77 protein-coding genes and 4 tRNA genes (1 of these 81 cut by a window edge) are annotated in these 85010 nt (G+C 49.6%); 41 read left to right on the top strand and 40 right to left on the bottom strand.

Annotation, left to right across the window (positions count from 1 at the left end; all coding sequences use genetic code 11):
- The coding region (locus AC6R0S_RS14115) for a phosphoribosylformylglycinamidine synthase family protein (RefSeq protein WP_500638166.1) at positions 1–752 on the bottom strand (752 nt) is incomplete at its 3' end.
- Positions 753–1124: 372 nt separating this feature from the next.
- Between AC6R0S_RS14115 and mltF the strand changes: the two genes are divergently transcribed.
- Positions 1125–2666 (top strand): membrane-bound lytic murein transglycosylase MltF, encoded by a 1542-nt coding sequence (mltF, locus tag AC6R0S_RS14110; protein WP_500628841.1) that lies wholly within the window; start codon positions 1125–1127, stop codon positions 2664–2666.
- Between the two features lie 375 nt (positions 2667–3041).
- Here mltF and tadA read toward each other — a convergent pair whose 3' ends face one another.
- From tadA to AC6R0S_RS14080, 6 genes are all read right to left on the bottom strand, one after another.
- Positions 3042–3569, bottom strand: a complete 528-nt coding sequence (tadA, locus tag AC6R0S_RS14105) for a tRNA adenosine(34) deaminase TadA (RefSeq protein ID WP_500630671.1) — start codon at positions 3567–3569, stop codon at positions 3042–3044.
- A gap of 180 nt (positions 3570–3749) precedes the next feature.
- On the bottom strand, positions 3750–5309 hold the full coding sequence (locus AC6R0S_RS14100) for an AbgT family transporter (RefSeq protein ID WP_500638165.1): 1560 nt from the start codon (positions 5307–5309) through the stop codon (positions 3750–3752).
- 266 nt (positions 5310–5575) lie between these two features.
- Positions 5576–6001, bottom strand: a complete 426-nt coding sequence (locus AC6R0S_RS14095; RefSeq protein ID WP_500626596.1) for a type IV pilus modification PilV family protein — start codon at positions 5999–6001, stop codon at positions 5576–5578.
- Positions 5991–7229 (bottom strand): hypothetical protein, encoded by a 1239-nt coding sequence (locus AC6R0S_RS14090; RefSeq protein ID WP_500638164.1) that lies wholly within the window; start codon positions 7227–7229, stop codon positions 5991–5993. Before AC6R0S_RS14090 ends, AC6R0S_RS14095 begins: the two co-directional genes overlap by 11 nt.
- Positions 7226–7882: a pilus assembly protein PilW gene (locus AC6R0S_RS14085; RefSeq protein ID WP_500638163.1), complete on the bottom strand. Its 657-nt coding sequence runs from the start codon at positions 7880–7882 to the stop codon at positions 7226–7228. Before AC6R0S_RS14085 ends, AC6R0S_RS14090 begins: the two co-directional genes overlap by 4 nt.
- Positions 7863–8366, bottom strand: coding sequence for a GspH/FimT family pseudopilin (locus AC6R0S_RS14080; RefSeq protein ID WP_500638170.1), 504 nt, complete (start codon positions 8364–8366; stop codon positions 7863–7865). The genes AC6R0S_RS14085 and AC6R0S_RS14080 overlap by 20 nt, the downstream gene beginning before the upstream one ends.
- 102 nt (positions 8367–8468) lie before the next feature.
- Here AC6R0S_RS14080 and AC6R0S_RS14075 point away from each other — a divergent pair, with 102 nt between their 5' ends.
- Together AC6R0S_RS14075 and AC6R0S_RS14070 are read left to right on the top strand one after the other, a co-directional pair.
- Positions 8469–8900, top strand: coding sequence for a type IV pilin protein (locus AC6R0S_RS14075; RefSeq protein WP_500638162.1), 432 nt, complete (start codon positions 8469–8471; stop codon positions 8898–8900).
- A gap of 131 nt (positions 8901–9031) precedes the next feature.
- Positions 9032–9886 carry a co-chaperone YbbN gene (locus tag AC6R0S_RS14070; RefSeq protein ID WP_500638161.1) on the top strand — a complete coding sequence of 285 codons (855 nt, stop codon included), beginning with the start codon at positions 9032–9034 and terminating at the stop codon, positions 9884–9886.
- A gap of 41 nt (positions 9887–9927) precedes the next feature.
- On the opposite strand, the gene AC6R0S_RS14065 is transcribed toward AC6R0S_RS14070, so the two are convergent.
- From AC6R0S_RS14065 to zipA, 4 genes are all read right to left on the bottom strand, one after another.
- On the bottom strand, positions 9928–10287 hold the full coding sequence (locus AC6R0S_RS14065; protein ID WP_500638160.1) for a DUF2799 domain-containing protein: 360 nt from the start codon (positions 10285–10287) through the stop codon (positions 9928–9930).
- 75 nt (positions 10288–10362) lie between these two features.
- Entirely contained in the window at positions 10363–11748 is a 1386-nt protein-coding gene (locus AC6R0S_RS14060; protein WP_500638159.1) for a multidrug transporter, read from the bottom strand.
- 508 nt (positions 11749–12256) lie between these two features.
- Positions 12257–14269, bottom strand: coding sequence for an NAD-dependent DNA ligase LigA (ligA, locus tag AC6R0S_RS14055; protein ID WP_500638158.1), 2013 nt, complete (start codon positions 14267–14269; stop codon positions 12257–12259).
- 148 nt (positions 14270–14417) lie between these two features.
- A complete protein-coding gene (gene zipA / locus AC6R0S_RS14050; protein WP_500638157.1) occupies positions 14418–15386 on the bottom strand; it encodes a cell division protein ZipA in 969 nt (322 codons plus the stop codon).
- Between the two features lie 185 nt (positions 15387–15571).
- On the opposite strand from zipA, the gene cysZ reads away from it, so the two are divergent.
- The 5 genes from cysZ to crr all read left to right on the top strand — a co-directional run bounded on the left by cysZ (position 15572) and on the right by crr (position 20585).
- Positions 15572–16315 (top strand): sulfate transporter CysZ, encoded by a 744-nt coding sequence (cysZ, locus tag AC6R0S_RS14045; protein ID WP_500630681.1) that lies wholly within the window; start codon positions 15572–15574, stop codon positions 16313–16315.
- A gap of 142 nt (positions 16316–16457) precedes the next feature.
- Entirely contained in the window at positions 16458–17426 is a 969-nt protein-coding gene (gene cysK / locus AC6R0S_RS14040) for a cysteine synthase A (protein WP_500628830.1), read from the top strand.
- Positions 17427–17723: 297 nt separating this feature from the next.
- The gene (locus AC6R0S_RS14035) at positions 17724–17981 is read left to right on the top strand and encodes an HPr family phosphocarrier protein (RefSeq protein ID WP_334555157.1); all 258 of its coding nucleotides are present in this window, start codon (positions 17724–17726) and stop codon (positions 17979–17981) included.
- A gap of 195 nt (positions 17982–18176) precedes the next feature.
- Positions 18177–19901 (top strand): phosphoenolpyruvate-protein phosphotransferase PtsI, encoded by a 1725-nt coding sequence (gene ptsI / locus AC6R0S_RS14030; RefSeq protein WP_500630682.1) that lies wholly within the window; start codon positions 18177–18179, stop codon positions 19899–19901.
- 174 nt (positions 19902–20075) lie between these two features.
- A complete protein-coding gene (gene crr / locus AC6R0S_RS14025; RefSeq protein WP_334555155.1) occupies positions 20076–20585 on the top strand; it encodes a PTS glucose transporter subunit IIA in 510 nt (169 codons plus the stop codon).
- A gap of 56 nt (positions 20586–20641) precedes the next feature.
- Here the strand turns inward: crr and AC6R0S_RS14020 are convergent, their stop codons facing one another.
- Positions 20642–21805, bottom strand: a complete 1164-nt coding sequence (locus AC6R0S_RS14020) for a 2-octaprenyl-3-methyl-6-methoxy-1,4-benzoquinol hydroxylase (protein ID WP_500638156.1) — start codon at positions 21803–21805, stop codon at positions 20642–20644.
- Between the two features lie 276 nt (positions 21806–22081).
- On the opposite strand from AC6R0S_RS14020, the gene miaB reads away from it, so the two are divergent.
- The 5 genes from miaB (at position 22082) to lnt (ending at position 27741) form a co-directional block, all read left to right on the top strand.
- Positions 22082–23506, top strand: a complete 1425-nt coding sequence (gene miaB / locus AC6R0S_RS14015) for a tRNA (N6-isopentenyl adenosine(37)-C2)-methylthiotransferase MiaB (protein WP_500633898.1) — start codon at positions 22082–22084, stop codon at positions 23504–23506.
- 106 nt (positions 23507–23612) lie between these two features.
- Positions 23613–24725 (top strand): PhoH family protein, encoded by a 1113-nt coding sequence (locus AC6R0S_RS14010; protein WP_500633899.1) that lies wholly within the window; start codon positions 23613–23615, stop codon positions 24723–24725.
- Entirely contained in the window at positions 24722–25183 is a 462-nt protein-coding gene (gene ybeY, locus AC6R0S_RS14005; RefSeq protein ID WP_500633900.1) for an rRNA maturation RNase YbeY, read from the top strand. Before AC6R0S_RS14010 ends, ybeY begins: the two co-directional genes overlap by 4 nt.
- Positions 25184–25291: 108 nt before the next feature.
- Complete coding sequence (corC, locus tag AC6R0S_RS14000) at positions 25292–26191, top strand: CNNM family magnesium/cobalt transport protein CorC (protein WP_334555150.1); 900 nt, start codon at positions 25292–25294, stop codon at positions 26189–26191.
- A 17-nt stretch (positions 26192–26208) separates the two neighbouring features.
- Positions 26209–27741: an apolipoprotein N-acyltransferase gene (gene lnt, locus AC6R0S_RS13995; RefSeq protein WP_500638155.1), complete on the top strand. Its 1533-nt coding sequence runs from the start codon at positions 26209–26211 to the stop codon at positions 27739–27741.
- A 13-nt stretch (positions 27742–27754) separates the two neighbouring features.
- Here lnt and AC6R0S_RS13990 read toward each other — a convergent pair whose 3' ends face one another.
- The gene (locus AC6R0S_RS13990) at positions 27755–28225 is read right to left on the bottom strand and encodes a zinc ribbon-containing protein (RefSeq protein WP_487903195.1); all 471 of its coding nucleotides are present in this window, start codon (positions 28223–28225) and stop codon (positions 27755–27757) included.
- A gap of 129 nt (positions 28226–28354) precedes the next feature.
- Here AC6R0S_RS13990 and leuS point away from each other — a divergent pair, with 129 nt between their 5' ends.
- The 13 genes from leuS (at position 28355) to AC6R0S_RS13925 (ending at position 41467) form a co-directional block, all read left to right on the top strand.
- On the top strand, positions 28355–30928 hold the full coding sequence (gene leuS, locus AC6R0S_RS13985) for a leucine--tRNA ligase (protein WP_500638154.1): 2574 nt from the start codon (positions 28355–28357) through the stop codon (positions 30926–30928).
- Positions 30929–31085: 157 nt separating this feature from the next.
- Positions 31086–31706 (top strand): LPS-assembly lipoprotein LptE, encoded by a 621-nt coding sequence (locus AC6R0S_RS13980; protein WP_334555146.1) that lies wholly within the window; start codon positions 31086–31088, stop codon positions 31704–31706.
- A 20-nt stretch (positions 31707–31726) separates the two neighbouring features.
- On the top strand, positions 31727–32740 hold the full coding sequence (gene holA, locus AC6R0S_RS13975; protein ID WP_487903192.1) for a DNA polymerase III subunit delta: 1014 nt from the start codon (positions 31727–31729) through the stop codon (positions 32738–32740).
- Between the two features lie 96 nt (positions 32741–32836).
- Positions 32837–33154, top strand: coding sequence for a ribosome silencing factor (gene rsfS / locus AC6R0S_RS13970; RefSeq protein WP_334555144.1), 318 nt, complete (start codon positions 32837–32839; stop codon positions 33152–33154).
- A 3-nt stretch (positions 33155–33157) separates the two neighbouring features.
- Positions 33158–33628: a 23S rRNA (pseudouridine(1915)-N(3))-methyltransferase RlmH gene (rlmH, locus tag AC6R0S_RS13965; protein ID WP_500633903.1), complete on the top strand. Its 471-nt coding sequence runs from the start codon at positions 33158–33160 to the stop codon at positions 33626–33628.
- Between the two features lie 7 nt (positions 33629–33635).
- The gene (gene mrdA, locus AC6R0S_RS13960) at positions 33636–35522 is read left to right on the top strand and encodes a penicillin-binding protein 2 (RefSeq protein ID WP_500638153.1); all 1887 of its coding nucleotides are present in this window, start codon (positions 33636–33638) and stop codon (positions 35520–35522) included.
- Positions 35522–36643, top strand: coding sequence for a rod shape-determining protein RodA (gene rodA, locus AC6R0S_RS13955; RefSeq protein WP_487903190.1), 1122 nt, complete (start codon positions 35522–35524; stop codon positions 36641–36643). Before mrdA ends, rodA begins: the two co-directional genes overlap by 1 nt.
- A 2-nt stretch (positions 36644–36645) precedes the next feature.
- Positions 36646–37422 carry a septal ring lytic transglycosylase RlpA family protein gene (locus AC6R0S_RS13950; RefSeq protein ID WP_334555140.1) on the top strand — a complete coding sequence of 259 codons (777 nt, stop codon included), beginning with the start codon at positions 36646–36648 and terminating at the stop codon, positions 37420–37422.
- Between the two features lie 90 nt (positions 37423–37512).
- The gene (locus AC6R0S_RS13945) at positions 37513–38691 is read left to right on the top strand and encodes a serine hydrolase (protein WP_500626577.1); all 1179 of its coding nucleotides are present in this window, start codon (positions 37513–37515) and stop codon (positions 38689–38691) included.
- A gap of 191 nt (positions 38692–38882) precedes the next feature.
- Entirely contained in the window at positions 38883–39161 is a 279-nt protein-coding gene (ybeD, locus tag AC6R0S_RS13940; protein ID WP_334555138.1) for a DUF493 family protein YbeD, read from the top strand.
- 178 nt (positions 39162–39339) lie between these two features.
- Positions 39340–39990, top strand: coding sequence for a lipoyl(octanoyl) transferase LipB (gene lipB, locus AC6R0S_RS13935; RefSeq protein WP_334555137.1), 651 nt, complete (start codon positions 39340–39342; stop codon positions 39988–39990).
- A gap of 25 nt (positions 39991–40015) precedes the next feature.
- On the top strand, positions 40016–40981 hold the full coding sequence (gene lipA / locus AC6R0S_RS13930) for a lipoyl synthase (protein ID WP_334555136.1): 966 nt from the start codon (positions 40016–40018) through the stop codon (positions 40979–40981).
- A gap of 174 nt (positions 40982–41155) precedes the next feature.
- Complete coding sequence (locus AC6R0S_RS13925) at positions 41156–41467, top strand: hypothetical protein (RefSeq protein ID WP_487903210.1); 312 nt, start codon at positions 41156–41158, stop codon at positions 41465–41467.
- A gap of 104 nt (positions 41468–41571) precedes the next feature.
- Here the strand turns inward: AC6R0S_RS13925 and glyA are convergent, their stop codons facing one another.
- Positions 41572–42822 carry a serine hydroxymethyltransferase gene (glyA, locus tag AC6R0S_RS13920; protein WP_487903188.1) on the bottom strand — a complete coding sequence of 417 codons (1251 nt, stop codon included), beginning with the start codon at positions 42820–42822 and terminating at the stop codon, positions 41572–41574.
- Positions 42823–43259: 437 nt separating this feature from the next.
- On the opposite strand from glyA, the gene AC6R0S_RS13915 reads away from it, so the two are divergent.
- Positions 43260–43859 (top strand): DUF6198 family protein, encoded by a 600-nt coding sequence (locus AC6R0S_RS13915; protein ID WP_487903187.1) that lies wholly within the window; start codon positions 43260–43262, stop codon positions 43857–43859.
- A gap of 45 nt (positions 43860–43904) precedes the next feature.
- On the opposite strand, the gene vexH is transcribed toward AC6R0S_RS13915, so the two are convergent.
- Both vexH and AC6R0S_RS13905 read right to left on the bottom strand, forming a co-directional pair.
- On the bottom strand, positions 43905–47015 hold the full coding sequence (vexH, locus tag AC6R0S_RS13910; RefSeq protein WP_500638152.1) for a vibriobactin export RND transporter permease subunit VexH: 3111 nt from the start codon (positions 47013–47015) through the stop codon (positions 43905–43907).
- Positions 47015–48085 carry an efflux RND transporter periplasmic adaptor subunit gene (locus AC6R0S_RS13905; protein ID WP_500630696.1) on the bottom strand — a complete coding sequence of 357 codons (1071 nt, stop codon included), beginning with the start codon at positions 48083–48085 and terminating at the stop codon, positions 47015–47017. Before AC6R0S_RS13905 ends, vexH begins: the two co-directional genes overlap by 1 nt.
- 267 nt (positions 48086–48352) lie before the next feature.
- On the opposite strand from AC6R0S_RS13905, the gene AC6R0S_RS13900 reads away from it, so the two are divergent.
- The 4 genes from AC6R0S_RS13900 to AC6R0S_RS13885 all read left to right on the top strand — a co-directional run bounded on the left by AC6R0S_RS13900 (position 48353) and on the right by AC6R0S_RS13885 (position 48892).
- Positions 48353–48437: transfer RNA gene (locus AC6R0S_RS13900), tRNA-Tyr, on the top strand.
- A gap of 67 nt (positions 48438–48504) precedes the next feature.
- Positions 48505–48589: transfer RNA gene (locus AC6R0S_RS13895), tRNA-Tyr, on the top strand.
- Between the two features lie 67 nt (positions 48590–48656).
- Positions 48657–48741: transfer RNA gene (locus tag AC6R0S_RS13890), tRNA-Tyr, on the top strand.
- 66 nt (positions 48742–48807) lie between these two features.
- Positions 48808–48892 (top strand) — tRNA-Tyr (locus tag AC6R0S_RS13885).
- A 197-nt stretch (positions 48893–49089) separates the two neighbouring features.
- Here the strand turns inward: AC6R0S_RS13885 and treC are convergent.
- From treC to gmhB, 5 genes are all read right to left on the bottom strand, one after another.
- A complete protein-coding gene (gene treC / locus AC6R0S_RS13880) occupies positions 49090–50784 on the bottom strand; it encodes an alpha,alpha-phosphotrehalase (RefSeq protein ID WP_500638151.1) in 1695 nt (564 codons plus the stop codon).
- A gap of 72 nt (positions 50785–50856) precedes the next feature.
- Positions 50857–52281: a PTS trehalose transporter subunit IIBC gene (treB, locus tag AC6R0S_RS13875; protein WP_500638150.1), complete on the bottom strand. Its 1425-nt coding sequence runs from the start codon at positions 52279–52281 to the stop codon at positions 50857–50859.
- 209 nt (positions 52282–52490) lie between these two features.
- Positions 52491–53438, bottom strand: a complete 948-nt coding sequence (gene treR, locus AC6R0S_RS13870) for a trehalose operon repressor TreR (RefSeq protein WP_500631713.1) — start codon at positions 53436–53438, stop codon at positions 52491–52493.
- A 66-nt stretch (positions 53439–53504) separates the two neighbouring features.
- Positions 53505–53837, bottom strand: coding sequence for an MliC family protein (locus AC6R0S_RS13865; protein ID WP_500633909.1), 333 nt, complete (start codon positions 53835–53837; stop codon positions 53505–53507).
- Between the two features lie 73 nt (positions 53838–53910).
- A complete protein-coding gene (gene gmhB, locus AC6R0S_RS13860) occupies positions 53911–54462 on the bottom strand; it encodes a D-glycero-beta-D-manno-heptose 1,7-bisphosphate 7-phosphatase (protein WP_500626569.1) in 552 nt (183 codons plus the stop codon).
- A gap of 300 nt (positions 54463–54762) precedes the next feature.
- Here gmhB and metN point away from each other — a divergent pair, with 300 nt between their 5' ends.
- The 3 genes from metN to AC6R0S_RS13845 are packed head-to-tail and all read left to right on the top strand — an operon-like array spanning position 54763 to position 57302.
- Complete coding sequence (gene metN, locus AC6R0S_RS13855; RefSeq protein ID WP_334554519.1) at positions 54763–55797, top strand: methionine ABC transporter ATP-binding protein MetN; 1035 nt, start codon at positions 54763–54765, stop codon at positions 55795–55797.
- Complete coding sequence (locus AC6R0S_RS13850) at positions 55787–56464, top strand: methionine ABC transporter permease (protein ID WP_334554517.1); 678 nt, start codon at positions 55787–55789, stop codon at positions 56462–56464. Before metN ends, AC6R0S_RS13850 begins: the two co-directional genes overlap by 11 nt.
- Positions 56465–56492: 28 nt before the next feature.
- Entirely contained in the window at positions 56493–57302 is an 810-nt protein-coding gene (locus tag AC6R0S_RS13845; protein ID WP_487901256.1) for a MetQ/NlpA family lipoprotein, read from the top strand.
- A 119-nt stretch (positions 57303–57421) separates the two neighbouring features.
- Here AC6R0S_RS13845 and AC6R0S_RS13840 read toward each other — a convergent pair whose 3' ends face one another.
- The 3 genes from AC6R0S_RS13840 to ykgO form a co-directional block, all read right to left on the bottom strand.
- Positions 57422–57949: a cytochrome b gene (locus AC6R0S_RS13840; RefSeq protein WP_500631714.1), complete on the bottom strand. Its 528-nt coding sequence runs from the start codon at positions 57947–57949 to the stop codon at positions 57422–57424.
- A gap of 163 nt (positions 57950–58112) precedes the next feature.
- Positions 58113–59699 (bottom strand): AbgT family transporter, encoded by a 1587-nt coding sequence (locus AC6R0S_RS13835; protein ID WP_500631715.1) that lies wholly within the window; start codon positions 59697–59699, stop codon positions 58113–58115.
- A 227-nt stretch (positions 59700–59926) separates the two neighbouring features.
- A complete protein-coding gene (gene ykgO, locus AC6R0S_RS13830; protein ID WP_005380299.1) occupies positions 59927–60052 on the bottom strand; it encodes a type B 50S ribosomal protein L36 in 126 nt (41 codons plus the stop codon).
- Positions 60053–60171: 119 nt separating this feature from the next.
- Between ykgO and tsaA the strand changes: the two genes are divergently transcribed.
- Complete coding sequence (gene tsaA / locus AC6R0S_RS13825) at positions 60172–60867, top strand: tRNA (N6-threonylcarbamoyladenosine(37)-N6)-methyltransferase TrmO (protein ID WP_500631716.1); 696 nt, start codon at positions 60172–60174, stop codon at positions 60865–60867.
- Between the two features lie 109 nt (positions 60868–60976).
- The gene (locus AC6R0S_RS13820) at positions 60977–62692 is read left to right on the top strand and encodes a proline--tRNA ligase (protein WP_500631717.1); all 1716 of its coding nucleotides are present in this window, start codon (positions 60977–60979) and stop codon (positions 62690–62692) included.
- Between the two features lie 82 nt (positions 62693–62774).
- On the opposite strand, the gene AC6R0S_RS13815 is transcribed toward AC6R0S_RS13820, so the two are convergent.
- On the bottom strand, positions 62775–63620 hold the full coding sequence (locus AC6R0S_RS13815) for a class II glutamine amidotransferase (protein WP_500626565.1): 846 nt from the start codon (positions 63618–63620) through the stop codon (positions 62775–62777).
- Between the two features lie 35 nt (positions 63621–63655).
- Positions 63656–64231: a D-sedoheptulose 7-phosphate isomerase gene (gene lpcA / locus AC6R0S_RS13810; protein WP_334554503.1), complete on the bottom strand. Its 576-nt coding sequence runs from the start codon at positions 64229–64231 to the stop codon at positions 63656–63658.
- A 321-nt stretch (positions 64232–64552) separates the two neighbouring features.
- Between lpcA and fadE the strand changes: the two genes are divergently transcribed.
- On the top strand, positions 64553–67006 hold the full coding sequence (fadE, locus tag AC6R0S_RS13805; RefSeq protein WP_500638149.1) for an acyl-CoA dehydrogenase FadE: 2454 nt from the start codon (positions 64553–64555) through the stop codon (positions 67004–67006).
- 223 nt (positions 67007–67229) lie between these two features.
- Here the strand turns inward: fadE and AC6R0S_RS13800 are convergent, their stop codons facing one another.
- Positions 67230–68480, bottom strand: a complete 1251-nt coding sequence (locus AC6R0S_RS13800) for a TIGR03503 family protein (RefSeq protein WP_500631719.1) — start codon at positions 68478–68480, stop codon at positions 67230–67232.
- Positions 68481–68488: 8 nt separating this feature from the next.
- Positions 68489–69232: a DNA polymerase III subunit epsilon gene (dnaQ, locus tag AC6R0S_RS13795; protein WP_487901264.1), complete on the bottom strand. Its 744-nt coding sequence runs from the start codon at positions 69230–69232 to the stop codon at positions 68489–68491.
- 55 nt (positions 69233–69287) lie between these two features.
- On the opposite strand from dnaQ, the gene rnhA reads away from it, so the two are divergent.
- Complete coding sequence (rnhA, locus tag AC6R0S_RS13790) at positions 69288–69752, top strand: ribonuclease HI (protein WP_487901265.1); 465 nt, start codon at positions 69288–69290, stop codon at positions 69750–69752.
- A gap of 26 nt (positions 69753–69778) precedes the next feature.
- Here the strand turns inward: rnhA and AC6R0S_RS13785 are convergent, their stop codons facing one another.
- Positions 69779–70516 (bottom strand): class I SAM-dependent methyltransferase, encoded by a 738-nt coding sequence (locus AC6R0S_RS13785; RefSeq protein WP_500638148.1) that lies wholly within the window; start codon positions 70514–70516, stop codon positions 69779–69781.
- A 55-nt stretch (positions 70517–70571) separates the two neighbouring features.
- On the opposite strand from AC6R0S_RS13785, the gene gloB reads away from it, so the two are divergent.
- The 3 genes from gloB to AC6R0S_RS13770 all read left to right on the top strand — a co-directional run bounded on the left by gloB (position 70572) and on the right by AC6R0S_RS13770 (position 73658).
- Positions 70572–71330 carry a hydroxyacylglutathione hydrolase gene (gene gloB, locus AC6R0S_RS13780; RefSeq protein WP_334554494.1) on the top strand — a complete coding sequence of 253 codons (759 nt, stop codon included), beginning with the start codon at positions 70572–70574 and terminating at the stop codon, positions 71328–71330.
- 70 nt (positions 71331–71400) lie between these two features.
- Positions 71401–72975 carry a LysM peptidoglycan-binding domain-containing protein gene (locus tag AC6R0S_RS13775; protein WP_500633912.1) on the top strand — a complete coding sequence of 525 codons (1575 nt, stop codon included), beginning with the start codon at positions 71401–71403 and terminating at the stop codon, positions 72973–72975.
- Positions 72972–73658, top strand: coding sequence for a YIP1 family protein (locus tag AC6R0S_RS13770; RefSeq protein WP_487901269.1), 687 nt, complete (start codon positions 72972–72974; stop codon positions 73656–73658). Before AC6R0S_RS13775 ends, AC6R0S_RS13770 begins: the two co-directional genes overlap by 4 nt.
- Here the strand turns inward: AC6R0S_RS13770 and AC6R0S_RS13765 are convergent.
- The 11 genes from AC6R0S_RS13765 to lpxD form a co-directional block, all read right to left on the bottom strand.
- Positions 73648–74502, bottom strand: coding sequence for an endonuclease/exonuclease/phosphatase family protein (locus AC6R0S_RS13765; protein ID WP_500631723.1), 855 nt, complete (start codon positions 74500–74502; stop codon positions 73648–73650). The genes AC6R0S_RS13770 and AC6R0S_RS13765 overlap by 11 nt on opposite strands.
- A gap of 155 nt (positions 74503–74657) precedes the next feature.
- Complete coding sequence (glnB, locus tag AC6R0S_RS13760; protein ID WP_334554486.1) at positions 74658–74996, bottom strand: nitrogen regulatory protein P-II; 339 nt, start codon at positions 74994–74996, stop codon at positions 74658–74660.
- Positions 74997–75168: 172 nt separating this feature from the next.
- Positions 75169–75483 (bottom strand): c-type cytochrome, encoded by a 315-nt coding sequence (locus tag AC6R0S_RS13755; protein WP_334554484.1) that lies wholly within the window; start codon positions 75481–75483, stop codon positions 75169–75171.
- 103 nt (positions 75484–75586) lie between these two features.
- Positions 75587–76915 (bottom strand): tRNA lysidine(34) synthetase TilS, encoded by a 1329-nt coding sequence (gene tilS, locus AC6R0S_RS13750; RefSeq protein ID WP_500638147.1) that lies wholly within the window; start codon positions 76913–76915, stop codon positions 75587–75589.
- A gap of 139 nt (positions 76916–77054) precedes the next feature.
- Positions 77055–78014, bottom strand: a complete 960-nt coding sequence (gene accA / locus AC6R0S_RS13745; RefSeq protein ID WP_500638146.1) for an acetyl-CoA carboxylase carboxyl transferase subunit alpha — start codon at positions 78012–78014, stop codon at positions 77055–77057.
- A 34-nt stretch (positions 78015–78048) separates the two neighbouring features.
- Complete coding sequence (gene dnaE, locus AC6R0S_RS13740; RefSeq protein ID WP_500633915.1) at positions 78049–81528, bottom strand: DNA polymerase III subunit alpha; 3480 nt, start codon at positions 81526–81528, stop codon at positions 78049–78051.
- 86 nt (positions 81529–81614) lie between these two features.
- Positions 81615–82232, bottom strand: a complete 618-nt coding sequence (gene rnhB / locus AC6R0S_RS13735; RefSeq protein ID WP_500638145.1) for a ribonuclease HII — start codon at positions 82230–82232, stop codon at positions 81615–81617.
- Complete coding sequence (gene lpxB / locus AC6R0S_RS13730) at positions 82233–83375, bottom strand: lipid-A-disaccharide synthase (RefSeq protein ID WP_500638169.1); 1143 nt, start codon at positions 83373–83375, stop codon at positions 82233–82235.
- A gap of 90 nt (positions 83376–83465) precedes the next feature.
- A complete protein-coding gene (gene lpxA, locus AC6R0S_RS13725) occupies positions 83466–84254 on the bottom strand; it encodes an acyl-ACP--UDP-N-acetylglucosamine O-acyltransferase (RefSeq protein WP_500631828.1) in 789 nt (262 codons plus the stop codon).
- 1 nt (position 84255) lies between these two features.
- On the bottom strand, positions 84256–84708 hold the full coding sequence (fabZ, locus tag AC6R0S_RS13720; protein ID WP_334554476.1) for a 3-hydroxyacyl-ACP dehydratase FabZ: 453 nt from the start codon (positions 84706–84708) through the stop codon (positions 84256–84258).
- Between the two features lie 154 nt (positions 84709–84862).
- A protein-coding gene (lpxD, locus tag AC6R0S_RS13715; RefSeq protein ID WP_500638144.1) for a UDP-3-O-(3-hydroxymyristoyl)glucosamine N-acyltransferase crosses the window boundary here: on the bottom strand, positions 84863–85010 show its final stretch. The gene runs 884 nt beyond the window's last position; the window shows 148 of its 1032 coding nt (coding positions 885–1032); its start codon lies off the right edge, out of view — the gene reads right to left on this strand; it ends in the stop codon at positions 84863–84865.

Genomic DNA, 85010 nt, shown 5'->3' with positions numbered 1-85010 from the left:
TGATCAGGTGTCGTTTCAAATGTGTTCTTGATCATCTTAAACAGCGACTTCTCTTGATCAACACCGTCGATCGTCCAGTCTGCGTTAAAGATTTTATGACGACAGTGCTCTGAGTTTGCTTGAGCAAACATCATCAGTTCGATGTCGTTCGGGTTGCGACCCAGTTTAGTGAAGTTTTCTACTAGGTAGTCAATTTCATCTTCCGCCAGTGCCAAGCCCAAGGAAACGTTTGCCTCTTCAAGCGCAAGACGACCGCCCGCAAGAATATCAACGTGAGCAACAGGCTTAGGTTCAGCAACGCTAAACAGTGCAGAGGCAGCATCAAGCTGAGTAAATACGGATTCCATCATGCGGTCATGGATGAGTACTTTCACCGCATCCACTTGTGCGTCGTTTAACGCCACCGATGATTCAATGTAGTATGCCGTACCACGCTCTAGACGCTTAACGCTTGAAAGGCCACAGTTATGGGCAATGTCGGTGGATTTAGAAGACCAAGGAGAGATGGTGCCCGGACGAGGAGTCACAAGCAACAAAAGACCTTCAGGTGCGTGCTCTTCGATCGTTGGGCCGTAGGTCAACAACTTTTCTAGCTTTGCTAGTTCAGCGTCAGACAGATCTGCGGTAAGGTCAGCAAAGTGCATAAACTCAGCGTAAATACCTGTCACAGGCAGGTCTTGTTCACGACAAAGTTCTACTAGTTTGTTAACACGAAACTCAGAAAGAGCTGGGGAGCCACGCAAAATTCTCATGTGCTTAGGTCTCTTATGCAATTGATTAAGATGATATTGGAATAAATTCAATACGTTATAAAAAACAGTTCAAACCTATGCCAATCGCACCTCTGCGTTTGCGAGCGCATTATATAGCAATTGGTTTTGTGATGTAACACCAAACGCAACCGTTTGCGTCATTTTTTTTCATCGGCGTACCGCCAGCACAATCGCCGCAAAGCCTTTCTTTCCTGTCCCGTCCACAAGCTCACCCTGTATGGAAGAGCATGAGCCATCCTGGCCTGTGAACATGATGATTTTTTGAACTCTGCGGCTTCGCCGTCGATAGTTTCTTGCCTTGTGATGACACTTTGATATAAATGCCCTACTGGAAGTATGAGACTCTCTTTAATGAACAAGTATGACTTTAGCCCGCTGAAAGCCTTGTGCGCGCTGCTTTTTTCTGCGCTTTTTTTGACGGGATGCCAAATTGAATCTAAGCCGAAAAGCGAATTAGACCAAATTCGCGAACGTGGAGTGCTTCGCGTTGGCACCCTCAATAACCAGCTCTCCTATTATATTGGTCCTGATGGCCCGGCAGGCCTTGATTACGAAATCGCCCGTGAATTTGCCAACGAGCTTGGTGTGCAATTGGAAATGAAACCGGCCTATCGCATTTCGAGCCTCTACCCAGCGCTGGAAAAGGGTGAGATCGATATTATCGCGGCGGGCCTCAGTCAATCACCTGAGCGCATGAGCCGATTTCGCCCTGCCCCCGCCTATTATTACGTCAGTCAACAACTGGTGTATCGCAAAGGGCAGTGGCGACCACGAAATCTAGAGCAGTTGATTGAGCGACAGGCCGAGCTCATTGAAGAGAACGACGGCAAGCCCGTTTTAAGTATTGTCAGTGACTCTCACTTCAATAAGACGTTAGGAGAGATTCAAATCGACTACCCGGAGTTTACCTATAAGGTCGACGCCAATGTCGATGTCAATGACCTGCTCAAGCAAGTCTCTGATGGTGAACTGCTATTTACCGTCGCAGACTCGGTCGAGATCTCGCTATCACAGCGGATTTATCCCGATGTGGCACTGGCGTTTGAGCTGACCGAAGATCAGCCCATCTCCTGGTTCTTACGACGCAGCCAAGACGAAAGCCTCTACGCCTTGCTGATCGAGTTCTTTGGTCATCTACAACAATCCGGGCATCTCGCCTCACTGGAAGAGAAATACATCGGCCATATCGACAGCTTTGATTACGTCGATACCCGCGCCTTTATCCGCGCGTTGGATTCCACGCTACCGACGTGGTCGCCACTGTTTAAGAAATACTCCGATGAATTTGATTGGCGATTGGTCGCAGCACTGGCTTATCAAGAATCACACTGGAACCCTCGCGCTAAATCACCAACTGGGGTTCGTGGCATGATGATGCTGACGCTGCCGACGGCCAAAAGTGTAGGTGTGACCAACCGACTCGATCCCGAGCAATCGGTCAGAGGTGGTGTTGAGTACTTGCGGCGCATGGTGGCGCGCATTCCAGACACCATCGAAAGCCACGAGAAAATTTGGTTTGCGTTGGCGTCGTACAATGTCGGCTATGGTCATGTAATGGACGCCCGCCGCCTGACGAAAAAACAAGGCGGTAATCCCGATGCATGGTCAGATGTCAAAGACAGACTGCCCCTGCTTCGCCTTAAGAAATACTACAGTACCACTCGCTATGGCTACGCGCGAGGTGATGAAGCACGCAACTATGTGGAGAATATTCGTCGCTACTATCAGAGCATTATTGGTCACGTTGAACAGAAGGAGTCCAGCATTGAGGACTTGACCGTTGACGATCTGGTGGTGATCGAACTGCCAGACGAAGAAGAGCCGGAAGGCGAGGCCGTCATCGAACAAGAAATCGAAAGCGCCTCTTCCGCTGACAGCCATCTCGATCAATAATAAGCCGAGCACAGAGCTTAGCGTCGCGAACTCTCGCGCGCTAAGCCCATTTCTATCCTGTGCCTAATCACTCACGTAACATTCTTAAAACGGTAACATTGGACGGTTATAAGAATCGACACCTAGGACAAAGTATCCTTAGGTGACACATGAGTGTCTGTCGTTAACATTAGCTAGGAGGTTGTTTTATGCGTCGACGTAAACTGCAGTCAAAACGCCTTAACAAGACTGTATCAGCGAATCGCCGAAAGCGAATGATCAGCAACAACAAGAAGAAAGTCATCGCACGTCACCGTGCATTTATGCAACTCATTTGTGCATAAACCCTACAGAGCAAACATCTTACTTAAGATGTTTGCTTAAAAACTCCCCCACCTACTCCATCGACTCTGACGCATCGTCATGTTTTAACGCTCGCTTGGCCGCTTTTTTCTCTTTTCTACGTCGGCGAAAAAAGGCCTGAAGCTGCTCTCGGCATTCCGACTCCAACAATCCATGCTCGACGTCTGCGTAATGGTACGCTGCTTGATGTTCAAACAAGTTTAATACCGTACCTGCAGCCCCCGCTTTTAAGTCCGGTGCGCCAAACACAATCCGTTTAACGCGGCTGTGAAGCAGGGCTCCTGCACACATAGGGCAAGGCTCTAGCGTGACATATAACGTGGTGTCTAATAAGCGGTAGTTGCCAAGCTGTTGCCCTGCTTGGCGCAACACTTGAATCTCCGCATGTGCGGTTGCATCGTGTTGACCAATCGACTGATTCCATCCTGTCGCGATAACCTTCCCCTCCTTGACCAGCACCGCGCCAACGGGGACTTCACCTTGCTGTTCAGCCAGTTTGGCTTGTTCCATCGCAAGACGCATAAAGTGTTCATCTTGGGGGGTAAATGTGTCGGTAGACAAAGGAGAATCCTCGATGGTGATTATGAGGCTTGATCCTAGTGGTTTGTGGGTGAAATGGGAAGTGGGTTGTGGGTTGTGGGTTGTGGGTTGTGGGTTGTGGGAAAGAATACGCCAGCGGGATCGCTGGCGTAAATCTTTAATTTAGGAGACTTGGCTTATCGTGATACCAAGTCGCCGCGCTTACATCACGTAAGTGTAAGGCGCTTGAATACCAAGTGGGATGCCAACCGCCCAGTACGCTAGCAAGAAGATAGACCAGCCAATCAGCATCGCAATCGAGAATGGCATCATCAACGATGCTAGAGTACCGATACCCGTCGACTTCACGTAGCGTTGACAGTACACCACCACCAATGGGAAGAAGACCATCAACGGTGAAATGATGTTAGACACTGAGTCACCAACACGGTACGCCGCTTGAGACAGCTCAGGAGAGATGCCTACAGCCATCAACATTGGCACAAGAATTGGACCAATCAATGCCCATTTCGCCGACGCAGAGCCAATCAACAAGTTCACAGCGGCTGTCAGTAGAATCATACCAATAATGGTCGCTTCACCCGGTAGGTTCATCGCTTTCAGGCCTTCTGCACCGTACAACGCCAACATAGTACCGATGTTCGATTGTGCGAAAGCAGAAAGGAATTGAGCACAGAAGAACGACATCACAATGTACGCGCCCATGGTCGCCATGGTGTCGGACATCGCTTTAATAACGTCGTTACTGGTCTTAAACGTACCGGCAACCTTACCGTAAACGTAACCAGGGATGATAAACAGAATAAAGATCAGTGGCACGATAGACTTCATCAGCGGCGCTGAGAACGCAGTAATTTCACCCTCTGGTGAGCGCAGTGCAGAAGACTCCGGAATAATCGCTGCAATCAGCAGTGCAATACCCGCCATCATCGACCAACCGGCATAACGAAACGCTTTCGATTCCAGCTCTGTAAATGAACCGAGATCAGGGGCTTTCTCCGCATCGTCATCAATCGGTGTTTTTGCTAGGCGAGGCTCGATGATTTTCTCTGTCACGTACCAACCAATCGCAACAATGATCACTGATGAAAGCCCAGTGAAGAAGATGTTGGCCAGTGGGTTGACGACGTATTGAGGATCAAGCACCTGTGCGGCAGTTTGAGTGAAACCCGCTAACAGAGGGTCGATACCAGAAGGGATAAAGTTAGCAGAGAAACCACCTGACACACCCGCAAAAGCAGCAGCGATACCCGCAAGTGGGTGACGGCCAGCGGCATGGAAAATAATACCACCGAGAGGAATAACCAAAACATAACCCGCGTCTGCCGCCGTATGCGACACGATGGCAACCAGAATCAGCATTGGCGTCAGAAGTTTTGCTGGCGTGAAGTTCAGCATCTTCTTAAGACCTGTGGTGATGAAACCAGAAGAGTCAGCCACACCCACACCCAACATCGCCACAAGCACGATACCTAAAGGTGCGAATCCGGTGAAAGTCGTCACCATATTCGCGAGGAAACTGGCTAATGCCTCCCCCGTCAACAGGTTGTTGATCGCCAATGCCTCACCTGTACGAGGATTGATCAGATCAAATGACACATTAGACAACAGCGCTGATGCTGCCCAAGTGATCACCAATGCCCAAAAGAATAAGATCGCCGGATCAGGAATTTTGTTGCCTGCGCGCTCGATAAAGTTTAAAAAGCGATCCATCCCACTCGGCTTAGCAGATGGCGCTGAATTGATTGCTTGGTTACTCATGGTAACTCCATAGTTTGATGTTGTTGCCCTAGACCTTGTTATATTTTTTGACGGTCTATTATCAGCCAAGCATTCTATAAAACCCGCTTACAAAAAGCACAAGATTCTAAGGTTTTTTCCATAATTGGAGACATGTTTTGCAAAAACGTCAAAGACGTGCAACACAAACACCACAAAAAACCCACCAAATACCTCACAACTCGTTCACTAATTAGAAATTTATTTGGATTACCTATCAATTAACACCACCTATCCATGAGGGCTATTTAGTCATTAGTAAACTCACTGTAGCTTGACATCATAGTGGTCACGGATAGGGTTTGAGCGGCATCCAACCTATCTCGCCATTCGGTTGTCACTGTGATGGTTTTCAATGCGTTGGATAAGGTTGCAGTCGGCTCACTGGTTTGCCAACGCACGGTAAATGGAGCGTATGTGGTCGCGTCACTGCCACTGGTTATGCTCGTAAAATCGGCGGGAGGTATGCTAGACAACGCCGCTGATGCGCCGCGACTGCGAAACCACTCCAACTGACTTTCTGCGATATTCAGTGCTTGAATACTCTTGACGGCAAAATCAGAGCGCTGCTCAACGTATGCTTGGAGCTTGATCAGTGACAACGAGGCGACACCAATCAAAATAAACGCAATCATTACTTCCACCAAACTAAAACCACGCTGGCTATTTTGCATACCAACCTCCATTGTTCCACATTAGGGTTTTCGGCCGTTGGTAGAGACTATTGGCTGACGAGTAGTCGAGGTCGTACGAGCCATTGAGCACCACTTCACCATTGGGTGAATCGAAATGCATCCCCCCTTTTGGGTGAAACGCGCCATTGTCGAAGTAGACGGTGTGGGTGGAGAGCAGGCTTTCTATGGCGCTAAAAAAGCTCACTTCAGACCAGTAGCTCGCCAAATTCTCATCGGTAAAGGCGGGACTGGTACGATCCACCATATGAAAAAACGAGCCGGAGTAACTGGCTGAACCCGTTGACGCAAATATGCCGTTGGCGACGACCAGTGAACGCGGCCCTGTGACAGTGAGCGGCGCACTGAGGACGCAGTGACCTTCTACCCACACTTTGTCATAACTGGCAAAAGCATCCGCCAGTTGTTGATGGCAAGTCTGACCGTCCGAGACTTCGGGATTCGTGATTACGTAGTAATCCGCTTTAATATTTGAGATGTTTGACGTCGTTTTGGTGACACCAAAATAGTTATAAAACGGGTCAAGATCGTCGTCTTTGAGATAATCCTGCGCAAAGAGGTCTGGGTCATCGGTGGTATTGCCCCCTTCAGTGGTCGAGGTTTTGTAGCTACTGGCACAGTCACCGGAGAACCCAGGATAAGGGCCATTTGGCATAGGGTCTTCGGTGCTCAATGAAGCACCTGTGGGTGACTCAAACGTCACACGATGTTTATAGCGAATCGCAACGCACTCATATTCGCCTTCTCCATTCGGCTTTTTAGGCGCATCGGCTGCGATCGCCGCACTGCCACGGATACGCAGATCTGCGGTGGTTTGAATCGCGCCAAGCCCCGTCATGCTGCCCCAATAAAACGACTTTTTAAGTTCGTGAGTTGGGCCTTGTGACTCAATCACATAATCGGACGCGGTTAAAGCGCGCAGGTACAAGTCATCGAGCGCTAACGTCTCTTTACAAATTGAATCGAGCAACCCATGCTCCGGCGCCGTCAAATCGGGCACGAGGTTGGGGCTTCCTTTTAAATAGGCATAGACGCACTCGATTCCACCTTCTGCTCGCCAATGAGCTTGTCTAGCTTTGACTTCATTGTGTGAGCGCTTGATCTGGTAAAAGACATGTCGATAAGAAGCCAACACCATCACCAGTGCGATCACCAACAAAATCGATGTGACGAATAGAGTCACCACCCCACGCTGTTTGTACCTACTCATTGCCAATTCCTCTGCAAAGTCACCGAAGAAGTGTCGAACGTCACGCTCGTGTCACCCACCAACTGCGCGCGCAATATGACATTGACCTGTTGGCTGCGTGTCGAGCCTCCTTGAATCGTCTCTGTGTTGACGGTTAACGCGGTGAGGGAAATCTGTTTTGGATCAAAAACGTTGTAACAGTTTCCATGCAGTCCAGAGTCAGTTGCGTCACTGACAGAAAGTGGCACTGGCGTGTGTTTCTCACAGATTTTGAGCGAGTGGCCGAGCGTCCCGGATGAACTTGGCTCACGCTTGTAGACCACGTTGCGAAACGCACTCGCGCCAGACGAGGCAACGCGGTACACATACCCCACTAACTCCGGTGAAGACTGGGTATGAATGACACCCGAAGCGCCTGACAACTGGTGATAGGTATCCGTGAGACCGTCATAACCAGCGCGCTGCATGTCCTCTTTCATTTGTGCCATCGCAGTCGATAGGTTTTGGGCCAGCAGCAACGCTTTGCCTCGCTCAGTTGCCACCGCTTGGCTGCGAATAAACACGCTGCCCACCAGCATGATGGCAATCAATCCAAGGGCCGATGCGATCAGCAACTCGACCAATGACGCACCGCGCTGCAAGTGGCCCCTAGGTTTAGCATTGCGCATAGCCATAATGACTGCCTCCTACTGCGCATATCATCACTCGGCTCGCACCATAAGCACTTTTCAGTTTCAAGTTCTGATTGGTGGTATTGGCAATATAAAACTCCAAATTGCCATCTTTCACTTTGCCACGCACACCATCGAATTTGATTTGATCAGAGGTATAGTTAGAGAGGATCACCACATCTCGAAAGCTTGCGCCATCAAGGTAAAGAATGGGCGCTCCTCCCGAGGTGTCAGAGTCTGTGAGTAGCAGTCTCCAATGACCGGGCAAACTTGGAGTGACAGAGGATTCAATGTGAGCCCACAGATCTTGGTTGCGCCACACCGCTTCCGACTTCGCTTGAACAAGAAAGTGCTCTAGCTCACTCGCGACGCGCTTCATTTGATTGCTCGCACTCACGGTTTGAAAGCTAGGCGCGGCCACCGTAAGCACAATTCCGAGCACCACTATCGTGCAGAGCAGCTCAAGCAAGGTAAAGCCGCGAGTCATTTCCCATTTCATTATGTAAACCATCACATATGCCATTTTTATCTTGCGCATAGGCTATCAGCCCATAAAAATAGTTTATAAATCAATGAGGAAGCATTAGAAATGATTCGAAAAAATCGCTGCAACAACCGAAAAAATCACTTAAATGGCATGACATTGCTCGAATTACTCATCGCAGTCACGATCGTGACGATATTGGCCATGATTGCCTACCCCGCGATGCAGAGCTATGGCTTAAAAGCGCATCGCACTACAGCATTAGCCGATTTGAGCCGCATCCAGCTCGCGCTTGAGAAAGGTTACGATGGCAGCTACCTCACCTCAGCATCATCGATTATGTCAGGGTCGAGCTGTACGGTGTGCGAGTCCGACACAGCACGTTACTCACTCAGCATTGTTGCGAGCGCCGCCTCCTATACGATTACGGCAACGCCCAGTGGCGCACAAGCGAGCGATGCGTGTGGCGGTGCGACTTACACCACGCTGACACTCAATCAGTTGGGCCTGCGCTCACCCGCTAGCTGCTGGAAATAAGCGCAATGTTTGCCATTCAAAGGCATAAAGAGCACAGAATCGCGTTGCGTGCTTGAACTCTTTGGCTTTCGCCCATATGTTGCCTATAGACATCGTGAGTACGAACACATCTACCAGCAAGGAATGATCACATGCAATCACCCTATATCGTTGAATTAAATGAGCAGAACTTTCGACAAGTATTGGAAGGCTCAATGCAAACGCCGGTGTTAATTCACTTTTGGGCACCAATGAGCCAAGAGAGTGCGCAAATCATTCCGCAACTTCAGTCGCTAAACCAGGAATACAACGGCGCCTTTACCTTAGCGCTCCTCAATTGCGAACAAGAGCAAATGATCGCCTCGCAATTTGGCGTGCAAGCGCTCCCGACCATTGCCCTGTTTATGAATGGTCAAGCCGTCGACGGCTTAGGTGGCCCGCAGGGTATTGAAGCGATTCAAGCCATGCTGAGCAAGCATTTGCCAAGCCAAGAAGAGCTGGCGCTCAGTGAAGCGCTGACTCTGATTGAGCAAAAGCAGTACACTCAAGCACTGCCGATTCTTCAAAGTCTTGGAGAAGAGTGGCAACAAAAAGGTGACGTGAAACTCGCCATCGCAGACTGCTTACTCGAGACCCAAGCGTTTGATGAGGCAAAAGCCATGCTGAGCCATATTCCGCTTGAGTATCAGGATAACTACTACAAAGGCTTGGTTGCGAAATTAGAGTTGCATGAGCAATCCGCCAACAGCCCAGAGATTCAATCTCTCGAAGCCGACTTAGCGAATGACCCAGGCAACGCCAAATTGGCATCCGAATTGGCACTTTGCTACCACCAAGTTAAGCGCGACGAAGAAGCCCTTGCGCTACTTTGGACATTTCTTAAGAAAGACCTCAACACCGAAGGCGGTGATCTGAAAAAGATCTTTATGGATATCCTATCGGCATTAGGCCAAGGAAACGCGATCGCCAGTCAGTACCGCCGCCAATTGTATTCGGTGTTGTATTAAAGAATAATGTCAATTTGTAGGATAGGGTGTCTATATGAGCCCTATCTAACTCGATAGAACTCAGCACCAACAAACGCTTCCCACCCTCTTTGCCACTCTGTTTTAATCAATAGTTCGTTGTCTATCCCCTTACACTGCCCATCATAACGTATTCCAGATATTCCCTTCTCAAACGCCTTAAACGGATCGCAATATCTGCTCTTCCCTATTTTATAACCCTTTAAGTAGGCAATTTCGTCAAATGGAACTTTGCTCTTAATTTCTTCTAAAACCGAAGGTTCTATGGTGTACCCAGCTTGACCTAATCGAACTCCCTGAAGGTACCAAAATTCAGCTTCTGTTTTAGTGCTCGCACTACAACCACCTATTAGTATTAAAATAACGAAAAATCCAGTTCTCATAAAACTCTCCCGATAAAAATAAAGCTGAGCACAAAGGCTCAGCTTATAACGTAGTGTATGGACAGGGTGAACAATCTATTTTACTGAGAACGGAATAGTCAGCATCAGTTTGAAGTCTGTTTCATCTTGGAATAGGTTAGTGTAACCCGCCCAGTTAGGCGCATCGGTATCATTAAAGTACTCTGTGTAGTAGAAAGAAACATTAGCATCTTTCAGAGCTCCCTCTTGAATCGCATAGTTTGCAAACAAGCTAAATGCATATTCTGTCAAGTCTTTATAACCTTCAGCCTCAGCTCCAAAGCCAATAGCGCCACTTACACCTGCGCTAAAGCCTTGACCTCCAATATCAGAGAAGTCACGTGATGCAGACAAGAAGGCAGCAAACTCACCATCATGGTTAAAATCAGAACGGTTGTTCCACCAAATATCATACGCCCCGTTAGAACCACCATATTGACTTGTCAAACGGTATGCCATATTTCCAGCTAATGAATCATCGATTGACTCCGCTGAAGTATACGTAGCTTCCGCTCGGTAAGAATATTGACCTGAGGAAAATGCTGTTAGCATTGCTAATTGAAATGCGGTGCTATCATATTGCTCATCATCATCAACTACGTATAGTTGTGGAGACCAATACACCCCGCCCTCTGTTGTTCCTTTGACTTTAACATGGAAATTTTTTCGATCGCCGTCAGTTAAAGCGGCATAACCAGCATCGAGCAAGACTCCATTGTCTAAAGTGTAACGAGCACCTATAGAATAGGCCGTACCAGCATCATCACCATTAGTGGTTTGAAACTCGTAGGTTTCTTTAAACCACGGAGCTTTATATTCGTCAGCAACAACCAAACCAACATCCACACCGCCAAGGTTTGCGCCTATTTCTCCGCCCAAATACGTACCAGGGGCAAAAGACCAGTTAACAGCCAACGCACTTGGTACAGAAGGCTGGAAATAACCTAATTTGGCAGTTACTGACTCTCCAAACTTAAACTTTGCAGCAGCAGTTGCAAACGAAACACCATTATCTGTACAGTCTGTCCATACATCAGAACAAGCACTATCATCAGGAAGCTTGTCATAAGGGTTGTTAACACCCCAGAAGTTCATCTCATGATCCGCACCACCGTTTTGCCACATATCAAACGTGCTGTAGATGACAGCGTCTAAACCGACAGTATTTGCAACATAACCGGAATTAAAGCCAAGATTGGCAAAGACAGAACCGTGGTCAAGGTTAGTCTCTTTAGTAGTGTCGTTACCATTTGCATCAACATTGCCACGATCACGAGCTCGCATGAAGAAGTTTAGGTTACCACTTATGGTTGACTCCGAGAAAAATTCGGCAACTTCACCAGAATAAGCAGGGCCGATGGGATCATTTGCCATAGCGGGTGCAACGGATAACGCCCCTACCATCGCAGCAGTCAATGTAGAAACTTTGAAAAATTTGTCCATGGAAAAACTCCTAAAAATGGATATAGCTGTCTTTTGTTTTCTCACCTTAAGTTGGCCGCCGAAGGGAGAAATCATTTCCTATGTTGAAAACCCTCTGCAAACCTTTCGCATCCGATTTTCTATTCCTGCATACACACTGTGTATCCATGAACTCAGGCTAACTTCGCGACTAAAAATATCCAAATGGAACTTAATTTTTTTCTAAAAAAATATGAGCAATAGCAAAGTTCCATTAATGGACAAGATCCACCTCTCATTTTTTGTTTTATCAGGCCAAGTTAACTAAAACAAACAAAATCAACAACTTAAATAACAAACAACATCAATAGGCGTGAGATCACTCGCAAATTATCTTCATTGTAAGATTCGAACATAAGACTATGAACAAGATCACTGACTAATTATTGCGATTATTGAAGTCGGCGGAAGGTAGATAATACGAGACAAACAAAAAGCCCTTAGCGAAATCACTAAGGGCTTCAATAAATAGGTGCTTGGCTGTGCGAGGTTATTTCATCAAATCAAGTAGGTCTTGTTCTGTTTTGATCTCGATACCTAAATTTTGTGCTTTGGCGAGCTTAGATCCTGCGTTTTCACCAGCAAACAGAATATCGGTATTTTTGGACACACTGCCGGTCACTTTCGCGCCTAACGTTTGCAGTGCCGCTTTTGCATCACTGCGTGTCAACTGAGAAAGTGACCCAGTTAGTACAACTGTTTTACCGGCCAGAGGCGCGGGCGCATCCTCGTCACGTTCAGCGATATCCGGCCAATGTATCCCTTGCGCTAACAAATCCTCGACCACTTGCTGATTTTTCTCCTCAGAGAAGAACGCCAAGATGTGACTCGCGACAATATGGCCAATATCTGGAACTTCTATCAGCTGTTCCAAGGTCGCTTCGCTGATCGCGGGTAACGTTTTAAAATGCATCGCTAGGTTCGCAGCCGTCGCTTCCCCCACTTCTCTAATCCCCAGTGAATAGAGGAATCTTGGTAATGTGGTGGATTTCGATTTTTGCAGTGCGTCGACCACGTTTTGCGCTGATTTAGGCCCCATGCGATCCAGCACTGTCAGTACACCAGCAGAGAGCTTGAACAGATCAGCAGGCGTTGTCACCATCTCTTTGTCAACCAACTGCTCAATCACCTTGACGCCAAGTCCATCGACGTCCAAAGCCTTACGTGAGACAAAATGCTTCAAGGCTTCTTTGCGCTGCGCCTGGCATACTAATCCGCCACTACAGCGCGTTACCGCTTCGCCTTCCACGCGCTCAACATGGGAGTGACACACAGGGCAAGCACTCGGAAACTCGATCACTTTTGCATCAAGAGGGCGGCTAGCTTCGACCACAGAGACGATTTGTGGAATCACATCCCCAGCGCGGCGAACCACCACCTGATCACCAATCATGACACCAAGACGCGCGATCTCGTCAGCATTGTGCAGAGTAGCGTTGCTCACCGTCACGCCACCAACAAACACAGGTTCAAGCTTTGCGACGGGTGTTATCGCGCCCGTCCGCCCGACTTGGAACTCAACGTCATTGAGTACCGTGATCTCTTCTTGCGCCGGGAACTTGTAGGCGATCGCCCAGCGCGGCGCACGTGCGACAAAACCGAGTTGCTGCTGAAGCGCCACATCATCGACCTTGATCACCACACCGTCGATTTCATACGGCAAGGTTTGGCGGCGAGTGAGAATGTCCTGATAGTAAGCTTTCACCTCTTCCATGCTCTCTACCAAACGCACCTCAGGGCACATGGGTAGGCCCCACTCTTTGAGTTGAATAAAGCGCTGGTAGTGACTCGAAGACAGGGTCGCACCTTGCACCACGCCGACACTATAGGCATAGAAACTAAGAGGGCGAGTCGCGGTTATTTTAGAGTCTAACTGGCGTAAACTGCCTGCCGCCGCGTTACGCGGATTGACAAACACTTTCTCCCCTTTGGCTTTCGCCTGCTCATTGAACCGCTCAAAACCAGCGGTAGGCATGAACACCTCACCACGAACTTCAATACGCGCAGGCCAACCTTCACCACGCAGTTTAAGTGGAATCGCTTTGATGGTGCGAACGTTGTCGGTGATGTTTTCCCCCGTCGCACCGTCGCCCCGCGTCGCCGCTTGGGTTAGCACGCCATTTTCATAAAGTAAACTGACTGCTAAGCCATCCAATTTTGGTTCACAGCACAACGCAGCCACGCTTTGGCCCGCCAGTCTATCGGTCATGCGTTTGTAGAAACTATCTAACTCGCTGTCATCAAACGCATTGTCGAGCGACAACATTGGGATCTCGTGGGTCACAGGCTCAAACTGAGATAAGGCCATGCCCCCGACCCGAGCGCTCGGCGAATCGGGTGTTCGCAAATGAGGGTGCTGTTGCTCTAGTTCTATAAGCTCACGCATCATACGATCGTATTCTGCATCGGGGATTTCCGGGCTATCTTCCACGTAGTACTTAATGCCATGATGATGAAGCGCACTACGAAGGGCCTCAATTTTCTGTTTGATTTCTTGGGACATCAGTCTCTCTGCTCTATATCTTGGCCACTTGCAGGGCCTTTGCCTTTGATCTTAATCCAATATGAATCAGTGACTCTAAAGCAAATAAGGTAAAACGAAAAAGGCTCCGCATCAGGAGCCTTTATGGTAGCACGCTTTGTTTTGCTGACTAGGGTTGCTGTGCGAGCTTAAATGCCTTGATTTGAGCGCGATACGCATCAAGTCGGTTCGGCGTCATGAGATTACGCGCATCATCCAGCACGTTGGCGCCTAAATCATCGGCAATTTGCTGCGCGGTTTTCAGCATCAACTTGAAGTTTTGTTCACTATCACCGTAGCACGGCAATGTCATAAAGAATGAGATCCCTTTAGTGGTGAATGTTGCAGGATCATCATGCTTGAGTGTGCCAGGGTGCATCATGTTGGCAACGCTAAACAGCACTTTGCCGGTACCAGAGAGATCCGCATGACGATGGAAAATGTCCATTTCACCGTAAATCAGCCCATTTTGCTGCATGCTATCAAACAGCTTGGTACCCACAAATGGCGTCTCTCCAGCGCAATGCACATTGATGACAATCACCTGCATCTCATCTTCGTCATCACTATCATCAATCTCGGTCGGCGCGGATTCTGTGGTGGAGACAGAGCTCACATCACGGGGCTCTTGAGGCTTTGCAGACATAGAGGGAATGTCTAGCTCTTCCGCTGGCGCTTGACGGGGAGTATCTTGCAGCGGAGTGGTTTGAGACTCCTCTACCAAATCGTCTTTCCACTCACTAAAGGTTGGCTCATCTCGAGTGGAATCGCTTGAAAACGTTGAGTCACTGATGGATGCGTCGACGTCGAGAAGCGGGTCACTTAGCAGAGGATCATCCATTGTCTCACCGGAGTCTGAAGCAAATTTATTGCTGGTGTTGCGACTGGTCTTAGTCACGCGAACAATCTCAAAATCATCTTCGGGAGCAAAAGAGCGCTCGGGTACGGATTCGTCTTGCTCTGGCGTCGCCAGTTTTCCAATTGGCTTGTTGCCAAATTTTGTTTTGCCTTCTTTTTTGCTTGTCCATAATCCGTGGAACAGCAGCGCGGCAATGGCCAAAGCGCCCACAATGATCAGTACAAATCGCAATTCCTGCATCTTTCACTCTCAATCATTCAGCTGCTAAATCAGCCAAACTGGTTTCAAATAATCTGATTTGAGTTACTCTACCAAAACTCTCATAGGTTTTAGAACAACTTAATGTTAGAAGTTCCCATAATGATGTGATTTTGAACACGCTTTTCCTTGTTAACACACCATAAAACCCTGTTAGGCACATTTTCATGAACAACACTCAACAGTCAAAAACCGGATTTGGTTATTTTTTCCACGGTTTGCAACTCACTCTGCAACCCGGCATTCGTCAGTTTGTCCTTTTACCTCTCCTCGCCAACATTATTTTGGTCGGAAGCGCGCTCTTTTATCTCTTCTCTCATCTGGATAGTTGGATTGCAGAGTGGATTGGTCAGCTACCCGATTTCCTCTCTTGGTTGAGTTATCTTCTGTGGCCGTTACTGGTGCTCACGATTTTGGCGACCTTCTCCTACTTCTTTAGCACCTTAGCGAACTTTATCGCAGCGCCGTTCAATGGCCTGCTCGCGGAAAAGGTGGAAGAGCACCTAACGGGGCAAAAGATCAGTGACGATGGCATGCTCAGCGTTATTAAGGATGTGCCGCGTGTATTGGCACGAGAATGGCGCAAACTGCTCTACGTTCTGCCCAAAGCCATTGGATTGTTTATTTTGCTGCTCATTCCAGCCTTAGGCCAGACGCTCGGCCCCATTCTGTGGTTTGTGTTTACCGCTTGGATGCTGGCGATTCAGTACTGCGATTATCCGTTCGATAATCACAAGGTGCCGTTTAATGACATGCGACACAATTTGAAACAAAAACAAAGCAAAGCCTATACCTTTGGTGCGCTGGTCTCCGTGTTCACCACCATTCCTATTTTGAACCTGATCGTTATGCCTGTCGCGGTGTGCGGTGCGACATCGATGTGGGTGACCGAGTTCAAAGCAAGAAACTGAGTTTATCAAGTTCATATCATATAACTTTTTAATCCTTTTCTAGTTTTTTACCCTGACCTAATCTCTATCGGGTTAAACTTAAATAGAACATGATTGGTGGCGTGACAAACACGCTGCCAATATTTCGATGAAGGACTACATCATGAGCAAAATCTACGAAGATAATTCACTGACTATTGGTAATACCCCTCTTGTTCGCCTTAACAAAGTGAGCAACGGCAAAGTCTTGGCTAAAATCGAAGCGCGTAACCCAAGCTTCAGTGTTAAGTGTCGTATCGGCGCGAACATGATTTGGGAAGCTGAGAAAGCAGGCAAGCTAAAGCCGGGCGTTGAACTTGTTGAACCAACCAGTGGTAATACCGGTGTTGCTCTTGCCTTCGTCGCGGCGGCGCGTGGTTACAAATTAACCCTAACGATGCCTGAGTCGATGAGCCTAGAGCGTCGTAAACTGCTGAAAGCCCTAGGTGCGAACCTAGAGCTAACTGAAGCAGCGAAAGGCATGAAAGGTGCAATCAACAAAGCTGAAGAGATTGTGGCGAGCAACCCTGACAAGTACCTGCTTCTTCAGCAGTTCAACAACCCAGCTAACCCACAGATTCACGAAAAAACCACTGGTCCAGAAATCTGGGACGCGACAGACGGTGAAATCGATGTCTTCGTTGCAGGCGTAGGTACCGGCGGTACCATCACAGGTACAAGCCGCTACATCAAAGGCGAAAAAGGTAAAAACATTGTTTCCGTAGCGGTAGAGCCAGCGGAATCGCCTGTGATTGCACAAGCGCTCGCGGGTGAAGAAATCAAACCAGCACCACACAAAATCCAAGGCATTGGCGCTGGCTTTATTCCAGGCAACCTCGATTTAGCGTTGATTGACCGCGTGGAAGCCGTGACTTCTGAAGAAGCAATTGAGATGGCTCGTCGTCTTATGGAAGAGGAAGGTATCCTTGCGGGTATCTCGTCAGGCGCGGCAGTGGTTGCAGCAAACCGCCTTGCTCAACTTCCTGAATTTGAAGGCAAAACCATCGTTACTGTATTGCCAAGCTCGGGTGAGCGTTACCTAAGCTCAGCGCTATTTGCAGGCATCTTCACCGAGAAAGAGAACCAACAGTAATATGTGGTGAAATCAATTTTTCGTCTAAAAAAGCCCCGTTCAGGGGCTTTTTTGTTGATCCTGGCTCCACCTTTGGTAATATCGGGATGTTTTATTTCTAGCATCAAAATAAAACATTAAAACGATTTTATAGTTGCGGCGAAAAACAGCAAAGACTGACCACGCGGCACCTAGTATACAACTAGTATCAGTTCTGACACGAAAACAACGTCTGTCGCCTAGCGCAACCGTTTAATCCGAGTTAAGCTGTTTCTAATTAATAAACTATCTAAAAATAAATCAATTGGGGTATACAACATGTACGAGAAGCAAGTAGAAATCACAGCAGAAAACGGTCTTCACACTCGTCCAGCTGCACAGTTCGTGAAAGAAGCAAAAGCATTTGACGCGGACATCACTGTGACTTCTAACGGTAAAAGTGCAAGCGCTAAGAGCCTATTTAAGCTACAAACTCTAGGCCTAGTGAAAGGTACTGTAGTCACTATCTCTGCTGAAGGCCCACAGGCTCAGAAAGCAGTTGACCACCTAGTTGCTCTAATGGACCAACTACACTAATCGGTCTGCTATTGATTAAAGCCATTTTGCCAACGCAAAATGGCTTTATACCAATTTGATCCGGTCGATGAACAGGCCACCTCGTTTGCGCCGAACTATCCCATCATATTGGAAATAGCACCAAGATTAAGCTACACATAAACGTTAGCACACCCATTTCTCCCGTTTAAAAGTTGACCAATTTAAGGTAAGGCTATGATTTCAGGCATCCTAGCATCTCCAGGTATTGCTATCGGTAAAGCACTACTCCTTCAAGAAGATGAAATTGTCCTAAACACTCACACTATTTCTGACGATCAAGTCGACGCTGAAGTAAAACGTTTCTTTGAAGCACGTGACAAATCAGCGGCTCAGCTTGAAACCATCAAGCAGAAAGCACTAGAAACCTTCGGTGAAGAAAAAGAAGCGATCTTTGAAGGTCACATCATGCTTCTTGAAGACGAAGAGCTAGAAGAAGAAATCCTAGCGCTGATCAAAAATGACAAGATGCATGCGGACAATGCCATTCACACTGTGATTGAAGAGCAAGCAGCAGCACTTGAATCTTTAGACGACGAATACCTCAAAGAGCGTGCGACAGATATCCGTGATATCGGTACACGTTTTGTGAAAAACGCACTGGGCATCAATATTGTCTCTCTTAGCGATATAGACCAAGAAGTCATCCTAGTTGCGTACGATCTGACTCCATCAGAAACAGCACAGATCAACCTTAACTATGTACTGGGTTTTGCTTGTGATATCGGTGGTCGTACTTCTCACACTTCAATCATGGCACGTTCACTTGAATTGCCAGCGATCGTGGGCACCAACGACATTACCAAGAAAGTGAAGAACGGCGACATGCTGATTCTTGACGCAATGAACAACAAGATTGTCGTCAACCCATCTGACGCAGAGCTAGAAGAAGCGAAAGCTGTTAAAGCCGCATTCCTCGCTGAAAAAGAAGAACTGGCAAAACTGAAAGATCTTCACGCTGAAACTCTAGATGGTCACCGCGTCGAAGTGTGCGGCAACATCGGTACAGTGAAAGACTGTGATGGCGTACTGCGCAATGGCGGTGAAGGCGTTGGTCTGTACCGAACTGAGTTCTTGTTCATGGACCGCGATGCGCTACCAACAGAAGAAGAGCAGTACCAAGCATACAAAGAAGTGGCAGAAGCGATGAACGGCGAAGCCGTTATCATCCGTACTATGGATATTGGTGGCGACAAAGACCTACCGTACATGGATCTCCCACAAGAGATGAACCCATTCTTGGGTTGGCGCGCTGTACGTATCAGCCTAGACCGTCGTGAAATCCTACGCGACCAGCTGCGTGGCATCCTACGTGCATCTGCACACGGTAAGCTGCGCATCATGTTCCCAATGATCATCTCTGTAGAAGAGATTCGTGAACTGAAAGCGGCGATTGAAGAATACAAAGCAGAGCTTCGTGCAGAAGGTCTGGCATTTGATGAAGAGATCGAAATCGGTGTCATGGTGGAAACACCAGCAGCGGCAGCGATTGCACCACACCTTGCAAAAGAAGTGGCCTTCTTCTCAATCGGTACCAACGATCTTACCCAGTACACACTCGCGGTAGACCGTGGTAACGAAATGATTTCTCACCTATACAACCCACTGTCACCAGCGGTTCTTACGGTCATCAAGCAAGTCATTGATGCATCGCACGCGGAAGGCAAATGGACAGGTATGTGTGGTGAGCTAGCGGGCGATGAGCGCGCAACGCTACTATTATTAGGTATGGGGCTGGATGAGTTCTCAATGAGCGGCATCTCTATTCCTAAAGTGAAGAAAGTGATTCGTAACTCAAACTACGCGGAAGTGAAAGCAATGGCGGAAGAGGCACTGTCTCTACCAACAGCGGCTGAAATTGAAGCGGTAGTTGATAAGTTCATCGCTGAAAAATCACTATAACCGGCTAATACCAATCTCCGATCTGGGGGGAGCCTTGTTGCCTAATCAGGCGTTTGTAATGAACGAATCTGTTTAGGTAAGAAGGAGATAGACGACTAAAAATAGTCGTCTATCTCGTGAGATTGGTATACTATAATTCGACAGAATTAAATTAAACGTTAGGAGCATGACACAATGGGTCTGTTTGACAAACTTAAGAAGCTAGTATCAGATGACAGCGCTGACGCTGGTGCAATCGAGATCATCGCGCCACTTTCTGGTGAAATCGTAAATATCGAAGACGTGCCTGATGTGGTTTTCGCTGAGAAAATCGTTGGCGACGGTATTGCAATCAAACCAGCAGGCGACAAAATGGTTGCTCCTGTAAACGGTACTATCGGTAAGATCTTCGAAACAAACCACGCGTTTTCTATCGAATCTGACGATGGTGTTGAGCTTTTTGTTCACTTCGGTATCGATACCGTTGAACTGAAAGGCGAAGGCTTCAAGCGTATCGCTGAAGAAGGTCAAACAGTGAAAGCTGGTGACACTATCATTGAGTTCGATCTAGCACTTCTAGAAGAAAAAGCAAAATCAACGCTAACACCTGTTGTTATTTCTAACATGGATGAAATCAAAGAGTTGAACAAACTGTCTGGTTCTGTCACTGTTGGTGAAACACCTGTTCTACGTGTGACTAAGTAATTAGTGTCACGAGAATAACAAAACGCAGCTTTACGCTGCGTTTTTTGTTTTCCGGCCTAGAGTGAAGCGTCCATACCCAACGCATAACGCAATACTTGATGCTTAATGGGGCCAGAGTGTTCTGCCACTTTCAGCGCCGCATTTCTTATCCACTTAAGCGGTGCCTTGTCATTGCTAAACCCTTTATAAAACAGATCCATCCCGGTTTGCATCAGCAAATTATCAGGTCGACGACGACGTTCATATTGCGCTAAGTGCGACAAAAGAATCTCTTCATGATCGCGCGTCACGTTCAGCAAAGCCTCCACATCTTTAAAGCCGAGATTCACCCCCTGCCCTGCCAGTGGATTGATGGTGTGCGCGGCATCCCCAATCAGGACACAGTGGGCCGTGTAGTAGCGCTGAGCATGGCGGCGAGTTAACGGGAATGAGCCAGACTGGATCACCTCAATACCGCCAAGCTCAGCGGGAAAATGAGTCTTTATTTCGCTGGCAAGTTGAAGCGGCGTCATCGCCTTTAACTGACGAATACGCTTTGGTGTGTCGTACCAGACCAGAGAGGCTTGATGACCACATAGAGGTAAAAATGAGCGCGGTCCCGACGGCGTAAATTGCTGCCAAGTGATGTCTTGTTGAGGGAGATCGGTTTTGACATTAATCAGCATGCAATGCTGCCTGTAGTCCCAAGCGGTGATGCCAATACCTGCACTCTGTCTGACGCGAGAATGAGCACCATCGGCCCCGACAATCAGCCCGGCTTCGACAACCTCTCCGTCTGATAGCGTCACTTGATTCACTGAGCCATATTCGATGTGCTCGACCGTCACTGGGCAACGCAACGCCAGATTCGGCCATGCCGAGAACTGCGACCAGAGCCCCAGTTGAATGATGCGGTTCTCAACGATGTAGCCCAATTGTTCACAAGCGACATCGTCACTGTGAAAGCGGGTTCGACATTCGGGATGTTCCCACGTTTCTAGACGTTTATAAGGACAGGCGCGCATCGACTGAATGGCTTGCCATGCCCCTAGCGATTCAAGCAGGGCAACCGAATGATTCGATATCGCGGAGACGCGGACATCCATCGCTTGTTGCGGTGCGTACGGTGTCGGTGCCTTCCCTTCGATCACCACGACACGTCGACCTTGCTCCGCAAACCCGAGCGCGACAGCTGCGCCTACCATTCCTCCGCCAATCACGGCCACATCATACTTGTTCATAGTTTGTACTTCATCGTATTGATTCAAAGGCTATTTTCGATTGTACGGTTTGAGTGCCAATTTGTAACTAAAAACCTTGATGGGGATACGGGCAAACCCTTGTAACCACTAGGCTAGAATTGCTTCTGGTCACTCGCCATTGAAAGCAGTACAATACGCCGCTTAACGCCGCACAGGCGGTGAAAAATCGGCCAATTGAGTCACTCAATACCTTGGCCAACTGGAACCAATGGGCGATTTGCTCCCTTAATTTAAACTAACGATCGAGCGAACAACATGAGTAAGAAACTGCTAATAAAAACCTGGGGCTGTCAGATGAACGAGTACGATTCATCAAAAATGGCCGATCTCCTGAATGCCGCAAACGGCTATGAACTCACAGAAGAACCAGACGAAGCAGACGTGTTGCTACTGAACACCTGTTCTATCCGTGAGAAGGCGCAAGAAAAGGTCTTCCACCAGCTCGGCCGTTGGAAAACGTTGAAAGATAAAAAGCCAGATGTGGTGATTGGCGTTGGTGGCTGTGTTGCCACTCAAGAAGGCGACCACATCCGTGAGCGTGCTCCTTACGTTGACGTCATTTTTGGCCCGCAAACTCTGCATCGCTTGCCAGAAATGATCAAGCAGTCGCAATCCGATGATGCGCCAGTGATGGACATCTCCTTCCCAGAAATTGAGAAATTTGACCGTCTGCCTGAGCCTCGCGCTGAAGGGGCAACGGCGTTCGTCTCTATCATGGAAGGTTGCTCGAAATACTGTACCTACTGCGTGGTGCCATACACCCGTGGTGAAGAAGTCAGCCGTCCTATGGATGACGTGCTGTTTGAAATCGCCCAGTTAGCGGAGCAAGGCGTACGTGAAGTCAACTTGCTTGGCCAAAACGTAAACGCCTATCGTGGCCCTACTCATGATGGTGAGATTTGCAGCTTCGCTGAATTGCTCCGTCTGGTCGCGTCGATCGATGGCATTGATCGCATCCGCTTTACAACCAGCCACCCGCTCGAGTTCACCGATGACATTATCGCGGTTTATGAAGACACGCCAGAGCTTGTTAGCTTCTTGCACCTACCCGTGCAAAGCGGCAGCGATCGTATCTTGACGATGATGAAGCGCCCGCACACTGCTATCGAGTACAAATCGATCATTCGCAAGCTACGTAAAGCGCGTCCTGACATTCAAATCAGTTCAGATTTCATTGTCGGCTTCCCAGGTGAAACAGACAAAGACTTCCAAGACACCATGAAGCTGATTAAAGATGTCGACTTCGACATGAGCTTTAGCTTTATCTTCTCACCACGTCCTGGTACACCAGCGGCGGACTACCCGTGTGATATCTCCGAGCAAGAGAAGAAAGAGCGCCTCTACGAATTGCAGCAAGTGATCAACAGTCAAGCGATGCGCTATTCGCGTTTGATGCTTGGCACTGAGCAACGTGTGCTAGTTGAAGGGCCATCGAAAAAGAATCTAATGGAGCTTCGCGCTCGTACAGAGAACAACCGAGTGGTGAACTTCGAAGGCAACGCCGAACTGATCGGTCAGTTTGTTGATGTTAAGATCACTGACGTGTTTGCCAACTCGCTACGTGGTGAAATCATCCGCACAGAGAAAGAGATGGATCTGCGCAGCGTCATTTCACCGACACAGATGATGGCAAAAACCAAACGCGAAGATGAGCTAGGTGTAGCAACCTTTACGCCTTAGTCTTGAAAATGCCTAACTAAGTAGCCATCTTAGTAATAGGAACTGTCGCCATTGGAAGCCCGGTCTCAATCGGGCTTTCTTAAATGGCCAATTATGTGAGGCAACTTTGAGCAATAAAATCGTTACGCTAGAAATCGATCTAGAACCTTCAGATAACCGCCGACTCGCCAGTCTATGCGGTCCATTCGATGACAACATCAAACACCTTGAGCGACGTTTAGGGGTAGAGATCAGCTACCGAGGCAACTTTTTTACCATCGTAGGTAAGCCTCATACTGCCGCGGCAGCGCTTGAAATCGTCAAAACACTCTACGTCAACACGGCGCCAGTACGTGGCACCATTCCTGATATTGAGCCTGACGAAATCCATCTTGCGATCAAAGAAACGGGCGTCCTTGAGCAAAATCTTGAGTCGAATATTGAGCATGGCAAAGAAGTCTTCATCAAAACGAAGAAGGGCGTAATCAAACCACGTACGCCAAACCAAGCCCAGTATCTCGTCAACATGGTGACGCACGACATCAGCTTTGGTATTGGCCCTGCCGGTACGGGTAAAACCTACCTTGCGGTCGCCGCTGCAGTCGACGCATTAGAGCGCCAAGAAATTCGCCGTATTCTACTCACGCGTCCTGCGGTCGAAGCCGGTGAAAAGCTCGGTTTCCTGCCGGGTGATTTGAGCCAAAAAGTCGACCCTTATCTGCGCCCACTTTACGATGCGCTGTTTGAGATGCTCGGTTTTGAGAAGGTCGAGAAACTGATTGAACGTAATGTCATTGAAGTGGCGCCGCTTGCGTACATGCGCGGCCGAACCTTGAATGATGCGTTTATCATTCTCGACGAAAGCCAGAACACCACAGTCGAACAGATGAAAATGTTTTTGACTCGTATCGGCTTTAACTCACGGGCTGTGATCACCGGTGATGTCACGCAAATCGACTTACCACGCGGCGCGAAGTCTGGCCTGCGTCATGCGATTGAAGTGCTCAGTGACGTTGAGGAGATCAGCTTTAACTTCTTCCAGTCTGATGACGTGGTTCGCCACCCTGTCGTCGCTCGTATCGTCAACGCCTATGAAAAATGGGAAGCGCAAGATCAAAAAGAGCGCAAAGAGTATGAAAAGCGTCGCCGTGAAGAGCGCGAAGCGAAACTGCTCGAAACTCAGGTCGCGTCTGCGCCACAGGCGCACATTACCCCTTCGACTGAGAGTAAAGAGTCATGAGTATCGAACTCGATCTGCAACTCGCGGTCGAACAAGAAACGGGTCTACCGACATTCGAGCAGTTTAGCCAATGGCTAAACGCCGCGGTCACCCTTTTTCAACCGGATGCGGAAGTGACGATTCGCATCGTAGATAGTGAAGAGAGCCAACAGCTCAATCACGAATATCGCGGCAAAAACAAGCCAACCAATGTGTTGTCTTTTCCTTTCGAAGCACCACCGGGTATCGAGATGGATTTGCTGGGCGACCTGATTATCTGTCGCCAAGTGGTTGAACAAGAAGCCAATGAACAAGGTAAACCCTTGATGGCACATTGGGCGCATATGGTTGTACATGGTAGCTTGCATCTGCTAGGTTATGATCATATTGAGGATGACGAAGCCGAAGAAATGGAGTCACTGGAAATTGAAATTCTAGACAAAATGGGCATCGCCAATCCTTATGAAATGGAAGATTGAGTGTCGGCTTTCGGCACTCAGCATCGTCACTCGACGCTCAATCACCTCCATGAGCGCGAGTGCCATGTGAGCTACCACACTTTGGTAGCGTGACTAAAATGAGAAACAATGAACGACGACAATTCTCCCTCTGCCTTAGAAGGTAAGAAAGAAAAATCTGAAGGTCCGAGTAGAAAGTCCTTCTTCGGACGCCTGGGCCAAATCTTCCAGGGCGACCCAAAAGATCGCCAAGAGTTAGTGGAAGTATTCCGCGACTCGGAAGTAAACGACGTAATTGACCATGACACCCGCGACATGCTCGAAGGTGTCATGGAGATTTCCGAGATGCGAGTGCGTGATATCATGCTGCCTCGCTCTCAGATGGTCACTATTGACCGCAATGACGATTTGGATGCGCTAGTGATGCTGATTACCGATGCGCAGCACTCTCGCTACCCTGTCATTAGTGAAGACAAAGACCACGTTGAAGGCATCCTACTAGCGAAGGACTTATTAAAATACTTAGGCTCTGACAGCTCGCCATTTAACATTGAGGAAGTGATCCGCCCTGCGGTGGTTGTTCCTGAAAGTAAACGCGTTGACCGACTCCTTAAAGAGTTTCGTGAAGAGCGTTACCACATGGCGATTGTCGTCGACGAATTCGGTGGTGTGTCTGGATTGGTGACGATCGAAGACATCTTGGAAGAGATCGTCGGTGAAATCGAAGATGAATTCGACGATGAGGAAGAGATCGATATCCGCAAGTTAAGCAAACACACCTTTGCGGTGAAGGCGCTGACAACGATCGAAACCTTTAACACCACATTCGGCACTTCTTTCAGCGATGAGGAAGTCGATACTGTAGGAGGCTTAGTCATGACGGCGTTCGGTCACTTGCCTTCACGAGGGGAAGTGCTGGAAATCGACAACTACAGCTTTAAAGTCACCGCCGCGGACAACCGCCGCGTACTGCAACTTCAAGTGACTATCCCAGAAGAAGACGCTCAACCTGAGCCTACTCAAGAGTAGTATTAGAGATCACATCCATGATGAATCCCCTCATTCATCGCCTAAAACGGCCGTTCGCGGCCGTTTTTGTTGGCGCCGCAACCACGTTTGCTTTTGCACCTTATCAACTGTGGCCCTTAGCGATTATCAGCCCTGCACTGCTGCTGCTTCTCATCCACCAGCAGTCGAGTAAACGCAGTTTTGCGATTGGTTATGCTTGGGGACTTGGTCAATTTGCCACCGGCATCAGCTGGGTGCATGTCAGTATTGATACCTTCGGCGGCATGCCCAAAATCGCCAGTCTGTTTTTAATGGCGCTGTTGGTCGGCTATCTCGCTCTCTATTCGGCACTCGCCTGTTACCTGATAAATAAGTGGTTTCCTGCACTCTCAAGGCGCCGCTATTTCTTTGCCTTTCCGGCTCTTTGGCTGATTATGGATTGGTTACGAGGCTGGGTAATGACTGGCTTTCCATGGTTGTGGCTCGGCTACAGTCAAATCGATAGCCCGCTTGCCCAGTTCGCCCCGCTAGGTGGCGTTGAGCTGATTACCCTTTTGTGTGTGTTAAGCGCGAGTGCCCTAGCCTTTGCATGGCTTCGCCGCCAATGGTCAATCCTGTGGGTTCCCCTTGTCATTCTCGCAACAGGCTTCGGTCTGCGCAGTGCACAGTGGGTAACGCCAAATCCAGATAGCAGCACTCGTTTTGCGTTGATTCAGGGCAACATTGACCAAGCAATCAAATGGGTTCCGAGTCAACGTTGGCCGACCATGATGAAGTACACCGATTTGACCCGTGAAAACTGGAATGCCGATATCATCATCTGGCCAGAAGCGGCGATTCCTGCGTTTGAATTTGAAATCGCCTCTTTTCTCTCCAACTTAGACTCAGCGGCGAAGATGAACGACAGCGCCGTGATCACCGGCGTCGTCAATATGGGTGAGCAGCGTCAGTTCTTCAATAGCATCTTGACCTTAGGTAAGTCTGGGCGTGATGAGTACCGTTATGATCTCAGCGATCGCTACCACAAGCATCATCTTCTACCCTTTGGTGAGTTCGTGCCTTTTGAGGAGATACTACGCCCGCTGGCTCCTTTCTTTAATCTGCCGATGTCTTCTTTCAGTAGCGGCGCGTTTATCCAACCCAACGTGTACGCCAACGGTCGCCATTTCGCGCCCGCGCTCTGTTATGAGATCATCTTTAACGACCAAGTAAGGCAAAACGTGAACGATGAGACCGACTTCATTTTGACTCTCTCCAATGACGCGTGGTTTGGTCACTCGATTGGCCCGCTGCAACACATGGAAATCGCACGAATGCGTGCGTTAGAACTGGGTAAGCCTGTGATTCGTTCGACCAATAATGGCGTCACGGCGGTAACAGACTATCAAGGAAAGATCACCGCGCAAATCCCGCAGTTTGAAACCGCAGTGCTCACTGCACAAGTGGTTTCCACCACAGGGCAAACGCCGTATCATCAATGGGGTACGTGGCCATTGTATTGCTGGGCGGCATTGAGCCTGTTGGGGGCGTTTCTGTCTTCAAAACGGTGCGAACGCCCCATCACTCAGTAAAACAACCACGCGGTTAAGGTTGTAGCGCTTGCCGCGTAAAGCCTTTGCAACCGCATTTAGTACAAGCAATGATAGTAGTGGGGTGGTTGTATTCGGTTTTGTGGCCACAATCGTCACAGACCAACACCCCAAGCCCTATCACCTCACCGGCCTGATAAAGTCCTTGGTGCTCCAAGTCTGTAAATAGCTCCACCCACTCCACTTTGGTTCGATCGGTTATCTCAAGCAAGCCTTGCCAAATCGAGTCTGCAATCATCAGATAGAAAGGGCTGCTTTTCGAGCGGTCATAGTTGTCGGCAAACTCCTTCAAGTCTGATTTGACATAGGCGGAAACCAGCGCCAATTCGTCTTTAGTTAAATCGTTCGCCGCCTCGACCACCTTACCTGATGTCTCTAACACATGGTTGACTTCTTCCGGGCTATGTTTGAGGGCTTCGAGAACATCCTCAAACATCTCCTCATAACCGGCTTTCTGTTTTGCCATGGTGACCTCCTTAGGAATAATCCAGAATTTCCGCTATTGTTGTGCACCTCTCCTTTAGGTATTCTATGACGATCTATTTATGTCTGTTCGAACTGAACTCACAATTTCCAAGATAACCGGATATCATCGATGCAAGAGCAATACAACCCGCAAGATATTGAACAGAAAGTTCAAAAGCACTGGGATGGCAACAAGACCTTTGTTGTAAGTGAAGACCCAAATAAAGAAAAATTCTACTGTCTGTCTATGTTCCCTTACCCAAGTGGTCGTCTACACATGGGTCACGTGCGTAACTACACCATCGGTGATGTGGTCTCTCGTTTCCAACGTCTGCAAGGCAAAAACGTCATGCAGCCTATCGGTTGGGATGCATTTGGTCTTCCGGCTGAAAACGCGGCGGTGAAAAACAACACGGCACCAGCGCCTTGGACTTACGAAAACATCGAATACATGAAGAACCAGCTTAAGCTTCTTGGCTTCGGTTATGACTGGAACCGTGAGTTCGCGACATGTACGCCAGAGTACTACCGTTGGGAACAAGAGTTCTTCACTAAGCTTTATCAAAAAGGCCTCGTTTACAAGAAGACCTCTTCTGTTAACTGGTGTCCAAACGACCAAACCGTTCTTGCCAACGAGCAGGTTGAAGATGGCTGCTGCTGGCGTTGTGACACGCCTGTAGAGCAAAAAGAAATTCCACAGTGGTTCATCAAGATCACTGAATACGCTCAAGAGCTACTAGACGATCTCGACAATCTAGACGGCTGGCCTGAAATGGTGAAAACCATGCAGCGCAACTGGATCGGTCGCTCTGAAGGTGTTGAACTCAAATTTAAAGTCAAGGGTCAACAAGACCTAGAAGTCTACACAACACGCCCTGACACACTCATGGGTGTGACGTACGTGGGCATCGCGGCAGGTCACCCTCTTGCTGCTCTGGCGGCTCAAACCAACCCAGAGCTTGCTGCGTTTATCGATGAGTGTAAGAACAACAAAGTCGCGGAAGCGGAACTGGCGACCATGGAGAAGAAAGGTATGGCGACGGGCCTTACTGCTATTCATCCATTGAACGGTCGTGAAGTGCCAATCTTTGTGGCGAACTTCGTCCTGATGGATTACGGTACAGGTGCAGTTATGGCGGTACCGGCGCACGACCAACGTGACTACGAGTTTGCGACCAAATACGGTCTCGATATCGTACCGGTTATCAAACCCGTTGATGGCAGTGAGCTCGACATCTCTGAAGCGGCCTACACAGAAAAAGGCGTACTGTTCGATTCTGGTGAATTCGACGGTCTAGAATTCCAAGCGGCATTCGACGCAATCGCAGCGAAACTAGAAGCTGAAGGCAAAGGGACTAAAACTGTTAACTTCCGTCTGCGTGACTGGGGTGTATCTCGTCAGCGTTACTGGGGCGCACCAATCCCAATGGTCACCACGGAAGATGGCGAAGTTCACCCTGTCCCTGCTGACCAACTGCCAGTCATTCTTCCAGAAGACGTGGTCATGGACGGCGTAACAAGCCCAATCAAAGCCGACAAAGAGTGGGCGAAGACCACATTCAATGGCGAACCTGCGCTGCGTGAGACAGACACCTTCGATACCTTTATGGAATCATCTTGGTACTACGCGCGTTACTGTTCACCACAAGCGGACGACATCCTTGATCCTGAAAAAGCCAACTACTGGCTACCAGTTGATCAATACGTTGGTGGTATCGAGCACGCGTGTATGCACCTTCTCTACTCTCGCTTCTTCCACAAACTCCTGCGTGATGCTGGTTACGTCACCTCTGACGAGCCGTTCAAGCAACTGCTATGTCAAGGCATGGTACTGGCAGACGCCTTCTACTTTGAGAACGAAAAAGGTGGTAAAGAGTGGGTAGCGCCGACCGATGTGGCTGTCGAACGTGACGGTAAAGGTCGCATTATTTCAGCCAAAGACAACGCGGGCCGTGATGTGACGCACTCAGGCATGATTAAGATGTCTAAATCGAAAAATAACGGCATTGACCCACAAGAGATGGTCGACAAGTACGGCGCTGACACTGTACGTCTATTTATGATGTTTGCCTCGCCAGCCGATATGACATTGGAATGGCAAGAGTCTGGTGTAGAAGGCGCGAACCGCTTCCTGAAACGCGTGTGGAAACTGGTCAATGAGCACACATCAAAAGGCGCAGCTGAAGCAGTGGATGCGTCTTCCTTGTCGGGTGACCAAAAAGCATTGCGTCGTGATGTCCACAAAACCATTGCTAAAGTGACCGATGATGTTGCACGTCGTCAAACTTTCAATACCGCTATTGCGGCGATCATGGAGCTGATGAACAAGCTATCAAAAGCGCCACAAGACTCAGCGCAAGATCGTGCGATTTTGGATGAAGCACTGAAAGCCGTGGTCGTAATGCTTTACCCTATCACTCCGCACATCTGTTTTGAAATGGGCAATGCGCTCAACATCACAGACATCGACAACACGGCTTGGCCACAACATGACGAGAAAGCACTGGTTGAAGACGAGAAACTGATCGTCGTTCAGGTCAACGGTAAACTACGTGCCAAACTCACTGTGGCGGCCAATGCCAGCAAAGAAGAAGTGGAAGCACTCGGTTTAGGTGATGAGAACGTCACCAAGTTCACAGAAGGCTTGACGATTCGTAAAGTGATTTACGTCCCGGGCAAACTTCTCAACATCGTGGCGAACTAATCCCATTAGTTCGAGTCTTAAGCAGGGCCTAGTGCCCTGCTTAACTTCGATGAGCGTTTTATTTTTGACAGAGCGCTCACCGAAGTTATCCAACCACTGTGGTCTATAACACTTTCGTTCATACTATTAGTATTCTCAACCAAAGAGCCGTTCACTCATGCGTCTATTTTCAATCTCATCCGTTAAGCTAACCAGCGCACTGTTGGTTGCCTCGCTTCTTGCTGGTTGTGGTTTCCACTTACGTGGTGATTACTCGGTCCCAGAGGAGCTCGATAAGATGTCATTGACCAGTTACGACAAATACAGCACCTTTACCCGCATGATGAAAGCGCAGCTACGCATGAGTGAAATCGAGATCGTGCCACCGGCGGAAAACATCGCCAATTTGCACCTGATCAGTGAAGGCGTTGGCGAGCGCACCCTCTCGCTTTACCAAAACACGCGTGCGGCGGAGAAAGAGCTCACCTTCCGTGCCTCCTATCGCGTTACCGTGCCCGATCTTGGCACCAAAACCTTCTCTACGAGCGTCACCCGTAGCTACCTGGATAACCCGCTGTCAGCGCTAGCGAAATCGGTTGAACGCGACATGATCGAAGATGAGATGCGCAAACTCGCAGCCACCCAAATCATTCGCCAAATGGCACGCCTTAAAGCCGATATCGAAGCCAACGAAATCGAGCTAGAGAACGAAGAACAAGTACAACTCAAAGCGCAAGAAGAGCAATATCGCGTCAAGACCTTTTACAGCGATGATGCGCCCGCTCCGGTCACTGAGTAATCCCGAGTTCGTTATCGCGCATGAGAATTTTTGCAGATAGGTTAGCTCAGCACCTAAACCACCAACTTGATCCGCTGTTTTTGATATTCGGCAGCGAGCCGCTGCTGATTCAAGAGTCTCGCCAAGCCATACACGCCAAAGCCCGTGAAGCGGGTTTTGAAGAGCGTCACCGCTATACGGTCGACAGCCGCTTTGACTGGGCGCCCGTCTATGATGCGTGCCAAGCGATGAGCCTATTCAGCGCCCGGCAAGTGATCGAGCTGGAACTTCCAGAGTCGGGTGTCAATGCCGCAATGGCCAAAGAACTACTGGCCATTGCCGAGCTTCTTCACAGCGATCTGTTGTTGATCATCATCGGCACCAAACTGACCAAAGCCCAAGAAAACGCCAAGTGGTTTAAGACGCTCAACCAACAGGGATGCTGGGTCAGCTGCGTCACGCCTGATTTAGCCAGATTGCCCCAATTTGTCCAAACTCGCTGCCGCGCCCTAGGCTTGCAGCCGGATGCCGAAGCGACCAAGATGCTTGCTCAGTGGCACGAGGGAAACCTCTTCGCTCTGACGCAAAGCCTAGAGAAACTTGCTCTGCTCTACCCCGATGGCAAGCTGACCTTAGTACGACTTGAAGAGTCGCTGAGCCGTCACAATCACTTCACTGCATTTCATTGGATTGATGCCCTGCTGGCAGGCAAGGCCAATCGCGCCGATCGTATTTTGCGCCAGCTTGAAGCGGAAGACGTCGAGGCTGTGATCCTTGTCCGCACGGTTCAAAAAGAGCTTGAGCAACTACTGGCGATGAAATCTCTGATGCAAACCCTGCCATTGGCGCAAGTGCTGGAACGCTACAAAGTTTGGTCCTCCAAACGTCCGCTCTATTCTAGCGCTTTGCAAAGGTTGGATACTGCGCGCCTTATGCGCCTCCTGCAACTGCTGGCCCAGATTGAACTGACTGCCAAAACGCAATATGAGCAGAGCCCTTGGCCACAAATACATCAACTGAGTCTGGAAATTTGCTTGCCACAAGTGCACATTTGAAATGCGTGGTATACTTCGGCCCCAACAGAATAGGCCGTGCAGAACCCTGTCATCGCCGCTAGCCATACGCTCATCCAAACAAGAGAGGAACAACACTTGCAACTAGAACAGCTTAACGAGTTTCTTGTCGACAAAGCCGACGACATGAAAGCGCAAAACATCACTGTGCTCGACGTACAAGGAAAATCTAGCATTACCGATTTTATGATTGTCTGCACAGGCACGTCGAAGCGTCATGTCTCGTCCATCGCTGATCACGTTGCAAAAGAGTCCAAACTGGCCGGCCTAGTGCCACTCGGTATTGATGGCCAAGATCTAGGTGAATGGGTGGTGCTGGATATGGGTTCAACCATTGTTCACGTCATGCAAGAAGAGCAGCGCGAGCTTTACCAACTGGAAAAACTCTGGAGCTGATCGATGAAACTTCAACTCATCGCAGTCGGCACCAAAATGCCCAAATGGGTAGAAGAGGGATTTCAAGAGTACCGCCGCCGTTTCCCTCACGATATGCCTTTAGAGTTGGTGGAAATTCCAGCAGTAAAACGAGGTAAAAACGCCGACATTGCAAGGATTTTGCAAAAAGAGGGCGAAGCCATGCTCGCCGCCGTGCCAAAAGGCAGCCGAATTGTTACTCTCGATATTCCTGGTAAAAAATGGGACACACCCCAACTTGCAGAACAACTGGAGAGTTGGAAGTTAGATGGTCGTGACGTATCGATTTTGATCGGTGGCCCAGAAGGCTTAGCCCCTGCGTGCAAAGCCGCCGCGGATCAAAGCTGGTCACTGTCCGCGTTAACCTTGCCTCACCCTCTGGTACGCATTGTGATGGCAGAAAGCCTGTACCGAGCGTGGAGCATTACCGCCAACCACCCATATCATCGAGAATAACCAATAGATGTTGCGAAAGCGTAGCCAAATTAGGGATTATCAGGAAGAAGCGCGGCTATTCAAAGGCCGTGCTATTGTCGCTTTCTTAGGCATTGTTGTCATGATGGGGCTACTGGTTGGTAACCTCTACAACATCCAAATCAATCAATACCAAGATTACAAAACTCGATCTAACGACAACCGCATCAAAGTGGTGCCGATCGCCCCCAATCGTGGTTTGATCTATGACAGAAACGGCAAGCTGCTGGCAGAAAACCGCCCAGTATTTAGCCTCGAGATCACCCCAGAGCAAATCGACGATATGGAAGATACCCTGAGTCGATTACAAAGCATCGTCACCATCACAGACGATCAGATTGAACGCTTTGAGCGCGAGCGTCGTCAAACTCGCCGCTTCAAATCAGTGCCGATTCTTACTCAGCTCACTCAAGAACAAGTGGCTAAGTTTTCCGTGCATCAGCACAAGTTTCCTGGTGTCGCCGTGAACGCGGCGCTCAAACGTCACTACCCTTATGGAGAAGTGCTCACTCACGTGATTGGCTACGTCTCTCGAATCAACGATCGTGATATGCAGCGTTTGATACGTGAAGAAAAAGACGCCAATTACCAAGCCACTCGTGACATCGGTAAACTCGGCATCGAGCGCTACTATGAGGACGTACTGCATGGTATTGCCGGCTACCAAGAGGTGGAAGTCAACAGCCGTGGGCGCGTAATTCGTACTTTGAAATACGTGCCACCTGAGCCCGGCAAAGACATCGTGCTCAACCTTGATATCGACTTGCAGCTCTACATCCACGAGTTACTCGCTGACCGACGTGGCAGTGCCGTGGTGCTTGATCCACACGACAATGGCGTGCTCGCTATGGTCTCAAGCCCAAGTTACGATCCTAATGCCTTCGTGCATGGTATTTCAGGCAAAGACTACAACGCGCTATTGACCGATAAGAATCGACCGTTGGTCAACCGCGCGACGCTGGGTATCTACCCGCCAGCATCTACCATCAAACCATTTATGGCTGTCGCGGCGCTGCAAGAGGGTGTCGTCACCCCCTACACCACCCGCAACGATCCTGGCTACTGGAAAATACCCAATTCGAAGACGAAACCTTTTCGTGACTGGTTGCGTTGGGGACATGGCCGCGTGAACATCGTGCAATCGATAGAAGAATCCGTCGATACGTTCTTCTACCAAATCGCTTACGACATGGGCATTGATCGCATCTCTCAATGGATGATGATGTTTGGCTTTGGCGACTATACCGGCATCGATATTCACGAAGAGAGCAAAGCGAACATGCCAACCAGAGAATGGAAAATGGCGAGGCATCGCGTGCCTTGGTATCAAGGTGATACGATTCCTGTTGGTATCGGTCAAGGCTACTGGACCGCAACGCCTATGCAAATTGCCAAGGCGACGTCTGTGCTGGTTAACCGAGGAAAAGTCATCGCCCCGCATCTATTGCGCGCCACCATTGACAATGGTGAAGAGTTTACGAAACATCAACTGGCTGACATCGACACCTACCCACCCATCACTGGCGTGAAGGACAAATTTTGGGAGATGTCGATTGAAGGGATGCGTTTGGTAAACCACGGTAAGAAAGGCACCGCGCGACGCGCCTTTACCAACACAGAATACGTCAGTGGTGGTAAATCCGGTACCGCGCAGGTGTTTGGGCTTGCAGAAGATCAAGAGTACAACGCAGAAGAGCTGGCCGAGCACCTGCGAGATCACGCCTTGTTCACTGGCTTTGCGCCACTGGAGGATCCTGAAGTGATTGTCACCATAGTGCTAGAGAATGCCGGCGGCGGCTCATCACAAGGGGGACCAGTGGTCCGTAGCGTGTTTGATCATGTTCTCGTTGAGAAAAAACAGGAGGCGGCACAGTAATGGATTTCAATCCAGCTACCGGTCAGAACCGGGCGCTTTTTGAGCGCTTTCACCTCGATCTGCCTTTGCTACTTGGTCTACTCGTCTTAATGGGTTTTGGCTTAGTAGTGATGTACAGCGCCAGTGGTCAAAGCCTGGCGATGATGGATCGCCAAGCGATGCGCATGGCGCTGTCACTGGGTGTGATGTTGCTGCTCGCTCAAGTGCCGCCCAGGACCTATGAAGCCTTAGCGCCTGTCATGTTTATCGGCGGCGTTATCCTTTTGTTTGGCGTACTGTTTTTTGGTGAGGCATCTAAAGGCGCGCAGCGCTGGCTCAACTTGGGCTTTGTGCGTTTTCAGCCCTCTGAACTGCTTAAATTGGCGGTGCCGCTGATGGTGGCGCGCTATATCGGTAAACGTGCGCTGCCACCGAGTTTTCAAACCTTGGTTGCATCACTGGTGATGGTGTTCGTCCCAACGATTTTGATCGCTAAACAGCCCGACCTTGGCACCTCGATTCTCATCGCAGCATCGGGAATTTTCGTCATTTTCCTTGCCGGGATCAGTTGGCGCATTATTTTCGCCGCGCTGTGCGCCGTTGGTGGTTTTTTACCGATCTTGTGGTTTTTCCTCATGCGCGAGTATCAGAAAGTTCGCGTGCGCACCCTATTCAATCCAGAATCCGATCCACTTGGCGCGGGCTATCACATCATCCAAAGTAAAATAGCCATCGGCTCAGGCGGAATTAACGGTAAAGGGTGGTTACAAGGTACTCAATCTCAGCTAGAGTTCTTACCCGAGCGCCACACCGACTTTATTTTTGCGGTGATCGCCGAAGAGTGGGGATTGATCGGCATCTTAGTACTGCTCAGTCTCTATCTGTTTATTATTGGTCGAGGTCTGTTTTTAGCGAGTAAAGCCCAAACCGCCTTTGGTCGTATGATGGCAGGCAGTATCGTTTTAAGCTTCTTCGTCTATGTATTTGTCAATATTGGTATGGTGAGTGGCATTTTGCCCGTGGTTGGCGTGCCGTTACCGTTAATCAGCTATGGTGGCACCTCGATGGTGACGCTCATGGCGGGTTTTGGCATATTGATGTCGATCCATACCCATAGAAAAGCATTTTCAAAGGCAACCTAATCATGGCCATTACGCACCCTATTTTCGTCATGTTGGCATCGCTCCTGGTGCTTGCAGGCTGTTCATCCTCCAAACGCTACAGCATCGAGGATGACGTCGCGCCATCGAAACCAATTTCTGTTGACCATATTGAGGATGCACACCCGCAATATGAGCCCTACAGCTTAGGCGGCAATAAAAGTTATACCCTGCGCGGCCAAAGTTATTCGATCATCAAAGAGCCCGAAGGCTTTAAGCAAAAGGGACAAGCCTCTTGGTACGGCAAAAAGTTTCATGGTCATCTCACCTCCAATGGTGAGGTGTACGATATGTACTCAATGACGGCGGCCCATAAAACCTTGCCTCTGCCGAGCTACGTCAAAGTGACCAATTTAGACAATGGCAAAACCACCATCGTCCGCGTCAATGACCGTGGGCCGTTCCATCAGGGACGAATTATCGACCTCAGTTACGCGGCGGCGGTCAAACTAGACGTGGTGAAAACGGGTGTGGCCAATGTGGAGATCGAAGTGATCACCTCAGAAAAGCCGGACTCAGAGCTAAAGAAAAAAAGTCAGCCCAGTTATGTTGTCCAGGTCGCCTCTTCACAACATGAAGATCGCGTGCGAACTTTAGCGCAAGATCTGAGTCAAAAACTGTCGGTGAAAAGCCACGTCACCTCGGGCGATAAAATTCACCGTGTCTTTTTAGGTCCTTTTAAAGACTACTTGCTCACAGAGCAAACATTAGAACAAGTGAAAGAGCTGGGTTACTCCAGCGCCTTTATTCGCAACCAGTAGTCCTCAACCCAGTGTGTGGTCGTCCTTGCACTGGTTTGAGTGATTGTTTCTGTTAACATATGGACAGTGAAAAATAATTCTGACTTTGATATGAAAAAAACAACGCTAACTCAATCTGTTTTTGTCTCTTCCGTTGCACTTTGTGCAACCCTCGCGAATTCAGCGATTGCCTCGCCGATTGTTGTGCCTGACGCGCCGCAAATTGCCGCTAAGGGCTACGTGTTGATGGATTACCATTCAGGCAAAATCCTTGCTGAGAAAGAGATGAATACCAAGCTTTCACCGGCAAGCCTGACCAAGATGATGACCAGCTATGTGATTGGTCAAGAACTTGAACGTGGCAACATCAACCTCAATGATGACGTCACCATCAGCGAAAACGCCTGGGCGAAGAACTTCCCTGAGTCATCAAAAATGTTCATCGAAGTCGGCACCACAGTCAAAGTGGAAGACCTGAACCGTGGCATCATTATTCAATCGGGCAACGACGCCTGTGTCGCGATGGCCGAGCACATTGCAGGTTCTGAGGATGCATTTGTAGACTTGATGAACGCTTGGGCAAACTCACTGGGCATGGACAACACGCATTTCGCTAACGTTCACGGCCTCGATAACCCAAATCTCTACTCCACACCGTATGACATGGCGCTATTGGGCCAAGCCCTAATCCGTGATGTTCCGGAAGAGTACCGCATCTACTCAGAGAAGAGCTACACCTACAACGGCATTACTCAGTACAACCGAAACGGCTTGCTGTGGGATAAAAGTATGAGCGTGGACGGCATTAAAACCGGCCATACCAGCAACGCAGGCTACAGCCTCGTGAGCTCTGCGACCGAAGGAAAAATGCGACTTGTCGCTGTCGTGATGGGCACACAAAGTGCCAATGCGCGCAAATCGGAGAGCAAAAAGCTATTGAGCTACGGTTTCCGCTTCTTTGAAACCGTCGCGCCGCACCAGGCTGGGGAAACCTTTGTCGAAGAGAAGATTTGGATGGGCGACAAAGACACCGTGAAGCTCGGTCTCGATCAAGACACCTTTGTGACTCTACCTCGTGGTCAAGCGAAAGAGCTGAAAGCCAGCTTTGTCCTTGAAAAAGAGCTTGAAGCCCCCATTAACAAGGGTGACGTCGTTGGTAAGCTATACTATCAACTTGAAGGCGAAGATGTGGCTGAATACCCACTGCTGGCACTGGAAAGTGTCGAGCAAGGCAGTTTGTTCAGCCGCATGTGGGACTACATAGTGATGCTTTTTAAAAGCTTCCTATAAAGGCTAACCCTACTGTCATGCTTAAAGCCGCCAAGGGCGGCTTTTCTATTTTTATCACTGCAGTCTAATGTGCCCGCGGTCGGTACGCCAACCGCCTAACGTGGCCGTTAATTAGGCTCGGTTGAGGTTTGATGATTTTCGCAGTACTATGCACCGCTGCAAAAATCGACAGTCCAGTTTGGAGTAACAATATGCTGACTATTAATTCGGATGCAAAGCTAAAGGATTTACTCGAGTTCCCTTGCTCATTTACCTACAAAGTCATGGGTCACGCTAAACCTGAGCTACCAGAGAAAGTACTGGAAGTCATCCAGCGTCATGCTCCTGGTGACTATAGCCCAAGTGTAAAACCGAGCGCCAAAGGCAACTACCACTCGGTTTCCGTCAACATCACCGCCACCTCAATTGAACAGGTCGAAACCCTGTACAAAGAACTGGGTGAGATCGACATTGTTCGCATGGTTCTGTAATTATTTTTGATTTATTAAAATTTTTTTGAAAGCAGCGTAAGCTGCTTTCTTTTTAGATATCAGATAGATAATTATTCTAACCAAACTGATAGGTTAAAAATGTGTGGCTAGGTTGTAGTGCCTTTAGCAGAAGCAGTTTATAATCTTTCAACTTTATTAATGGATAACGGGCACAGCTATGCACAACCAGTTGGTGGTCAGACGACTAGGAAGACAAGATTACGAGCCGATTTGGCGCGCAATGCATGACTTCACTGACAGCCGAAACGACGACACCCAAGATGAAGTGTGGCTGGTTGAACACAATCCTGTGTTTACTCAAGGACAAGCGGGAAAAGCAGAGCACTTGCTCAGTACCGGTGATATTCCTGTGGTGCAAAGCGATCGTGGCGGGCAAGTGACCTACCATGGCCCTGGTCAGTTAGTGGCGTATTTTCTGATTAACCTACGGCGCAAAAAACTCGGCGTGCGTGATTTGGTCACACATATCGAAAACCTCGTTATCCAAACGCTCAAAGCGTACAACATTGAATCCAACGCGCGCCCTGATGCACCTGGCGTGTATGTCGACGGACGTAAAATCTGTTCGTTGGGACTGCGAATCCGCAAAGGCTGCTCGTTTCATGGCCTAGCGCTCAATGTCGATATGGATTTGTCGCCTTTCCTGCGCATTAACCCCTGTGGCTATGCCGGAATGGAAATGGTGCAGGTTCGTCAGCTAAACACAGCGGCCTCTCTCCCTGACGTTGAAGAGTCGCTGATAAAAGAGCTCGTTACTTTACTTGGTTATGATCAAGTTGAATTTAGCACCACACGAGTAACGCCATAAAAAGTAAAGAGAAGTAAAGAGAAGCATGAGTAAACCGATTCAAATGGAAAAAGGCGTTAAGTATCGCGACGCTGACAAAATGGCCCTGATCCCTGTCAAGAACATGCCGACTGAGCAGAAGGAAGTCCTGCGTAAGCCTGAGTGGATGAAGATCAAGCTGCCTTCAGACAGTCAACGAATTCAAGACATCAAGTCAGCGATGCGCAAAAACAACCTGCACTCCGTTTGTGAAGAAGCCTCGTGTCCAAACCTGGCCGAGTGTTTTAACCACGGCACCGCCACCTTTATGATTCTTGGCGCGATTTGTACTCGCCGCTGTCCATTCTGCGATGTGGCCCACGGTCGACCTCTTGCGCCAGAAGCCGAAGAACCGAAAAAATTAGCGAAAACCATCGCCGACATGAAACTCAAATACGTGGTGATCACCTCGGTGGATCGCGATGATCTGCGTGATGGTGGTGCTCAGCACTTTGCCGATTGTAACCGCGAGATTCGCGCACTCAATCCGCACATTCGTATTGAAACCTTAGTGCCGGATTTCCGTGGCCGCATGGATGTCGCGCTGGATCTACTCAAAGACAATCCACCCGATGTTTTCAACCATAACCTTGAAACCGCGCCACGTCTTTACCGTAAAGCGCGCCCGGGTGCGAATTACAAGTGGTCACTTGAGCTGCTACGCAAGTTTAAAGAGCAGCATCCAGATGTCCCGACTAAGTCAGGCTTGATGATGGGTCTGGGTGAAACCAAAGAAGAGATCGTCGAAGTACTTAAAGATTTGCGTGCGCACGGCGTGACCATGCTCACGCTAGGTCAGTACCTTGCGCCAAGCCGCCACCACTTACCAGTGGAACGTTACGTGCCGCCATCAGAGTTTGATGAGTTGAAAGAGATTGCTCTAGAGCTTGGCTTTACTCACGCAGCGTGTGGTCCTTTTGTTCGCTCTTCCTACCATGCCGACCTTCAAGCGCAAGGCATTGAAGTCAGCTAACAAAGCGTAAAACCCATCGAATTTATCTAGGCTGGCCGAAAGGTCAGCCTTTTTATTGGCCCAACTTATTGCCTCAAATAATCACCCCAAAGCTTGAATGCCTTAGAGAGATTCTCTAAGCTAATGAAAAGATTATGAATCAAAGGGAATACGATGAAACTGACTGCACTTAGCATGGCCGCGATTGCCGTTGTCACAATCACCTCTGGCTGCGCCTCCAATACCAAACAAGACAACTTTCGTGAAGCCTCCTTTGAGCTGTGCAATACCGAGGTCGATCTCTATTCAGTCAGCGATGACGGCCGTGTACGTATTATTTGTTCCGACGGGTCTAAATTTGCGCTAGACAGCGAGAACACGCTGGAAACCATGCGCGACATCAACATTGATTACTGCGACGGTGAAGGGCTCGGCAAGTTCAGCGAAAGCAGCAAGTACTACTCCTTCAAGTGTAAATCTGGCACCCTACTCAGCATCTCTAAATAACCCTTAAACGCAAAAACGCCCTTTATGTATTCACATAAAGGGCGTTTTTCTTTGTTTCGCTCAGCCGTCGCTCTGCAAAACAGGCTCGATATCGAACGGTGAGATTACGCGTAAACAGGTAGACGCTTACAGATCTCTAGCACCTTCGCTTTCGTCGCTTCAATCACTTCTTCGTTACCGATGTTATCCAGCACGTCACACATCCAGTTCGCGAGCGCTTTCGCATCTTCTTCACTGAAACCGCGGCGAGTGATCGCTGGTGTACCCACACGAATACCCGAGGTCACAAACGGGCTGCGAGGGTCATTCGGAACTGAGTTTTTGTTGACGGTGATGTTGGCTGCGCCTAGTGCCGCATCCGCATCTTTACCTGTGATGTCTTTGTCAATCAAGTCGACCAAGAACAGGTGGTTCTCTGTACCGTTAGACACGATTTTGTAACCGCGCTCTTGGAACTGAGCCACCATCGCTTTGGCATTTTTCACCACGCGACCTTGGTACGCTTTAAATTCAGGCTCCATCGCTTCTTTAAACGCCACCGCTTTACCCGCGATAACGTGCATTAGAGGACCACCTTGACCACCAGGGAAGACCGCTGAATTCAGCTTCTTGTACATCTCCTCGCCAGCGTTAGACAGGATAAGGCCACCGCGTGGACCCGCTAGGGTTTTGTGTGTCGTGGTCGTCACAACGTGCGCGTGAGGCACTGGCGTTGGGTATTCGCCCGCAGCAATCAGACCCGCAACGTGCGCCATGTCGACAAATAGGTACGCGTCCACTTTGTCTGCGATGTCACGCATGCGTTTCCAATCAACGATTTGAGAGTACGCAGAGAAACCGCCAATGATCATCTTAGGCTTGTGCTCAAGTGCTAGCGCTTCCATTTCGTCGTAGTTGATTTGGCCCGCTTCATCAATGCCGTAAGGAATGACGTTGTAGTGCTTACCAGAGAAGTTAACAGGAGAACCGTGCGTTAGGTGACCACCGTGTGCCAAGCTCATGCCCAAGACCGTATCGCCTGGGTTAAGTAGCGCCATGTAAACAGCACTGTTGGCTTGTGAACCTGAGTGAGGCTGTACGTTCGCGTATTCACAACCAAATAGCTGACAAGCACGATCAATCGCTAGCGCTTCTGCTTTATCGACGTACTCACAACCACCGTAGTAACGCTTGCCTGGGTAGCCTTCTGCATATTTGTTGGTGAGCTGAGAGCCCTGAGCTTCCATTACACGTGGGCTGGTGTAGTTTTCTGAAGCAATCAGTTCAATGTGCTCTTCCTGGCGAAGAGTTTCTTCTTGGATAGCTGCGAACAGTTCCGCATCGTAATCTGCGATGTTCATATCACGCTTTAGCATCTGTATCTCCTGACTCAGATTAAGACTTAAATTGGCAAAAAAACCGACTTACGACCCTGAGAATAACGTTTTTACGCTGACGCAAACGTTTGCATCGGGTTAATGACGCGCATTCTACATAATTTGATCTGGGTCATAAAGAGAAAAATACACTTTTTCTCATGCAGTTTTTTCATAATGTTTTACGAAGATTCTCATACGCGACATAACGTCAATCAATCACTTTGTCTGAATCCTACTCTGCTTGCACAATAAACAGAGATCTCAGCCACCGATGCTCAACCCAGTTAACGTCGATCATGAGTGTCAATTTTCTCCTTTACACCCCGTAAAACAGTGATTACATAGGTTTACCTTAAATTTCCTTCTCAAGCTACCGAAAACCTAATTTTTTCACTAGTATGCGCGCCATTATTTCCGATGAAAGTTTCAAATTGATGGAAAAACACTCACGTAAAGAAGATTGGATCGCGATTCTCACCGGGACATTTCTTGTCGCTCAAGGGGTATTCTTTCTACAATCCGCTCAGCTACTCACTGGCGGTACAACAGGTCTAGCTCTGTTGGTCAGCCAATTCAGCACTTGGTCATTCGGTACACTCTACTTTGCCATGAACCTGCCATTTTACGCGCTCGCTTGGCAGCGGTTTGGCGCTCGGTTTGCGGTCAATAGTGCCATTTCAGGTGCTCTGGTCTCCATTTTCGCTGACCACCTCTATTTAGTGATAAAACTGGAGACCATTAATGAGATTTACTGTGCGCTGGCGGGGGGCTTGCTGATGGGGCTCGGGATGCTGATCCTATTTCGTCACCGCTCAAGCCTTGGCGGTTTCAACGTGCTCTGTTTATGGATTCAAGATCGATTCGCTATCTCAGTGGGTAAAACTCAGTTGGCGATTGATGTGCTGATTTTAGTCGCTTCGTTCTTCTTTGTGACGCCTTACATCATTGGCTTGTCGATTTTGGGCGCTTTTTTGCTCAACCTCGTGCTCGCTATGAACCACAAACCGACGCGCTACACCGTTCAATACCGTTAAAAAATACCGCTAAAAAAACAGCCCGCGAACGTGCGGGCTGAGTCATTAATGCGCTTTACGCACCGTGACGTCTTGGCTGAGCTCTTTGTTGAGCTCCGCTTCAACATGGCCCGGTGAGCGCGTGTTGGCCGAGATCAATCGGTACATAGCCGGAATGACAAACAAGGTCACTAAGGTGGCAAACGCCATACCAAAGAAGATCACCGTACCGACCGCAACGCGACTTTCATAGCCAGCGCCTGTCGAGAGTATCAATGGGATAGCGCCCGCTAGCGTGGTGAACGCCGTCATCATAATCGGGCGAAGACGACGCGCCGCCGCATCAACAATCGCTTGCTCAAATTCAAACCCGCGGTCTCGAAGCTGGTTCGCGAACTCGACGATCAAAATACCGTTTTTGGTCACCATACCAATCAACATGATCATGCCAATCTGGCTGTAGATGTTCATCCCCTCGCCCATAATCACCAGACCTAGGAAGCCACCAAACACGCCCATCGGCACGGTAAACATCACCACCAACGGGTTGATAAAGCTTTCAAACTGCGCCGCCAACACCAAATACGCCACCAGCAAGGCCAAACCAAACACCATCAATATGCTCGACTGATTCTCTTTGTAGTCTTTTGACTCACCCGAGTAACTGACCGAAATATCCCCTGGCAGCAGCTCTACCGCTTGCTGATCAAGAAAGTCCAGCGCCTCACCTAAGGTGTAGCCGTCCGACAGGTTGGCAGTGATGGTGATTGCTTTTTGCTTGTTGTAGTGAGACAGGCGTGTGGATGACGCCACCTCTTCAATCTTAGTCAAGGCATCGAGCGTCACTAGCTCACCACCCGAGGTACGCATGTAGATTTGGCTCAAATCCGCGGCATTGTTGAAACTGTTTTCATCACCGCGTAAATAGACGTCGTACTCTTCACCGCGTTCCACAAAGGTGGTTTCGCTTTTGCCGCCCAGCATGATCTCAAGAGTGTCTGAGATATCCTGAACGCTGATCCCAAGCTCTGCCGCGCGTTGACGGTCAACCGAGACTACCAACTCTGGTGTACGCTCAGAGTAGTTAATGTCTGCCCCTTCCATATACGGGGACGCTTCGGCGATCGCTTCAAGTTTTTCCGCCCACGTTTTTAGTTCAGAGTAATCCGAACCACCCAGCACAAATTGCACTGGCTCGCTCGAACCGCCTCTAAAGCCTGGCATAAACGGGAATACGCGCACATCGGCGATTCCTGATAGGGCTTTACGCACCTCACCCAGCGCCTCTTGTGCGGTGATGTCACGGTCATTCCAATCTTCCAGAATCATGATAACAAAACCGGTTTGGTCACCGGCATTGCCGCCAAACGCAGGCGATTGAATACTGAACGACTTCAAGAAGCCTTGTCCAAGAAGAGGCAGCAAACGCTTTTCGATGATGTCCATGTTCGCCGCCATGCGGTTGTAACTGGTCGCATCCGCGCCACGCGCAAAAGCAAAAATGACCCCGCGGTCTTCTGAGGGGGTGAGCTGTGCGGGCACTTGTTGCATCAAGCCCCAACTGCCGCCAATACAAGCCATGATCACCAGAGGTGCGGCCCATTTCCACTTCAATGCGCCACGCAGCAGAGCACGGTACGCCGATTCGAGGCGGGCAAACATGCGATCAACAAACAGATTGAAACGATTCGGTTTGACGTTGGCTTTCAAGAGATGGCTGCCAAGCACCGGAGTCAGCGTTAATGCCACCAGTGACGAGAAGATCACTGACATCGCCAGCAACACGGAGAACTCGGTAAACAGAAGCCCTACCATGCCATCCATAAAGGAGATCGGCAAAAACACCATCACCAATACCAAGGTGGTGGCAATGACCGCAAAGCCGACCTCACGCGTGCCTTTATACGCCGCAAGCAGTGGCTTCTCACCTTGCTCGATATGGTGGAAGATGTTTTCCACCACTACTATGGCATCATCCACCACCAGGCCAATTGACAAAATCAGCGCCATCAGCGTGATCAAGTTGATGGAAAAACCAAAATAGTACGCAGCGATAAACGAAGAAATCAGTGAAACGGGCACAGTGACGGCCGGGATCAAGGTCGCTCTCGCTTGGCCAATAAAGATGTACAACACTAAAATCACCAAACCACCCGTGATAAATAGCGTGTTGTAAACCTCGGAGATAGAACGTTCAATAAAGACCGTTGAATCGTAGTCAATCGCCAAACGGGTGCCTGCTGGTAGAAACTGCTGAATATTGTCGACCTCTTTGTGGACCAAAGTCGCCACATCTAAGGGGTTCGCATCCGACTGCGGCACAATGCCCATGCTGACGTTAACCACACCGTCGCTTTTAAAAGTCGAGTTTTCATTCTCGGCACCAATAAAGACATCGGCGACATCTTTTAGATAGATGGGCGTATTGTCGCTGGCGCGTTTGACCACCAGGTATTCAAAATCTTCGGCCTGATTGTAGCTGCGCGCGGTACGCACTGACATGACGATCTGATCGTTACGTACCTCGCCGCCGGGGCTTTCAATGTTTTCACTGCGCAGCGCCGAGGTAATGTCCGACGTCGTTACGCCGCGTCCGGCCATAAGCTCTGGCTTGAGCTTAACGTACATCACTTTGTACAAGCCGCCGGAAATATCGACCGAGCTCACCCCTGTGATCAAGCTGAAACGGTCGAGCAATACCCGCTCAACGTAGTCCGTCAACTGGGTGCGATCCATCTCAGACGAGCTTAGGTTTATGTAAAGTGACGCCTCACCGGAACCATTGTTCTTAAACACCACAGGATCGTCGGCTTCGTCCGGCAAAGAGCGCTGGGCGCGCGCCACCGCATCACGCACATCACTCACCCCGGTGTTGAGGTCATACCCCAACTCAAACGTAATAGTAATGCGCGACATCCCGTTGCGCGTGGTCGAGGAGATCTCATCAATACCGCTAATACCCGAGAGCTGATCTTCCAACACTGAGGTAATCTGGCTTTCAATGATGGTGGCGGACGCGCCACTGTAGCGAGTGCTGATCGACACCACAGGGTTTTCGATGTCAGGCATTTCACGCACCGCCAGTTTGCTAAACGACACAATGCCAAACACACACAGCAGCAAGCTCAGTACGATGGCGGCAACCGGTCTTTTAACCGATACATCGGATAACAGCATCAGTTCGCCCCTTCTTGTGCTGCACGCTCAACCTGGCTTTTGAGCGGCTTACCATCCGGCCCAAGCTCACTCACGGTCACGCCATCACGCATGTTAACAATGCCCTGCACCACGATCTTCTCACCGATGTCGAGTCCTTGTTCAATCACCACTTGGTTGCCAATGCGCGCGCCGAGTAAAACTTCGGTTCGGGTGGCCTTACCCTGCTCATCGATGACGTAGACAAAACGCTTCGTACCGGAATATTCAAGCGCTTGTACTGGAATAATGGGCGCTTCAATCGGCGGAAAGTCCATCTCTGCGGAAACCAGCATGCCGGGTTTGAGCAGGTTGTCTGGGTTATCAAAGTGAATACGTACACGCAGGTTCAAGGTTTCCGCATTGATGCGCGAATCGATACCGATCACCTCGCCTTCAAACACGCGACCTTGCCATGCCGCGTTGGTCGCTTTGACCTTCATACCACGTGAAATCTGCGATAAATAGCGCTCTGGCACTTGAAGGTCTAACTGCATCACGGTGAGGTCGTCGAGCGTCAGCAGCTCTGAGCCAACGCTGACCAATTTGCCGCGACTGAAATCAATAAAGCCAACCGTACCGGAAAAAGGAGCACTAATATGGAGGTCATTCAGATTGGCATTGGCAGCGTCGAGGCGCGCTTTGGCAATATCGACGCTCGCTTTTTGCGCGTCGATTTCGGTTTGCGTAATGGCGTTACGTGACACCAAACGCTCAAATTCTTTGAGTTTACGCTGCTCATCTTTGAGGTAAGCCTGCGCTTCCACCACCGCTGCGCGTGCTTTATCGTCATCAAGCTTAACAAGCAGTTGCCCTTGCTGAACTTCTTGATTCGCCAGCACCGCAATGGTGTCCACTTTGCCAGCCACTTCTGAGGCGATAGTGACCGATTGATCCGCTTTCAGTTTGCCGACCAGAGAAAGAGATTGCGATACTTGATGAATATCCACAGGCTCAGTGATCACACTGATACTCGGACCACGCGCGAACGCGACGGATGTGTTGGCCAACATCGATAATGACAACAGACTTACAAAAATTTTCTTTTTCATGATGATAGTTCAGTCCAATTAAACCCAACTTATTCTAGCGCTTTATACGTAGATACAACGTCAAGTAATGTAAAGAGTGAGAAATAAACAGTAAGAGAAGCGCGACTTTTGTGTCCTTTATGGTGAATAAATTCCGTCTTTGCCCAAAAAGGCACCATTCAGTTCAAAATGCTAAGAAAAGGCTTTACAGCTTGGGCGAGTTTGCTATGATTCGCTCCGCACTTGATTGATGGGTTGGGAAATCATCCGTTAAGTATAAAAATTCCTGGAGGGGTTCCCGAGTGGCCAAAGGGAGCAGACTGTAAATCTGCCGGCACTGCCTTCGATGGTTCGAATCCGTCCCCCTCCACCATATTTGCTCTAACGAGCACGCTTGATTGATGAGTTGGGAAATCATCGGTTAAGGATAAAAAACCCCTGGAGGGGTTCCCGAGTGGCCAAAGGGAGCAGACTGTAAATCTGCCGGCACTGCCTTCGATGGTTCGAATCCGTCCCCCTCCACCATATTCGCTCTAACGAGCACACTTGATTGATGAGTTGGGAAATCATCGGTTAAGGATAAAAACACCCTGGAGGGGTTCCCGAGTGGCCAAAGGGAGCAGACTGTAAATCTGCCGGCACTGCCTTCGATGGTTCGAATCCGTCCCCCTCCACCATATTCGCTCTAACGAGCACGCTTGATTGATGAGTTGGGAAATCATCAGTTAAGGATAAAAATACCTGGAGGGGTTCCCGAGTGGCCAAAGGGAGCAGACTGTAAATCTGCCGGCACTGCCTTCGATGGTTCGAATCCGTCCCCCTCCACCATATTGACGAAAGCCAGCTCATTGAGCTGGCTTTTTTGCATCTATACTTCTGCGCTCCTATACTTCTTCGTTCCTATACTGTCGCGTTCCTTTCCAAACACCGCTTCTTTTTTTCACTTCGCATTTAGCCGATAGAAAAATGCCCTGACAAGCAGGGCAAAAAGCGGGGGTAACGCTCGGTTTGGGTTATCTCTCGCTCTACACTTCGCTGAGAATAATCCGCGTTTCGTATGGCCTTAATACCTGATGACGAGTGACGGGCTGTGAGCAATCGGCTGAATGATCGGCATAATTGCCAAGAAAATAACGCGCCTTGTCGAGCTCGAATGCATCGGGTAACTCGCACTGCGTTTCTTCACCATAGTAGTTGTTCAGACAAATCAGCGTTTGATTGCCATTACGGCGTTGATAACCAAACACGGAAGTGTGGGTAGGATAGAGGTCAAGGTAATCCCCGTCGGTGATCACCGCGATCGCTTTACGCAGTTGAATCAAGCGTTGATAGAAGTAGAACACAGAGTTTTTGTCGGCGACAGCTTGCTCGGCGTTAATTTCTTGGTAGTTGCTGGCGATATCGAGCCAAGGTTGGCCCTTGGAAAATCCTGCATTACGCTCACCATTCCATTGCATTGGCGTGCGAGAGTTGTCACGCGATTTTTGCGCCAAGATGGCTAACATGGCTTGCTCGCTCAGTCCTTGTTGGTTGACCATGATGTCGTACATGTTGATGCTCTCCACATCTCGGTACTGAGAGATCGAGTCATAGTTGGGATTGGTCATGCCAATCTCTTCCCCTTGGTATATGTAAGGGGTGCCCTGCATCATATGGATGGAGGCCGCCAACATCTTTGCCGACTCGACTCGATAGCGGCGATCGTCGCCTAAGCGGCTCACGATACGCGGCTGATCATGATTACACCAAAAGAGCGCGCCCCACCCTTGGCCATTCAGCCCGGTTTGCCAGTGGTTGAATATTTGCTTTAGAGCGAGAAAATCAAACGGTGCATGACTCCACTTCTCACCATTGGGGTAGTCCACTTTGAGATGATGGAAATTAAACACCATCGACAACTCACGGCCATCGAGTGACGAGTACTGCTGACAATGTTCCAGTGTGGTGGACGACATCTCCCCCACTGTCACACTGCCATATTGCTGAAAGACGGCGTCGCTGATCTCTTGTAGATAAGTGTGCACTTTTGGGCCATCGGTGTAAAAGCGGCGGCCATCGCCACACTCATCATTGGGGAAGTCTTGCTGCTTGGAAATCAAATTAATCACATCCAAACGGAAACCATCGACCCCTTTTTTGGCCCAAAAACTGATGATCTCTTTCACTTCAGCGCGCACTTGCGGATTTTCCCAGTTGAGATCCGCTTGCTCCTTCGCAAAGAGATGCAGGTAATACTGCCCTGTTGGCTCATCTAACTCCCATGCGCTGCCGCCAAATTTGGATTGCCAGTTATTAGGCACCTGTCCGTCAACAGGATCTTTCCAGATATAGTAGTCTCGGTACGGGCTGTGTTTATCGCCAAGGGCAGATTGAAACCACGCATGCTCTGTTGACGTGTGGTTCACAACAATATCCATGATGATTCGAATCCCACGCTGATGGGCCTTGGCGAGCAACGCATCAAAATCCGCCATGGTGCCAAACTCGGGATTGATCGCGTAGTAGTCAGAAATATCGTAACCATTGTCGACCATAGGTGATTGATAAACCGGTGTTAACCAGATGGCGTCAACCCCAAGGTGTTTTAGGTAATCCAGCTTAGCGATGATCCCTTGGAGATCACCGGTGCCTTTCGCCCCGCTATCACAAAAACTTTTTGGATAGATTTGATAAATGGTGGCAGTTTTCCACCAATTGGCCTCTTGAGTTGTTCGTGTCATATCACGCCTAAAATTTCAGTAACAAAGAAGGGGCGCTGAGAATAGAGAGCGACCAAGGCCGCTCCGTCAGCGTTATGCGTTCGCAGGCTCAAGTTCGCCTTTAGACTGCGCACGTTTATAGAAGAAGAGTGTCAGCATGGCAGGCAGAGCAATGGCCACCAACATCGCCATCGCGTAAACGCTCCAATACTGGGGCTGGATAGAGAGAATACCCGGCAAGCCGCCGACCCCAATACCGTTCGCCATGACGCCAGCACTGCCACAAATCGCCGCCGCGACCGCACTGCCAATCATCGCGCTTAGCATAGGGAACTTGTACTTTAAGTTGATGCCGTACATAGCAGGCTCAGTCACCCCTAGGTAGGCAGAAATGGCAGCAGGTACAGAGATGTCACGCTCTCCGTGTTTTTTGCTGATCAGGATGATGCCCACTACCGCTGATGCTTGAGCGATATTCGATAGTGCAATCAGCGGCCAAATCGGTGTGCCACCTAATTCTTGCATCAGTTGCAGGTCAACCGCATTGGTGGTGTGGTGGATACCGGTGATCACCAAAGGCGCGTACAAGAAGCCGAATATCATCGAGCCAATCACCGCAAAGTCGCCGGTCATGGCAGCCTTAGCTGCAAACGCGACAGCGTTACCCAACACGCGGCCAAATGGACCAATTAAGGAGTGCGCCAACACGACAGAGAGAATGATGGAGACAAACGGCACCACAACAAGGTAGAGGTAGGAGGGTACGATGCGCTTTAAGTTGGTCTCAATCAACGTCAAGGCGACACCAGCCAACATCGCGGGGATCACCTGCGCTTGATACCCGACCTTTTCAATCACAAACAGGCCAAAATCCCACGCTTCGGGCACTTGCTTACCGATCAAATACGCGTTCATGAGTTGAGGTGAGACTAAGGTTACCCCGAGCGTGATGCCCAGAATCGGCGTACCACCCAGTTTTTTCACCGTTGACCAACACACACCCACCGGTAGGAAGAAGAAAATCGCTTCGCCAATCAACCACAGGAAGCTGTGCACCGTGGCCCAAAACTGGCTGATTTGCGTTAATGTTTGGCCATCAAACATCCGGATGTCGCCAATCACATTGCGGAAACCTAAAATCAGACCACCGGTGATGATCGCAGGCAGCAGCGGAACAAAGATTTCCGCAAGATGGGAAATGCCGCGCTCAAGCAGGTTCATGTTCTGTCTTGCCGCGAGTTTGGCTTCCTCTTTCGACGCAGCAGATTGACCGGATAGCTCAATCAACACTTTGTAGACTTCATCGACTTCCGTGCCAATCACTACCTGAAACTGCCCGGCATTGGTGAAGCAACCTTTTACCATTGGCAACGCTTCAAGGGCTTTTTCATCGGCTTTACCGGTGTCGTTTAACACAAAGCGTAGCCGCGTCAAACAGTGACTTACACTGGCGATGTTGTCACGTCCACCGACTCGCTCAATCAGACGTTCGACGTCTTGCTTGGCTATCTTACTCATTTCCATGTCCACCCTAATTGGATTCTATTGATGTTAGTCTGCGATTGCAGACATTCAAACTGACTCTGTTTGATTGTTATTATATCCATGGGAACATTCCCATTTATTCGGCATTATAATCCCAAAAAGCGCATGATATTAAAATGGGAACAGTCCCATAAATTGAAAATGATCACACTAAATCAGAAATTGCCAACGGATTCAGATAGTTAAATTTGGATGGGTTGTTGAGTGATGTGAACCTGATCTGAACTACCATTGATCTTATTGATCAATACGTTAGCCGCTTTTTCACCCGCTTGAGCGTAACCAGGGTCGATACTAAAGACATTCGGAAATAGGAAAGAGAGCAGCTCGCTGCCGCCTACGCCTGTCACGTTGACAGAGTCACGACCGAGCTCTTGCAAACGCTTGATAACGCCAAGTGCTAAGGTGTCACTGGCACACACAATCGCGTCGGTGCGCTCTGACAATACCTTATCCACCAACGCATAAGCACTGTCGTGACTGAGCTGACCGGTTTGATAGCAAGGAGCGATCTGGTTGTGCTTACACCAGCTCAAGTAGGCGTCCAAACGCAGTTTACCTGTGGTTTTATCACTGGGATCGACGCCGATAAACGCAATATTTCGGCATGCACGTTGATGGAGGTGATTGAGCGCGTGCGTGATGACGCCTTGGTTGTCGTAGTTGATCGAAGAGACAACGTCCGTCTCCATCGCGATCACCACACAGCGCGCCTGCCACTGCGCTAGACGCGCGACGTCCAAATCACTAAAACCAAAGACGATAACGCCATCCACATTGCGTCTTTTCAACACCTCTAAGTGTTCATTGGTCATCTGGCGATCAAACTGGCTCTCCATGATCACCACGTCGTAGCCTTGTTGATACAAGACGGCAAGCATACTGCTCACTGCCCTGTTTTCTGAAGGGGAGTCAAGACGAGAGATGATCACCCCAACGACTTTTTGTCGCCCACCACGCATCGATTGCGCCGATTTGGACGGCACATAACCCGACTCCTGAATCACTCGCTCCACTTTGGCGCGGGTTTCCGGTTTGACTTTCGGGTCATTGGTCAGCACACGTGAGACGGTCGACTTTCCGACGCCAGACAGCTTGGCAATATCAACAATGGTGAGTTTTTTGCTCATGTTCCTACGTCATTAAAAGCCATGCCAAGGCGAAGGCCTTGGCTATTGAGGTGCAGTAACTTGGATTTAATCAGTGACACATTGGGTAAAGCGCTGATCTTGATAGTTCAAACGCGCTTCGTTGCCTTTAATGGCCAAATTGACAGCCGGCGTCACTTCTTGGCCATCGTCCATTAGCGCGTAGCGGCTGCCCGAACCTGAGGGTAGCTGAGTTAGACGCAGCGATTTGCCCTCTACTTTAACCAGTGCGGTCTCTTCACCAGAAAGGTAAGCGGCTGAAAACTGCTTGCCCTCATCACACTGGTAGGTATGGAACTTTACTGGCGCGCTCGCCTGCTCGCTTTGCGCGCAGCCCAACATCAATCCCGCGACTGCCCACAAGGCTAAATGCTTGTTCATACTCGACTCCTTGAGTGTTTGTGCCCATGACTGCTTGTTGCCCATCAATGGTTTTATTGGTTAACGGTATTTGTTAGTTAACGGTATTTGTTAGATAGTGCGGCACATCGGCAAGACTATCAAGCACCACGCTTGCTAGCGCTTCACCTTGTTCGGTCACCGGTTTGCCTGAGCGGACCAAAATCTTCTGCCCTACCCCCGCGGCCTCTGCCGCCATCAAATCTTGCGCCTTATCACCGACCATGACCGATTTGGCCATATCGATATCGAGAAAGCGCTGCGCTGACTGGAACATCCCCGGCTTTGGCTTACGACATTCGCAATCTCGATCGTCGCCATAATCAGGGTGATGCGGACAGTAATAGAAGCCATCAAACTCGACACCGTGATCGACAAAGTTCCAATCCATCCATTGCGTCAGCGACAAGAAGCGATCTTCGCTAAACTTGCCACGAGCTATACCCGACTGATTGGTCACCAGCACCAATAGGTAGCCCATCTGCTTGAGTTGCTTCGTCGCCTCAAATACGCCATCGATAAACTCGAAATCATGCTCATCATGCACGTAACCGTGGTCAACGTTGATGACGCCATCTCTATCTAGAAAGACTGCTGGTTTTGCCAAAATATGTGTCTCTGTCTGCTGTGTTTGGCTCGAATTATACCTTAAAACGAGCGAATTGCAGCAAGGCGAGCGCTATCGCTTTAGCGCCGGTGAATAAGGCCATTTGCCCGCGTTATTTCTTTCTCATCTATCTCATGACGAAACAATCTCCGCGCAAGAGAGTGAAAAAAGGCGTTTGGACGTCTAGCCGTAAAAATATCTATTGACACTAAACCTGCAAACCCATAGCATCGTCTACCAAATGAGAGGTAGTTCAAAATAATCGACTTCTCACCAAGTTATTTGCAAGCGGGTTAACTGATGATTGAAATTAATCAAGTCAACAAGGTGTTTTATCAGGGCAGCAAGGAAATCCATGCGCTGAAAGACATTAACCTTACGGTTCCTCAAGGAACGATTTTCGGTGTTATTGGCTCTTCTGGAGCAGGGAAAAGTACACTGATTCGCTGCGTGAACATGTTGGAAGCGCCCACCTCAGGTTCAATCAAGGTTGATGGTGTTGATTTGACGACACTGTCTAAATCACAGCTGAGCCAAGCACGCCGCAATATCGGTATGATTTTCCAGCACTTTAATCTGCTTTCATCCCGCACTGTGTTTGATAATGTCGCACTGCCACTTGAACTGGCGGGCAAAGACAAAAACGCCATCACCACTAAGGTAACCGAACTGCTCAAACTGGTCGGCCTTGCTGATAAGCATGAAAGCTACCCGTCAAACCTCAGTGGTGGTCAGAAACAACGTGTTGCGATCGCTCGTGCGCTCGCATCAGATCCTAAAGTGCTGCTGTGTGATGAAGCGACCAGCGCGCTCGATCCCGCGACAACTCAATCGATTCTTGAGCTGTTAAAAGAGATCAACCGCAAGCTGAACATTACTATGCTTTTGATCACTCACGAGATGGACGTGGTCAAAAGCATTTGTCACCAAGTGGCGATCATCGGTGGTGGTGAATTGGTGGAGAAAGGCACGGTTGGTGATATTTTTGCTCACCCGAAAACCGAGCTGGCGCACCAATTTATCCGCTCTACGCTCGACTTGTCGATCCCAGAAGATTACGAGGCTCGCTTGCAAAGCAGCCGCGTTGAAGGCAGCTACCCTCTGGTACGCCTTGAATTCACTGGCGCAACCGTCGATGCACCGCTGATGAGCCAAATTGCGCGTAAATTCAATATCGATGTCAGCATTCTGAGTTCAGACTTAGATTACGCCGGTGGCGTAAAATTCGGCATGATGGTCGCCGAGCTATTTGGTAATGAGCAAGACGACAACGCAGCAATCGAATTTCTGCGTGAACACAATGTAAAGGTAGAGGTGCTTGGCTATGTCCTTTAACACGATTTCACAGTGGCTCGAGCTTAACAGTAAGCTATTGATTGGCGCGACGTGGGAAACCCTCTACATGGTCGCCGTCGCGGGTATCGTGGGCTTTGCTGTCGGTATCCCTCTCGGCGTTATCTTACACACGACCAAAAAAGGTGGCCTACTAGAAAACACCAAACTCAATGGTGTGTTGGGCGCAATCGTCAATATTGGTCGCTCCGTGCCGTTTTTGGTGTTGATGGTTGCCATCATCCCTGTGACGAAACTGTTGGTGGGCACTTTTATCGGTACCACCGCCGCCATCGTGCCGCTCACGATTGGTGCGATTCCATTCGTCGCTCGCCTGATTGAAGGCGCACTACTGGAAGTACCAAGCGGTTTGGTCGAGGCTGCGCAATCTATGGGTGCGACGCCAATGCAAATCATCAGTAAAGTATTGCTTCCTGAAGCGATGCCGACCATCGTCAACTCCGTCACCATCACTTTGGTGACATTGGTGAGCTACTCAGCAATGGCGGGTACAGTGGGCGGCGGCGGTCTAGGTGATGTCGCGATACGTTACGGATTCCACCGCTACGATGTAGTCATCATGGCTGTGACAGTGGTGATGCTCATCGTACTGGTTCAAATTATTCAATCTATCGGCGATGCGATTGTACGCCGAGTGGATCACAGATAAACATTAAGAATTTCACAAGGAGAAGGTCATGAAATTTAATCTTAAAGGTCTTTTGGCGATTGCCGCTGCGGCATCTGCATTGGTTCTGTCTGGTTGTGGCGAAAAAGAAGCGGACAACAGCAAAATCAAAGTCGGCGTGATGGCGGGTGCAGAAGCACAAGTTGCTGAAGTAGCAGCAAAAGTGGCGAAAGAGCAGTTCGGTCTGGATGTAGAGTTGGTGACATTCACGGATTACGTTACTCCTAATGCAGCCTTGGATGACGGTTCAATCGACATCAACGCGTTCCAGCACAAACCATACCTAGATCAGCAAATTGCTGACCGTAGTTACAAGCTGGCTATCGCAGGTAACACTTTCGTTTACCCAATCGCGGGTTACTCTAAGCAAGTGACCTCTGTGGAAGAGATCGAAGAGGGTGCACGTATCGCCGTTCCTAACGATCCAACTAACCTAGGTCGCTCATTGATTCTACTAGAGCAGCAAGGTCTGATCACACTGCGTGAAGGCGTTGGTCTACTGGCAACGGTACGCGACATCGTTGAAAATCCAAAAAACATCTCAATTCTTGAGCTAGACGCTGCCCAGCTGCCACGCTCTCTTGATGATGTTGCGCTGTCTGTCATCAACACCACTTACGCAAGCTCTATCAACCTGACGCCAGAGAAAGACGGTGTGTTTGTTGAAGATAAAGAGTCACCATACGTGAACCTTATCGTTGCGCGTGAAAACAACGTCTCAGCAGAGAATGTACAAAACTTCGTAAAAGCTTACCAAACTGACGAAGTGTACAACGCTGCCTCAGACATCTTCCAAGGTGGTGTCGTTAAAGGTTGGTAATCTGACCTAAACGCTCAATAACACAGTAAATACCAAAAAGGGTCGACGTTCATGTCGACCCTTCTTCTATCTTGGTATTCTCTGATCGAAATGCATTCCCATCAGCCTGTCATTGTGGATTATTTACGCCCCAACATACGACTCAAAGTACCATCCTTATCGACCCATTGATGCTTAAGCGCCGCGGCAATGTGGAGCACCAAGGCCGCAATAATGATCTTAGGGGCAAACCCATGTACGCCCCCCCCGAGCGATTGCAGCCACTCTATTTTTTCCCCTGCAGCAAGGATCTCGACGCCAAACACCTCCAGTGCTCGCCCGCCGCCGACGCTCATGGCGATGCCTGAGATAGGCATCAGTAGTGTCGCCAGCATCAAAATGCCATGAATCGACTTGGCTAGAATCTCTTGAACTCGGGTCAACACCGCCGAGCTTTCAATCGGCCCTTCTTTGAGTCGCCACGCCACGCGCAACACAGCGATCAGCAAAATAATCACGCCAAGGGATTTGTGAATCCCCATTAACTCGCCTTTGGCTGGGCTTCGCTCCATTTGCTCAAGATACAAGCCAAGGCCTAACACGCCAATAAAACCAAGGCCCGTTAACCAGTGAAAAAAGAGGGTGGGTTTAGAATGTGGATTGCTCATAATGACGGTCTCTTATTAAAAGTATGCTGTCTATTATCTGGTCACCCTAGCCATCAATCCAGAGACTTCTAAGTAAAAAAACGTAAAGAGCAAAAAACGTAAAGAGCAGGCAAAAAAAAGCCGAAGCAAACGCTTCGGCTAAGGGAAAGTGTGAATCTATCGACTACGGCGTGTAGTAGGTCGCCGCGCCTGGACCAACAGGTAGACCAAGGATGAACACCCATACGTAGAAGAGTATACTCCAACCAACGATAAAGCAGATTGAGTACGGCAGCATCGTCGCGATGAGAGTACCGATACCGAGATTCTTCATGTAGCGAGTTGCCACAGCGAGGATCAGACCAAAGTAACTCATCATAGGTGTGATGATGTTGGTCGTTGAGTCACCAATACGGTAAGCCGCTTGAATCGTTTCTGGAGCGTAGCCAACCAGCATCAACATAGGCACGAAAATCGGTGCGGTGACCGCCCACTGCGCTGACGCTGAACCGATCATCAAGTTGATGAAGCCGCACATCAAGATAAAGGCGAAGAACAGCATTGGGCCAGTAAGACCAATATTTTGCAAGAAACCGGCACCGGCTACGGCAAACACTTGACCAAAGTTCGTCCATTTGAAAAATGCAACAAACTGCGCAGCAAAGAAGACTAAGACAATGTACATGCCCATTGAAGACATGGATTTAGACATCGCATCAATCACGTCACGGTCATTGTTCATCGTGCCCACTACGCGGCCGTAAACAAAGCCAGGAATCGCGAAGAAGACAAAGATAAACGCCACGATGCTCTTAAGGAACGGAGAACCCGCGACAGTACCTGTACTTGAGCGCAATACGCCATCTTCTGGAACGATAGTCCAAGCCAGCAGCGCCGATACCACTAGGATCGCAATACCTGCCAACTTCAAGCCTTTCTTTTCGATAGCCGTCAGGCTACCCATTTTGTCTTGAGACAGATCTTCCGCCGCTTCTTCGTCATTGTATTTACCCAGTTTTGGCTCAACGATTTTCTCAGTCACGAAGGCACCGGTAATAGCGATAAAGAAGGTGGAGACGAACATAAAGTACCAGTTCACCTCAGGACCGACGGTGTAAGTTGGGTCGATCATCTGAGCGGCGGTCTCGGTAATACCAGACAGCAGTGGATCCACCGTACCAATAAGCAAGTTCGCCGAGTAGCCACCGGATACACCGGCAAACGCCGCCGCCAAGCCCGCCAAGGGATGACGACCCAAAGAGTGGAATAGCATCGCTGCCAGTGGGATCAGAACCACATAGCCTAGCTCAGATGCGGTGTTAGAAATGATACCAGCAAAAACCACGGTCACAGTAACCATGCGCTTAGACGCGCCCATCACCATACCGCGCATCGCGGCAGAAAGTAGACCCGAGTGTTCAGCGATCGCAACACCTAACATGGCGACCAATACCGTCCCGAGCGGCGCAAAGCCAACGAAGTTCTTCACCAGGTTGGTCACGATCAGTTGAAGGCCTTCAGCGTTCAGTAAGCTGACCACATGAATCATTCCATCTGCGGCACGACCGCTTGCCCCTTCAGGACGAGGATCGATGACTGACACTTCGAAGTACCCGGCAACGCCAGATAGCACGAGAATCGCGAGACAGAAAATAGCAAATAGTGTGATTGGGTGGGGTAATAGGTTCCCCAAATACTCTACCGAGTCAAGAAAGCGGGTAAAAATAGGCTTTTTCGGCGAGCTTTGTTTCATTGAAGCAGATGAACTCATCTGTTCCCTCCTTGTCGTTTTTCCTACGCTTTTGTGACAGGGCTGTCACAAAAGCTTGGGCAGAGTACTCGACAAGAAGGTCAATTAGAAATCCTAAATGTTACAAAACGTATCAAACAGTAGAACAATCAACCAAAAAAATTAGCTTACAATGAAAAATATCACTAATTAAACGATAAATAACAACATAAAAAACCACAAATAAAATAAACACCATCAATCATTTGTTACTTTTGCACCGCCTTAAAGCGAGGATTGGTTTTGCAGATCACGTATAAGCGCCCTCTTCGCTTAACGATTTGGCAATCAGGATGACGGCTTTTTGCACTCTTTAATGATTTCACGACTTTCATCTCTTAATTCTCCATTAATTGTTATGTTATAACATGTCAATTAATAATCATTATCAATAAGAAAAGCAAGCAAAATTTGTGATACTTTGCCGTATCAATCCGTACTGAAGACCTTAGCCATGTATTCCATAGAACCGATTGGCATTATCGAAAGCCCTTACAAAGAGAAATTCGCCGTTCCTCGTCAACCTCGCTTGGTCCCTGCTGCGCGATCACGCGTCAAACTGCAAGGGGCGGCCAATAGCCCTGAAGCCGTGCGTGGATTAGAGCAGTTTTCTCACGTGTGGTTGCTGTTTTTGTTTGATCAGAATCTGCAAGCGGGATGGAAGCCCACTGTGCGTCCGCCTCGCTTGGGCGGCAATGAGCGCATTGGTGTGTTTGCCTCGCGCTCGACATTCAGACCTAACGGTATCGGCATGTCGGCGGTCGAAGTCAAAGGGGTGAGCAGGCAAGGCGATCAGATCTATCTGGATCTGGGCAACGTTGACTTGGTCGACGGCACCCCGATTATCGACATCAAGCCCTATATCCCCTACTCAGATTCAGTGGCTGAGGCCAAAGGAGGCTACGCGGAAGCAGAGCCTGAAACCTCTCAAGTCCACTTCTCCTCGACTGCGCTAGCCTCGCTCAACAAGCACCACGATGCGGAGTATGTCAAAACCGTTATCGAACAAGTACTGGCGCAAGACCCTCGTCCGGCCTACAAAAAGAATAAGCCCGACGACAAGGAATATGCGGTAAATTTGTTCGATCTGAACGTCAAGTTCACCGTTCACGATAACTTAATAACAGTTACTGCGATTGAAAGCTTTTGACAACACTCTTTGGCTGATATTATAAGCGGCTAACCATTTTCCCTTTGTGGGATCTTCATACTTCAGCCCGTTGGCTTGAGTATCTAACTTTACTAAACGGATAAATTGAATGCGTACCAGTAACTATCTTCTTTCTACTCTTAAGGAGACTCCAAACGACGCAGAGGTCGTGAGCCACCAGCTCATGCTCCGCGCAGGTATGATCCGTAAGCTGGCTTCAGGTCTATACACCTGGCTGCCTACTGGTCTGCGTGTGCTGCGTAAAGTCGAAAACATCGTTCGTCAAGAAATCGACAATGCAGGCGCCGTCGAAACCTTGATGCCCGTTGTTCAGCCGTTTGAACTATGGGAAGAGACAGGCCGCAGCGAGAAGATGGGTCCTGAACTCCTTCGCTTTACTGACCGCCATACGCGTCCGTTTGTTCTAAGCCCAACCGCGGAAGAAGTGATCACTAGCCTAGTGCGCAACGAAGTGAGCTCTTACAAACAACTACCGCTCAACCTGTACCAAATCCAAACCAAATTCCGCGATGAGCGTCGCCCACGTTTTGGCGTAATGCGTGCACGAGAATTCTGCATGATGGACGCATACAGCTTTGACATCGACAAAGAAGGTCTAGAGAAATCTTACCAAGCAATGCACGATGCGTACTGTAAAGCCTTCGATCGCATGGGTCTTGAGTACCGCCCAGTACTGGCTGACTCTGGCGCTATTGGTGGTAGTGGTTCTCAAGAGTTCCACGTACTTGCGGAAAGTGGTGAAGACCTCATCGCCTTCTCGACTGAGTCTGATTACGCAGCGAACATCGAAAAAGCCGAAGCGGCCGCACCTGCTGGTGAGCGCGCTGAGCCAACTCAAGAGATGACGCTGGTGGATACGCCAAACGCGAAAACCATCGCAGAGCTTGTAGAGCAACACGGTCTACCTATCGAGAAGACAGTGAAAACGCTTTTCGTAAAAGCCTCTGATGAAGTAGACGCAGACATCATCGCGCTAATCATCCGTGGCGACCACGAACTAAACGAAGTGAAAGCAGAAAACCTTCCTCAAGTTGCAGCTCCTCTAGAGATGGCAAGCGAAGAAGAGATTCGCGCCCTGATCGGCGCAGGTCCTGGCTCACTCGGCCCTGTGGGTCTTGAGTTGCCATTCATCGTTGACCGCACTGTTGCTGTAATGAGCGACTTCGGTGCGGGTGCGAACGTTGATGGCAAGCACTACTTCGGTATCAACTGGGGTCGTGACGTTGAGCTTGGCCAAGTTGAAGATCTGCGTAATGTTGTCGAAGGCGATCCAAGCCCATGTGGAAAAGGTACCCTAATGCTTAAGCGTGGTATCGAAGTGGGTCACATCTTCCAGCTTGGCAATGTTTACTCACAAGCGATGAACTGTGGCGTGCTGGGCCCTGACGGTAAGAACGTCATCCTGGAGATGGGTTGTTACGGTATCGGTGTGTCACGCGTTGTGGCTTCAGCGATTGAACAAAACCACGACAAATACGGCATCATCTGGCCAGACGCTCTAGCGCCTTTCCAAGTAGCGATCGTACCAATGAACATGCACAAGTCTGAAGAAGTGAAAGAAGCAGCTGAGAAGCTGTACGCTGAACTGACGGCTATGGGTATCGAAGTCCTATTCGATGACCGTAAAGAGCGCCCAGGCGTTATGTTCTCTGATATGGAACTGATCGGTATTCCTCACACTATCGTGATTGGTGACCGTTCAATGAAAGAAGGCAACTTCGAGTACAAGAACCGCCGCTCGGGAGAGAAGACGCCAGTCGCTATCGCTGACGTGATTGAGCACCTCAAGGCACAACTTAGCTAATACCGCTTAAGCGATACAAACAAAAAAGGTTGACGTGAAAGCGTCAACCTTTTCTATTTTGGATGTTTGCTCAATGGCGACGCTACTCCAAAGGCTCTGTCGGCGCTTGACTGGCGACCTTCTTCTCGGCATAAGCCACATCTACCAGCGCATCCGCATTGCCATCAATCAGCTCTCCAAAGTGAAAAATACCAAACTCACCCGGCTTCATCCGATGCCAGGTTTCATTGTCCGTCAGCGGTTGAGTAGCAATCACTGAGACAATATCGTTGGGCGTCGTCTCTTCTTGAAAGTTGATGGTCACATCTTCATCAATCAATGTCGCTTGCCCAAAAGGCGCGCGGCGCGTGATCCAATACAGATGATTGGTGCAATACGTCATCACATACTCTCCGTCAGAGAGCAACATATTGAAGACCCCTTTCTCTTTGAGCATGTCACAACACATGGCCACAAAGCGAAATACCCCCACCATGTCGTGCGGTGGTTGTGGGTAACGATCTTCCATCTGCTTGAGCAGCCAACAAAACGCCATCTCACTGTCGGTTTGCCCCACTGGCCGATGCCGACCTGTGTCCATCTGTTGGTAGTCCGTCAACTGGCCATTGTGGGCAAAAGTCCAGTAACGCCCCCAGAGCTCGCGGGTAAACGGATGGGTATTTTCCAGATTCACACCACCACGGTTGGCTTGGCGAATATGGCTGATGACCGCACGGCTCTTAATCGGATAGTTTTGCACTAACTCGGCAATTTTCGACTGACAGCTAGGGTTAGGGTCTTTGAAATTACGAAAACCTTTCCCCTCATAGAAGGTGATCCCCCAGCCATCACTGTGCGGGCCAGTTTTGCCCCCACGCTGCATTAAGCCAGTGAAACTGAAACAAATATCGGTCGGAACGTTGGCACTCATACCGAGCAATTCACACATGCTTCAAACCACTCCCTGTCAACGTGATGGCGTAATTACGCCATCTCCTTTTCAATCAATTGGATCACAATGTGGATGATTTTGATGTGGATCTCTTGAATGCGATCCGCGTAGCCGAAATGAGGAACACGAATCTCGATATCCGCTACCCCCGCCATTTTGCCGCCGTCTTTACCCGTCAGAGCGATGGTTTTCATGCCTTTCGCTTTTGCCGCTTCTATCGCCTTAAGAATGTTCCCTGAGTTGCCCGAGGTAGAGAGGCCAAACAGAACATCCCCAGCCGAACCGACCGCTTCAACATAACGAGAGAAAACAAAGTCATAACCAAAATCGTTGCTAACACAAGAGAGGTGGCTTGGATCTGAAATGGCAATCCCAGGGTAACCCGGACGATTTTCACGATAGCGTCCAGTGAGCTCTTCGGCGAAATGCATCGCATCGCAGTGTGAGCCGCCGTTACCGCACGAGAGCACTTTGCCCCCTTGCTTGAATGAATCGGCAATGAGTTTCGCTGCGGCTTCAATTTGAGCAATGTTGTGCTCATCACTTAAAAAGGCATTCAAGACGTTCGCCGCTTCAGTTAATTCACTTTTGATCAGATCGTGGTACATAGGGAATTCTCTAATTGTTATCTTCGATGGGGTGATTTAGCCACAAAGCTAAATACCATTGTTTACGAGTTTACTCGAACCATCCAGAGTGTCGATAGCTGCGCGTCAACTAATGCCAATTCCTCCCCCTACTTCGCCCACAAATTCAGCACGGACCGACAATTTTAGAATTTTCACTCTACTTAGATCACTTTTTAAGCACGATTGGGTTTTACATTTCATTAATGAGTTGTTTACACTCTAACTGGTTAGACCTCTTATAAGATAAACGACGTATAACCCTTAACCCTACATTTTGGGGCGTCGAAGAAGGAAATACACATGGACATCTTGCTCTCAATATTAGGCTTTACGGTGGTACTGGCGACCTGCTTATACCACCGCAGCTCCTTAATCCTTTCACTGTTTGCGTTAACACTGACGATGGTCGTGCTCTCCATCTGGGGCAGCGCAGGATCGTTGAGTTGGATACTGTACATCGCCGCCACTGCGGTTTTGGCCGTTCCATCGATTCGTCAGTCTCTGATCAGTAAAAAAGCCCTTTCTCTCTTTAAGAAAGTGCTGCCCGCCATGTCTCAAACCGAAAAAGAGGCGTTGGATGCCGGTACGGTTTGGTGGGAAGCAGAGCTTTTTAAAGGCAAACCAGACTGGAACAAGCTGCACGACATTAAAGCGCCGACGTTAAGTGCCGAGGAGCAAGCTTTCCTCGATGGCCCCGTCAATGAAGTGTGTGCGATGGTGAACGACTATCAGGTCACCCACGAGTTGGCCGATCTACCACCGCAAGTTTGGCAGTACCTAAAAGACAACAAGTTCTTCGCAATGATCATCAAGAAGCAGTACGGTGGGCTTGAGTTCTCTGCCTACGCTCAGTCGCTGGTATTGCAAAAGCTCACTGGCGTCTCTGGCGTGCTCTCTTCTACCGTTGGCGTGCCTAACTCATTGGGCCCGGGCGAACTGCTGCAACACTACGGCACCGACGAACAGAAAAACTACTATTTGCCACGCTTAGCCGAAGGTAAAGAGATCCCTTGTTTTGCACTGACCAGCCCAGAAGCAGGCTCAGACGCGGGATCCATTCCAGACTTCGGTATTGTCTGTAAAGGCGAATGGGAGGGCAAAGAAGTCCTCGGCATGCGCCTAACTTGGAACAAGCGCTACATCACGCTCGCCCCAGTCGCCACCGTTCTCGGCCTCGCCTTTAAATTGCGCGATCCAGACGGCTTACTCGGCGAGACGGAAGAACTCGGCATTACCTGTGCGCTGATTCCCACACACCTAAAAGGGGTGGAAATAGGCAATCGCCACTTCCCGCTCAACGTGCCTTTCCAAAACGGCCCGACACGAGCCAATGATCTGTTTGTACCTTTAGATTTCATCATTGGTGGCCCATCAATGGCCGGTCAAGGTTGGCGCATGCTGGTCGAATGTTTGTCTGTGGGTCGCGGGATCACCTTACCGTCGAACTCAACCGGTGGCATTAAGACGGCGGCTTTGGCAACTGGTGCGTACGCGCGTATTCGCCGTCAATTTAAACAACCGATTGGCCAGATGGAAGGCGTCGAAGAGCCATTAGCACGTCTAGGTGGTAACGCGTATGTGATGGACGCGGCGAGCAACCTGACTGTCGCGGGGATTGATTTGGGTGAAAAGCCCTCGGTCATCTCAGCGATCGTGAAGTATCACTGCACCCACCGCGGTCAGCAAAGCATCATCGATGCGATGGACATTGTCGGTGGTAAGGGCATTTGTCTTGGACCGAAGAACTTCCTCGCGCGCGGCTACCAAGGCTCCCCGATTGCCATCACGGTAGAAGGGGCCAACATCCTCACCCGCTCCATGATCATCTTTGGCCAAGGGGCGATTCGTTGCCATCCGTTTGTGCTGGAAGAGATGAATGCGGCTTACTCTGACGCCTCCGATGCGCTTGATAAGTTTGATAGCGCGCTCGCCGGTCACGTCAGCTTTACCCTGAGCAACCTTGTGCGCAGTGTCTGGCTGGGTGTTACCGATGGCCGTTTCTCCAGTGCACCGGTTCAAGACAGCACGAAACGTTACTACCAGCAGCTTAACCGCTACAGTGCTAACATTGCCTTCTTGGCCGATATTTCGATGGCGGTACTTGGTGGTTCGTTGAAGCGTAAAGAGCGCTTGTCGGCTCGCTTGGGCGACATTTTGAGTCAATTGTACTTAAGTTCAGCCACGCTGAAACGCTTTGACAACGATGGCCGCATTAGTGATGACTTGCCATTGGTTCACTGGGGATTGCAAGACAGTTTGAAGCAAACTGAGCTAGCGATTGATGAGTTTCTCGCCAACTTCCCAAATCCTTGGTTGGGTAAAATCCTGCGCGCTCTGATCCTGCCTTTTGGCCGCGTTCGCCGAGCGCCGAATGACAAACTCGACAGCAAAGTCGCGCAAATTCTGCAAACGCCAAGCGCCACTCGTGCTCGCTTAGGTCGTCATCAATACTTCGAAGCGAGTGAGTTCAATCCTGCGGGTAAAATTGAGCAAGCCTTGACGGTAATTTTAGAGGCAGAGCCGGTGTTTAAGAAAGTATGTAAAGCGCTCAATGAGCGTAAGCCTTTCTTGCGCCTCGATCTCATCGCCGATATTGGCCTAGAGAAAGGCATCATCGACACAAAAGAGGCTGAACTGCTACGCAGTGCCGAAGAGCACCGCCTCTATGTAATCAACGTCGATGATTTCGAGCCCAAAGAACTGGCGACCAAACCAGTTCGAAAGAGTAAGCCCAAAATCGTCGAAGTCGCCTAATGCGCGCATACTAAGCGTATAAAAACGACAAAGGGCAGCCTCGCTGCCCTTTGCTTTATCTCGCTATCCTTACTGGTAACTATGCTTACTGGTAAATAGAAACCTTCGCTAAGCCGACGAGTTATCGTCACTAAGGTTGATGTTAGATTGATAGAGAGCATCACTCTTAAACACTCTCCATCGATGCTTGCCTGCATAGCGCTGCCGCAACAGCTCTTACGGATTACTTCTTCGGCATCTCAAGTTGCATTTCCGGCATCGCTTCTTTCTTGGCTTTGAGCTTACGCATCACAAACCAGACCACTAGCCCCAACAAAATCGCAATTAGGTTGCCGACACCGATGATGATCATACTCTTGGTTCGCTGAGCTTTTCTAAACTCAGCCAACTGCATCTCTTCCATGATTTTCTGTTGCTTGAGGCGTTCCTCTTCTTGCAGACGACGGGTCTCAGCAATATCGATGTCTTCGACCACACTGTAGGTGTGTTGATTCTTGGCAAAGATCAGAGGACGTTGCGAGCCCAACTCGGTGGCGAAGGTCTTTGAGGACCATTGGTAATTGCCCAGCGTACCGTCATACGGCACTTCAAGCTCAAAGGTGCTGCTTTCTGGCTCCGAAGCCCCTTGCACGCTAACCACATTGCCCTTCGGATCAGTATGGTCGACAAACCCAGCAAGACTGCCTGGCATGATCATCCCCATCTCACCGGAGAACACCACGCGATGAGGCTCACCAGCGGCTCGTGATTGAATGAAGGTCGTTTCCAATGGGGTGGGATAAACCAATACCTCTTGCTCTTGAGCACGCAGGAACACACCATTGCCGGAGGTAATGCGCACGCGATACTTACCCGGCGCGCTGGTAATAGGTAGCGACACCGTAAACACGCCATCGCCCGCCACTTCGTCGAGCCCTTGACCATCATCAGCAAACACACCGATCTCTTCTGGCACCGGACGCGCTTCTTTGACTAACTGATCTTCATTCTCAACATACTTGGTGAAGGTCACTTTCAGTTGGACACGGTCCAAAAAATCACGCAAAACTAATGGTTTTTTATCCGCCGTTAAGCGAGCAGTGAACTTCAGCTCTTCCCCTTGATAGAGGCGGTTGGGCAGTACGTCAGTAGCCAGTTCAAGATGAGAAATCAGAGTAATTTTGTTCTTAGGCGTGACTTTACCGATCGCCTGCCAAGGACCGGGCATTGGGTTATCAATCGAGATGATGTCCATCGCCGATTCTTGATACCAACGCACATTGTCTGGGCTGCGCCAGGCGTAATATTTCTTACCATCAGGGCGCACTAACACCACAGGTTGGGAGTTTTGCGCGCGATAGATAACAAAGGTGATTTGCTTGATGGTGGGGTCGACTCGAAAACGGTTATCGAGCAGAGACATTGAGGACTCTTGCGCTGCAAATCCTAGACAACTAAATACCATGCCCACTAGGGCAATCCAACTCCTCAACATCCCTTCTCCTACTGACGCCAGAGGCTGCTTGCGCTCTTCTCGACGATATCTAATCTTTTATTGTGTGCTTCTAGTTCATCGGCCGTTGCTTTAATTACCTTTAGCGCTTTTCGACCACTGGCGACGCGTTTTATTGACTCACCTCCCACATCGCCGTCACTGGCGCTGCCGGGATTAAATTGCAAAGAGGTCTGCCCACCGGTCATCAACAGGTAAACGTCGGCGAGAATCTCCGCATCGAGCAAAGCGCCGTGCAAGGTACGGTGTGAATTATCTATGCCGTATCGCTCACACAAGATGTCCAAGTTGTTGCGCTTACCAGGGAAGATTTTCTTCGCCATCGCCAGCGTATCGGTGACTTTGCAGTAGTCTTCTGTTTTACCAATACTTGGGTCTAATAAGGCAAACTCATTGTCCATAAAGCCGGTATCGAAGGGCGCGTTGTGCGCCACCAATTCGGCCCCTTTGATGAACTCAAGAAACTCTTGGTGGATAGCGTGATACTCGGGCTTATCAACCAAAAACTCATCTGTAATACCGTGTACTTCTATCGCGTCTGGTTGAATCTCGCGATCGGGCTTAATGTAGACATGAAAGTGTCGCCCGGTCAGCTTACGATTAATGATCTCAACGGCACCGATTTCAATAATGCGGTGACCAATATGCGGCGCGCCGCCTTCTCGGTTCATACCTGTGGTTTCGGTATCGAGTACAACGATGCGGCCGTATTGCGAATTGCTGCTGGTATTCATAACAATATCTATGTCAGACTATGTCTCTAAGTGATTAAACCAATAGTACCAAAACATGACGAAACAGGTGGAAATTTTCACAGACGGTTCTTGCCTTGGCAACCCTGGACCCGGTGGTTATGGCGTTGTCCTGCGTTACAAACAGACGGAAAAAACCTTAGCCAAAGGCTATACCCTCACCACCAATAATCGCATGGAAATGATGGCTACCATCGTCGCTCTCAAGGCGCTCAAAGAGCCTTGTCATGTCATCCTCACCACCGATAGCCAGTACGTTCGCCAAGGCATCACGCAATGGATTCACAACTGGAAGAAGCGTGGCTGGAAAACCGCCGACAAAAAACCGGTAAAAAATGCCGATTTATGGCAAGCGTTAGATGCCGAAACCGCACGTCACAACGTCGAGTGGCACTGGGTGAAAGGCCATGCCGGGCACAGAGAAAACGAGATGTGCGATGAGCTAGCCAGAGCCGCCGCAGAAAACCCAACCGAAGAAGATACAGGCTATCAGCCGAGCTAACGGTTCTTTGTTCTTCAATACCGCAGCTATTGCTTAGGGTTGAGGGAAATTTTGTAATTGACGCCCAGTGGCGTCAATTTTCGTTTAAGCTTCCAGTGAGGTTTGATCGGCTTGAGCGGGTAAGTCCGCTTTCTTGCTACGATAAAATAGAGGCTGCCCATCGGCCGCGCCCACTCCCCCAGGCTATTTTCCATCCAAGTCCAAAACGTTCGATAGCTTTGCATCGGAAACAGAGCGTAGCGATCGCACTCCATCACTTCATAATTGAGTACGCCCAGCCAATCTTTAATGCGATTGGGGGTAAACATCCGGCCACTCCAAGGCAAGTTGTGTTTGCGCCACGGCATCAGGCTTGCCAAGCCGGTCAAACTCAGTGGGTTAAAACCGGTCAAAATCAGATAGCCATCATCCATCATCACTCGGTCAACCTCACGTAATAAGCGGTGGGGATCGTTACAATAATCGAGTTGGTGCGCCATAACGATGGCATCAAAGCTCTTTTCTAGAAACGGCAGTTGATAACCGTCAGCGATGACGTTATGCAAGGGATTTTTTATGTCGAGCTGGACTTGATGTTGAATGTTGCAACTAAAACTGGTTAACTCACAACTCAAGCCACCTAGCTTGAGCAGGTGATAACCAAACAGCTTCGGACACCATTCATCGACGCGAGTTTGGATAGACTCACTCACCCACTGGCCGTTTTTTAATTGCGTCCACGAATGGGGTTGTTCTAGCTTCTTCTTACTGCGGGCTGGCTTCATACTTAACCTGCTTCACTCAAGAGTCGATGACGACAGTGTCACTGGAGAGACTTCCATGTTAGAGATCAAAAGCATACCTGCATTTAACGACAATTACATCTGGCTTATCGAAAATCGAGATAAGCGTTGTGCGGTTGTCGACCCCGGTGATGCGGCTCCAGTCCTGGCGTATCTCAAACAGCACGAATTGAGTTTGGAAGCGATTTTAATTACCCACCATCACAACGATCACATTGGCGGCGTCGCCGAGCTAGTGCGCCAATTCCCGACCATCAATGTGGTGGGGCCAGCGAGCGAGCCGATTCCAACCTTGTCCCACTCTGTCTCTACTGGCGATCAAATCGAGCTGTTTGGTGAAGTGTTCCGTGTCGTCGGACTTGAAGGACATACATTAGGTCATATCGGCTACGTCGGTGATGGCAAACTGTTCTGCGGCGATGTACTGTTTTCTGCCGGCTGTGGGCGTGTGTTTGAAGGCACAATGGAACAGATGCATACCTCATTGTGCAAACTGGCGGCTCTACCTGATGAGACCGAGGTCTATTGCGCTCATGAATATACCGCGAGCAATGTCGCGTTTGCATTGGCGGTCGAGCCAGATAACGTCCAACTTCAGCAATATCGTGATGAAGTCAATCGGCTGCGTGCGCAAAATCAGCCCACCCTCCCTACCACGCTTGGGAGAGAAAAACGCATCAACCCTTTCTTGCGTACCGGCGAACCCAGTGTCATGCGCTCGGTCGCCAATCGGACCCAAGAGACAGACGCACTCGCGATATTTAGCGCATTACGTGAGTGGAAGAACGAATTTTAGCACTTTGGTGCTTGTCACTGCCTAAGTGACGAAAGTATTATCAGCAGCCAAAGATTAAAAGGGCTGGATAATGCGATTGAAACATAGCTGGGCTTTGGCTCTCCTGCTGACAGGGTGTCAACTGACTCAGTCTGACCATACCGGTGAAGGCGAAAGCCCTGACACCAATACTCCTAACACGGCTTTGCAGCACACATCAGTAGCTGCGAAGCCCGCGACCAAGACAAAAGCCACTAAACCCGCGCCCGTTGTGACCCCAGAGTCTCAAGAAGATGTGTGGCAGCGAATTGCGATGCAACTCGAGATGCCAATCCCGGAGGACAAAAGCGTGGATTACTACCGCACTTGGTATCTCAAACACCCTAACCATCTCAAAACCGTCTCCGAGCGCGCGCAGCCATTTCTCTACCTAATTACGGAGAAAATCGAGCAGCGTGGCCTTCCGCTAGAATTGGCCCTGCTTCCTGTCGTAGAGAGCTCATTTGATGCCTTTGCCTACTCGCACGGTAGCGCCGCTGGCTTGTGGCAGTTTGTACCTGCGACCGGTAAATCATTTGGCTTGAAACAGAACTACTGGTATGACGGACGTCGAGATGTCGATGCCGCGACCGATGCCGCGCTTGACTACCTCACTCAGTTAAACCGCCGCTTCGATGGCGATTGGCAACATGCCATCGCAGCCTACAATAGCGGTGGCGGTCGTGTCTCTAGTGCAATTCGTAAAAACAAAAAACTGGGTAAACCGACCGATTTTTTCTCGCTTGACCTCCCTAAAGAGACCAGTGGTTATGTTCCAAAACTGCTCGCCCTAGCGGATGTGGTGGCCAACCAAGAAAAATACGGTATCGATATTCCTGCCATCGCCAACCAACCTGTGGTTGAGCTGGTTGATCCTAAAGAGCAGTTAGATCTGGCGATTGCAGCCAACTACGCCGGTCTAACGGTAAAAGAGCTGCAAAGCTTAAACCCAGCTTACAATCAGTGGGCAACCGCGCCCGATGGCCCCCATCAGTTATTGCTGCCCGTCAATTCGGTCGCACCGTTTCGCCAAGCCGTTGAAGCCAACCGTGGTCAAGGCCTAAAAGTGGTGCGTTACAAGGTGAAATCGGGCGATAGCCTGAGTGTGATTGCCAACAAACACAACACAACCACTAAGGTGATTCGCACCGCCAATAACCTCAAAGGCAACACGATTCGCGCGGGTCAGTACCTGATGATTCCGACCTCGACCCGTGACGACAAAGCGTACACCTTGAGCGCATCCAACCGATTGGCACAAACCCAGTCTCAAGCGCGTGGCACCTATAAACTGACGCATACTGTGAAGTCAGGGGAGAGCCTCTGGAGCATTGCCTCTACCAACAACGTATCGCACCAATCCTTGGCAAAGTGGAATGGCATGAGCCCAAGAGACACGTTGCGCGTTGGCCAATCACTGGTGATTTGGAAAGAGAACAAAGAAGGCGCGATCATTCGCACTGTCTTTTATGATGTCCGCTCCGGAGATACCCTCAGTGGTATCGCGAGCAAGTTCAAAGTGAAAAGCCGCGACATCGTCAAATGGAATGACCTGAGCAATCAGAAATACCTCAAGCCCGGTCAAAAACTCAAGTTGTATGTCGATGTCACTAAGGTGAGCGTATGAACCCGTCAAGTAACCCTTTGATCATGCTGGTGGATATTTTCCGTTCGCCCAGCGCTTGCTTTCTCGCCTTGTACCAGCGCGGCATGTGGGGATGGCAACCCTACTTGTTTCTAATTCTGTCGCCATTTTTGTTCTGGGGCGCCTACTTTGACATGGTCAATGTCGCCTGGCTACAAGAGACACTGGAAGCGCAATTGGCTATCACCAATCCTGAGCAGCTCGCTCTACTGGATGCTAATACCTTAATGGCCAGTGAGATCATCAGTGATGTCGCCGGACGCACACTGACGATTGTGATGTTGGCGTTTTGGTTTAATTTGGCCACTAAGCCGAGTCAGCATCAACATGGTTTTTGGCGTTGGTTTGCGGCGAGCGCGGTGATCACCTTCCCAGCGATCATTGGCGATTTGGCGAGCTACATCAGTGTGCTGTTAAAACACGGTCAAGTGATGGTCTACGCTGCCGATCTCAATAGTTTGAATGGCTTACTCAAATTGCCGCTGACTCACTCATGGTCGCAATTTGCCAGCTCGTTTCCTTTGCTGCTGCCTTGGTACATCGCACTGGGATATGCAGCGGTCGGCACTTGGACGGAGTTTGAGCGTGGCCAAGCGTTAGCCATCGCCGCTCTCCCTTGGGTCGCTTACTACCTGATTTGGGCTCTCTATATTGTTATTTTTTAAGCTCAAAACTGGCTAACATTGGATTATGATCGGAGGCGTCACTGTGTGGTGCCTCTGCTGTCTTCAGCGTCAATCCACGATAGAAGATATGATCCAGCTGCAGGCCCGTCAGAAACTGAGTGCGGTTATCAGGCGTAAAAGTGACCGCGTTGAGCGCTAAGCCCGACAACGCTTGACGCATCACCGTCATGCGCTCTTCACTCCAACTGTTAAAATCCCCCGCCACCAGCATTGGCCCCTGATGCTTTCTGAGCTCCGTCACCAAGGTGTCAATTTGGCGCAGGTACTCTTGGGTGCCATAAGTGAAATTAACCGCATGAATGTTGACCACGGCAAGCTCACGGCCATCACTCAACGGATAACGAGCATAGAGCGCCGATTTGGGTAAACGCAGCCAAGGTTCCAATTCAGTGTAAGCGCAAGCCAGACGCGGGGCACCGAGTGTCAAATTGAGCACTCCGGCACTGGTATCAAACACTTTAAACGCATCCACTTGGGTGCCAAACCAACGCGCTTGTTCAATGTATTGCTTGAACGCCTCCCCCATGCTCGCCTCTTGCAGCAGCACCAACTGCTTGTTGTCACTGAGCTCGCGCAGCGCTGATTGCCAAGAGGGACGATTTTGCTTGTAGATATTCCACACCAATATATTCAGTTGCCCCTCTTTATCCAGCGCAGGCGCCTGTGGATTCTGGTAGCAATGCAGGGAGACCTGACTCTCTTGATTGGACAGCGAGTAGACCTGACGGTCGGCAGGCAAGATAAAAATGGTATGAAAGAGCGTGAGCCCCATTAGCGTAAGCGCACTTATGGTGACTAGCGTTATGGTAAGGCGTTGTTTCATTTCGCGACCCTATTTGGAAAAGGGAGAGTTGGAAAGCGGGTAGTGAGAAAAGGCATAGCTAGAAAAAAACATAGAGTAAAACGTGTGGTAAGGAAAGCGGTCTTAGATAAAACAAAAGAGCCATTAGGCTCTTTTGTTCTCATTCGGATTCGGCGTTAAATCGCTTCTTCGTCTTCTTCACCCGTACGGATGCGTACCACGCGCTCCACATCAGTGATAAAGATTTTACCGTCGCCAATTTTACCGGTTTGTGCGGTTTCGATGATGGTGTCGACACACTGCTCAGCCACCTCTTCGTTGACCACAATCTCAAGCTTCACTTTTGGCAGAAAGTCCACCATGTACTCCGCGCCGCGGTAGAGCTCTGTGTGACCTTTCTGACGACCAAAGCCTTTCACTTCAGAGACCGTCATACCTGTGATGCCGACTTCTGCCAACGCTTCACGTACGTCATCTAATTTAAATGGCTTGATGATGGCTTCGATTTTTTTCATGTTCATCCCTTAAACTTGCGCAACATATTTTCCCGATTATCACACGAACATCATGCAATAAAAAGCCCGAGCCAACACTCACCAAAAGTTTATCACTCAACCAAGGTCATGACTCGGGTCCTTTAACCAATCCCACCGTCGCAAAGCAATGACGAGACTGTGAAGAATGGCATTATTTTAAGCTTGCGTAATACGCGGCTAAGTTTTCGATATCCGCATCACTGAGCATCGACGCTTGCGCCTGCATTACTGCTGCCAAGCCACCATTGCGCTCTTTGTTTTTGTACGCCTTGATAGAGGAGATCAAGTACTGCTCATTTTGGCCCTTTAAGTTTGGATAGCCAGGGATCACGGCAATACCATCAGCGCCATGACACGCCGCGCACACGGCGGCCTTCGCTTGCCCTGCCGCCGCATCGCCCGCCGCTAATGCGTGTCCACTCACTAATCCTAGGCTCATCATCACTGTGATTGCGATTGTCTTCATTGCTCTTCCTTATCCATTGTCTTTTTTGTTTGATGACGATGGGTATCGCCACTCCCCAATAAGGCTAGGGGTATTATTTTTACGATTGTGGCACAACTCTGGTTTACTTGTTCCAGGTAAGTTCACAATCTTGACCAATAAAGGCTTTATCAACAAAGAGATGCGCCACTGCTGCAACTTGGTCACCACACATTAAAATCGGCGTTCGGCGTCTCAACCAGCTGGGTACGCCGTACTCCTGAAACAGTTTTTTCATCGACCGGCGATGACCTCGTTCAGAAGGATGAGCGGTAAAACCTTGCGGGTCAAAAGTAATACGCAGGGGCTGTGCACTAAGCGCTGCTAAAGACAAATGCCCTTGAGAAGAAGTGCGCAGCGCGAGGTGCCCCAAGTTGGCGGGAAGTTCGATACTCTGACCGATAGTAATCTCATGCTGCCAATGTTCGAGACTGGCGTGATCGCCAACCAAGTAGAGTCGCTGCTGATAACGACGAACCTCTCGCTGACCATCCACAACAAACCTAGGGTTCGCATCACAGCGCGCCAGTGCCACTTGTTGCCATATCAATGCGAGTTGATTGACGCTTGGCATGGCGAGTTGGTGCTCGGCAAACCACATACGCATCAATCTTGCACGCATCACCTCACTGCACGTGCTTAAGGCTTCAATCGATAAGCTCGCATCAGCAAGCAGAACTGCGGCGAACTTATCCTCAAGCAGTTCATCAAGTAGTAACTCTTGCTCGGCGCACAGCTGCGCACTGCGCGCAATCGCAGTGGGTAAGTGGGGCCAGCGCTCGGTCAGCACGGGGGAGACATGATGGCGAATAAAGTTGCGATCAAAGCGGGCATCTTGGTTGCTTTCATCCTCTATCCAATCGAGCTGATGTTCTCGCGCAAAAGCGACGATCGCTTCTCGGCTCACATCGAGTAAAGGGCGCAGCAAAGTCCCTTCGCGCAAAGGTTTTTGCTTACCCATCGCAGAGAGCCCTTTCGGCCCGCTGCCGCGCTTTAACGCGAGTAGAAACGTCTCGACTTGGTCATCGCTATGATGCCCGGTTAACAGCACATCGCCTTGGCTGAGATAGTGTTCGAGGGCTTGATAACGCGCCTGGCGCGCCTTCGCTTCAAGGCTTTCACTGCCGCAATCGAGCCTCACTCGCTCAACATGGCACTCCATCTGCGCCGACGCGGTCCATTGCTCACACCGCTTAGCCCAATGGTCCGCATTTGGACTTAAGCCATGATGAACGTGAACCGCGCAGACATCGAGTTCTGGGCGCTGCGTGGCGCGATATTGATGAAGTAGATGCAGCAAAACACGCGAATCAACGCCACCACTGAGCGCCAACACCACACGTGGCTGGCTCTGTTTGGATGCGTCGAGATAACTCGACAAGGCTTGGCTAAAGTGTGAATAGAGATCAGTCATAAGGCATCAAGGTTAGACTCATTGGCCAAAGTGTATCACTGCCACTTGGAGGGAGCTATGATGCTCAAGCGCAAAAGGCGAGCGCCACTACGCAAAAAGGCCGAAACAGAGTTCGGCCTTGAAAGATAGAGACGGTCAATTAACAGTAACCGTAGCTCATCAAACGCTGGTAACGACGCTCAAGAAGCGTATCGTTGTCGAGCGAGGCTAGGTCATCAAGCTGCTTGAGTAGCGTCGCTTTCATATTTTGCGCCATCTGAACATGGTCACGATGTGCTCCGCCTAGTGGCTCTTCAATGATTTCATCAATCAGCTCAAGCTCTTTAAGACGAGGGGCAATAAGACCCATCGCCTCTGCCGCTTGCGGCGCTTTGTCTGAATCACGCCATAAGATAGACGCACAGCCTTCAGGGGAAATCACCGAGTAGGTCGAGTATTGCAGCATGTTGACGTAATCACCAACACCGATCGCCAATGCACCGCCAGAGCCGCCTTCACCGACGACGTTACAAATCACAGGCACTTTCAAGCCCGACATGACTTTCAAGTTGGTCGCAATCGCTTCTGACTGACCGCGCTCTTCGGCGCCAACACCTGGGTAGGCACCAGCAGTATCAATGAAGGTAATGATCGGCATGTGAAAACGCTCAGCCATTTCCATCAGACGCTTAGCCTTACGGTAACCTTCTGGCTTAGGCATACCGAAGTTGCGTTTCACTTTGTCACGAGTCTCACGTCCTTTTTGATGACCAATGATCATCACAGGTCGACCATCAAGGCGTGCCATACCACCGACAATCGCTTTGTCATCCGCGTACGCTCGGTCACCGGCTAGCTCTTCAAACTCGGTAAACATATGCTGGATATAGTCCAGCGTGTAAGGACGTTGTGGGTGGCGGGCCAGTTGAGCGGTTTCCCACGCACCAAGATCACTGAAGGTCTTCTTTTTCAGTTCTAAACTCTTTTTCTCTAGCTGTTCGATCTCTTTCGCGAGATCGACGCCAGAATCACCACCATGACGAGACACATCACGTAGCGCTTCGATTTTTGCTTCTAGCTCTGCGATTGGTTTTTCAAACTCTAAAAAATTCAGGCTCATCTATCGATCCTTGTGGGTTTGGCGTTCACCAAACTTAGTTAAATTCGAGTTCCACTTGGCTAGCACCAAGCAGTTGTTTTAAATTGTCTAACAGTTCGTCGCTTGGCGTTACTCGCCACTGGGTCCCTAGCGTTAAACGCGCTCGTGCATCGCTACGCTGGTAGTATACATGGACAGGGACTGTACCTGCCCGATAAGGCTCTAGTATTTGACTAAAGCGCTCAAAAAACTGCCCATCAATTTGATTGTGATCGATGGAGAGCGACAAACCACGCGCGTATTTTTCTCGCGCTGATCCAAGATCCATGACTTCACGGGCCGACATTTTAAGTCCCCCATTGAAATCATCAAAGCTGACCTGTCCAGAAACCACGAGAATTCGATCTTTTTCAAGCAATTCGGCGTAGCGATCCAGCGCATCGGAGAACAACATCACTTCCATGCGGCCACTGCGATCGTCCAAGGTCATAATGCCAATACGTGAACCTCGCTTGGTGGTCATCACCCGTGCTGCGACCACCAACCCCGCCACCGTGACACTTTGATCGCGCCGAGTCGGCGTCGCATCGGCTAAGCGGCAACTGGTGTATTTATCCAACTCTTTAAGGTACGCGTTGATCGGATGCCCCGTCAAATAGAGACCTAAGGTATCACGCTCCCCTTCTAGCCACACTTTCTCTGGCCAAGGTGGCACCTTGGTGTATTTGTGCTCAACTTCCTCAGGCGCTTCGGTCAATACGCCAAACAGATCCGTTTGACCAAAGGCTTCGGCTTGGTGATGCTGGCTGGCCGCTTTGACTGCATCATTGAGTGACGCCATCATCGCCGCTCGATGTGGTCCCAATCTATCAAGCGCACCGGCGTAAATCAGTTTTTCAATCACACGTTTATTGACCTTTTTCAGATCGATTCGTGCGCAGAAATCAAACAGGTCTTTAAAGTGGCCGCCCTCTTTTCTCGCTTGCATGATGGCATCAATCGGCCCCTCACCGACACCTTTGATCGCACCAATACCGTATACAATGGCGCCATCGTCATCGACATTGAAACGATACAAACCAGAGTTGATGTCCGGTGGTAGCACCTTGAGCTTCATGCGCAAGCATTCATCCACCAGACCAACCACTTTCTCGGTGTTATCCATATCGGCGGTCATCACCGCGGCCATGAACTCCGCAGGATAGTGTGTTTTTAACCACAGCGTTTGGTACGACACCAAGGCATAGGCAGCGGAGTGCGATTTGTTAAAACCATAACCGGCGAATTTTTCCACCAAGTCAAAAATCTTCATCGCCAACTCGCCGTCGACGCCGTTTTTAATCGCACCCTCTTCGAAGATGGCGCGCTGCTTGGCCATTTCCTCAGGTTTTTTCTTACCCATAGCTCGGCGCAACATATCCGCGCCACCGAGCGTATAGCCCGCGAGGATCTGGGCAATCTGCATCACCTGCTCTTGGTAGAGGATGATGCCGTAGGTCGGGTCGAGGGTCTCTTTGAGCGATTCGTGTTGCCAGGTTTCATCTGGGTAGGAAATCGCTTCGCGGCCGTGCTTACGGTCGATGAAGTTATCCACCATCCCCGATTGCAGCGGGCCCGGTCGAAATAGGGCCACCAGTGCGATGATGTCTTCAAAACAGTCTGGCTGAAGTCGCTTGATCAGCTCTTTCATTCCGCGCGATTCGAGCTGGAATACCGCTGTGGTCTCGGAGTTTTGCAGTAAGCGGAATGATGGCGCGTCATCGAGTGGGATCGATTCGATTCTCACCGGCGCTTTGCCCTCGCGCTCAAGGCGAGGGTTAATCAGCCCCAAAGCCCAATCGATAATGGTCAGGGTACGCAGACCCAAGAAGTCGAACTTCACCAGACCGGCGGTTTCCACATCGTTCTTATCAAACTGAGTGACAGGGAAGTGTCCTTCCGCATCGGCATAAATCGGAGCAAAGTCGGTGATGGTCGTGGGTGAGATAACCACGCCCCCCGCATGCTTACCGGCGTTTCGTGTACACCCTTCAAGGATGCGACACATGTCGATCAGCTCTTTGACATCTTCGTCGGCTTCATACAGCTCAGGTAATGCAGGTTCGGCCTTGAACGCTTTTTCGAGCGTCATACCCGGATCGGGTGGCACCAATTTAGAGATGCGGTCAACAAATCCAAACGGATGGCCCAGCACTCGGCCGACATCTCGGATAACCGCTTTGGCCGCCATGGTACCGAAGGTAATGATCTGCGATACCGCATCACGACCATACATTTCAGCCACGTGATCGATCACCTGATCACGCTTGTCCATACAAAAGTCGACGTCAAAATCGGGCATCGAAACACGTTCTGGGTTCAAGAATCGCTCGAACAGCAAATCGTACTCAAGCGGATCCAGATCGGTGATCTTTAGCGCGTACGCCACTAAGGAGCCGGCACCCGAACCTCGGCCAGGGCCTACAGGAATATCATTGTCTTTGGACCACTGGATAAACTCCATTACGATCAAGAAGTAACCCGGGAAGCCCATGTTGTTGATCACTTCCAACTCGACTTGCAAGCGCTCATCGTATTCTGGCCGTCTTTCGGCACGCACTTGCGGGTCAGGGAACAGGAACTCCAGTCGCTCTTCGAGACCTTCTTGTGACTTTTTCACCAAGAACTCGGTTTCCAACATGCCATCGGTTGGGAAAGCAGGCAGGAAGTACTCACCCAGTCTCACGGTTACGTTACAACGCTTAGCAATTTCTACACTGTTCTCTAGGGCCTCAGGGATGTCGGCGAATAGCTCGCACATCTCTTCTTCGGTGCGCAAATATTGCTGAGGGCTGTAATTTTTGGGGCGGCGCGGGTCTTCTAAGGTGTAGCCATCATGAATCGCGACGCGAATTTCATGAGCATCAAACAGCGAGGGCTCGAGAAACACCACCTCATTGGTCGCCACCACGGGCAGTTGCTGCTGCTCGGCAAATTCGAGCGCGAAGTGTAGGTAACTCTCTTCGTCGTTACGCCCGGTTCGAGTGAGTTCGAGGTAGAAACGGTCGGCAAAATGTTGCTGATAAAACGCGGCGCACTGCTCGGCAATCCCTTGGTTGCCTTTCAGTAGCGCTCGGCCAATTTCACCGCTTCGACCACCGGACAACACAATCAAACCTTCAGAAAGCTCAGCCAACCACGCTTTGTCAATCACAGGCTGGTGTTGAACATGGCCTCTCAAGTAGGCTTTAGAAATCAATAAGGTGAGATTGTTGTAACCGGTGTTGTCTGCCGCAAGCACGGTCAGCTTCGTCAGCTCATCGCCAAACTCCGGCGATTGCATGACAAAATCCGCCCCTATGATGGGTTTTACGCCACAGTTGTGCGCAGTGCTGTAAAACTTCACCAAGCCACACAGGTTGGTAAAATCGGTGAGCGCAACGGCAGGCATACCTAGTTCAGCCACTTTCTTCACCAAGGGCGGCACTTTCGACAGGCCGTCAATCATGGAGAAATCACTGTGAACTCGAAGGTGGATAAACTTAGGGTCGTTCATAGGTTGTGAATCACTTAGGGTACAAATAGGTAACATCAGTTGGAGGCTATTCTACGTTATCGCCCCCACTCGCTCAATTCGCAAGGCTACTCGATGCCGAGCGCGCGTTTAACCGGATTAAAGCTTTTGCGATGCTCATCAATCACGCCGTGCGCTTCAATCGCCGAAAAATGGGCTTTGGTCGGGTAACCTTTGTGTTGCGCAAAACCAAATTGCGGATGTCGCTTATCAAGCGCTTCCATCTCTTGATCGCGCACCACTTTTGCGATGATTGACGCTGCACTGATTTGCGCGACACGCAAATCACCTTTGACGACCGCCATCGCATCCATAGGCAGCTCAGGGACTCGGTTGCCATCAATCAGGGCGAGATCGGGCGTTAGCGATAAACCTGCAATCGCGCGCTGCATCGCAACCATTGTCGCTTGAAGGATATTCCACTCATCAATTTCAGCGGGGGAGCATCGACCGATAGACCAAGCCAACGCTTTCTCTTTGATCTCCGGTAGCAAGGCTAAGCGCTTTTTCTCAGAGAGTTTTTTTGAATCATTGAGCCCTTCGATCGGATTGTTCGGATCGAGGATCACCGCTGCGGTCACGACATCGCCGACTAAAGGACCACGCCCCACTTCATCGACACCGGCAATCCATTGATAGCCCGTTGGGTACTCAAACGGGGCTAAGGGGGTAGCTTGTTTTGCCATTTATGCTTTACCTATTAATGATAATACGGCGTTGGCCGCTTGTTCATCGGCACCTTTACGAATCCAATGATGCATCTCAGTGAATGTCTCGACCATCGCCTCCCCTTCACCAGCCAAGAGCCTTTCTATCTCCGCACTGAGATTTTCTGGTGTGCACGCTTCGAGCAAGTACTCTTTAACGATCTCTTTGTCCGCCAAAATATTGGGTAAAGAGACAAACGGCGTTGTGACTAAGCGACGCGCGATAAACGCAGTAATAGCGTTCACTTTATACCCCACCACCATAGGGCGCTTAATGAGCATGCACTCTAACGCCACGGTGCCAGAGGCCAGCAGGACCACATCAGACGCCGTAATGACGTTACGCGCGGTATCATCCACTAAGGTGAACTCAAGTTCTGGTGCATAAGTTTGCCAAGCATGCTCAAATTGCTCACGACGCTTAGGGTTAACCAAGGCTACCACAAAGCCTAAATCGGGATGGGTTTGATGCAGGCGTTGGCAGGTTTCAAGGAAAGGTTGGGAGAGCATGTTAAGCTCACTGCCGCGACTGCCTGGCAGCACCGCTAACCAGCGTTTATTCGGGTCCAAACCGAGCAACTCACGCGCGGGCGCTTTGTCGGAGACCATAGGAATTGCATCGGCAAGGGTGTGGCCGATAAACTCACACGGCACTTGGTGGCGATCATAGAAGGCTTTTTCAAACGGCAAGAATGCAAGCACCAGATTCGTCGCTGCTTCAATCTTGACGATACGTTTTTGTCGCCACGCCCAAACCGACGGGCTGACATAATGGACGGTTTTAATGCCCGCTTGCTTTAAACTGAGCTCAAGCCGTAAGTTGAAATCAGGCGCGTCGATACCGACAAACACATCGGGCGGATTGTGAGTAAAGTAATCGACCAAAGAGGCTTTGACTTTGAGCAGTCTTGGCAATCGACCCAGCACTTCGACCAGCCCCATAACGGCCAGTTCTTCCATATCGAACAGAGATTCGCAGCCCTGAGCGATCATCTTAGGGCCACCAATACCGACAAATTCCGCATTGGGGTAGCGCGCTTTTATCGCTTTGATAAAGCCCTCGCCTAAGGTATCACCAGAGAGTTCCCCCGCGACGATACCAATTCTCAGTGGCTTTTCCATTGTCATGATGTATCGGTCCAATTAAATGCAAAATAAAAAAGGCCGTCTGATTTCCTAGACAGCCTTTTAGACATCGAGCGCAGGCCGCGATTAACGAATAATGCCGCGTTCTGTATTTTCCAGCATGTGCGAGAAACGTCCGACAGAGGCAAATTCTTTCGCCATTTCCGCCAAGATAGGTTTCACTTCTTCCATGGTTTTGCCTGAGCGGTAGATTTCTTTGTACGCTTTTTGTAGGGCGCGAATCTCAGCTCTTTCAAACCCATTGCGCTTAAGGCCAACCAAGTTCAAACCAAATGGAGTAGCGTGGTTACCTTGCGCTAAGACATAGGCAGGCACATCTTGGACGACCGCAGAACAGCCACCGATATACGCGTAAGCCCCGACCGTACAGAAAGGGTGAATCGCTGACAGTGCCATCACACCCGCGTAATCTTCCAAGGTGACATGACCACCTAAAATGGCGTTGTTTCCGATGTGTGTATGGTCACCAACAATCACGTCGTGTGCGATATGTGCGTTAACACACAATAGGTTGTCGTTACCAATGACCGTCGTCGCTTTGTCTTGCACCGTGCCACGGTGGATCTGCACCGCTTCACGAATGACGTTGCGATCGCCAATCACCACCGTTGTCTCTTCGCCGCCGTATTTCTTATCTTGGTTCTCTTCACCAATGACCGCGTGCGGGAAGATGCGGTTCTCTTTACCTATCGTCGTATGACCTTTGATCACGACATGGGACATGATTTCTGTGCCCTCACCAATCTCCACTTGGCCGGAGATGTAAGTGAAAGGCCCAACGGTCACATTCGCAGCGATGGATACGTCACCTTCGATGACCGCAGAAGGGTGAATTTGAGCCGTCTCATGAATCATATTAGAACTCTCGACGAGCACATTTAAGCTCTGCTGAACAAACCACTTCGCCATCAACCGTTGCTACACCATTGAATGCAGCAATGCCGCGGCGCTCTTTCAAAAATTCTACTTTGATCACCAGTTGATCACCTGGAGTGACCGGTTTACGGAACTTGGCTCCGTCGACACTGGCAAAGTAGTACAACTCGTTCTCAGAAGGCGCACCAAACGATTTAAACGCCAGAAGACCGGTCGCTTGTGCCATCGCTTCCAAAATCAGTACACCAGGGAACACTGGGAGTTGCGGAAAATGACCCGTAAACTGAGGTTCATTGACTGAAACATTTTTGATCGCCGTGAGGTACTGCGCTTCTTGGAAGTCCGTCACACGGTCAATGAGCAAGAATGGGTAGCGATGAGGCAACAATTCCTGAATTTCAGTAATGTTCATCGTTTTATTTTCAGTAGTCAAAGTCATATTCCTATGTTGAATGCTAAATTTTTTAAGTTGTGGCGCATTATAGACGAAAAAGGCTCGCAAATCGCGAGCCTTCGCTGACAAAAACGCATGAGCCGCCAGATAGACTGAGCAGCGCTCAACGCGCGAGTGCCTGTGGCACACCCTGTTAGTCAGGCTGTTGGTTTTCCAACTGCTTTTCGACCGCTTTCAAACGCTTGTTCATCTCATCAATGCGATGAACACGAGCGGCGGTTTTACGCCATTCACGATTGGTCTGAAGAGGAATACCTGACGAGTACATGCCTTTCTCTTCA

The sequence above is a fragment of the Vibrio sp. R15-SG3-ISO1B genome, assembly GCF_059833835.1.
This window is presented reverse-complemented; position numbering and strand designations above follow the sequence as displayed.

What these genes read in the sequence shown, in the direction of transcription:
- mltF (WP_500628841.1), top strand. Translation starts at nt 1,125, where the DNA reads ATGAACAAGTATGACTTTAGCCCGCTGAAAGCCTTGTGCGCGCTGCTT.
- AC6R0S_RS14100 (WP_500638165.1), bottom strand. Translation starts at nt 5,309, where the DNA reads ATGAGTAACCAAGCAATCAATTCAGCGCCATCTGCTAAGCCGAGTGGG.
- AC6R0S_RS14095 (WP_500626596.1), bottom strand. Translation starts at nt 6,001, where the DNA reads ATGCAAAATAGCCAGCGTGGTTTTAGTTTGGTGGAAGTAATGATTGCG.
- AC6R0S_RS14090 (WP_500638164.1), bottom strand. Translation starts at nt 7,229, where the DNA reads ATGAGTAGGTACAAACAGCGTGGGGTGGTGACTCTATTCGTCACATCG.
- AC6R0S_RS14085 (WP_500638163.1), bottom strand. Translation starts at nt 7,882, where the DNA reads ATGGCTATGCGCAATGCTAAACCTAGGGGCCACTTGCAGCGCGGTGCG.
- AC6R0S_RS14080 (WP_500638170.1), bottom strand. Translation starts at nt 8,366, where the DNA reads ATGACTCGCGGCTTTACCTTGCTTGAGCTGCTCTGCACGATAGTGGTG.
- AC6R0S_RS14075 (WP_500638162.1), top strand. Translation starts at nt 8,469, where the DNA reads ATGATTCGAAAAAATCGCTGCAACAACCGAAAAAATCACTTAAATGGC.
- AC6R0S_RS14070 (WP_500638161.1), top strand. Translation starts at nt 9,032, where the DNA reads ATGCAATCACCCTATATCGTTGAATTAAATGAGCAGAACTTTCGACAA.
- AC6R0S_RS14065 (WP_500638160.1), bottom strand. Translation starts at nt 10,287, where the DNA reads ATGAGAACTGGATTTTTCGTTATTTTAATACTAATAGGTGGTTGTAGT.
- AC6R0S_RS14060 (WP_500638159.1), bottom strand. Translation starts at nt 11,748, where the DNA reads ATGGACAAATTTTTCAAAGTTTCTACATTGACTGCTGCGATGGTAGGG.
- ligA (WP_500638158.1), bottom strand. Translation starts at nt 14,269, where the DNA reads ATGTCCCAAGAAATCAAACAGAAAATTGAGGCCCTTCGTAGTGCGCTT.
- zipA (WP_500638157.1), bottom strand. Translation starts at nt 15,386, where the DNA reads ATGCAGGAATTGCGATTTGTACTGATCATTGTGGGCGCTTTGGCCATT.
- cysZ (WP_500630681.1), top strand. Translation starts at nt 15,572, where the DNA reads ATGAACAACACTCAACAGTCAAAAACCGGATTTGGTTATTTTTTCCAC.
- cysK (WP_500628830.1), top strand. Translation starts at nt 16,458, where the DNA reads ATGAGCAAAATCTACGAAGATAATTCACTGACTATTGGTAATACCCCT.
- AC6R0S_RS14035 (WP_334555157.1), top strand. Translation starts at nt 17,724, where the DNA reads ATGTACGAGAAGCAAGTAGAAATCACAGCAGAAAACGGTCTTCACACT.
- ptsI (WP_500630682.1), top strand. Translation starts at nt 18,177, where the DNA reads ATGATTTCAGGCATCCTAGCATCTCCAGGTATTGCTATCGGTAAAGCA.
- crr (WP_334555155.1), top strand. Translation starts at nt 20,076, where the DNA reads ATGGGTCTGTTTGACAAACTTAAGAAGCTAGTATCAGATGACAGCGCT.
- AC6R0S_RS14020 (WP_500638156.1), bottom strand. Translation starts at nt 21,805, where the DNA reads ATGAACAAGTATGATGTGGCCGTGATTGGCGGAGGAATGGTAGGCGCA.
- miaB (WP_500633898.1), top strand. Translation starts at nt 22,082, where the DNA reads ATGAGTAAGAAACTGCTAATAAAAACCTGGGGCTGTCAGATGAACGAG.
- ybeY (WP_500633900.1), top strand. Translation starts at nt 24,722, where the DNA reads ATGAGTATCGAACTCGATCTGCAACTCGCGGTCGAACAAGAAACGGGT.
- corC (WP_334555150.1), top strand. Translation starts at nt 25,292, where the DNA reads ATGAACGACGACAATTCTCCCTCTGCCTTAGAAGGTAAGAAAGAAAAA.
- lnt (WP_500638155.1), top strand. Translation starts at nt 26,209, where the DNA reads ATGATGAATCCCCTCATTCATCGCCTAAAACGGCCGTTCGCGGCCGTT.
- AC6R0S_RS13990 (WP_487903195.1), bottom strand. Translation starts at nt 28,225, where the DNA reads ATGGCAAAACAGAAAGCCGGTTATGAGGAGATGTTTGAGGATGTTCTC.
- leuS (WP_500638154.1), top strand. Translation starts at nt 28,355, where the DNA reads ATGCAAGAGCAATACAACCCGCAAGATATTGAACAGAAAGTTCAAAAG.
- AC6R0S_RS13980 (WP_334555146.1), top strand. Translation starts at nt 31,086, where the DNA reads ATGCGTCTATTTTCAATCTCATCCGTTAAGCTAACCAGCGCACTGTTG.
- holA (WP_487903192.1), top strand. Translation starts at nt 31,727, where the DNA reads ATGAGAATTTTTGCAGATAGGTTAGCTCAGCACCTAAACCACCAACTT.
- rlmH (WP_500633903.1), top strand. Translation starts at nt 33,158, where the DNA reads ATGAAACTTCAACTCATCGCAGTCGGCACCAAAATGCCCAAATGGGTA.
- mrdA (WP_500638153.1), top strand. Translation starts at nt 33,636, where the DNA reads ATGTTGCGAAAGCGTAGCCAAATTAGGGATTATCAGGAAGAAGCGCGG.
- rodA (WP_487903190.1), top strand. Translation starts at nt 35,522, where the DNA reads ATGGATTTCAATCCAGCTACCGGTCAGAACCGGGCGCTTTTTGAGCGC.
- AC6R0S_RS13950 (WP_334555140.1), top strand. Translation starts at nt 36,646, where the DNA reads ATGGCCATTACGCACCCTATTTTCGTCATGTTGGCATCGCTCCTGGTG.
- AC6R0S_RS13945 (WP_500626577.1), top strand. Translation starts at nt 37,513, where the DNA reads ATGAAAAAAACAACGCTAACTCAATCTGTTTTTGTCTCTTCCGTTGCA.
- ybeD (WP_334555138.1), top strand. Translation starts at nt 38,883, where the DNA reads ATGCTGACTATTAATTCGGATGCAAAGCTAAAGGATTTACTCGAGTTC.
- lipB (WP_334555137.1), top strand. Translation starts at nt 39,340, where the DNA reads ATGCACAACCAGTTGGTGGTCAGACGACTAGGAAGACAAGATTACGAG.
- lipA (WP_334555136.1), top strand. Translation starts at nt 40,016, where the DNA reads ATGAGTAAACCGATTCAAATGGAAAAAGGCGTTAAGTATCGCGACGCT.
- AC6R0S_RS13925 (WP_487903210.1), top strand. Translation starts at nt 41,156, where the DNA reads ATGGCCGCGATTGCCGTTGTCACAATCACCTCTGGCTGCGCCTCCAAT.
- glyA (WP_487903188.1), bottom strand. Translation starts at nt 42,822, where the DNA reads ATGCTAAAGCGTGATATGAACATCGCAGATTACGATGCGGAACTGTTC.
- AC6R0S_RS13915 (WP_487903187.1), top strand. Translation starts at nt 43,260, where the DNA reads ATGGAAAAACACTCACGTAAAGAAGATTGGATCGCGATTCTCACCGGG.
- vexH (WP_500638152.1), bottom strand. Translation starts at nt 47,015, where the DNA reads ATGCTGTTATCCGATGTATCGGTTAAAAGACCGGTTGCCGCCATCGTA.
- AC6R0S_RS13905 (WP_500630696.1), bottom strand. Translation starts at nt 48,085, where the DNA reads ATGAAAAAGAAAATTTTTGTAAGTCTGTTGTCATTATCGATGTTGGCC.
- treC (WP_500638151.1), bottom strand. Translation starts at nt 50,784, where the DNA reads ATGACACGAACAACTCAAGAGGCCAATTGGTGGAAAACTGCCACCATT.
- treB (WP_500638150.1), bottom strand. Translation starts at nt 52,281, where the DNA reads ATGAGTAAGATAGCCAAGCAAGACGTCGAACGTCTGATTGAGCGAGTC.
- treR (WP_500631713.1), bottom strand. Translation starts at nt 53,438, where the DNA reads ATGAGCAAAAAACTCACCATTGTTGATATTGCCAAGCTGTCTGGCGTC.
- AC6R0S_RS13865 (WP_500633909.1), bottom strand. Translation starts at nt 53,837, where the DNA reads ATGAACAAGCATTTAGCCTTGTGGGCAGTCGCGGGATTGATGTTGGGC.
- metN (WP_334554519.1), top strand. Translation starts at nt 54,763, where the DNA reads ATGATTGAAATTAATCAAGTCAACAAGGTGTTTTATCAGGGCAGCAAG.
- AC6R0S_RS13850 (WP_334554517.1), top strand. Translation starts at nt 55,787, where the DNA reads ATGTCCTTTAACACGATTTCACAGTGGCTCGAGCTTAACAGTAAGCTA.
- AC6R0S_RS13845 (WP_487901256.1), top strand. Translation starts at nt 56,493, where the DNA reads ATGAAATTTAATCTTAAAGGTCTTTTGGCGATTGCCGCTGCGGCATCT.
- AC6R0S_RS13840 (WP_500631714.1), bottom strand. Translation starts at nt 57,949, where the DNA reads ATGAGCAATCCACATTCTAAACCCACCCTCTTTTTTCACTGGTTAACG.
- AC6R0S_RS13835 (WP_500631715.1), bottom strand. Translation starts at nt 59,699, where the DNA reads ATGAGTTCATCTGCTTCAATGAAACAAAGCTCGCCGAAAAAGCCTATT.
- ykgO (WP_005380299.1), bottom strand. Translation starts at nt 60,052, where the DNA reads ATGAAAGTCGTGAAATCATTAAAGAGTGCAAAAAGCCGTCATCCTGAT.
- tsaA (WP_500631716.1), top strand. Translation starts at nt 60,172, where the DNA reads ATGTATTCCATAGAACCGATTGGCATTATCGAAAGCCCTTACAAAGAG.
- AC6R0S_RS13820 (WP_500631717.1), top strand. Translation starts at nt 60,977, where the DNA reads ATGCGTACCAGTAACTATCTTCTTTCTACTCTTAAGGAGACTCCAAAC.
- AC6R0S_RS13815 (WP_500626565.1), bottom strand. Translation starts at nt 63,620, where the DNA reads ATGTGTGAATTGCTCGGTATGAGTGCCAACGTTCCGACCGATATTTGT.
- lpcA (WP_334554503.1), bottom strand. Translation starts at nt 64,231, where the DNA reads ATGTACCACGATCTGATCAAAAGTGAATTAACTGAAGCGGCGAACGTC.
- fadE (WP_500638149.1), top strand. Translation starts at nt 64,553, where the DNA reads ATGGACATCTTGCTCTCAATATTAGGCTTTACGGTGGTACTGGCGACC.
- AC6R0S_RS13800 (WP_500631719.1), bottom strand. Translation starts at nt 68,480, where the DNA reads ATGTTGAGGAGTTGGATTGCCCTAGTGGGCATGGTATTTAGTTGTCTA.
- dnaQ (WP_487901264.1), bottom strand. Translation starts at nt 69,232, where the DNA reads ATGAATACCAGCAGCAATTCGCAATACGGCCGCATCGTTGTACTCGAT.
- rnhA (WP_487901265.1), top strand. Translation starts at nt 69,288, where the DNA reads ATGACGAAACAGGTGGAAATTTTCACAGACGGTTCTTGCCTTGGCAAC.
- AC6R0S_RS13785 (WP_500638148.1), bottom strand. Translation starts at nt 70,516, where the DNA reads ATGAAGCCAGCCCGCAGTAAGAAGAAGCTAGAACAACCCCATTCGTGG.
- gloB (WP_334554494.1), top strand. Translation starts at nt 70,572, where the DNA reads ATGTTAGAGATCAAAAGCATACCTGCATTTAACGACAATTACATCTGG.
- AC6R0S_RS13775 (WP_500633912.1), top strand. Translation starts at nt 71,401, where the DNA reads ATGCGATTGAAACATAGCTGGGCTTTGGCTCTCCTGCTGACAGGGTGT.
- AC6R0S_RS13770 (WP_487901269.1), top strand. Translation starts at nt 72,972, where the DNA reads ATGAACCCGTCAAGTAACCCTTTGATCATGCTGGTGGATATTTTCCGT.
- AC6R0S_RS13765 (WP_500631723.1), bottom strand. Translation starts at nt 74,502, where the DNA reads ATGAAACAACGCCTTACCATAACGCTAGTCACCATAAGTGCGCTTACG.
- glnB (WP_334554486.1), bottom strand. Translation starts at nt 74,996, where the DNA reads ATGAAAAAAATCGAAGCCATCATCAAGCCATTTAAATTAGATGACGTA.
- AC6R0S_RS13755 (WP_334554484.1), bottom strand. Translation starts at nt 75,483, where the DNA reads ATGAAGACAATCGCAATCACAGTGATGATGAGCCTAGGATTAGTGAGT.
- tilS (WP_500638147.1), bottom strand. Translation starts at nt 76,915, where the DNA reads ATGACTGATCTCTATTCACACTTTAGCCAAGCCTTGTCGAGTTATCTC.
- accA (WP_500638146.1), bottom strand. Translation starts at nt 78,014, where the DNA reads ATGAGCCTGAATTTTTTAGAGTTTGAAAAACCAATCGCAGAGCTAGAA.
- dnaE (WP_500633915.1), bottom strand. Translation starts at nt 81,528, where the DNA reads ATGAACGACCCTAAGTTTATCCACCTTCGAGTTCACAGTGATTTCTCC.
- rnhB (WP_500638145.1), bottom strand. Translation starts at nt 82,232, where the DNA reads ATGGCAAAACAAGCTACCCCCTTAGCCCCGTTTGAGTACCCAACGGGC.
- lpxB (WP_500638169.1), bottom strand. Translation starts at nt 83,375, where the DNA reads ATGGAAAAGCCACTGAGAATTGGTATCGTCGCGGGGGAACTCTCTGGT.
- lpxA (WP_500631828.1), bottom strand. Translation starts at nt 84,254, where the DNA reads ATGATTCATGAGACGGCTCAAATTCACCCTTCTGCGGTCATCGAAGGT.